At 61.5% G+C, this 115,343-nt stretch carries 102 protein-coding genes and 1 pseudogene (2 of these 103 cut by a window edge); 54 read left to right on the top strand and 49 right to left on the bottom strand.

What is annotated here, in order from left to right; translation table 11 throughout:
- The 5 genes from I6F21_RS06780 to I6F21_RS06760 form a co-directional block, all read right to left on the bottom strand.
- Positions 1 to 624, bottom strand: partial view of an ABC transporter ATP-binding protein gene (locus I6F21_RS06780; protein ID WP_225182976.1) — the 5' portion only. The gene continues 93 nt to the left of window position 1, outside the view; only the first 624 of its 717 coding nucleotides appear in the window; its start codon is at positions 622 to 624; its stop codon lies beyond the left edge, outside the window.
- A complete protein-coding gene (locus I6F21_RS06775) occupies positions 617 to 1,372 on the bottom strand; it encodes an ABC transporter ATP-binding protein (RefSeq protein WP_036015732.1) in 756 nt (251 codons plus the stop codon). Before I6F21_RS06775 ends, I6F21_RS06780 begins: the two co-directional genes overlap by 8 nt.
- The gene (locus I6F21_RS06770) at positions 1,369 to 2,397 is read right to left on the bottom strand and encodes a branched-chain amino acid ABC transporter permease (protein ID WP_225182975.1); all 1,029 of its coding nucleotides are present in this window, start codon (positions 2,395 to 2,397) and stop codon (positions 1,369 to 1,371) included. The genes I6F21_RS06775 and I6F21_RS06770 overlap by 4 nt, the downstream gene beginning before the upstream one ends.
- 8 nt (positions 2,398 to 2,405) lie before the next feature.
- Positions 2,406 to 3,275 (bottom strand): branched-chain amino acid ABC transporter permease, encoded by an 870-nt coding sequence (locus I6F21_RS06765; protein ID WP_036015727.1) that lies wholly within the window; start codon positions 3,273 to 3,275, stop codon positions 2,406 to 2,408.
- A gap of 204 nt (positions 3,276 to 3,479) precedes the next feature.
- On the bottom strand, positions 3,480 to 4,658 hold the full coding sequence (locus tag I6F21_RS06760) for an ABC transporter substrate-binding protein (RefSeq protein WP_036015725.1): 1,179 nt from the start codon (positions 4,656 to 4,658) through the stop codon (positions 3,480 to 3,482).
- A gap of 576 nt (positions 4,659 to 5,234) precedes the next feature.
- Between I6F21_RS06760 and I6F21_RS06755 the strand changes: the two genes are divergently transcribed.
- Positions 5,235 to 5,516, top strand: a complete 282-nt coding sequence (locus I6F21_RS06755) for a hypothetical protein (RefSeq protein ID WP_036015722.1) — start codon at positions 5,235 to 5,237, stop codon at positions 5,514 to 5,516.
- A gap of 72 nt (positions 5,517 to 5,588) precedes the next feature.
- On the opposite strand, the gene purU is transcribed toward I6F21_RS06755, so the two are convergent.
- Positions 5,589 to 6,452: a formyltetrahydrofolate deformylase gene (gene purU / locus I6F21_RS06750; RefSeq protein ID WP_036015720.1), complete on the bottom strand. Its 864-nt coding sequence runs from the start codon at positions 6,450 to 6,452 to the stop codon at positions 5,589 to 5,591.
- 141 nt (positions 6,453 to 6,593) lie between these two features.
- Here purU and I6F21_RS06745 point away from each other — a divergent pair, with 141 nt between their 5' ends.
- Together I6F21_RS06745 and I6F21_RS06740 are read left to right on the top strand one after the other, a co-directional pair.
- Positions 6,594 to 7,436, top strand: coding sequence for a uroporphyrinogen-III synthase (locus tag I6F21_RS06745; protein WP_225182974.1), 843 nt, complete (start codon positions 6,594 to 6,596; stop codon positions 7,434 to 7,436).
- A gap of 124 nt (positions 7,437 to 7,560) precedes the next feature.
- Positions 7,561 to 8,823 carry an MFS transporter gene (locus I6F21_RS06740; RefSeq protein WP_036015714.1) on the top strand — a complete coding sequence of 421 codons (1,263 nt, stop codon included), beginning with the start codon at positions 7,561 to 7,563 and terminating at the stop codon, positions 8,821 to 8,823.
- Positions 8,824 to 8,842: 19 nt separating this feature from the next.
- On the opposite strand, the gene I6F21_RS06735 is transcribed toward I6F21_RS06740, so the two are convergent.
- From I6F21_RS06735 to I6F21_RS06720, 4 genes are all read right to left on the bottom strand, one after another.
- The gene (locus I6F21_RS06735; RefSeq protein WP_036015712.1) at positions 8,843 to 9,250 is read right to left on the bottom strand and encodes a DoxX family protein; all 408 of its coding nucleotides are present in this window, start codon (positions 9,248 to 9,250) and stop codon (positions 8,843 to 8,845) included.
- Positions 9,251 to 9,253: 3 nt separating this feature from the next.
- Entirely contained in the window at positions 9,254 to 9,472 is a 219-nt protein-coding gene (locus I6F21_RS06730) for a DUF4287 domain-containing protein (protein WP_036015710.1), read from the bottom strand.
- A 135-nt stretch (positions 9,473 to 9,607) separates the two neighbouring features.
- Complete coding sequence (locus I6F21_RS06725; RefSeq protein WP_225182973.1) at positions 9,608 to 9,958, bottom strand: hypothetical protein; 351 nt, start codon at positions 9,956 to 9,958, stop codon at positions 9,608 to 9,610.
- Positions 9,959 to 10,261: 303 nt separating this feature from the next.
- On the bottom strand, positions 10,262 to 10,942 hold the full coding sequence (locus I6F21_RS06720) for a Crp/Fnr family transcriptional regulator (RefSeq protein ID WP_225182972.1): 681 nt from the start codon (positions 10,940 to 10,942) through the stop codon (positions 10,262 to 10,264).
- Between the two features lie 333 nt (positions 10,943 to 11,275).
- Here I6F21_RS06720 and I6F21_RS06715 point away from each other — a divergent pair, with 333 nt between their 5' ends.
- From I6F21_RS06715 to I6F21_RS06690, 6 genes are all read left to right on the top strand, one after another.
- Positions 11,276 to 12,097, top strand: coding sequence for an ABC transporter ATP-binding protein (locus tag I6F21_RS06715; RefSeq protein ID WP_225182971.1), 822 nt, complete (start codon positions 11,276 to 11,278; stop codon positions 12,095 to 12,097).
- Positions 12,094 to 14,025: a long-chain fatty acid--CoA ligase gene (locus tag I6F21_RS06710; protein ID WP_225182970.1), complete on the top strand. Its 1,932-nt coding sequence runs from the start codon at positions 12,094 to 12,096 to the stop codon at positions 14,023 to 14,025. Before I6F21_RS06715 ends, I6F21_RS06710 begins: the two co-directional genes overlap by 4 nt.
- A 118-nt stretch (positions 14,026 to 14,143) precedes the next feature.
- The gene (locus I6F21_RS06705) at positions 14,144 to 15,037 is read left to right on the top strand and encodes a branched-chain amino acid ABC transporter permease (RefSeq protein WP_036029874.1); all 894 of its coding nucleotides are present in this window, start codon (positions 14,144 to 14,146) and stop codon (positions 15,035 to 15,037) included.
- A 3-nt stretch (positions 15,038 to 15,040) separates the two neighbouring features.
- Positions 15,041 to 16,114, top strand: coding sequence for a branched-chain amino acid ABC transporter permease (locus I6F21_RS06700; protein ID WP_036015700.1), 1,074 nt, complete (start codon positions 15,041 to 15,043; stop codon positions 16,112 to 16,114).
- Positions 16,115 to 16,156: 42 nt separating this feature from the next.
- Positions 16,157 to 17,440 (top strand): ABC transporter substrate-binding protein, encoded by a 1,284-nt coding sequence (locus I6F21_RS06695; RefSeq protein ID WP_225182969.1) that lies wholly within the window; start codon positions 16,157 to 16,159, stop codon positions 17,438 to 17,440.
- A 161-nt stretch (positions 17,441 to 17,601) separates the two neighbouring features.
- A complete protein-coding gene (locus tag I6F21_RS06690) occupies positions 17,602 to 18,441 on the top strand; it encodes an ABC transporter ATP-binding protein (RefSeq protein WP_225111905.1) in 840 nt (279 codons plus the stop codon).
- Between the two features lie 12 nt (positions 18,442 to 18,453).
- On the opposite strand, the gene I6F21_RS06685 is transcribed toward I6F21_RS06690, so the two are convergent.
- Positions 18,454 to 19,605: an AGE family epimerase/isomerase gene (locus tag I6F21_RS06685; RefSeq protein ID WP_225148266.1), complete on the bottom strand. Its 1,152-nt coding sequence runs from the start codon at positions 19,603 to 19,605 to the stop codon at positions 18,454 to 18,456.
- Positions 19,606 to 19,691: 86 nt separating this feature from the next.
- On the opposite strand from I6F21_RS06685, the gene I6F21_RS06680 reads away from it, so the two are divergent.
- The 6 genes and pseudogenes from I6F21_RS06680 to I6F21_RS06655 all read left to right on the top strand — a co-directional run.
- Positions 19,692 to 20,915: an AMP-binding protein gene (locus tag I6F21_RS06680; protein WP_225182968.1), complete on the top strand. Its 1,224-nt coding sequence runs from the start codon at positions 19,692 to 19,694 to the stop codon at positions 20,913 to 20,915.
- Positions 20,916 to 21,538: 623 nt separating this feature from the next.
- Complete coding sequence (locus I6F21_RS06675; RefSeq protein WP_109143112.1) at positions 21,539 to 22,906, top strand: DNA methyltransferase; 1,368 nt, start codon at positions 21,539 to 21,541, stop codon at positions 22,904 to 22,906.
- Entirely contained in the window at positions 22,899 to 23,273 is a 375-nt protein-coding gene (locus I6F21_RS06670) for a DUF5681 domain-containing protein (RefSeq protein ID WP_146207709.1), read from the top strand. Before I6F21_RS06675 ends, I6F21_RS06670 begins: the two co-directional genes overlap by 8 nt.
- Positions 23,274 to 23,276: 3 nt before the next feature.
- Positions 23,277 to 24,746, top strand: a complete 1,470-nt coding sequence (gene terL / locus I6F21_RS38985; protein WP_225129318.1) for a phage terminase large subunit — start codon at positions 23,277 to 23,279, stop codon at positions 24,744 to 24,746.
- Positions 24,747 to 25,146: 400 nt separating this feature from the next.
- Positions 25,147 to 25,386 carry a hypothetical protein gene (locus I6F21_RS06660; RefSeq protein WP_225182967.1) on the top strand — a complete coding sequence of 80 codons (240 nt, stop codon included), beginning with the start codon at positions 25,147 to 25,149 and terminating at the stop codon, positions 25,384 to 25,386.
- A 176-nt stretch (positions 25,387 to 25,562) separates the two neighbouring features.
- Positions 25,563 to 25,742: pseudogene (locus I6F21_RS06655) on the top strand (heme-binding protein); the annotation flags it as partial.
- Here I6F21_RS06655 and I6F21_RS06650 read toward each other — a convergent pair.
- Together I6F21_RS06650 and I6F21_RS38785 are read right to left on the bottom strand one after the other, a co-directional pair.
- Entirely contained in the window at positions 25,738 to 25,887 is a 150-nt protein-coding gene (locus I6F21_RS06650) for a hypothetical protein (protein ID WP_225182966.1), read from the bottom strand. The pseudogene I6F21_RS06655 and the gene I6F21_RS06650 sit on opposite strands and share 5 nt — an antisense overlap.
- Positions 25,888 to 26,218: 331 nt before the next feature.
- Entirely contained in the window at positions 26,219 to 26,350 is a 132-nt protein-coding gene (locus tag I6F21_RS38785; protein WP_275945413.1) for a hypothetical protein, read from the bottom strand.
- Between the two features lie 1,198 nt (positions 26,351 to 27,548).
- Here I6F21_RS38785 and I6F21_RS06645 point away from each other — a divergent pair.
- Positions 27,549 to 28,325 carry an outer membrane beta-barrel protein gene (locus tag I6F21_RS06645; protein ID WP_225129317.1) on the top strand — a complete coding sequence of 259 codons (777 nt, stop codon included), beginning with the start codon at positions 27,549 to 27,551 and terminating at the stop codon, positions 28,323 to 28,325.
- Positions 28,326 to 30,442: 2,117 nt separating this feature from the next.
- Positions 30,443 to 30,634 carry a hypothetical protein gene (locus tag I6F21_RS06635; protein ID WP_109143106.1) on the top strand — a complete coding sequence of 64 codons (192 nt, stop codon included), beginning with the start codon at positions 30,443 to 30,445 and terminating at the stop codon, positions 30,632 to 30,634.
- A gap of 1,703 nt (positions 30,635 to 32,337) precedes the next feature.
- On the opposite strand, the gene I6F21_RS06630 is transcribed toward I6F21_RS06635, so the two are convergent.
- Positions 32,338 to 32,607 carry a DUF1488 family protein gene (locus I6F21_RS06630; protein WP_109143103.1) on the bottom strand — a complete coding sequence of 90 codons (270 nt, stop codon included), beginning with the start codon at positions 32,605 to 32,607 and terminating at the stop codon, positions 32,338 to 32,340.
- 228 nt (positions 32,608 to 32,835) lie between these two features.
- On the bottom strand, positions 32,836 to 33,624 hold the full coding sequence (locus I6F21_RS06625; RefSeq protein WP_146207708.1) for a hypothetical protein: 789 nt from the start codon (positions 33,622 to 33,624) through the stop codon (positions 32,836 to 32,838).
- Between the two features lie 487 nt (positions 33,625 to 34,111).
- Between I6F21_RS06625 and I6F21_RS06620 the strand changes: the two genes are divergently transcribed.
- On the top strand, positions 34,112 to 34,333 hold the full coding sequence (locus tag I6F21_RS06620; protein WP_225129315.1) for a hypothetical protein: 222 nt from the start codon (positions 34,112 to 34,114) through the stop codon (positions 34,331 to 34,333).
- A gap of 1,086 nt (positions 34,334 to 35,419) precedes the next feature.
- On the opposite strand, the gene I6F21_RS06615 is transcribed toward I6F21_RS06620, so the two are convergent.
- On the bottom strand, positions 35,420 to 36,274 hold the full coding sequence (locus I6F21_RS06615) for an SDR family NAD(P)-dependent oxidoreductase (protein ID WP_225129313.1): 855 nt from the start codon (positions 36,272 to 36,274) through the stop codon (positions 35,420 to 35,422).
- Positions 36,275 to 36,609: 335 nt separating this feature from the next.
- Here I6F21_RS06615 and I6F21_RS06610 point away from each other — a divergent pair, with 335 nt between their 5' ends.
- Entirely contained in the window at positions 36,610 to 38,181 is a 1,572-nt protein-coding gene (locus I6F21_RS06610; protein WP_225182965.1) for a hypothetical protein, read from the top strand.
- A 358-nt stretch (positions 38,182 to 38,539) separates the two neighbouring features.
- A complete protein-coding gene (locus I6F21_RS06605) occupies positions 38,540 to 39,547 on the top strand; it encodes a methyltransferase (protein ID WP_109143100.1) in 1,008 nt (335 codons plus the stop codon).
- A 254-nt stretch (positions 39,548 to 39,801) separates the two neighbouring features.
- Here I6F21_RS06605 and sigJ read toward each other — a convergent pair whose 3' ends face one another.
- Entirely contained in the window at positions 39,802 to 40,704 is a 903-nt protein-coding gene (sigJ, locus tag I6F21_RS06600; RefSeq protein WP_225129442.1) for an RNA polymerase sigma factor SigJ, read from the bottom strand.
- Positions 40,705 to 40,913: 209 nt separating this feature from the next.
- Here sigJ and I6F21_RS06595 point away from each other — a divergent pair, with 209 nt between their 5' ends.
- Both I6F21_RS06595 and I6F21_RS06590 read left to right on the top strand, forming a co-directional pair.
- Positions 40,914 to 41,369, top strand: a complete 456-nt coding sequence (locus I6F21_RS06595) for a carboxymuconolactone decarboxylase family protein (RefSeq protein WP_225129305.1) — start codon at positions 40,914 to 40,916, stop codon at positions 41,367 to 41,369.
- 546 nt (positions 41,370 to 41,915) lie between these two features.
- On the top strand, positions 41,916 to 42,833 hold the full coding sequence (locus I6F21_RS06590) for a PhnA-like protein (RefSeq protein ID WP_225182997.1): 918 nt from the start codon (positions 41,916 to 41,918) through the stop codon (positions 42,831 to 42,833).
- 133 nt (positions 42,834 to 42,966) lie between these two features.
- Here the strand turns inward: I6F21_RS06590 and I6F21_RS06585 are convergent, their stop codons facing one another.
- Positions 42,967 to 43,281 carry a response regulator gene (locus I6F21_RS06585; RefSeq protein ID WP_225182964.1) on the bottom strand — a complete coding sequence of 105 codons (315 nt, stop codon included), beginning with the start codon at positions 43,279 to 43,281 and terminating at the stop codon, positions 42,967 to 42,969.
- Positions 43,282 to 43,462: 181 nt separating this feature from the next.
- Between I6F21_RS06585 and I6F21_RS06580 the strand changes: the two genes are divergently transcribed.
- Entirely contained in the window at positions 43,463 to 43,759 is a 297-nt protein-coding gene (locus I6F21_RS06580) for a low affinity iron permease family protein (protein WP_225129301.1), read from the top strand.
- 1,563 nt (positions 43,760 to 45,322) lie between these two features.
- On the opposite strand, the gene I6F21_RS06575 is transcribed toward I6F21_RS06580, so the two are convergent.
- Both I6F21_RS06575 and I6F21_RS06570 read right to left on the bottom strand, forming a co-directional pair.
- On the bottom strand, positions 45,323 to 45,736 hold the full coding sequence (locus I6F21_RS06575) for a hypothetical protein (protein WP_225182996.1): 414 nt from the start codon (positions 45,734 to 45,736) through the stop codon (positions 45,323 to 45,325).
- Positions 45,737 to 45,787: 51 nt separating this feature from the next.
- Positions 45,788 to 46,009 carry a hypothetical protein gene (locus I6F21_RS06570; protein WP_109143095.1) on the bottom strand — a complete coding sequence of 74 codons (222 nt, stop codon included), beginning with the start codon at positions 46,007 to 46,009 and terminating at the stop codon, positions 45,788 to 45,790.
- Between the two features lie 638 nt (positions 46,010 to 46,647).
- Here I6F21_RS06570 and I6F21_RS06565 point away from each other — a divergent pair.
- Genes I6F21_RS06565 through ligD form a run of 3 tightly spaced genes read left to right on the top strand, consistent with a single transcriptional unit; the run spans position 46,648 to position 49,850 of the window.
- Complete coding sequence (locus I6F21_RS06565) at positions 46,648 to 48,327, top strand: DNA polymerase/3'-5' exonuclease PolX (RefSeq protein WP_109143093.1); 1,680 nt, start codon at positions 46,648 to 46,650, stop codon at positions 48,325 to 48,327.
- Positions 48,327 to 48,890, top strand: a complete 564-nt coding sequence (locus I6F21_RS06560; protein ID WP_225182963.1) for an MOSC domain-containing protein — start codon at positions 48,327 to 48,329, stop codon at positions 48,888 to 48,890. Before I6F21_RS06565 ends, I6F21_RS06560 begins: the two co-directional genes overlap by 1 nt.
- Before the next feature lie 12 nt (positions 48,891 to 48,902).
- Entirely contained in the window at positions 48,903 to 49,850 is a 948-nt protein-coding gene (ligD, locus tag I6F21_RS06555; protein ID WP_109143091.1) for a non-homologous end-joining DNA ligase, read from the top strand.
- Between the two features lie 59 nt (positions 49,851 to 49,909).
- Here the strand turns inward: ligD and I6F21_RS06550 are convergent, their stop codons facing one another.
- Positions 49,910 to 50,704: a ribonuclease HII gene (locus I6F21_RS06550; protein WP_225129298.1), complete on the bottom strand. Its 795-nt coding sequence runs from the start codon at positions 50,702 to 50,704 to the stop codon at positions 49,910 to 49,912.
- Positions 50,705 to 50,962: 258 nt separating this feature from the next.
- Between I6F21_RS06550 and I6F21_RS06545 the strand changes: the two genes are divergently transcribed.
- Entirely contained in the window at positions 50,963 to 52,066 is a 1,104-nt protein-coding gene (locus I6F21_RS06545) for a DNA topoisomerase IB (protein ID WP_225182962.1), read from the top strand.
- 59 nt (positions 52,067 to 52,125) lie between these two features.
- On the opposite strand, the gene I6F21_RS06540 is transcribed toward I6F21_RS06545, so the two are convergent.
- The 3 genes from I6F21_RS06540 to I6F21_RS06530 form a co-directional block, all read right to left on the bottom strand.
- Positions 52,126 to 53,010 carry an NAD(P)H-hydrate dehydratase gene (locus I6F21_RS06540; protein ID WP_225182961.1) on the bottom strand — a complete coding sequence of 295 codons (885 nt, stop codon included), beginning with the start codon at positions 53,008 to 53,010 and terminating at the stop codon, positions 52,126 to 52,128.
- Positions 53,007 to 53,762 carry a histidine phosphatase family protein gene (locus I6F21_RS06535; protein WP_225129294.1) on the bottom strand — a complete coding sequence of 252 codons (756 nt, stop codon included), beginning with the start codon at positions 53,760 to 53,762 and terminating at the stop codon, positions 53,007 to 53,009. The genes I6F21_RS06540 and I6F21_RS06535 overlap by 4 nt, the downstream gene beginning before the upstream one ends.
- Before the next feature lie 325 nt (positions 53,763 to 54,087).
- The gene (locus I6F21_RS06530; protein ID WP_225129292.1) at positions 54,088 to 55,296 is read right to left on the bottom strand and encodes a GAF domain-containing sensor histidine kinase; all 1,209 of its coding nucleotides are present in this window, start codon (positions 55,294 to 55,296) and stop codon (positions 54,088 to 54,090) included.
- Positions 55,297 to 55,846: 550 nt separating this feature from the next.
- On the opposite strand from I6F21_RS06530, the gene I6F21_RS06525 reads away from it, so the two are divergent.
- From I6F21_RS06525 to I6F21_RS06495, 7 genes are all read left to right on the top strand, one after another.
- A complete protein-coding gene (locus I6F21_RS06525) occupies positions 55,847 to 56,140 on the top strand; it encodes a hypothetical protein (protein WP_146207705.1) in 294 nt (97 codons plus the stop codon).
- Between the two features lie 700 nt (positions 56,141 to 56,840).
- Complete coding sequence (locus I6F21_RS06520) at positions 56,841 to 57,701, top strand: YqaJ viral recombinase family protein (RefSeq protein ID WP_109145707.1); 861 nt, start codon at positions 56,841 to 56,843, stop codon at positions 57,699 to 57,701.
- On the top strand, positions 57,685 to 58,818 hold the full coding sequence (locus tag I6F21_RS06515) for an ERF family protein (protein ID WP_225182960.1): 1,134 nt from the start codon (positions 57,685 to 57,687) through the stop codon (positions 58,816 to 58,818). Before I6F21_RS06520 ends, I6F21_RS06515 begins: the two co-directional genes overlap by 17 nt.
- The gene (locus I6F21_RS06510; protein ID WP_225182959.1) at positions 58,815 to 59,393 is read left to right on the top strand and encodes a hypothetical protein; all 579 of its coding nucleotides are present in this window, start codon (positions 58,815 to 58,817) and stop codon (positions 59,391 to 59,393) included. Before I6F21_RS06515 ends, I6F21_RS06510 begins: the two co-directional genes overlap by 4 nt.
- A gap of 247 nt (positions 59,394 to 59,640) precedes the next feature.
- Complete coding sequence (locus I6F21_RS06505; protein WP_225182958.1) at positions 59,641 to 61,296, top strand: recombinase family protein; 1,656 nt, start codon at positions 59,641 to 59,643, stop codon at positions 61,294 to 61,296.
- A gap of 79 nt (positions 61,297 to 61,375) precedes the next feature.
- The gene (locus tag I6F21_RS06500; RefSeq protein WP_225182957.1) at positions 61,376 to 61,555 is read left to right on the top strand and encodes a hypothetical protein; all 180 of its coding nucleotides are present in this window, start codon (positions 61,376 to 61,378) and stop codon (positions 61,553 to 61,555) included.
- Between the two features lie 443 nt (positions 61,556 to 61,998).
- Complete coding sequence (locus I6F21_RS06495) at positions 61,999 to 62,205, top strand: hypothetical protein (RefSeq protein WP_109143083.1); 207 nt, start codon at positions 61,999 to 62,001, stop codon at positions 62,203 to 62,205.
- 652 nt (positions 62,206 to 62,857) lie between these two features.
- Here I6F21_RS06495 and I6F21_RS06490 read toward each other — a convergent pair.
- Positions 62,858 to 63,643 (bottom strand): outer membrane beta-barrel protein, encoded by a 786-nt coding sequence (locus I6F21_RS06490; protein WP_109143082.1) that lies wholly within the window; start codon positions 63,641 to 63,643, stop codon positions 62,858 to 62,860.
- A gap of 87 nt (positions 63,644 to 63,730) precedes the next feature.
- Here I6F21_RS06490 and I6F21_RS06485 point away from each other — a divergent pair, with 87 nt between their 5' ends.
- The gene (locus I6F21_RS06485) at positions 63,731 to 64,342 is read left to right on the top strand and encodes a transcriptional regulator (RefSeq protein WP_225182956.1); all 612 of its coding nucleotides are present in this window, start codon (positions 63,731 to 63,733) and stop codon (positions 64,340 to 64,342) included.
- A gap of 725 nt (positions 64,343 to 65,067) precedes the next feature.
- On the opposite strand, the gene I6F21_RS06480 is transcribed toward I6F21_RS06485, so the two are convergent.
- Positions 65,068 to 65,277: a hypothetical protein gene (locus I6F21_RS06480; RefSeq protein ID WP_225129282.1), complete on the bottom strand. Its 210-nt coding sequence runs from the start codon at positions 65,275 to 65,277 to the stop codon at positions 65,068 to 65,070.
- 812 nt (positions 65,278 to 66,089) lie between these two features.
- Complete coding sequence (locus I6F21_RS06475) at positions 66,090 to 66,641, bottom strand: HAD family hydrolase (RefSeq protein ID WP_225182955.1); 552 nt, start codon at positions 66,639 to 66,641, stop codon at positions 66,090 to 66,092.
- A 585-nt stretch (positions 66,642 to 67,226) separates the two neighbouring features.
- Between I6F21_RS06475 and I6F21_RS06470 the strand changes: the two genes are divergently transcribed.
- The 4 genes from I6F21_RS06470 (at position 67,227) to I6F21_RS06455 (ending at position 71,530) form a co-directional block, all read left to right on the top strand.
- Positions 67,227 to 67,826: a VTT domain-containing protein gene (locus I6F21_RS06470; RefSeq protein ID WP_225182954.1), complete on the top strand. Its 600-nt coding sequence runs from the start codon at positions 67,227 to 67,229 to the stop codon at positions 67,824 to 67,826.
- A 431-nt stretch (positions 67,827 to 68,257) separates the two neighbouring features.
- On the top strand, positions 68,258 to 69,343 hold the full coding sequence (gene gmd / locus I6F21_RS06465) for a GDP-mannose 4,6-dehydratase (RefSeq protein WP_225182953.1): 1,086 nt from the start codon (positions 68,258 to 68,260) through the stop codon (positions 69,341 to 69,343).
- Positions 69,324 to 70,295, top strand: coding sequence for a GDP-L-fucose synthase (locus I6F21_RS06460; RefSeq protein ID WP_249787462.1), 972 nt, complete (start codon positions 69,324 to 69,326; stop codon positions 70,293 to 70,295). The genes gmd and I6F21_RS06460 overlap by 20 nt, the downstream gene beginning before the upstream one ends.
- A 23-nt stretch (positions 70,296 to 70,318) precedes the next feature.
- Positions 70,319 to 71,530, top strand: a complete 1,212-nt coding sequence (locus I6F21_RS06455; protein ID WP_225182952.1) for a glycosyltransferase family 4 protein — start codon at positions 70,319 to 70,321, stop codon at positions 71,528 to 71,530.
- Positions 71,531 to 71,962: 432 nt separating this feature from the next.
- Here I6F21_RS06455 and I6F21_RS06450 read toward each other — a convergent pair whose 3' ends face one another.
- Entirely contained in the window at positions 71,963 to 72,919 is a 957-nt protein-coding gene (locus I6F21_RS06450) for a class I SAM-dependent methyltransferase (protein ID WP_225182951.1), read from the bottom strand.
- Positions 72,920 to 73,223: 304 nt separating this feature from the next.
- On the opposite strand from I6F21_RS06450, the gene I6F21_RS06445 reads away from it, so the two are divergent.
- The 6 genes from I6F21_RS06445 to I6F21_RS06420 all read left to right on the top strand — a co-directional run bounded on the left by I6F21_RS06445 (position 73,224) and on the right by I6F21_RS06420 (position 81,163).
- Positions 73,224 to 74,891, top strand: a complete 1,668-nt coding sequence (locus tag I6F21_RS06445; RefSeq protein ID WP_225182950.1) for a glycosyltransferase family 39 protein — start codon at positions 73,224 to 73,226, stop codon at positions 74,889 to 74,891.
- 4 nt (positions 74,892 to 74,895) lie between these two features.
- The gene (locus I6F21_RS06440; RefSeq protein WP_225182949.1) at positions 74,896 to 76,044 is read left to right on the top strand and encodes a glycosyltransferase family 4 protein; all 1,149 of its coding nucleotides are present in this window, start codon (positions 74,896 to 74,898) and stop codon (positions 76,042 to 76,044) included.
- 4 nt (positions 76,045 to 76,048) lie between these two features.
- Positions 76,049 to 77,317, top strand: a complete 1,269-nt coding sequence (locus I6F21_RS06435) for a polysaccharide pyruvyl transferase family protein (RefSeq protein ID WP_346656810.1) — start codon at positions 76,049 to 76,051, stop codon at positions 77,315 to 77,317.
- Positions 77,257 to 79,227, top strand: coding sequence for an asparagine synthase (glutamine-hydrolyzing) (gene asnB, locus I6F21_RS06430; protein WP_225182948.1), 1,971 nt, complete (start codon positions 77,257 to 77,259; stop codon positions 79,225 to 79,227). The genes I6F21_RS06435 and asnB (I6F21_RS06430) overlap by 61 nt, the downstream gene beginning before the upstream one ends.
- A 164-nt stretch (positions 79,228 to 79,391) precedes the next feature.
- Positions 79,392 to 80,153, top strand: coding sequence for a methyltransferase domain-containing protein (locus I6F21_RS06425; RefSeq protein ID WP_225182947.1), 762 nt, complete (start codon positions 79,392 to 79,394; stop codon positions 80,151 to 80,153).
- A gap of 74 nt (positions 80,154 to 80,227) precedes the next feature.
- Positions 80,228 to 81,163: a lysylphosphatidylglycerol synthase transmembrane domain-containing protein gene (locus I6F21_RS06420; RefSeq protein WP_225182946.1), complete on the top strand. Its 936-nt coding sequence runs from the start codon at positions 80,228 to 80,230 to the stop codon at positions 81,161 to 81,163.
- Here I6F21_RS06420 and I6F21_RS06415 read toward each other — a convergent pair.
- Positions 81,145 to 81,918 (bottom strand): hypothetical protein, encoded by a 774-nt coding sequence (locus tag I6F21_RS06415; protein WP_225182945.1) that lies wholly within the window; start codon positions 81,916 to 81,918, stop codon positions 81,145 to 81,147. The genes I6F21_RS06420 and I6F21_RS06415 overlap by 19 nt on opposite strands.
- A complete protein-coding gene (locus tag I6F21_RS06410; RefSeq protein ID WP_225182944.1) occupies positions 81,919 to 82,206 on the bottom strand; it encodes a hypothetical protein in 288 nt (95 codons plus the stop codon).
- Between the two features lie 77 nt (positions 82,207 to 82,283).
- On the opposite strand from I6F21_RS06410, the gene I6F21_RS06405 reads away from it, so the two are divergent.
- Positions 82,284 to 83,498 (top strand): hypothetical protein, encoded by a 1,215-nt coding sequence (locus I6F21_RS06405; protein ID WP_225182943.1) that lies wholly within the window; start codon positions 82,284 to 82,286, stop codon positions 83,496 to 83,498.
- Here the strand turns inward: I6F21_RS06405 and I6F21_RS06400 are convergent.
- Genes I6F21_RS06400 through I6F21_RS06390 form a run of 3 tightly spaced genes read right to left on the bottom strand, consistent with a single transcriptional unit; the run spans position 83,470 to position 87,048 of the window.
- Positions 83,470 to 84,177, bottom strand: coding sequence for a class I SAM-dependent methyltransferase (locus I6F21_RS06400; protein WP_225182942.1), 708 nt, complete (start codon positions 84,175 to 84,177; stop codon positions 83,470 to 83,472). The genes I6F21_RS06405 and I6F21_RS06400 overlap by 29 nt on opposite strands.
- 11 nt (positions 84,178 to 84,188) lie before the next feature.
- On the bottom strand, positions 84,189 to 86,066 hold the full coding sequence (asnB, locus tag I6F21_RS06395) for an asparagine synthase (glutamine-hydrolyzing) (RefSeq protein ID WP_225182941.1): 1,878 nt from the start codon (positions 86,064 to 86,066) through the stop codon (positions 84,189 to 84,191).
- Position 86,067: 1 nt separating this feature from the next.
- Entirely contained in the window at positions 86,068 to 87,048 is a 981-nt protein-coding gene (locus I6F21_RS06390; protein WP_225182940.1) for a glycosyltransferase family 2 protein, read from the bottom strand.
- A gap of 293 nt (positions 87,049 to 87,341) precedes the next feature.
- On the opposite strand from I6F21_RS06390, the gene I6F21_RS06385 reads away from it, so the two are divergent.
- Complete coding sequence (locus tag I6F21_RS06385) at positions 87,342 to 88,655, top strand: aminotransferase class III-fold pyridoxal phosphate-dependent enzyme (protein ID WP_225182939.1); 1,314 nt, start codon at positions 87,342 to 87,344, stop codon at positions 88,653 to 88,655.
- 214 nt (positions 88,656 to 88,869) lie between these two features.
- Here I6F21_RS06385 and I6F21_RS06380 read toward each other — a convergent pair whose 3' ends face one another.
- Positions 88,870 to 89,142, bottom strand: coding sequence for a class I SAM-dependent methyltransferase (locus I6F21_RS06380; RefSeq protein WP_225182938.1), 273 nt, complete (start codon positions 89,140 to 89,142; stop codon positions 88,870 to 88,872).
- A gap of 58 nt (positions 89,143 to 89,200) precedes the next feature.
- On the opposite strand from I6F21_RS06380, the gene I6F21_RS06375 reads away from it, so the two are divergent.
- A complete protein-coding gene (locus I6F21_RS06375) occupies positions 89,201 to 90,046 on the top strand; it encodes an asparagine synthase-related protein (RefSeq protein WP_225182937.1) in 846 nt (281 codons plus the stop codon).
- Between the two features lie 408 nt (positions 90,047 to 90,454).
- Here the strand turns inward: I6F21_RS06375 and I6F21_RS06370 are convergent, their stop codons facing one another.
- The 8 genes from I6F21_RS06370 to neuB all read right to left on the bottom strand — a co-directional run bounded on the left by I6F21_RS06370 (position 90,455) and on the right by neuB (position 97,391).
- The gene (locus I6F21_RS06370; RefSeq protein WP_225182936.1) at positions 90,455 to 91,114 is read right to left on the bottom strand and encodes a hypothetical protein; all 660 of its coding nucleotides are present in this window, start codon (positions 91,112 to 91,114) and stop codon (positions 90,455 to 90,457) included.
- A gap of 6 nt (positions 91,115 to 91,120) precedes the next feature.
- Entirely contained in the window at positions 91,121 to 91,897 is a 777-nt protein-coding gene (locus tag I6F21_RS06365; protein WP_225182935.1) for an imidazole glycerol phosphate synthase cyclase subunit, read from the bottom strand.
- 5 nt (positions 91,898 to 91,902) lie between these two features.
- Positions 91,903 to 92,541, bottom strand: a complete 639-nt coding sequence (gene hisH, locus I6F21_RS06360) for an imidazole glycerol phosphate synthase subunit HisH (RefSeq protein WP_225182934.1) — start codon at positions 92,539 to 92,541, stop codon at positions 91,903 to 91,905.
- A 63-nt stretch (positions 92,542 to 92,604) separates the two neighbouring features.
- Entirely contained in the window at positions 92,605 to 93,786 is a 1,182-nt protein-coding gene (locus I6F21_RS06355) for an N-acetyl sugar amidotransferase (RefSeq protein ID WP_225182933.1), read from the bottom strand.
- 37 nt (positions 93,787 to 93,823) lie between these two features.
- Positions 93,824 to 94,636 carry an SDR family oxidoreductase gene (locus I6F21_RS06350; protein WP_225182932.1) on the bottom strand — a complete coding sequence of 271 codons (813 nt, stop codon included), beginning with the start codon at positions 94,634 to 94,636 and terminating at the stop codon, positions 93,824 to 93,826.
- Positions 94,633 to 95,673 carry a nucleotidyltransferase family protein gene (locus I6F21_RS06345; protein WP_225182931.1) on the bottom strand — a complete coding sequence of 347 codons (1,041 nt, stop codon included), beginning with the start codon at positions 95,671 to 95,673 and terminating at the stop codon, positions 94,633 to 94,635. Before I6F21_RS06345 ends, I6F21_RS06350 begins: the two co-directional genes overlap by 4 nt.
- Positions 95,674 to 95,685: 12 nt before the next feature.
- The gene (locus tag I6F21_RS06340; RefSeq protein ID WP_225182930.1) at positions 95,686 to 96,312 is read right to left on the bottom strand and encodes a NeuD/PglB/VioB family sugar acetyltransferase; all 627 of its coding nucleotides are present in this window, start codon (positions 96,310 to 96,312) and stop codon (positions 95,686 to 95,688) included.
- The gene (gene neuB, locus I6F21_RS06335; RefSeq protein ID WP_225182929.1) at positions 96,309 to 97,391 is read right to left on the bottom strand and encodes an N-acetylneuraminate synthase; all 1,083 of its coding nucleotides are present in this window, start codon (positions 97,389 to 97,391) and stop codon (positions 96,309 to 96,311) included. Before neuB ends, I6F21_RS06340 begins: the two co-directional genes overlap by 4 nt.
- Positions 97,392 to 97,574: 183 nt before the next feature.
- Between neuB and I6F21_RS06330 the strand changes: the two genes are divergently transcribed.
- From I6F21_RS06330 to I6F21_RS06320, 3 genes are all read left to right on the top strand, one after another.
- Entirely contained in the window at positions 97,575 to 98,321 is a 747-nt protein-coding gene (locus tag I6F21_RS06330) for an acylneuraminate cytidylyltransferase family protein (protein ID WP_225182928.1), read from the top strand.
- Entirely contained in the window at positions 98,318 to 99,511 is a 1,194-nt protein-coding gene (gene neuC / locus I6F21_RS06325) for a UDP-N-acetylglucosamine 2-epimerase (protein WP_225182927.1), read from the top strand. The genes I6F21_RS06330 and neuC overlap by 4 nt, the downstream gene beginning before the upstream one ends.
- Before the next feature lie 90 nt (positions 99,512 to 99,601).
- Positions 99,602 to 100,756: a hypothetical protein gene (locus tag I6F21_RS06320; protein WP_225182926.1), complete on the top strand. Its 1,155-nt coding sequence runs from the start codon at positions 99,602 to 99,604 to the stop codon at positions 100,754 to 100,756.
- A gap of 21 nt (positions 100,757 to 100,777) precedes the next feature.
- On the opposite strand, the gene I6F21_RS06315 is transcribed toward I6F21_RS06320, so the two are convergent.
- A complete protein-coding gene (locus I6F21_RS06315) occupies positions 100,778 to 101,572 on the bottom strand; it encodes an FkbM family methyltransferase (protein ID WP_225182925.1) in 795 nt (264 codons plus the stop codon).
- A gap of 166 nt (positions 101,573 to 101,738) precedes the next feature.
- Here I6F21_RS06315 and I6F21_RS06310 point away from each other — a divergent pair, with 166 nt between their 5' ends.
- Complete coding sequence (locus I6F21_RS06310; RefSeq protein WP_225182924.1) at positions 101,739 to 102,698, top strand: NAD(P)-dependent oxidoreductase; 960 nt, start codon at positions 101,739 to 101,741, stop codon at positions 102,696 to 102,698.
- 1 nt (position 102,699) lies between these two features.
- Here the strand turns inward: I6F21_RS06310 and I6F21_RS06305 are convergent, their stop codons facing one another.
- The 6 genes from I6F21_RS06305 to I6F21_RS06280 all read right to left on the bottom strand — a co-directional run bounded on the left by I6F21_RS06305 (position 102,700) and on the right by I6F21_RS06280 (position 113,313).
- Positions 102,700 to 104,265 carry a hypothetical protein gene (locus I6F21_RS06305; RefSeq protein WP_225182923.1) on the bottom strand — a complete coding sequence of 522 codons (1,566 nt, stop codon included), beginning with the start codon at positions 104,263 to 104,265 and terminating at the stop codon, positions 102,700 to 102,702.
- 58 nt (positions 104,266 to 104,323) lie between these two features.
- Positions 104,324 to 105,643, bottom strand: a complete 1,320-nt coding sequence (locus tag I6F21_RS06300) for a polysaccharide biosynthesis C-terminal domain-containing protein (protein WP_225182922.1) — start codon at positions 105,641 to 105,643, stop codon at positions 104,324 to 104,326.
- Positions 105,644 to 105,704: 61 nt separating this feature from the next.
- The gene (locus I6F21_RS06295) at positions 105,705 to 107,093 is read right to left on the bottom strand and encodes an alpha-2,8-polysialyltransferase family protein (protein ID WP_225182921.1); all 1,389 of its coding nucleotides are present in this window, start codon (positions 107,091 to 107,093) and stop codon (positions 105,705 to 105,707) included.
- Complete coding sequence (locus I6F21_RS06290) at positions 107,093 to 108,325, bottom strand: LegC family aminotransferase (protein ID WP_225182920.1); 1,233 nt, start codon at positions 108,323 to 108,325, stop codon at positions 107,093 to 107,095. The genes I6F21_RS06295 and I6F21_RS06290 overlap by 1 nt, the downstream gene beginning before the upstream one ends.
- Positions 108,326 to 108,330: 5 nt before the next feature.
- Complete coding sequence (locus tag I6F21_RS06285; RefSeq protein WP_225182919.1) at positions 108,331 to 109,329, bottom strand: NAD-dependent 4,6-dehydratase LegB; 999 nt, start codon at positions 109,327 to 109,329, stop codon at positions 108,331 to 108,333.
- Between the two features lie 1,059 nt (positions 109,330 to 110,388).
- Entirely contained in the window at positions 110,389 to 113,313 is a 2,925-nt protein-coding gene (locus tag I6F21_RS06280; protein ID WP_225182918.1) for a M10 family metallopeptidase C-terminal domain-containing protein, read from the bottom strand.
- A 286-nt stretch (positions 113,314 to 113,599) separates the two neighbouring features.
- Between I6F21_RS06280 and I6F21_RS06275 the strand changes: the two genes are divergently transcribed.
- Together I6F21_RS06275 and I6F21_RS06270 are read left to right on the top strand one after the other, a co-directional pair.
- Entirely contained in the window at positions 113,600 to 113,812 is a 213-nt protein-coding gene (locus I6F21_RS06275; RefSeq protein ID WP_346277132.1) for a hypothetical protein, read from the top strand.
- A gap of 1,306 nt (positions 113,813 to 115,118) precedes the next feature.
- Positions 115,119 to 115,343 carry the 5' end (the start) of a CoA transferase gene (locus I6F21_RS06270; protein WP_225182917.1) on the top strand. It continues 969 nt past the right edge of the window, so the window shows 225 of its 1,194 coding nt (coding positions 1–225); the start codon lies at positions 115,119 to 115,121; the stop codon falls past the right edge of the window.

Here is a 115,343-nt window from a genome sequence, read left to right as displayed (position 1 = left end):
TCCGCGCTCCAATATCACAACGCGATCGGCGAGCCCCAGAATCTTTTGGGCATTCTGCTCTACGATGATCGAGCAGATACCTCCGGACCGGGTGATGGTCCCGATCGCCTTCAAGAGTTCCTCGACGATGATGGGCGCAAGGCCCTCCATCGGCTCGTCCAGCAGCAGGACTTTCGGATTGAGGGTAAGTGCGCGACCGATCGCCAGCATCTGCTGCTCGCCGCCGGAGAGCTGGTTACCGAAATTGCTCCGCCGCTCCTTCAGCCGCGGGAACATCTCGTACACCTTCTCGACCGTCCAGGGACCGGGCTGCGCTACGGCGGTCATGTTCTCTTCCACCGTCAGCGAGCGGAAGATGTTGCGCTCCTGCGGCACCCAGCCGATGCCGGCGCGCGCCCGCTGGTCGGGCCGCATCGCCGTCACATCGGTGCCGGCCAGCGCAATGGAGCCTGCGAAGCGGCGCGTGACGCCGACGATGGAGTTGATCAGCGTGGTCTTGCCGGTGCCGTTGCGCCCGAGCAGCGCCAGCACCTGTCCTTCGGCGAGGCGGAGCGTCATCTTCGGCAGCACCACCGCCTCGCCGTAGCCGACGCGAAGCGAATCGATCGCGAGCAGGTCAGACATCGACCGCCTCCTCGCCGAGATAGACCGCCTTCACCTGCGGATCGCGCGCGACCTCTTCGGGCGGGCCTTCGGTCAGCAGCGCGCCCGAGACCAGCACCGAGATGCGATCAGCAAAGGAGAACACGAGGTCCATGTCGTGCTCGATCAGGAGCACGGTGACGTCCCGCGGCAGGCTGCCCACGACGGCGAGAATGTCGTGGCGCTCGCTCTCGGGCACGCCGGCGGCGGGCTCGTCGAGCAGCAGCACGCGCGGCTTGGCCGCAATGGCCACCGCGATCTCGAGCAGGCGCTGCTTACCGTAGGGCAGCGTCACGGTCTCTTCGTTCATGACGTCGAGCAGATGGAAGCGGGAGAGCAGATCGGCGGTCTCGCCATTGACGTCACTGCGCGTGCCCATCCGTCGCCACCAGTCGCCGCCATGGCCGAGGCGCTCGGAGACCGCGAGCCCGATGGTCTCCAGGGGAGTCAGGTCCGGGTAGAGCTGGTTGATCTGGAACGTGCGCGACAACCCGCGCAGCACGCGCTTGTGCACCGGCAGATCGGTGATGTCCTGGCCTTCGAGCAGGATGCGGCCCGAGTTCGGCTTCAGCACGCCCGTGAGCTGGTTGATGACCGTGGTCTTGCCGGCACCGTTCGGACCGATCAGCGCGTGGCGGGCGCCCTGCTCGACCTTCAAGGACAGATCGCGGGTGACGCGCAGGCCGCCGAACTGCTTTTCGAGATTCTGGGTTTCGAGCGCGATGGTCATGAATCGCTCTCCGGCACGGCAACGATCGCCTTGCGCCCCGCAATCCGCCTGATGATCAGGTTCGGCACATACAGCACCCAGCGATGCAGGCGCTGGCGGCCGACCAGCACGATCACGACCAGCACGAGCCCGATCCAGAACTGCCAATATTGCGGCGTGATGGTCGAGAACAATTCCTGGAGCATGCGGAAGATCACCGCGCCGACCAGCCCGCCGTAGAGATAGCCGGTGCCGCCGATCACGAGCACCAGCATCAGGTCCGCGGAGCGCTCCATGGAAAACACGTCCAGCGAGGCGATCGCGGTCGTCTGGGTGAACAGCGCCCCGGCAATGCCGGCATAGAACGCAGCCAGCGTATAGATCGCGACCAGGCGACGGTTGACCGGAATGCCAATGGCGGCGGCACGGAGCGGATTGTTCTTGATGGCGCGCAGCGACAGGCCGAACGGGGAATTCACGACGCGGCGGGCCAACAGGAACAGCAGGAACAACACGGCGAGCGAATAGAAGAAGCCGGCCTTGCCGAACATGTCGAACGGGATCTCGCCGAAGATCGGCTGCATCTCGATGCCCTGCAGGCCGTCGGTCCCACCGGTGATATTGGAGAAGCGCTCGGCGAGCGCTTCCAGCAGCAACGCAATGCCGAGCGTCACCATCAGGCGCGTCAGGTCGACGCCGCGGATCACCAGAAAGCTGGTGGCAAAGCCGAGCACCATGGCGGCAAGGCCGGCGACGATCAGCGCCAGCACGGGCTCCTTGACGATGCCGTGCAGCGCCAGCAGCCCCGCGGCATAGGCGCCGACGCCGAAGAAGGCGGCATGGCCCAGCGAAACGATGCCGGCATAGCCGAGGATGAGATCGAGCGACATCGCGAACAGCGCGAGGCGCAGGATGTCGGTCATGATCAGATAGCGCGACGGAAATGCGAAGCCGCAGGCCAGCACGATCAGCCAGAAGGCGATTTCGCCGTAGTGCCAGCGCGCCTGGCGCTGGGCATGGTAGCCGACGTCGGAAGCAGCGCTCATCGGTGAACTCAACGCGCGGCCGTTCGGCCGAACAGGCCGTTCGGGCGCCAGATCAGGATCACGATCATGATGGTGTAGATCACGAAGGGGCCCATCTTCGGCACGTAATATTTGCCGGCGACGTCGCCGATGCCGAGCAGCAGCGAGGCGAGGAACGGGCCCGTTATCGAGGAGGAGCCGCCGACGGTGACCACGATCAGGAAGTAGATCATGAACTTCAGCGGGAAATACGGATCGAGGCCGAGGATCTCGGCGCTGAGCGCGCCGCCGAGGCCGGCGAGCCCGCAACCGAAGGCAAATGTGAAGGCGAATACCTGCGGCACGTTGATGCCGAGACCGCTCGCGGCGCGGGGGTCATCGACGGCCGCGCGCAGGCGGCTGCCGAAACGTGTCTTCGCCAGCACCATTTGAAGCGCGATGGTTAGCAGGCCGCAGATCACGATGATCATCAGCCGGTAGCGGCCGATACCGACGCCGAACAGATCGAACTGGCCTTGGAGCGCGGCGGGCAAATTGATGAAGACCCGCGAGGATCCCTGGATGTAATCGACGGCTGCCACCGACATGAAGGTCAGGCCGATCGTGAACAGCACCTGGTCGAGATGGCTGCGGGCGTAGAGATGACGGTACAGCGTCCGTTCGAGCGCGATGCCGATTGCAGCCGAGGAGACGAAAGCGAGCGGCAAAGCGGCGAAGAACGGCCAACCCATCCGGTTGACCAGCACCATGCAGATATAGCCCCCCGCCATCGCGAAGGCGCCGTGGGCGAGATTGACGAAGTTCATCAGGCCCAGCGTGACCGCGAGCCCGCAGGCGAGCACGAACAGCAGCATGCCGTAAGCGACGCCATCGAACAGGTTGGTGAGGATTGCGGTCATCAGCAGTCGAGGGTCATCTCAAGTGTGGCCAAGGGCCGTGCTGCACTCCCTCTCCCGCTTGCAGGAGAGGGTTGGGGAGAGGGGTCTTTCCACTTGGAGGATTCCCGACGACGAGAGAACCCTCACCCGGCGCTCCGCGTCGACCTCTCCCGCAGGGCAGGCGGGAGAGGTGAGGAGAGCCCCGGGATGACGCGCTTTCGCGCGTCACTTCTTGGTCTTGCCGAGATCTTTGACAGCCTCGAAGGTCGCGAACTCGACATTGTAGAGTTCGCCATCCACTTTCTCGACCTTGCGGATGTAGATGTTCTGCACGATGTCGCGGGTCTCGGGGTCGATCGAGATCGGACCGCGCGGGCTCTCCCACTTCTGGCCCTTCATGGCCTCGATCAGCTTGTCGCCGTTGGTGTCGCCACCTGTCTTCTTCAGCGCCTCGTAGATCAGGTGGATGCCGTCATAGCCGCCCACGGCCATGAAGCCCGGACGGTTGCCGAAGGCCTTCTTGTAGGCCGCGACGAAATCCTTGTTCATCTGCGAGGGGTGCGCCGCGGAATAGAGATGCGCGGTGACCGTGCCGAGCACGGCGTCGCCCATGTTGTTGAGCAGATCGTCGTCGGTGACGTCGCCCGGCCCGATCACCTTGATGCCGGCCTTGTCGAGGCCACGCTCGGCATATTGCTTCATGAAGTTGCCGCCCTGGCCCGCCGGCACGAACACGAAGATCGCGTCCGGCTTTGCGTCCTTCATGCGCTGCAGGAACGGAGCGAAGTCGGGGTTCTGCAGCGGCACCTTGACTTCTTCGACCACCTCACCGCCGCCGGCCGTGAAATGCTGCTTGAAGAAGTTGAGGGCGTCATTGCCCGGCGCGTAGTCCGAGGTCAGCGTCGCGACCTTCTTGATGCCGTTCTTCACCGCCCAATCGCCGATGATGGTCGAGGACTGCGCCAGCGTGAAGCTGGTGCGCACGATATAGGGCGAACGTTCGGTGATAATGGAGGTGCCGGCCGCCATCACGACTTCAGGAATCTTGGCCTGGGTAGCCAGCGGCGCGGCGGCGAGCGCGGCCGGCGTCACGCCGAAGCCGGCGATGAAGTTGACCTTGTCGTTGACGATCAGCTCCTGCGCGGCAGTCTTGGTCTTATCCGGGATCGCCGCGTCGTCCTTGACGATGATTTCGATCTTCTTGCCGGCGACGGTGTCGCCCTTCTGCTGCATGTAGAGCTTGATCGCGTTCTCGATCTGCTTGCCGGTCGAGGCCTGGCCGCCGGTCATCGGCAGGATCAGCCCGATCTTGACCGTGTCTTGCGCCTTGGCAGGCGCGACGGCCGCGAGGCCCGCGATCGCAACGACCGCTGCGGTGCGTAAAAAAATCCTGCGTTCGAACATCAGATGTCCCTCCCCTTCATTCCTCACCTCTTGTGCGGCGGACCGAGTACCCGGTCCTTGCCGCGCTTCACTCACGGACAAGCCATGCCGTGCGGCCACATGGCGTCCTCTGTAACCCCGTTGTCAATCGAACGTTGGGCGACCATTCGGCGCAAGCCGCGCAATCTGCCTCAACAACGGCGGAGAGCTATTTGTACGATTGTACAAATGAAATGGTCCTGTCAACGAAAAAGCCCTGTGACACTGGGCCGGAGGGCGATGGCTTTGCCACCCTACGAGGGCCGCACCACACCGGTGATGGAGGATTCAGTCTCTCATTTGCAGAATCCGGACATCTTAAGTGCGTCCGTGGCATGCCCCGTCCTACGATCCGTCCAATGACAAATACCCGGTGTATACCGTACCAACAGCGGCGACCTCATCAAGTACAAAATATGCCTATTATAATACCTTCTCTGTATACAGCTTTGCCCTCCCTCGAATAGGCCAATTTTACCTATTGAGAGATATGGTTGCCGCTAACGCCTATGGCGCTCCACCATCCGCGCCCCGTCGGGGGCACGACCAGAGATATTCATGCGTTCTCGCTCGCTTTCGATCGCCGCCGCACTCGCCCTGCTCAATCTCGCAGGCTGCGGGACGGTCAACGAGAAGCTCTCCGCCGGGATGGGCGACTACGTCCCGCAATGGGCCGGCGGCCTGCCCGCTGATGCGCCGCCGCGGCCCGGCACGCCGCAATACGATGCCTACATGAAGGAGCGCGAGCGCAAGCGGCTGATGCCGGCGACCGATCGCGAGAAGGAAGAACAGGCCCAGAAGGGCGCGACGGGGACGACGTCGGCTGGCGCGGGGCGCTGAGGAAGCGAATGGCGAACAGGGAGTAGCGAATAGGGCGCGCTCCCCCTCCACTCACCATTCGTCCCCCATTCGCTAATCCACGAACACCACGGTCTTGCGGCCGTTGAGGATGACGCGGTCGTCGAGATGGTAGCGGATGGCCCGGGCCAACACGCGGCGCTCGATGTCACGGCCTTTGCGGACCAGATCTTCCGGCGTGTCGCGATGGCTGATGCGCTCGACGTCCTGGTCGATGATCGGGCCCTCGTCGAGGTCGCGCGTGACGTAATGCGCGGTGGCGCCGATCAGCTTGACGCCGCGCTCATGGGCCTGGTGATAGGGCTTGGCACCCTTGAAGCCCGGCAGGAATGAGTGGTGGATGTTGATGCAGCGCCCCGACAGCTTTGCCGAGAGATCGTCGGACAGGATCTGCATGTAACGGGCGAGCACCACCAGATCGGTCTTCGTCTTGCCGACGAGGTCCATGATCTGTGTCTCCTGCTCGCGCTTGGTCTCCTTGGTGACGGGCAAATGGTGGAAGGGGATGCCGCCGAAATCGAGCCCGGCATAGACCTCGCGCGGGTGATTGGAGACGATCGCGGTCGGAATCATCGGCAATTCGCCGGTTCGCCAGCGATAGAGGATGTCGACCAGGCAGTGATCGGACTTCGACACCAGCAGCATCACCTTGCGATGCGCAGCGCGGTCGCGCATCTGCCATTCCATGCCGAAACGCTCGGCGATCGCGGCGAAGCCGGTCTGCAGTGCCGCGAGTTCCACGGCAAGATCGGCCGCTGTGAACACCACCCGCATGAAGAACTTCTTGGTCTCGACGTCGTCGAACTGCTGGGCGTCGAGGATGTTCTGTCCGTTATGAGCGAGAAACGTCGAGACCGCCGAGACGATGCCTGGGCGATCCGGACAGGACAGGGTCAGGACGTATTGATGGTCGGGCAAGGCTCGGCTCTTGATGAAGGTTTGTGCAGCGGAACGATCCAGCGGATTGCGCCCTGCTCTAGCACCGACCCGCCCTTGCGCCAATCCCAACCGCGGAGTCAGGATGAACGGACAATTGCGAATTCTCAACGGAGCATACCCATGGCCGACCGCTTGAACGGCTACCGCATCCTGATCCTGGAAACGCGCGAGGAGGCGCAGTTTTCCAAGCTTCTGGCCGAGCAAGGCGCCGAGGTCGTGCAATGCCCGATGTTCACCATCCATGATGCGCCGGATCCGGCTCCAGTCGAGGCTTGGATTCGCCGTGCCATCGACAAGCCCTTTGACGATCTCGTGCTGATGACCGGCGAAGGCCTGCGCCGCATCATGAAGCTCGCCCGCGCCCGCGGGCTCGACGCTGCCCTTGTCGCGGCGCTCGCCCAGGCGCGCAAGTTCACCCGAGGCCCGAAGCCGGGCAAGGCACTACGCGAGATCGGCCTCGAGGCGCAGCAGACCACGGAGAAGCCGACTACCGAAGGCGCGATCGAGATGCTGGCCAGACTCGACCTGAAGGGGCGGCGCCTCGGTCTGCAGCTCTATCCCGACAAGGATCATAGCGCGCTGACCGGCGCGCTGGCCGCGCAAGGCGCCGACGTCGATACGGTGCTGCCCTACGTCTACGATTCCAAGGCTGCCGATGCCAACATCGTCGCCGCCATTGACGACATGGCAGAGGGACGCATCGACTCGATCGCCCTGACCAATCTCGGCCAGGTCCGCCGGCTGATCGAGGTTGCCAAGGCGCGCGGCAGCGAGACGAAGCTGCGCGCAGGTCTCGAACGCACGCTGATCGCATCGGTCGGCCCGGCCGTTTCCGGCGAGCTCGCAGCGCATGGCTTGCGCACGGACGTCTCGCCCGCCGACGAAGCCTATTTCATGCGTCCTCTGATCTCGGCCATGGCAAGTGCGTTGGCCGACAGGAAAGCGGCCAGCGCGGCGAGGTAAGAGCCGAGCGCGGGGGCGGCCTGCGGCGACTGCGATTGACACCGGCATCGCCAGCGTTAGGTTGCGCCACAGCAAGAAGAAACAACAAGGTTAAGGAAATCGCCGTGACACGCGTCATCGCGTCGTGAGCGCCACTGCACGACCTTCGGCGCTCGCGCCATTCCGCATCCGCAACTACCGCTTCCAGTGGCCGTCCGATCTGCTCACCTCCTGGGCCTTCGAGGTCGAGACGCTGGTGCTCGGCTGGTACGTCATCGTCGAGACCGGCTCGGTGCTGCTGCTCACGCTGCTGGCTTCACTCCAGTTCGTCGGAACATTGGTCGCGCCCGTGTTCGGTATGATCGGCGACCGGATCGGCCATCGCGATCTCCTGGTTGTCATGCGCCTTGCCTATACGGCGCTGTCGTCGACCATCATGGTCCTCGCGCTGAGCGGTCATCTGTCGCCGCTGAGCGTCATGATCATCGTCACGATCATGGGCTTGATCCGCCCCTCCGATCTCGGCGTTCGCGGCGCGCTGCTCGCCGATATCATGCCGGCCGAGCAGCTGGTGGGCGCCATCAGTGTTGCGCGCACGACCCAGGACAGCGCGCGCATTGCCGGAGCGTTGACGGGGGCCGGGCTGTTCGCCGTGCTCGGTATCGGCCTCGTTTATGTGGCGATCGCCTGCCTTTACTTCACGGCAGCGCTTCTCATGCTCTGCCTGACCCAGCCGAAAAGGACCGTCACCACGAGCGATCTTCCCGCAAGCAGCCACACCGTTTCGCGGCTGCTTGGCGACCTCAAAGAGGGGATCGTCTATGCCTGGAACGGGCCGGCAATGCGCGCGGCGCTGTGCGTCGCTTTTCTGGCGAATCTCACCGCATTTCCTTTCACGGGCGGATTGTTGCCCTACATCGCGCGGGAGATCTTTCACACTGATCAGACCGGCCTCGGATATCTCTCGGCGAGCTTCGCCGTCGGCTCGCTAATCGGCTCCATCACGCTCAGCCTGGTCAGTGGCGTACGCATTGCCCGGCTCCTGATCGGCGCAACGCTGGCCTGGTACGCAATGCTGCTGGTGTTCGTCGAGGTCAGGACGATGCCGGTGGCGATGGCCTGCCTCGTCCTCGCCGGTATTGCCCAGAGCATGTCGATGATCTCGGCTGCCGTCATCCTGATGCGCACCGCGAGCGCACATCTGCGCGGCCGTGTCATGGGCGTGCGCATGATGGTGATCTATGGCTTGCCGATCGGACTGCTCGCGGCCGGCAGCCTGATCGACGTCATCGGCTATTCCGCGACGGGCTCGCTTTATGCCGGCGCAGGATTCGTCGCGATGGTGGCAATCGCGATCCGCTGGCGCGCCGATCTGTGGCCGGCGCACGCGCCGGCCAATGCGCGATGACGGCGTCCCCGTAACGACGTCAGACCTCCACCGGCGGCGATCTCAGAGGAAGCAACGCCGCCACCCGCGAATCGCGCAAATAGAGACCGCCCCAGGCAAGACCAGCAAGATAGACGCCGAACAGCATATGGCTGAAGAGCGGGTTGCCGACCCGCAAGTGAACAGCCACCGTGCCGCCCATATAGGCGGTCAGCAGGATCGCACCGAGCACGGCCGTTCGCGGGAGGCCGTAGAGCGCGGTGCAGGCCAGCGCCACCACGCCCAGCGCGCGGGCCAGATCGGCCGACGGGGGATAGCCGAGCTCGGCGGTCGCGTTGATCACGACGTCCAGCGGGACGAGCTTCATCCCGGCATCAAACAGCATGAAGGCAATCACGAGCCCGCTCATGACGGAGCCGGCCACATGTCTCGACTTGGACATCGTCATCACCTACGACGCCTTCCCCTTGAGAAGCGCGACGATGGCCATCGCATGGCCATGGCCAAGGCCGAACTCGTCCTTGAGCGCGGCCACGATGGCACCCGCTTTCACGCCGGCGGCCAATCCCGCCCCGGTCGAAAAACCCCGGTCCTTGCCCCATTTGCGAAACTGGTCCGGGCTCTTGCCGGTCTTGGCCTGGATATTGTCGAGATAGGCCTTAAAACTCACCGCAGCGCTCCTCCGATGTTTGCTCCACCAGCGCGGCCGGAGCGATCCAGGCATATTGCGGTCAGGACGTAGTCGTCTTGTATGAAAACGACAATTGCGGCCGCTCGCGCGAGAGGCGCGCAGGCGTCATGCCGATCAGTTGCCTGACCGAGCGGGTAAGATGGGCCTGATCGAAATAGCCAGCGCCCGATGTCGCGTCCAGAACGAGCTGCCGCTCACCAGCAAGGCCGCGGCGCGACGCGCCCGCTCGATCTGCTGATGGCTGCTGAACGTCATGCCCGTAACGCGGCGAAAGTGGCGCTGAACCGAACGCCGGCTCATCCAGTCGACGTCGCCGTCGATCGCAGCATCGGTCGCGTGGCTGCGTGCGATGACACCCGCGCGCGCCATGCGAGCGACGAGACTTTCCGCATCGTCATAGCCTGGAATGTCCCAGCTCAGACCCGAAAACAGAAAACGGCCGTTGGGCAGCACCGGCAACTGCATGTTTTGATGGTCGATCAGTGCGCTCGTCGGTATCTCCGGCAGGTAGGTTCCCAGCCGAAACCGGATCGCGAGCCATTCGCCGCTCGCGGGACTTCGACGAGTGTCCCGCGGGTGACCGGCCCTCGGAGCGTCACCGCCAGAAGCTCCGGGAGCCTGGTGACCACAAGCTCGATATTTCCCTCGGCCATCGACAGGAACGAGCCGCCACGCCGGCTCCGGCTGCGCCATACCCGCTCGACGTAAGGCGAGTCCGACGCGCGATGGTTGAACTCTATGAGCACGGAAGCACCGGGAATGCGCAGATCATCGTTCCTCCCCGTAGCTCCCGAGCCGCGCGATATCGAGGATCGTGACCCCGCCATATTCCAGCCGCAGCAGCCCCTCCTTCTCCAGCCGATTCAGCGCGCGGTTGGCATTCTGGCGGGACATGCCGGAGAGCGCGCCGATCTCCTCCTGGGTGATCTCCAGATGCGCGGTCGATTCCGGATAGAGGATCGGGTTGAACAGCGAGGCAATGCTGCGGGCGAGGCGCGCGGTGGCATCGAGCGTACGGTTGACCTCGAGCATGCCGATGAACTGGCCGAGCCGCTCGTTGAGCTGGCGCACCAGGAAGCGGTTGAAGCCGACGCTGTTCTCGAACAGCCACATGAAGGCGCTGCGTTCCATCAGCGCGATGCGGCTGTCGCGCAGCGCGACCACGTCGTAGCGGCGCGGCTCGTTCTTGAGCACGCTGCCCTCGCCGAACCAGGCCCCTGCCGTCAGCCCGGCAAGGCTGGTCTGCTTGCCGTCGCGCGAGACCCCGCCCATGCGGGCAAGGCCGCCCACCATGCCGGCCCAATAGGCAAAGATATCACCGCGCATGAACACGCTCTCGCCGGTGCCGTAGGACCGTTCCGTGATTCCGGCGCGCGCAACCTCGATCTCGGCTGGTGTGAGCTCACGCGACCAGGCGGCAATGCGCTTCAGATGATCCTCTGAAATCATGATCTCGAAGCCAGCCGCACCGTTCTGTCACCCCATGCTCCTGTTGCACTGCAACAGAATCGCTTCGGCCATCCATCCGACGAAAGATGAAGACCCGCTCGGCCCGACAACTTTGTCGCAGAATTGTCAGGCCGGAGACATTTCAAAATAGCGCTTTCCCCTATTGAGGACCACCTCGGGCGATGCGGCTTTTGATCCCTCACGGGAACGAAGGTGGCGCCGGTCCGGTCGAGACCAATAGCTGCATGGTCTGGCCGGCACGACCGTACTAGGATCGCCTGACAGGAACGGAAGAGCGCCAATCAAGCGCCATCACCGGGAGGGATTCGTTTGGTGGCTACCAGTCTCGAAGTGCGCGGCGTGTCCTTACGATTCGGCGGCGTCCGCGCGCTGACCGACGTCAGCTTCGCCATCAGGGAAGGCGAGCTGTTCTCGATCATCGGCCCCAACGGCGCCGGCAAGACCTCGATCGTGAACTGTATTTCCGGTCGCTACAAGCCGACCGAAGGCCAGCTGTTCTATCGGGACCGCGACATCACCGGCTTGACGCCGAATGCCCGCGCCTCACTCGGCGTCGGCCGTACCTTCCAGAATCTCGCGCTATTCCACCACATGAGCGTGCTCGACAACATCATGGTCGGCCGCCATCACCTGCTGAGGAACAATTTCCTCACGGGCTCGCTGTACTGGCTCACCGGCGCGCGCAAGGAGGAGCTCGAGCACCGTCGCAAGGTGGAAGAGATCATCGACTTCCTCGATCTGCAGCCGGTGCGCAAGGCCACCGCCGGCACCCTCCCCTACGGCCTGCGCAAGCGCGTGGAGCTCGCCCGCGCCATGGCGCTGGAGCCGCGCCTGATCCTTCTCGACGAGCCCATGGCCGGCATGAATTTCGAGGAGAAGGAGGACATGGCCCGCTACATCGTCGATCTCAACGAGGAGTTCGGGATGACGGTGGTGATGATCGAGCACGACATGGGCGTGGTGATGGACATCTCCCACCGCGTCATGGTGCTGGATTTCGGCAAGAAGATCGCCGAGGGCGATCCGGCCACCGTGCTCGCCGATCCGCACGTCAGGCGTGCCTATCTCGGCGAAGAGGACGAGGTGCTTGTCGATCCCGATGATGCCTCTCCGGCGCAGGAGAGCGCGGCATGATGGATTATGCGGGCCGCGTCGCGCAGGCCGACACCTATCCGAAGATGCTCCGGCTCAATGCCAGGGAGCACGGCAACGAGATCGCAATGCGCGAGAAGGATCTCGGGCTCTGGCGCATCTTCACCTGGAACGACTATCAGGCCCGCGTGCGCGATTTCGCGCTCGGCCTCATCGAGCTCGGCCTGGGCCGCGGTGATGTCATCGGCATCATCGGCGACAACCGGCCCGACTGGGTCGCGGCAGAAGTTGCGACGCATGCCATTGGCGGCCTCAGCCTCGGGCTCTATCGCGACGTCCTGGACGAGGAAGCTTCCTATCTCCTCAACTACGGCGAGGCGCAGCTGGTCTTCGCCGAGGACGAGGAGCAGGTCGACAAGCTGCTCATCCTTGCCGAGCGCGTGCCGAAGCTGAAGCACATCATCTATTCCGATCCGCGCGGGATGCGGAAATACGACGACCCGCGCCTGATGCCGGCGGAGAAATTCGCCGAGCTCGGCCGCGCGCGGGCCGCACGCGAGCCGGAGCTCTACGACAGACTGGTCGATGCCACCAGGGGCGAGGACGTCGCGATCCTGTGCACCACGTCCGGCACCACCTCGCATCCGAAGCTCGCGATGCTCGCCGCCGGCCGCGTGCTCGGCCATTGCGCCACCTATCTCGCCTTCGACCCCAAGGGTCCCGATGACGAATACGTGTCGGTGCTGCCGCTGCCCTGGATCATGGAACAGGTCTACGTGCTCGGCAAAGGTCTGCTCTGCCGGATGAAGATCAACTTCGTCGAAGAGCCGGACACGATGATGAACGATCTGCGCGAGATCGCACCGACCTTCGTTCTGTTCGCGCCCCGCGTCTGGGAATCGATTGCCGCCGACGTCCGTGCCAAGGTGATGGACGCAACGCCCTTCAAGCAGCGCCTGTTCGACATCGGCATGAAGTCGGGCCTTGCCGCGCTCGAACAGGGCAAGCGCTCGGGCTTTGCCGACGCGATCCTGTTCCGCGCACTGCGCGATCGCCTCGGCTTCACCCGGTTGCGTTCGGCCGCGACCGGCGGCGCGGCGCTCGGGCCTGACACCTTCAAGTTCTTCCAGGCCATGGGCGTGCCGCTGCGCACGCTCTACGGTCAGACCGAGCTGCTCGGGGCCTACACGCTGCATCCCGAGGGCAAGGTCGATCCTGATACCACCGGCGTACCGATGGCCGACAATGTCGAGATCCGTATCGACAATGCCGACGTCCACGGCGTCGGCGAGATCGTCGTGCGGCACCCCAACATGTTCCTCGGCTACTACAAGAACCCCGAGGCCAGCGTCGCCGACATCAAGGACGGCTGGATGTGCTCGGGCGACGCCGGCTATTTCAACGCCAACCACCAGCTCGTCGTGATCGACCGCATCAAGGATCTCGCCGAGACCTCCCGGGGCGAGCGCTTCTCGCCGCAATTCATCGAGAACAAGCTGAAATTCTCGCCCTATATCGCCGAAGCCGTGGTGCTTGGGGCCGGCCGCGACGCGCTCGCGGCAATGATCTGCATCCGCTACTCCATCATCTCGAAATGGGCGGAAAAGAACCGCCTCTCCTTCACGACCTACAGCGACCTCGCCTCACGGCCGGAGGTCTACGCGCTGCTGCAGAAGGAGGTCGAGACCGTCAACGCCACGCTGCCGCCGGCCCAGCGCATCTCGCGCTTCCTGCTGCTCTACAAGGAGCTCGACGCCGACGACGGCGAGCTCACCCGGACGCGAAAGGTGCGCCGCGGCGTCATCAACGAGAAATACGCCGGCATCATCGATGCCATCTACCGCGGCGATTCCGACATCCCCGTCGACACCGTGATCCGCTTCCAGGACGGCACCACGCAGCGGGTGCGAACGACGCTGCGCGTGGTGGACCTCGGCGGGCACGGGCACATGGCGGAGGCTGCGGAGTGATACAGATCCTCGTCATGCGCGGGCTTGACCCGCACATCCATCCTCTTCCGAACAGTCTTCCTTCCTCATCGATGGATTGCCGGGTCAAGCCCGGCAATGACGGGCTGAGTCACCCAACATGAACACCGCCTTCCTCATCCAGCTCCTGGTCAACGGCCTCGTGGTCGGCACGCTCTATGGCGTAGTCGCGATGTCGTTCGTGCTGATCTACAAGGCGACGCAGGTCGTCAACTTCGCGCAAGGTGAATTGCTGCTGGTCGGCGCCTGGGTGTGCTGGGCCTTGCTGGCGAAATACCAGGTGCCGTTCTGGATCGGCATGCCGATCACGCTGGTGTTCATGTTCGTGTTCGGCATCGCGGTGCAGGTGCTGATCCTGCGGCCGATGATCGGCGAGCCCATCATCTCGGTGATCATGGTGACGATCGGCCTCTCCACCGTGCTGCAGGCGACGCTGAAATGGATGTTCGGCGTCAATCCGCAGCCGTTCCCGCGCGTGTTCGAGAGCCAGTCGGTCGACCTGTTCGGACTGCAGATCCAGACCGTCTACGTCATGAGCCTCGTGGTGTCGGTCGCGATGATGATCGGCATGGCCTGGTTCTTCCGCGCGTCGAAGTACGGCCTTGCGATGCGCGCCACCGCGTTCAACCAGCAGGTGGCGCAGTCGCTCGGCATTTCCGTCAAGAGCGTGTTCGCGATGGCCTGGGCGATCTCGGCGACCGTCTCGGCGGTCGCCGGCGTCGTCGTCGCCGTCGTCAATGGCGTGTCCTCGGGCCTTGCTGCCTACGGCATCAAGGTGTTTCCGGCGGCGATCCTCGGCGGGCTCGATTCCGTCGGCGGCGCGGTGCTCGGCGGCATCATCATCGGGCTTTTGGAGAACGTCGCCCAATATGTCGACAGCGAGTATCTGCACTGGGGCAATCTCTACGAGATCGCGCCGTTCTACGTTCTCATCATCGTGCTGATGATCAAGCCCTACGGCCTGTTCGGCACCCACGACATCGAGCGGATCTGATCCATGGCCGGCCCTGCCCTCATTCCCGCTGGTGATTTCCGCACCACTTACGCCGCGGACACCACGATCTTCCCGACCACCACCAGCCGCAACTTCGCGATTCTGGGCGTCGCGCTGCTCTGCCTCGCGCCGCAACTCTTCAGCGGCTACTGGCTCAGCATTTTGATCCAGATCGGCATCTTCTCGATCGCGGCGCTCGGCCTCAATATCCTGGTCGGCTTCACCGGCCAGATCTCGATCGGACACGCGGCCTTCTTCCTGCTCGGCGCCTTCACCTCGGCCTACATCTCCAATAATGCGCCGATCCCGGTGTTCTTCGCGATCCCGCTCGCGGGACTCGTGACGGCGCTGGTTGGGTTGATCTTCGGCATCCCCGCGGCGCGGCTGAAGGGACTCTACCTCGTCATTGCAACGCTGGCCGCTCAATACATCCTGCTCGACTTCTTCTCGCGCGCCGAGTGGTTCTCCGGCGGCTCGGTGCCGGCGAGCGCCGAGCCGTTCTCGATCTTCGGCTACACGCTGCGGGGCGACAGGCAATATTTCTACGTCGTGCTGGCCTATGTGCTCTTGAGCTACATCCTCGTCACCAACCTGATGCGCACGCGCGATGGCCGCGCGCTGGTGGCGATCCGCGACCATTATCTCTCCGCCGAGATCATGGGCATCAACCTCACCAGGTACCGCACGCTGTCGTTCGGTCTCGCCGCCTTCTTCGCCGGCATCGCGGGCGCGCTCTACGCGCACTATCAGCTCGTGGTCTCCCAGGAAGGCTTTGGCATCGAGCGCTCAATACTGTTCCTGGCCATGATCATCATCGGCGGCACCGGCTCGATCATGGGCACGCTGATGGGCACCGCCTTCGTGGTGCTGCTGCCCGAGGCGATGGAGTTCATCAGCCATCATTTGAAGGGCGGCGCGATCGACAAGGCGCTCTCGCTTAACACCAACATCACCTTTCTGCGCGAGATCGCGATCGGGGTGATCATCATCGCATTCCTGATGTTCGAGCCCGATGGGCTCGCGCATCGCTGGCGACAGATCAAGGCGTATTGGAAACTCTACCCGTTCTCGCATTGAGCACGGCTACTTCACTTAAACGATAACAGGAGGAACCAACCCATGAAGACCAAATCGCTTTTAAGCACCGCGTCGCTCGCGTTTGCGATCGCTGGTTTTGCGGCCAGTGCGCAGGCCCAGATCGCCGTCGGCCATCTCGCCGACTACTCCGGTGCGACGTCGGACGTTGGCACGCCCTACGGCCAGGCCGTCGCCGACACCTTTGCCTGGATCAACAAGAACGGCGGTATCGGCGGCAAGCAGGTCAACCTCGATACCAACGACTACGGCTATCAGGTGCCGCGCGCGATCGCGCTCTACAAGAAGTGGTCGGCGCCGGATGGCAAGGTTGCAACGATCATGGGCTGGGGTACCGCAGATACCGAAGCGCTGACCGGCTTTGTTGCGCAGGACAAGATTCCCTATATCTCCGCCTCCTACGCGGCGGCGCTGACCGATCCGGAAGGCGTGAGCGGCAAGGCCAAACCCGCGCCCTACAACTTCTTCTACGGCCCGAGCTATTCGGACGCGATGCGGGCATTGGTGACCTGGGCGGCGGAAGACTGGAAGGCCAAGGGCAAGAGCGGTAAGCCGAAGTTCGTCCATATGGGCGGCAATCATCCGTACCCGAACGCGCCGAAGGCCGCCGGCGAGGCGATCGCCAGTGAGCTCGGCTTCGAAGTGCTGCCGCCGATCGTGTTCGCGCTGACGCCCGGCGATTACTCCGCGCAATGCCTCAGCCTGAAGAGCTCCGGCGCCAACTACGCCTATCTCGGCAACACCGCAGCCTCGAACATCTCCGTGCTCAAGGCCTGCAAGACCGCCGGCGTGGACGTGCAGTTCCTCGGCAATGTCTGGGGCATGGACGAGAACGCCGCCAAGACCGCGGCTGACGCCGCCGACGGCGTCGTCTTCCCGCTACGCACGGCCGTAACCTGGGGCGGCAACGCGCCAGGCATGAAGACGGTGATGGAAATCTCGAAAATATCGGATGCAAGCGGCAAGGCCTATCGCCCGGTGCACTATATCGCAGGCGTCTGTAGCGCTCTCTACGCCAGGGAAGCGCTCGACTGGGCCGCCAAGAACGGAGGTGCCACCGGTGAGAACGTCGCCAAGGGCTTTTACCAGAAGAAGGACTGGGTGCCGGCCGGCATGGACGGCGTCTGCAATCCCTCGACCTGGACCAACAAGGACCATCGCGGCACCCTCAAGGTCGATCTCTATCGCACCAAGGTCTCCGGTTCGACCAATGCCGACCTGAACGACCTGATGGCCAACGGCACGATCAAGCTCGAGAAGGTCAAGACCGTCGAGCTGCCGCGCAAGCCGGAATGGCTGGGGTGGTGAGCCCGGCTTTCACCACGCGAACACTGTCATCCCTCGCGTTGTGCGCAATTGCGCACCCGGGCGGGGGATCCAGTACGCTGCGGCTTCTCGATGAATCTCAGGCGCCTCTGGAATACTGGGTCGCCCGGTCAAGCCGGGCGATGACAGCGGAGTTTTGAAGCATGACCGACACCCTCGAAGCATCCCGCGCCAAGCCAACCGCCGTGGAGTCCGCTCCCCTCCTCGCCGTGCGCAACATCGAGGTCGTCTATGACGATGTGATCCTGGTGCTGCGCGGCCTCAGCCTCGACGTGCCCAAGGGCGCGATCGTAGCGCTGCTCGGGGCCAACGGCGCCGGCAAGTCCACGACGCTCAAGGCGATCTCGGGGCTGCTCAAGACCGAGGACGGCGAGGTGACGCGCGGCGAGATCCTGTTCGAGGGCGAGCGGATCAACGGCATCGATCCCGACAAGATCGTCCGCCGCGGCATCTTCCAGGTGATGGAGGGCCGGCGCATCGTCGCCGACATGACCTCGCTCGAGAATCTCAAGCTCGGCGCCTTCACGCGCCGGGACCGCGAGGTCGACGCCGACCTCGACATGGTCTTCAGCTATTTCCCGCGCTTGAAGGAGCGCACCGGCCTTGCCGGTTATCTCTCCGGCGGAGAGCAGCAGATGCTCGCAATCGGCCGCGCGCTGATGGCGCGCCCGAAAATGATCCTGATGGACGAGCCTTCGATGGGCCTCTCGCCGCTGCTGGTGAAAGAGGTGTTCTCGATCATCCAGAAGATCAACCGCGATCTCGGCGTCACCATCCTCCTGGTCGAGCAGAATGCACGCGCTGCGCTCTCCGTGGCGAGCCACGGCTACATCATGGAGCAGGGCAAGGTCGTGCTCGACGGCAGCGCCGACGCATTGCGCGACAACGAGGACGTCAAGGAATTCTACCTCGGCGGCGCCGGCGACCAGCGCAAGAGCTTCAAGAACCTCAAGAGCTTCAAGCGGCGCAAGCGCTGGCTGTGATCCACAAGGAGCCTAGCCGAGCACCTGCTCGGCTTCCGTGACCGCGCAGAGAACATGATAGAACGACGACGCAGGAATGGTGTCGATCAGCGATTTGCCGTCGCGATCGAACTGGTCGTACCAGCCGCCCTTGACGGGATGGCTGAGATAATGCCGTTCGAGCCGCACCAGCGCCGCGCGCGCCTCGTCCGCCGCACCCGCCTCGCCGGATTCGGCCTGCGCGATCCACGCCTTCGCGATCTCGGTTTGCGGCCACAGCCGGCGCGTGCTGCGGCGGATGCTGCCGCTTGCATCGCCCTCGTCGACGAGGCAGCCCGTCGCCTCGTCACGATAGCGCAGCGAGGTCTCCAGCAATTCCGCACGCCGCTGGCTGGTCGGGCATCCCGTGATGCGTTCAAAACTCTTCAGCAGCCAGACCCATTCCGCCTGGTGACCCGGCTCGACGCTGACCGGCTCGATCTTCGACCAGTCCTCCTCGAAATATTCCGACAATACGTGCCTCTGCTTGTCGTAGAGGTTGGCGAGGAACAATGCGAAGAATTCTCCGGCACGGTTCTGGAACGACAGATCGTGGGTCGCCTCGAAGCACGCGATCATCGCCTCGAACAGATGCATATGCGGGTTCTGCCGGCGCGGCAGCGAGACCGGAAGGCCTTCGTGAACGCCGCCATGCGGCGAGCGCAGGTGGCCGTCGAGGAAGGCGAGCAGCGCATCGATCTCGGCGCGGACCTGCGCATCCTGGTCGAGCGCATAGACGCTGGCGAGCGCAAACAGGATGAAGGCGTGGTCATAGGCATCACGCCGGGCATCCAGCACCGATCCGTCCGGCGTCAGCCGGTGCACATAGCCGGGCCGGCCATCGGGCGCCTTCGCTTTGGCCAGCAGGTGCTCCAGCCCCTTCAGCGCAATCGCGCGCCCCTCGGGATACCAGCCCATCTGTGCCGCCTTGGCGTAGCACCAGATCTGGCGGGCCTGCACGAACACGCGCCGGGGCGCGGCGGCATCCGCCGCACCGTCGCGGTGCAGCCGGTCGATGAAGCCGCCTGCGGCGTGATCCCAGCCGACCGTCGACCACAGCGGCAGCGCCTCGTCGATCATACGGCGCTTCAGGCGCGCAACGACGTTCGACGCCTCGTCCGCCGCAATGATTCCTTCGTCCGCCATCGGGTCCCTTTCAAGCCTCGCCACTGGCGGTCTGATAGCCATGCCGGTGGCGGCGCGCAACGGATGCCAACACGGAAAGAACAGCCATGACCGCCCATTACGACGCCCGCGAGACGCGTGAGCAAGCCGCGCGCGAGGCCGACCTGTTCGCCCGCCTCCCGGAGGTGCTGCGAGCCGCGATGGCCGCCCCGGCCTATGCCGAGCGGCTGAAAGGCTTCGATCCCGCCGCCGTGACCTCCAGGGCGGCTCTGGCGGATTTGCCGGTGTTGCGCAAGTCGGAACTGCCCGCCCTGCACAAGGCCTCCGCGCCCTTCGGAGGCTTCGTGGCGGCGGCGCCTGGCTCGTTCGCCCGCCTGTTCACCTCCCCCGGTCCGATCTTCGAGCCGGAAGGGCGACAAGCCGATCCCTGGCGCGGCGCAAGGGCGCTGTTCGCAGCCGGGTTCCGCCCCGACGACATCGTCCTCAATACCTTCAGCTACCATCTCACCCCCGGTGGGTTCATCTTCGATGCGTCGGCGCGCGCGCTCGGCTGCGCGGTGATCCCGGCCGGCCCCGGCAACACAGAACAGCAGTTCGAGCTGATCGAGGCCTACCGGCCGGTCGGCTACAGCGGCACGCCGGACTTCTTGAAGATTCTGCTCGATGCCGCGGCAAGCTCGGGGCGTGACGTTTCCTCGATCAAGCGCGCGCTGGTCTCGGGCGCAGCGTTTCCGCCCTCGCTCCAGGCCGAGATCAAGGGGCGCGGCATCGATGCCTACCAGGCCTTCGGCACCGCCGATCTCGGCCTCATCGCCTTCGAGACCGAGGCCCGCGAAGGCATGGTCGTGAACGAGGACCTGATCCTGGAGATCGTCAAGCCCGGCACTGGCGATCCGGTCGCACCAGGTGACGTCGGCGAGATTGTCGTGACTTCGCTCGACCCGCACCATCCCTGGATCCGGCTCGCGCTCGGCGACCTCACCGCGGCCCTGCCCGGCACGAGCCCGTGCGGGCGCACCAACATGCGCATCAAGGGCTGGATGGGCCGCGCCGACCAGACCACCAAGATCAAGGGCATGTTCGTCCGTCCCGAGCAGATCGCCGAGATCGGCAAGCGCCACGCGGGGCTCGGAAGACTTCGCCTCATCGTCACGCGCCAAGGCGAGACCGACGCCATGACGTTGAGAGCGGAAGCTGCGCCCCCTAGCGACTCGCTACGCGACGACATCGCGGCCAGCTTGCGCGCGATAACGAAGCTCGGAGGAGCCGTCGAGCTGGTCGGTCCCGGCACGCTGCCGAATGACGGCAAGGTCATCGTGGACGAGCGCTAAAACTCCAAAATTCCATTCCCTGCGAACAGGGAATTCTGCAGGGAAAATCATTCCAGCGTGCCTGACCGCGACGCATGAACACGTGGGAAGTGCCTTGAAATCTTGGGCATCTCGGCCGCGGAGCGACAAAACTGGAACAGGGAAATGTCCGGTGTAGAACAGGCAATGCACCCGTCCGAAACAGGGACCCGCCAAGGCGCTCAAGGCAGGCTGACAAGTTCATCACTTCGCCGATTTCAAAATCGGAGCGGCGAAGCGATCTAGGTCGATCGTCAGTCATTTCCCCCGGCTGGTTCCGGTTGGTCTTCGCGGGTGTGGGGCGACCGGAACTTCAGCGGCGAGCATGGCGTGCAAGCCTGAAATTCCCGAGCCGGCCCAACCCAATTCCGCTTTAGGCGGGCCAAGGGGACGGCGCTGGGTCGGTTGGAAAACCAACCGGCTCGCCCACCCCAACCTTGAGGTGATCTCGTTGCCGCTGGATTGGCCTATCACGGGCCACGACCACGCGTGCCTTTCGGCTTTGAGCCGTCCTCCGGCTCATTTCATCGATGAGAGCGCCCGTCCTTCTGTTACAGAGCCGATATTCCGGTGCTTAGAGGGCCTTTATTTGCGCCGGAGCAGTCATGCCCATCGAAAAGTCGAACTCCCCTAGACTGTGGCTCGACTATCTTCCTGTACAGATTCTGACGAAAAATGCCCGCAATCCGCGCCGCCATCCGCAGCAGCAGATCGATCAAATTGCCAAGAGCATCAATACGTTTGGAGTGAACAGACCAATCGGCGCCGACGAAAATCTCAAGATCATCTACGGCAACGCGGTCGTCACCGCTGCCGAGCAACTCGGGATATCGGAATTACCGGTCGTCATTATTCGACACTTGTCGCCGGCCGAGAAACGGGCTTTCGCCCTCGCCGACAACAAAATCGCCGCCAACGGCACCTGGGATCTTCAACTTCTCAGAGAGGAACTGCAGGTCCTTGTCGATCTGAACTTCGATTTCGACGCGATCGGATTTGACACGCCAGAGATCGATTTGATCCTGGATCAGCCCTCCGGGGACGATGACCGCCTGCCCGAGCTTGGACCTGCCGTGCCGGCGGTCACCAGGCGAGACGACGTCTGGCGGCTTGGCAGCAGCCGGCTGATCTGCGGCGATGCCTTGGACGAGCAAGCCTACAAGACCCTCCTGCACGATCAGCGGGCACGCGCGGTGATCGCCGATCCGCCCTACAACGTTGCCGTCGACGGCCATGTCAGCGGCCGCGGCAGCATCAAGCACCGCGAGTTCGCCATGGCCTCCGGCGAAATGACGCCGCAACAGTTCACCGAATTTTTGACCACGGCCTGCGTGCTCTCCGCCAGATACAGCGTCGATGGCTCGCTGCACTACATATCTATGGACTGGCGGCATTCGTTCGAGCTGTTGACCGCGGCACGACGTGTTTACGCCGAGCATAAGAACACCTGCGTCTGGGCCAAGACCAATGCCGGCATGGGTTCGTTCTACCGCTCCCAGCACGAACTCGTTCATGTGTTCAAGAACGGCACCGCGCCGCACATCAACAACATTGAGCTCGGCGTCCACGGCCGCACTCGAACCAATCTGTGGACCTACCAGGGCATCAACAGCTTTGGCCGGCAGCGCGACGAGCTGCTGGCTTTGCATCCCACCGTGAAGCCTGTTGCCTTGATTAGCGACGTGATCAAGGACTGCACACGGCGCGGCGACCTTGTTTTGGATCCTTTCGCAGGATCCGGAACCACCGTGATCGCCGCAGAGAAGACCGGCCGGCGCGCCGCTCTGTTAGAAATCGACCCGCTATATTGCGACGTCATCGTACGCCGTTGGCAAAATCACACCGGTCAGACCGCAATCTGCGTCAGGACTGGCCGTAGCTTTGCCGACCGAGAAGCGGCGGCCGCCGCCCTGACTTACGCGCGGCCGCTTCTGCTGCCTGGCCCCTCTCGCAAGGGAGACGCTCGTGACTGACGATCAAGGGGCGGGCTACGGCCGCCCGCCCATTTCAGGGCGCTTTACGAAGGGGCAGTCAGGTAATCCCAAGGGTCGGCCAAAGGGATCGCGCAATCTCAGGACGGACCTGAGCAGCATGATGAAAAGGCGCGTCCAGATTCGCGAGGATGGCGAACCGCGCTTGGTGAGCCGGCAGGAGCTCGTGCTCCTCAGACTGTTCGAGCGGGCCGCAAAGGGCGATACCAAGGCCTGCACGCAACTGTTCAACATGATCATGAAGTTCGAGCCCGGGGAGCAATCCCACAGCGAGACCACAATCGTCACCGAGCATGATCAAGAGATTATTGCAGATTTTCTACGCCGCCATTCCAAACATGAGGAGTGATCCGTGCCGATCTCCACCCCAGCCCAACGCGATGCGATCTATCGCAGCGACTTTCTTGCCTTCGCCATGAAGGCCTTCTACGTCTTTTCCAGCGACACGTATTCGCACGAATGGTTTCATGAATCGGTCGCCCAAAGACTAAATGGCAGCATTGGACGCGCAACAAGACAGATCATCAACGCGCCGCCCCGCGCGCTCAAATCCTATCTCGTTTCGGTGGCGTGGACCGCATTCAGACTGGGCCAAGATCCCACTCACAAGTTCATATGCGTCAGCTATTCCCAAGACTTAGCAAACAAGCATTCGGCCGATTGCCGACGAATTATGGAATCGCCCTGGTACCGCGCGCTATTTTCAACACGTCTGGACAAGAGCACTGAGAATCAGCTCGCGACAACGAATGGGGGCTGTCGGTTAGCAATGTCCGTCGGCGGCACTTTAACCGGCTTTGGCGCCGACACCATCATCGTTGATGACCCGCTCAACGCAGCCGGGGCGGCTTCCGATGTGACGCGCAAGCACTGCAACGAGTGGTTTGATCGTTCGCTCATGTCGCGCCTCAATGACAAGTCCAAAGGCGGCATCATCGTCCTGATGCAGCGCCTGCACCAGCAAGACCTAACCGGCCACCTCATCGAAAGAGGAGGCTGGGATCATCTGGTGCTTCCGGCTATTGCGGCGCAGGACACGAAGATCCGGCTGCAGAATCGATCCTTTGTTTGGAAACAAGGACACCCTCTACAAGCGAGAGAACCCCTCCAAGTATTGGACGACCTCAAGAGCCAAGTGGGATCGCTGGTATTTCAAACACAATATCTTCAAGATCCCGCTCCGGATCAGGGGAATGACCTCAAGCGGGAATGGCTCCAGTCGTATGATGTCGTTCCGACCCGTCAGTCGGGGGACGAAGTCGTACTCTCCTGCGATATGGCCGCGAAAGCTAGCGAGAACAGCAACTACTCGACTTGTTTGGCCTTTCTTGTCCGCAATCGGAACCAGTATCATCTTATTGACGTTTGGCGAGGAAAGGTTGCCTTCCACGAGCTTTGCCAACTCATGCAGACGCAAGTAGCCAAACACGCGCCTAATGCCGTGCTCATCGAAGATACAGCTATGGGCTCTCCGCTGGCTGGTGAGCTCATGCGGGTTGGGCTGCAAGGCATTGTTGCGATCAAACCGACCAAAGACAAGCGGACGCGTATGAGCGGCGAGACCGCAAAGCTGCAGGCCGGCTCGCTCATCTTGCCGCGAACGGCACCCTGGCTCGACGATTTTATGTTGGAGTACGTCTCGTTTCCGTTCGGCAAGACCGATGACATGATGGATGCGTTGTCCCAGTTTCTAACCTGGCGCACCGAAGCCGAGCGACGGGTCACCTTCAAGGCAGACTGGGGCGCGTCGAATGGATTGAGTGGATCGGTGGCAAGGCTTGGGGCTCCTTCGGCAAGCGAAATGCTCCATCTTTTGAGATAACGCACATCCTCTCGTCGAAATCACCGGCGCGCCAGGCATACTCGCCAGCGCTGTCCTAGAGGTTGTCAAGATGCGGCCCAGGACCTGGGCCAACTTTCCTACTCGGCATCAACAAATCTTGTCTGAACTCATCGGCTCTTTTTCGTGCATCAGATGGATCGTTTTCGATCGCTGGCCAGCCGCCGAGCCAACGCAAGCTGATGATTCTCGCAGATCGCCCCCAAGAACGCTGCCGTCTCGGACCATCTACGCCGATGCTGTGGCACTATTGAATGAGCAACCTCGACGCTCTGGCCTAAATTGAAGAAACCCGAGGTCCAGCACGCAGATCAGCACACTGGCGTATCCCAGTTGAAATTGTCGAGCCCGCACAATCCGAGCTTCCGGGCCGTCTTGAGCTTTGCAGACCATCGTGCGGCAAAACGCAGATTTCCAGAACGAAGCTGAGTGGCCGTTGCTCAACTATCCTCTGCTTTGGGAACGCGATGCGCCCGCCTCTGCTCACCAGAGCGGCCCGCTCATAGCGCTCAAGCCCGTTGAGCCGCCGCACTTTGCCGGCGCAAAACGCTCCAACAAATCGGCCAACATCGCCTGGCCTACCGGCATGAATGTGCTGTTGATGTCGACGTGGCCAAGATGAGATCAAGGTGCTGGCCGCGCGCGCCGCCTCGCACAGCCTGACGCTGCGACCGGCTGGTCGGATATCTGCCGCGCTATGCCGGCCTTGCGTCGCGTTTCGCGCCGCTGGCAATTTGCGCAACGGCAGCCCGCTGTTGCGGAAGCTGTTCGAGTACTTTGCCTTCATCAGCGCACGCCGGGCGCTCCCCCGGCGCGCTCGCCATGGGCATGGGCTCGCGCGCTTTGTTCCAGCGCGCGCAGGAGCAGGCCCATTTAATGCATGCCGTTAACACGATTGCCAAGGGCGCGCTGGTGCCTGTCCCCGGCGGCGTGCTGATCATGGACGGCGCGACCTTGCTCGGCGCGGTCGGCGTCAGTTGAGCTGCAACCGAGCCTGCGCGCCGTCTTTCGCCTTGAGCATCCGCATTGCCATCGGCAGCGTCACCAGGGCGTCAATCTCAACTAGGTTGCCAGCGAGCGCGCGGAACTGGCCGGCAGCTTTCCCCTTGAGCGGCGCCAACATCGCGGCGGCCACTCCCGAGCTCACTTGGCACTGAACGAGGGCGCCCCCTCTTCAATGATCAGGATGACGTTGGTTTTCGTGCGCGCGAGAGCGCGGCCGATTTCACTTTCAGAAGAATGACGTTTGTACGGGGGGCGAGAGATGAGCACATAACGTTTTGCCTTTCGAGCAAGAGCTAAAGCCCAGGGGCGAAATGATCGACGTTAGACGGCCCCGCGCACCTTTGGGCGTGCGCCTTGGACATACGCGCGCGGCCCCTGGACATGATTTATGTGTTTGCCGCTCATCCTCGTGTTGTGGTATTCTGTCGCGAGACGATCGCTTCCACGCACTAAAGCGGGTCGCTCCCCCTGCGCCCGACCGGCGAGACGATGCCGATATTCAGAAGCTCCTCGAGCTCGGAGGCCCTGAGCTTCAAGCGTTTCAGTACCTGATGTTCGTAATAGAGCGGCGGTTCGACCATGGTGGCTCCCTCCGAGAGGGGAAGCCGGCCACGTCCGAGGTTTGTCTGTCAAATTGTGGGAGTTGTGAGTCCTCGCGACTTGAAAAATGAAGCGATCGCAATGATGTCCTCGTGATGTTGGTTTTGTCTGGAGTTTGCCTTGATTCACTCGGGATCGATTCGTTGCTCGACAATGCCATCGAGAACGCCGACGGACCGCTAAATCTCAGACACTTCGTGCACTGTCGAAAAAGCCAACAAACTCTCGCGGTTGACCGAGCTCAGTTTTCGGTGGGTCCCAAGCGCTTGCTGGGGCTCACGGAGAGCAAGCCATGTGCGACGAAACGGAAGGCCTGGACACCGCAACTCTGTTCGCCGACGACCATCAACTCCCGCCGCATCCGTCGGCCGCCGCCGACCACCAGCCTTAGCATCCGCCGGCGCGACCGGATGTACCTCACGAACCACTCCTGAGATCAAGAAGACGATGCTCGCCGCGGCCTCTCCCGAACAAATGATCGAGCGTTTAGCGGCTCTTCCGCGCAAGCTCGCCGCGCTCAAGTCACCTTCAACGCCAGCTAGCTTGCCAGCCTCCGCTAACACTACTCATTGAGAGGTCTTAGGCTGTGAAAGCAACCTGCCCTGCAAGGGAGCTAAGACCGGAACTCCAGATTGAAGAGGAAAGCGGAAGCGGATCACCTGCGAGATTCACAGTGCGATTTGCTCAAGCGCCGCCGACGTTCCCGCCTACATGCAATCCTGTCCAGGTTTGATGCCTAGCAGCCGTGGGCGCCTTGGTGAAAAGCGGTACACTTTGGTCAGCGGCTTCGACAGCCGACGTCATACTCGCCAGAAAGCCTCGCGCAGGTAGCACTCACCCGACGCCCTTCCCGCGATCCTGCAGCGGTTCCAACTTCTAAATCACGAGCCGCGATGTGATGGGAAAGCAACACCCGTTGTCCAAGCCGGCGCCGCTGGTGAACTCCAGCCCGAGATACGTTTTTCTCGTTCCGCCCTTAAGAGCTGCGGTATCAAACCTGCCGTTGTGTGCGCGATAGAGTGCATTTAGTTCCCTAAGTACCTGTAGAATTAGGCTTCTTTAAGAGCGCGGGTGTTGCGCCGGAGCTACAGCAATTCTGCCTGAGGTGAGTACGCTCAGTTTGGCAGGTGGGCGAATGCACTGATTCATTGAACTCGTTATTATTGGGGAGACACTCGAATGAGAAAACTTTTCGCGGCTGCGGCCGGTGCTCTGGCACTTGGTCTAGCGGCTCCCGCCAGTGCGGCGGACTTGGCCGCTCGTCCGATGACCAAGGCTCCGCCAATGGTGGCCACTATCTACGACTGGAGCGGCTTCTACATCGGCGTCAACGGCGGTTGGGGCTCTTCGCGTACTTGCGCCGATATCGTGGCGGTTGGCGTTGTTCCGGTCGTGCCGGCTGTGGCCGATGGTTGCCATGACGCCAGCGGCGGAACGGTTGGTGGCCAGATCGGATACCGCTGGCAATCAGCCAACTGGGTCTTCGGCGTTGAAGGCCAGGGCAACTGGGCGGACTTCAGCGGCAGCAACATTGGCCTTGCCACGGGTTTCGACAATCACACCCGGATCGATGCGTTTGGGTTGATTACCGGCCAAGTGGGCTACGCCTGGAACAACGTCCTGCTCTACGTCAAGGGCGGTGCAGCGGTGGTTGGCAATCGCTACGACACCTATATTCCGCCTGGCTTCATTGGTGCCGGTACGCTCCTGGCGTCAGCACGCGACACGCGCTGGGGTGCCACCGTGGGCGCTGGCGTCGAATTTGGCTTCGCTCCGAACTGGTCGGTCGGTTTCGAGTATAACCATATCTTCCTGGACGACCATGACACGATTTTCACCACGCCAGCTGGGGCTACTTTCGGCACCGCTCGTATCGGACAGGATGTAGATCTGGCTCTGGTTCGGGTGAACTACCGTTTTGGTGGTTTTGGCGCTCCGGTCGCTGCCAGGTACTGATTATCTCCACTAAAGAAACAAAGGCCGGCTTTTTGAGCCGGCCTTCTGCTTTGAGGCTTAGGCGAAGCCTTACCGACAAGTCCCCACGTCGAAGCTCGCAGATGAGCTAAGCTTTCGTGTTCCCAGAACCTCATGCAATCTGCTGGGCGATCGGGCAGACCCTCAAAATTTCAACGTTTCAGAGATCTCGAAAAGACCGGGCTGCCGCGCACAAAGCATTTATCGAGCGTTCGGCAACGAGAGGTACGATAGCCGTTTACTTCCAACATACATCCAATCTCCAATATGAAGCAGGCCCGCTCCTCCTGGACCAGACAAGAAGACGAGATGCTGCGTGAGTGCTTGTTCATCTCGGCGCGCCCGTCGAGTTCATTTCCGAAACGCTGAACCGAACCGAGCAAGAGCTTCGCCTGCGCGGTTACCACATTGGATTGCCAACGAAGTGGTTCAAGCCCCGTAGCGCCGCATAGGTACCGATGCTTCTAGTGGCGCTTTCGCTCCGTCCGACCGTCCATATACTTCACGGCGGCGAATGTGACGCCCAGAGCCAACACGGCAACGCCGCCAGCAATCAAAAAGCCTGCCACCATAGCCCGACCATTAATTCCTGCGGGCATCAAGACAGCAATTCACGATATACTACGGGTGTGAAACAAAGGACCGGGCGGCGCGCTTCCGCAGAAGTTGTCGCATTTCCGCTACAGCATTCGCCAACCGTCGTTGCTAGGCTTCTACGCTCAGTGGAGGCCCTAGCCATGTCAACGGAAGTCGCTCAGAGCACTGACGGGGGCGAACAACGCACGAAGGTTGCTCCAGTCCACGCTCAAACGATAAGTGCAGAAGTTAGTGTTGACCTCTCGGTGTCCGCGGCGTCTGCGGATGGTCCTCTTGATCTCTACTTGCCTAGAAAGTGGAGTTGGGGGCCGGGAAAATCCTCCGTTGGTTGGTAGGTGGCCGTTCAGACGTAGCGCGGCCTGGCCCCTTTGAAATACGACTCGGTAACTTGCCAGTGGCAGCGGTGCTGCTTTGATTTCTGTGTGCCCCGCCAGACGCCACACACCCACAAATGCTGACGGCCGACCTCTCAAGATCACTTTCGGCCAGATGCGCGTGATGGCCGTGCGAAGCGTCGCGGTCTATTGCGCCGATTACCGATGCAGCCATAGCGTTAACAGGCATGCCTGAGGGGGATTGCATTTGTGGCCGGCACGGCTGATGTCCCGTCGCCGCCCGGATTTCAACAATTCCTCAAGGGCCATGTGAGATCTGACGCAAGCGCTTGAGGATTCGCCAGACTTGCGTGGCGGACCATCTGCCTTGCCCGGCTGGCGTAGGAACGCAGGTCTCATTGAGTTTCTTTGCAAGCGCCCCCAAGGACGTGGCACCGGACTTCTGGAGAGCTTCGATAAGAGGGGCTAGCTCGGCTGCCCGCGCGTTCGCGCGAGCCTCCTGAACCGTTCTGGGCGCCGGTTGCTTCAAAGGCTACTCAGTCCTGTCGCTTGGCATGTGATGTCTGCTGGCCATTGGTACGACAATCGTCTCGAAACCTGCGGACCACTCTGGCAGTCGCGGGAAAGTACCGCAATAGAGAGCCGCCAGCCTAAACCGGCCGGACCACGGCAGGTCGTTTTCCACGCCCACGACGCGCGGTAGATCGCGCGACGGATGAGCTCCAAGGGATCGATAATTTGCGAGGTACTTACATTGCCGCCTTGAGGGGGGCATTCCTCGCCCTGCACGCCACCACACGCCTACCACGCCGGCCGGCCGCTCAAGATCACCTTCGGCCAGATGCGCAGATGGGCCTTCACGGAGTCCTGGTCTACTGCCATTGCGGCCACCACATCGCTCTGAGCGCAGATCGCTGGCGCGACGATGTTCGCCTGTCTGATATCGAGCCGCGCTTCGTCTGCGGCGAATGCGGCAGTCGGGGATCTGACGTTAGGCGGGATCTCGAGAGCGGCAAGCCACCGCAATTTATGAGTCCGAAGCGCCTCTGAGCATTCGTCGCTCTATCAGCGCGGCGCCGTGAGAGCTCTGACCGGGCAGCGGCGCCATCAGCTTTGTCCGCAGAAATTTGCCCCGGTCCTCGGGGGCATTTTCTTAAGGAGTAAAGCGTGAAGGGTTATGTGTTTAAGGCTGGCGCTCAAACGGCCATTACAAAAGAACCTGACGGAAGCAACCTGCCGCCGCCCAAGGTCGGCTCTTGGGAGCGGATCAAGGAGGTGAAGGATGTCACGGTGCCAGGCTTGATCGGCTTCGATCCCGAGACCTTCAATAAGCAGGGCTATCAAATCTGGCCTCCCTAAGCTTCGAGCCCCGCCGGTTTCACCCTGGCGGGGCCGTGCCGCTCATACGTGCCTATGCAGGCCCCAAAAGGCCGTAAGGAGAAGGGCCACGGCTCCGATCACCAGCAGGATGAGAATGGCTTCCAGCATGAAGAAGCAAGCTCCGCCCGAGCCAGAGGCTGCATGAACCTGCGAAGGCACCCCGCAGTCAAAGCAGGTGCAACACTCCTGCGTCTACCAGAACGACGATTGCGAGCACGGTTTGAAAGCAGGCAAAGAGTACTTTCATGTCAGCGCTCCTTAGCCGTTGCCCGGCAAGGTGAGCGCTTATGGTTAATGTTTGCTTAATGGAGCAGGCCCGCCAGCGTGAACCGCCGAGCACTCACTTCTTCAAACAAAGCCCGACTGTCGGCGACGTCCCGCATTTCGCTCCGTCGACTGAGCCCCCGCTTGGACAGAACACCGACACTAGCGTTTCGCTGTTGTCGCAATTGACGGCGCCATCAGCTTGCACTGAGCGGATATTGACCGTCCCCGGATCGCCCTTGTCTCCCTTCTCACCTTTCGGCCCCTGCGGCCCTTGTGGTCCTTGCGCACCCGCTGGGCCCTGTGGTCCCGGTACCCCCTGAATCCCTTGGGCACCCTGCCGGCCGGCCGGCCCCTGCGGCCCTGGATCACCTTTAGGTCCAGGCTCTCTGCCACAGGCCGCAAGGATGAGCGCGGCAGTCATAACTCCCACGGTGATCATTTTGTGCATTGCGATCCTCCCAGTTATCGAACCCATTTAAACGGGGAGAGCCGCAAGAGAGAAGCCCGCCAACGTGAGCTGGGGGGGCGCGGACCAGAGCGGTACCGCCGTGCTCGATAACACGTTGGTGAACGAAACACCTTCCCCCTCCGATCGAAGCATCCCGGAAACAGACGGGGGCCAGTCTTCCATTTGGACCTTTTCATGGGGAGACTTCAGATGATTGCACTTCAAGGAATTGCGGCCGTCCTTGGTGCCGGATTGTTCTGCTGGATTTATTCACCCGAGCTCGGCACCGATGTGGTGCTTGCGAAATCTTCAACAGGGAATTAGTCGAGAGGGTTGCCCCTCAGATCTTACGATCTCAACTTTGGCCCTCTCGTTGCACCTCGGAGGGCGCGCACTATGGTCTGTCCCTGAGCGGGCAATGGAGCAAGCTAGCTCTGACCAACCGCGACTTCCAGGATTCTCCGGAATGCCAACTGCACGCTCGTCGATGGCTAGCAAACTGTCGAACGCGCAGCGCAATGGGACTTCGCGCCCCTCGCCCAACAAATCCGAAGTTTGAGATAACCGGGACATGGATTGATCCCATCACCCGTGGGAGATGGCTGTCACCCGAAAGGTAGATCGCCCGGCCGACATTCACCTTCGAGGTTTTGCGTAGGCGCCCCTTTTCCTTCGCCCGCGTTGCGAGGGCTATCTTGCCATACCAGCGTAGTAGCTTTCGATTGGGGGGCACGCCTGAGTCGCGGCGGGTCAAAGAGCCGACCACGAATTATCTACCGGCTGTGAAAAGGCGCGATTTTGCTCCCTCCCGCTCGCACCACGTGTCATGATTTATTCCTGAATCAAGGAATGAGGCCTTAAGGCCGCAGCGTGAAGCACGTTGAAGCTCCCTTTGGGCCGACCCCGGAAGCCGCAGCGCGGCTCGCCGCCAGCGTCGGAGCTGCGGGCCATAAATCCGCAGGAGCCGTTAGGGCGGGGTGAGCTGCTCGGTACGGACCACGGGCCTGGTTTCCCCCTGGTCGTAATTCCCGCTCGCGATCGCTTCGATTTTCCAACGGTACTGCTCAAACGTGCCTCTGAGGTCCGTTTGACGGGTCCCATCCTTTGCGGCGCGATCGAGCAAGGCAGCCCAAGTGACGAAGCAAAGGACGCGCTGTTCGCTGTCCAACATCGCAAACGCGATACCTTCGAAAAGTCGGAACTCGATATCGCGAGACGGATCGGTAGTAAGGGGCATTTGAAATCTCCAATAGGCAATCCCTCGATTTTGGTGGGTTCTGTCGTTCCTCACAAGGGGTGGAACGGTGGCCTACGGCAGGCCAAATTGGTGCGCATGCGGCAGACGGCGTTACTGGAAACGAGCGCATCCAGATCACGTAAATTGCTCTGATCGCCGCGGGGGTGCTGAAGGTGCCGACGCCGGCGCGGTTGTGCGTCCGCAAACGGAGGCCCGCAGGCAGATGAGCTATTTCTTGTACAATCCCTTACGCCCCTGCGCATTGCCGAACATGGAATCGACATCGCCAATCAGCAGGAAGGAATAGAAGTGAAGATTGCCATGGAGATCGACCACGGTGAGGGTATCGTTCCCGCCACGTGCATCACCCGAGAGCCCACCCCCATCGCCGTATAATCTCCCGCCTCCGGGCTGGGCTTCGTCCCCGATCGTGAAGGTGAGGTTATCATTGCCACCGTGCGCGTGATCGGCCATGCCGAAGGCATCGCCGTACAGAATTGCCGAGCCGGTCTGGCCGGTCTGGAGAGCGATCAGCGTGTCGTTGCCGCCATGGACGTGCCCGGACATGGTTGTGCCATCGCCCACCAGAGTGTTCAATGATCGGCCGCCGAACGCGCCGATGACGATGTCGTTGCCGCCCTGCACGTGGTCAGACATGGCACCCTCGGCGTCCCCATAGAGTGTGAAGCCGCTGCGAACCGAGCCCGTGCTGTCGCCGATCACCGTGTCGTTGCCGCCCCTGGCATGGCCTGACATGGATTGTGCATCGCCGTCGATGATGACGGTGTTGAGCGAGCCGTCGATGTTCACCCTGAGTGTGTCGTTGCCGCCTTGGGAATGATCCAGCAAGGTCGCAGTATCGCCCACCAGGTTGACGAACGTCATGGCCTCGATGTTGATCGTAATGGTGTCGTTGCCGCCATGCGCATTGGCCGGGAACTCAGGGTCGCCGAATAAGGCTTCGAAGCTAACTTGCGGGAGTGTCAGCGTGATCGTGTCGTTGGGCAAACGGCACATGGCAACTCCAATTTCAAGGCGGAGAGGACGTGGAGATGTGAGGATCGCTTCAACGGTCAAAGCTACTTCGGGTTGATGACCGAGATTCGCTCGGAATTGGACTGATTGCGACCGCCGCGCGCCCTCGATCACTCTGGTAAACCCGATCAACGGGCGGGAGCGTCTTGCCAACGGAAGTGGGGGTTTGGCGGCAACTGTAAGCCGCGGCTTCCCTTGAGGCGCTACCGCTAGATGTCACTTTACAGTGCAGAGCGGACGTTTGCAGTGGAACGACAGACCGACGCTTCTGACCCTCAGCGGACGTTCAGGCTGCCTTTTCGAATCTTCCTTGAAGAGGGCGGGCGCTCCCCTTGAGGGGGCGATTTGTTGCAACTCGCCTCTGACGGGCCGAGATGGAATGGGCCGGCAACCTACGCGAGGTAGTCATTCCAAGGAAAGCATGCGATGCTGACGCCCAATTGAACGAACTTTCGGCCTGAAGACTAGTGTGTTGGCAATGACTCGAAAAGAATACGTAGAGCAAAGCAAGGAACATGCGCTCTCGCTGCTGAACGTTGGTCGGGCACGTGAGGCGGTTGCCTCGATGATGGTGGATATGCGGATTAGCGCGAACTTTGGCGTACCTCCCGAAATCCACGCAATAGGCATCTGCGCCGCTGCGGCGGACGACGCGTCCGGAGTTCGCGCCTACATCGAGGGCTTCAACTGACAGTGCTCGGCAAGGCCTGTCCGCCTCTGGCCTAACCTTCCAGGTGCGCAAGCTCGTCCGACTCCGTTCTGACAGCGGACCTCAGCTGTTGCACGCCCCTGAATGGAGTGAACGGGCGAGTCTTTGTGACCGTCGTCGGAATGATATTGTTGCAATCTAAGTTCCAGCTCTGCGCGAATTGCAGGCCCGCTCGCAGCGGGAGGTCGGGGGCTTTGGTCTGCAGGTCTGCCGCGCTGCGCTCAAGATTGCTCGGGGGCTACTTCTTCAACAGCAGTCCCAACGTTCGCGCCATGCGCCTCACCGATCCGGTGTGGCGGCCGAGTTCGGCGGCTATCCTCGCTGCGCCGACTCCCTGCCGAGCCAGCGCGATCAATCGTCGGACCTCCTGCTCGGCCCATTGTTTCGGCTTCGGTGTTTTCATAATGCGGCGCTCGATCCGCACCAGTTAACCAGCGAGCGAAAATCCGACACTTGGGAAATTTACGGGTGGGCTTCCTGCCTGCGGCCCGCCCTCGCCGTAGAACGGCAATTCCGATGCTTGTCGGCTATTGCCTTTAACCGGGCGTACGGCTGCGCTTGCCAGGACCGCCGCTTGCGACCCATAGCGGGAGATAGGACGCTCGGTAATGCGGTACCCCTGAGGGAGTGGACGGCCGCTCGCAGGTGTGGCTAAGTCCGGACCAGTGAAGCGCCCGGAGGAGACCATGCCCCTATTTCACATCCAAACAGGACAAGGGCGAACGCGCAGCTAAGGTGCTGGCCGATGTATTCTGCGCGATTTTGATTGCAACTTTCGCGGTCGTCTTTTTCGGATGGATTGGGGGCCTACTCTCGTTTGTCATAGTCGAAGCCTGCCTCCTGGCGATCGACTGGGTCGTTCCGAGTGGTGACCATCCTGCAGCCGCAGTCCGCTAGCGCCTCCCTGAGAAAGTGGATGGGACTGGTTCTGCCTCAATAGCGGACCTTCGGCGCCCCCCGGCCTGGGCAGCTTTTGACCCGGAGCGGACATGGCGTGATGACTCACAGAATCGTCTCAGCGCCATCACCCCATGAACACACCGATCAGGTAGGAGAAAGTTTGCGCACTCAACGCTTCGGGGAGCGCCCGCGGATATGGTCAAAGCCTTGCTTGATTCCGGCGAAGCGCGCTTCGACTATCGGCTCAAATTCGAGGTCGGTGAAGATATAGGGCCAGTCGTTTTCGACGCCTTCGCGGACGAGTTCGCCGACATAGAGGGGGTCGATACCTTGAGTGACGCGTTCCCGGATCTGATTAATGCGTTCGGCAATCGGGCCCGAAGTCGGCGGGGCTCGGACTGCCCCCTCGAAGCGCTTGGGGAGGTTGCGGCTCGAGTTCATGATTTGAGTGCGGATGTACCCGGGACACAATACCGATACGCCAATTCCGCGGGGCGCGAGCTCTTGCCGCAATCCCTCGGACAGCGCGACAACGCCATACTTTGAAACGTTGTATGCAGTGCTCGCTCCTGAAATGACGCCTGCGATCGAGGCTGTGGAGACGATATGTCCACCCTCGCCATGCTGCTCGATCAACGGCCCGAAGATCTCGATCCCCCAAATGGTCGCCATCAGGTTGACGCCCAACGTCCAATTCCACGCCGCATCGGTCCAGCTGCCGTAGGGCCCACCACCGCCGACGCCCGCGTTGTTGACGAGAATATGGACCTTGCCGTAGCGGACGGTGGTGGCTTCTGCGGCCGCCGCGAGTTCGGCTTTAAGCGAGACGTCTGCCTTCACGCCGTCGACATCGACGTTGGTGAGCCGCAGTTGCTCGAGCGCTGCGGACAGCGCGGCCTCTTCAATATCGCAAAGCATCACTTTCGCGCCAGCCTGGGCGAAAGCGGTCGCTATCCCCAATCCAATGCCGGACGCCGCACCGGTCACGAATGCCGTCTTTCCTGCCAGTTCCTTCACGCGCATTCTCCCCGTGCGAGCGGACACGACAGTTCCACAACGCCAAGTTTTACCTGACGCTCACCGCACTTTCAAACGATTCGGAAGTATGCGGGATGTCCGTTTTGGAACGTGACTGACCTCAGCCCAGGCCGCGGCGACATCCGCTCCCAAGAGATGATCCGACCAAGGGCATGCGGGCTCCCGAGGGCAGCCTTTGACCCAAAGCGGAACTCAAGCTCTTTGGATAGTAGCAATAAACCCATCACTCAACCATTTAACCGATTGTTAAGAGATTCTACCATAGCTGAGTGTATATCAAAATAACAACCAGTCCGGGTTCAAATACCCGGAATTAGCGCGTGAATGTACCAGCTCTCCTGATCGTAGAAAATCTCATTGATCGCAGCGCTCGCTCCGATCGATCGGTTGCGACCGCTGCGTTCGCTCTGCTGGCCGTCGCCTCGCTTCTTCCCACCCTTCTGACTCCTATTCCGGCGATGGGCGACTACGTCAACCACGTCGTCCGCATGCAACTTCTGAGTCAGATGGGCACCCCCAACGCCAATCCATATTATGAGGCGGCCTGGGCCTTCTATCCCAACTTGGCAATGGACTTGGTGGTCCCCTCTATGGCGCGGCTGATCGGCGCCGAGAACGCAACCCGGCTGTTTCTTCTTTTCACCCAGATGCTGATCGTTGGCGGCGCGCTTGCGCTCGAATGGGCTGTGAAGCGGCGCGTTCACCTCGCCGGTTTCGCGGCGCTCTTGTTTCTCTATTGCCCGCCGTTCACGTGGGGGTTCGTCAACTTCGAATCTGCGCTGGCCATCGCGCTCTGGGGCATCGCCGCCTATCTGTTGGCCGCCGAGCGGCCAGCCTCGGTACGTTGCGCTGTCAACACGGTTTTCGTGGTGGTGCTGTTCACCGCGCATTTCTTTGCATTGGGAATCTATGGTGCGACGCTTGGACTCTATGAATTGTGGCGCGCCTTCGATCGGAAGGTGCCTTACAACGACGTCGCGCTCCGGCTCGCGACGCTTGCACTCCCTGCTGCCGCGCTGTTGGTGGTCATGCGACTGACCGCGGGCTCTGTCGGAAGCGAGGGCACCTTTTGGAACTTTGACCACAAGCTGCCCTGGCTATTTTTCATCATGAACGGCTACAACATGGCCGTCTCTGGCGCCAGCGCGATCGTGCTCATGACGGCGTTATATCTCGCCATCAGCTGCGGCATGCTAAAGCTGCAGCCGGCCGGGATCTGGATCGCAAGTGGCTTCGGACTCCTTTATCTTGCGATTCCGCCAAGGCTATTTGGCACGGCGTTCGCAGACATTCGTATTCTTCCCGCGGCAGCTTTGATCCTGCCCGCGTTCTGCTCGCTGTCACTGCCGAACCGACGATGGAGGATGACTGCGCTCGCCATTGTCGGAGGCATCACGCTGGCCAATCTGGCCATCGTGCTGGAGGTCTGGCTGTCCTACCGTTCGGAATATTCGGCCATGATCGCGTCGTTTCAAAAGATCAATCCTGGTTCGAAGGTACTGATTGGGATTACCGGAGAGACCGAGGATCCACCATTCGAGGACCTTACCCAGTATCCAATGTATTATGCGCCGACGCTTGCGGTGCATTACGCGAATGCCTTCGTGCCGCACGTATTCACCGAGACCGGCAAGCAGCCGATTCAGACACGTGCCGGGGTCCGCCGTCTCTCGATTCCCAATGGCGCGCCCGTGCCGATACGCGTACTGAGCGCAATCGCCACAGGCCAGAAGACGGCGCTTGATGACCGTGCCCTCGTCCGCACCTGGTATCGAGATTACGACTACCTTTATCTGCTCGGCACTGGCACGGCCAATCCGCTGCCGGAGATGTTGAAGGAATCAGACAGGTCCGGGCGCTTCGTTCTCTATCAGATCCGCCGCAAGCCTTAAGCGCGTCTCGCTCGCACGGTCTTCTCATATTCCGTTCGACGTCGGCCTTGTGCGCAAATGCTCGGTGCGCAAACGAATGTCGCTTCCGCTTGAAGCACTTAGCGAATCTCGTTGTGGTCGGAGCGGAGGTCTGCTTGTGGCCCATCGCTTCCATTGGGGCGTAGCGACGAGTTGTCCGGAAACGGGGTAAACCGGAAGCGCCCGACCGCAGGGCAAATCGGCGGCCTTTGACCCTAAGCGGTCCTCAAATCGACTTGTGTTAGATGGTGCGCACCGCAATATCTGAGATATCATCCGTTTGCGGGAGTCTGGTACTCGATGCATCTTTACTGTGTGCGGAGCAGCAGGAGGTGACACCATGGCCGCCAATGCTTTGTCGGACCTTACGCGACTGATTAACGGTTATCAGATTTCGCAGGCCATTCACGTGGCGGCCCGGCTTGGCATAGCCGACCACCTTGGTCGCGGGCCCCTAGGCAGCAACGAACTTGCTCAGCTCAGCGGATCGCATCCGAGGACACTTTATCGGCTCTTGCGGGCGCTGGCTTCAGTCGGTGTTTTCCATGAGGCCGAGAACAAGACGTTCTCGCTCACCCCGATGAGCGAGTGTCTTCGTTCCGACTCGCCGACTCCACTCGACGGCTGGGCCGCATATGTCGGCCGACCTTATGCCTGGCAGGCCTGGGGGCATCTTGAACACAGCGTCCGCACCGGCGAGAGTGCCTTTCGGCATCTCAATGGTCAGAGCGTATGGGAGTATCGCAGCACCCGTCCGGATGAGAACGCGATCTTCAACCGAGCCATGACGGCCAATTCACGCGGCGCGATCGAAGCTATTATCGCCGCCTACGATTTCAGCAGCTTTCGTCACGTCGCGGATATCGGGGGTGGTGAAGGCCAATTGCTGGCGGGAATTCTCGGAGCAAATAAGGGCCTGCGCGGAACGCTGTTCGATCAGCCGCACGTGGTTGGCAAGGCGACCGAAGTTCTGGACCAACATGGTGTCGTCGACAGATGCGAAATCGTCGGAGGCAGCTTCTTTGAATCCATCCCGGAGGGGGCTGACGCCTATGTGATGCGGGCGATTATCCACGATTGGGACGATAAGGAAGCGATTTCCATCCTGAAGACCTGCCGCCGCGCTATGACCGCTGATGCCAGATTACTCCTCATTGAACGTGTGGTAGAGCCGCCGAACGAGGGGCCGATCTCGAAGTTCAGTGACCTCAATATGCTAGTGATGCTTGGAGCGCTTGAACGGAGCTACGACGAGTATTCCGCTCTATGTCGAACGGCCGGATTTGAGATGCGCGGCATAGCTCGCGCAGGCTTGCATTTCCAGGTCATCGAGGCAGTTCCAACTTAGACTGAGCCAGGGCGGGGCCTCTCTTCACGGCCGCAGGGTCTGCATCCGATACGCTTTCACAACCTGAGGTCTGGTTATGGGCCCATCGCTGCCGCGTCCCACGGCCGGGGATGCGTCGGCTGTCAGAGGTAGACCGGACCTAACTCAACCGAGCAAAACCGTCCCGCTTGACCCGGAGCGGACGTCGACCGTGGGCGAGCCTCATATGCAGCCCATCGAACGATTCTCCACGTTGCCGCAGTCACTCGGGCAGTTCATGAAGCTGGCGGTATCGGCGAGATGCGAGCTGGAAAGTCCATTTCTGTCGCTAAGTGCGACAGCTTGTCCGGGTTTTTGACGATGTAGATCGCGGTGATCCCGTCCTCGCGGATGTCGAGCGCAGTCGTCTGCAGTACGCCGCTTCCATCGAGGCTAACGTAGCCTGGCAGGCCGTCGATGGTGACGACACGAAGCAGCTTCGGCGTTACGACGTATTTGCGCCGCTGCCTCGCAAAAAGGCGCAGGGCCCGCTCGACCCCCCGAATGACATTGCGGAAAGCGAGGACCTTGCCGCCGCCATCGGTATGGATCTCGACGTTCCTTGCCAGCAGCGCCGAAAGCGCCGCCACGTCCCCGTCGCGTGCTGCGGCGAAGAAAGCTCGGGTGATCCGATCCGCATCCGCGGGTTCGACGTCAAAGCGGGGACGTGCGGCCTGCACGTGCTTGCGGGCGCGCGCCGCGAGCTGACGAACAGCTGCCGGCTCGCGGCCGATGGTGATGGCCACTTCGGTCAGCGGCACGTCAAAGACGTCGTGGAGAAGGAAAGCGGCCCGCTCGAGAGGCGACAGGCGCTCAAGGGCCAGCATCAACGTGACCGTGACGTCGTCGGCGACCGTCTCGTTCGGCTCCACGGAACCCACGAGAGGATCTGGCAGCCAGGGGCCGACGTAGGTTTCCCGGCGCGCCCGCGCGGAGCGGCGTCGGTCGAGGCACAGGCGTGTGACAATGCGGGTCAGATAGCCGGGAGGCGAATCGACGCCACCCTCCACCCCGACCCACCGTAGCCATGCGTCCTGAACGACGTCCTCCGCCTCGGTGAGCGAGCCCATCATCCGGTAGGCCAGGCGTGTCAGGCGCCTGCGCTCCGCTTCGAACTCGGTGGTCCGCTGATCGTCCATCGCCTCCATCCGCCCAGTTTCCTCGCAGATCATATCCGCTGTCACCGTCGCTCGCGCATCCCGAACCCGAGAATAAGACGATCGAACCTGCCTGGATGTGACATCGGCCGCTTTGAATGAACCGCCGAGTGCCATGTCACACCCTGACCGCTTGGCCCGTCATGGCTCCGAGCGTCGAATCTCCGGCGTTCCGAACAACGAGGCACGTCATGAGCGAGAACAAGCGGCTGGTCTGGAACGAAGTGGCACCCCACGGTGCAAAGGCGCTCTTCAGCATCCACCACTACATCACCACGGGTACCGACCTGCCCCACGAACTGATCCACCTCGTCTTCCTGCGGGTTTCGCAGATCAACGGCTGTGCGCACTGCATCGACCTGCACACCCGGGACCTCTTGGCCACCATGTCATTTGAAAAAGTCGCCCTCGTTCCAGTCTGGGCCGAGGTGCCCCACCTGTTTCCCGACAATTACCGCGCTGCCCTCGCGTGGGCGGAGGAAGTCACGCTCGTCAGCGAGACGCACGCCTCCGACGAGGCCTATGCGGCCGCAAGCGCGGCTTTCGCGCCAAAGGATCTCGTAGACCTCACGATCACGATTGCGGCCATGAACGCGTTCAACCGGCTGGGGGCGCCCTTTCGGCTCCCGGTCAAGGCCAAGGCCTGATCCGCTTCTTCGCATCGTCACGGAATGGCCCCAGGGCCGTTCCGCCACCATCAAAATCCAACGCATAGGTGCGAGCGTCGGGCTGCGAGACATTGTGCTAATCCTTCAGTCCACACGCGCTCCGCTGGCGTTATCGGAGAAGCCCGCATCATTCGATAGGGTTCAGATCGCGTTGTGGCCCATAGCCGATCTTCCGCGATGTCCGTCGATTTGTCCGGTTGTGGCTCGTGGCTGGACCTGCCGCGACGTCCGCCAATCGTCAGCTTTTGACCCACAGCGGACATTTGCGCCCGCGTGCTACGGTCGGCTTCGCTCATCGGGAGGTGAATGAACGGGGCGGTCTTGTGCCTTCACTTCACCCGCCGCGGAAGCCGCCGCTCTGCTCGAACTCGGCGGAGGCGGGAAGTGCACGCTAGAGGGCATTTGAGTGGCCGGGCTCCAACGGGCTTGCAGTTGATGTCCACGATTTTAGGAACGTCGGACGCAAAAGCAGGTTGCGGCATCAAACCCCCTTCAAGGATCAACGTCATGGCCAACTCTCCCGAAATGGTTCGTTCAAGCCACCGCACGCCCCCTCAGACGAGCGAGGTCGTTCCCGCTGACGAAATTCGCACAATCATGTTGAACCAGGTGGCGTGGGGCGCCGTTTTCGCGGGTGCAGCCATCGCGCTTGTCATGCAGATGATCCTAAACATGATCGGTCTGGGCGTGGGCTTATCGACGGTCGACGTTGGGGAGGGTAATACGCCGAGCGCGACCTCGATGTCGGTTGGTGCTGGTATCTGGTTCGTACTTTCCGGAATTGTGGCTGCAGCGCTCGGAGGCTACATAGCCGGTCGGCTTTCTGGCAAGGCATCGGCTTCAACGACGGCTTATCATGGATTGATGTCATGGGCCGTCTCGACGCTGGCAGTAATATATCTACTTTCTTCCGCCGCTTCCGGCTTGGCTGGCGGTGCTCTCAGCACAGCATCCTCCGCTTTGGGCGGAGCGGGTAAAGCGCTCGGAGGGTCGATCCAAACGGCGGTTCAAACGGCAGCGCCCACGCTGAACAATGTTAGCGACCCGATGGCTGCCATCGAAAGCAAAGTTAGAGGTGCCTCTGGGCAAGATCCCGCCGCGCTTCGTGATGCCGCGGCCACAGCCGTCCGCGCGGCGCTAACGGGTGACGCTTCTCAGCAGGCAGCGGCTAACGACAAGGCCGCCGAGGCTCTAGCCAAGGCTCAGAATATATCACAAGACGAAGCGAAGGCGCAGATCAGTCAGTACCAACAGCAATATAAGGATGCGGTAGCCAAGACGAAGGAGCAGGCAAAGCAGGCGGCGGATACAGCTGCTAAGCGCGTCTCACAAGGTGCAATGTTCGCGGCAGTGGCATTGTTACTGGGCGCTTTGGCGGCGTTCTTTGCAGGCCAAGCCGGTGCGGTGAATCCAACAGTGTCGGCGCAAATCTCCCGTCGTTGACAACAGCAACCCGAGAAATTGACTTCTCTTGAACAACCAAGTTCGTCAGGTCACCGAAAGTCGTCGCTTCGGGACAAGGTCCCCACTTTCGCTCCAAGGCGCTCCGCAGGGCGTGGAGGAGATAATCGGGCCTTCACGATTTTCCGACATTGACGGCGTCGCGCAACACTGGAGCGCCTTGGAGGTCGGCGGCAACGTAGCCGCTGGCGAGAATGAACGGTACGGACATCGCCTGGAGCGCTAGCGCGACGGGGGTGACCCATTCTCCAGCGAGGTTGACGTCGAGAATGGCCGCGTCGGGCCGGTCAGCCTTCAACAGCTTCAAAGCGCCATCAATGTCTGGGACGGGGCCGATCACGCGGTATCCGGCAGCCCTCAAGTGGCCGTCGAGCTCCAATGCGATGAGGTACTCATCTTCGACAACCAGGATTCGAGGAGCGTCGTGCACAATGTGTCCCCGGGGGTTCAAGACTCCACAGGCGCGGTGATGTGAACCCTTAAACCGGTTGGCTCTCGAGCTTAGGAACCGAAGCCATCCAGCGATGGATCGCGAGCTGTAGAAGTTCGCGGAACAAACAAAAGCGGCGCCACATTGACTGCCAATGGTCGTTAAGGAAATCCGGAGCTGGTTGACCAATATCGGCGTGCTGACCGCGCGGCCAGCCGCGTTCGTCGTGTTTCTTGCCTATGCCGCGCTTTGGATCGTCCTCGGCAATGGCCTGGAGTGGCATTCGCTTGCCACTCTCGCGACCTGGGGAATGACCCTCGTGATCCAGCGCGCTGAACACCGCGACACTCAAGCCATCCATGCCAAGCTCGACGAACTGCTGAAAGTTCATGGCGATGCGAAGAACTCGCTAATGACCATCGACGACAAGGACGCCGAGGAAGTCGAGCGGGAGCGAGACCGGGTCCGGAGGTCGTGAACTAGTGAGCCACTGGATTACGTCGAAAAGGCCCTCCGGGAAATACGCACGCCGAAGCAGTGACCGCAGAAAAGGTTCAGCCGGCATTATATCATGTGATGCACTGTGCTCCAGGCTACTTTGATGCTGGTTGCTGAACATAGGGGGGCATGGATCGGCAAAACAAGGCGCTGGGACACCTCGAAGCTCCCGGACTTTAGGATGAACCGCTCAGAGCTGCTGCGAGACTACAAGGATACCTCGCTTACCTTTTCGTCTGCCACAACTGCAAGCGCGCCCAGCGGAGTGACACAAAGTTCACGCCCATTCGCGTTCCACCCGACAAGCTGACGGCTCCTCGCTTCCGTGTCATACGAGGCGGACGAACGAGCCACTTTTGATATATTGATGGTTGGCCCCTCAGGGATGCGGCGGTTGCGAAGGCTGGCTAGGTGCGGGTAGACCCATGCCTTCCGCTTGTATAGCAGCAAGCCTGCGGTAAGCTCTTGCCTGGCGTTCAAGATCGGCTTTCAAGCCCGGGTCGATCTCATCGGCCGCGAGCCGCTCGAACGCAATTGCTCTTTCAAGGTAGTGCATTAAAGCGTCTATCATCTGCCTGTCTCCCGGCAGCATAGGATCATTTGTTGACCACTTGAGACGTTCTTTGCTCAACGGTGGCCAGCAGATCGTTTGCTCAACGTCCTAAGTCGTCACGTTCAGCCAATTGGCGGTGTTCTCCGGGCGCCTTCCTAGAACCAAGCCGCTGGCGTAGTGGCCGTTCCTCGCCCTCTGCGAGTTTAACCTGCATCAGAAAGGCTTAAAGAACGGATGGAAAGGATCGATTCCGCAGGAACGGTTCAGAGTGCGCCTCGTTGCCGGACATCGATGACACATTGTCCCTCCTTGACTAACCCGGCCAGCACTCCTGACCGGGTTTTTCCTGCGTGGAGGGGGCACCGATTATTGCGGCGCTGACCGAAAGCGCAAGCTGACTCCGCGTTCCGGCAAGGGAAAAAGAAGCAACGACCATACGAGCTTGAACTTATCTAGCGGCGCTTCGCCCTTGGGCCGCAGATCTCGTCCAAGTCCTGCCACCGCGAACGCGATTGCGCGCGCCGAAATGCCCGGGGACACGGTCGCTTTTAAGCCTTGCCGGAATAGCCGCTCCTTCCCGCTCTACTTGTCAGCTGCAATCGCCCGTTACCTGTGACGAATGCAGGTGCCACGCCGCTGGGAGGTAAATTTTTTAGCTGGGAAAACTTGGCAGAGACACGAGCGTTGTAAAGCAGCGGGAAACGCACGCCCCGCCATTGAGGAGGTGAGGAGATGGGCAATTTCCCAATGTTTGGTGCCGGTCTTTTCGTGCTTCTAGTCCTCGGCTATATCACATCCGGCGTATGGAAGACCGGAAATTCGGATGCAGTCACGCTTCGCAGGATCTGCGAGGCTGAAAATGTGGCCGATGTCCAAATTCGTGAATGCACGATCAGGCAAACAATACAGAGTGCGGTTGAAGCACGAATAGCCCAAAGGTGAGCTTCGCCAGCGTGCTACAGGCTGTCGCCGTGCCGCTCGCCGCCGGGTCTAGCTGAGTTGACCGGGCACCTGCGCAGTTCTCCCCTCTGACGGACGGCTACCGAGTCGACGCCACCGGATCGGGCCGGGGAAGCTGTTGGCGATGCTCAAGGCGCGTTCCTCCTCGGTCTCAAGAGCTATTTTTTGAGCTAGCATGACATCGCCCTCGATCAAGCCACCCACCGGGACGAAGCACCACCCGGTGCTGAGCCGGCCGTATTCGTCGATCTCGTTGACGTTGCCGGACGTTCCCCGCCGGATGCGGTACCGCTTTCCGGTATCGCATCCCACGACGTCGAAGTACCCTTTTCTCGTGAACTCGACCCTTTGCTGGGGCGAAAGCCAAGAACACAACAGTCGCAGCGCCCGAGCCTGAACCGTTTTCTCCTCCTTTGCTGCTCGATAAAGCGTACCGATAGCCAGGCTCCGAGGCGTCCAAGGGCCGATGCGACCGAACCTTCTCCTCACTGGTGCTCACCCGCCCACAAGCCGCGGGAAGAACAATGTCTCCTCGGCGGTAGGATCGAACGCAGTGATCCTGGTTACCTCACCGGGCTCCTTCCGAACGGCCGCGGTGTATCCTTTGCTCGTAAACTGCAGAAAAAGCCGCTCCGCCTCTACCAATGCTTCTGCATTGGAGTTGTCGAAGAAGTGCCGGCTGTCGCCGCTGTGATCCATAACGATTTGCACTGCCATGCCTCAAACTCCCGATTACATCTCACAAGCAATGTGGAATGCGAGCGCTCGTTCCTAACTCACCTAATCGCCACTGAAATCCTTCTACCGCTCTGCATCATGAGCACAAGACGATGCAGTGGCTCTGTCCGACGCCCTTCGGCGCGCCGACGTAAGCAACCGAGCAAGCCTTCACTTTAATGCGACGCCAATGGAGCCGCATGAGCAGAACAACGAAGCTGCTCGCCGAGTTCGAGTCGATGGCAAGCCGGCCGAGGGAGGTGCGGTACCCGCTTTTCGAGGGAACACGGGGGGACCTTGAACGGCACTAGGACGTCGTTTGCCGCCGAACGATCGGCGAGAACAGGCGTTTACCGACCATGTCAGACGCGTTCGACTATTTCCGTGCTTACGCAGTCCGAGCTCTCTGCAAAGCGAGATCCATGCCGAGGGGCAGGATGAAGCATCTGCAGCTGGCGGCGGGCCGGATCTACAATCTCCTCAAGAAGGAGGCCGCCTACGGCCCCAACATCCAGCACCTTGAGGACTTTCGCGCAGCTCAGAAGCTGGAGGCCTCTCTCGATCGCCGGCCAAGTGACCGATCCGATGGTCGCCCTGCTCCGGCGGCGCCGCAAAGCTCGCATAGGGAGGCTGGCTGAATGCCTTCGCTCGACGCGCGCGGTGTGGCAAGCCTTCTGCGAGAGTATGCCCAGCGCACCGCCTTGCGAGGCGGCAATCCTTACCGAGCGAAGGCCTACTCTCGGGCCGCCGACAGCCTGGCGGCCCTAGCCGTTCCTCTGGACGTGCTCGTCGCCGAAGATCGACTTACTGAGATCCCGGGCGTCGGCGATGCGATCGCCGACATCGTCACCAAGCTCCACAAGACGGGCAGTCATCCCAGCCTCGAAAAGCTGCGGAAAGAAATTCCCGCGGGGGTGCTCGAGATGCTCGCTGTACCTGGCCTTCGTCCGGAGAAGGTGCTGCGCCTGTACAAGAACCTAGGCATAGGCTCGCTCTCGGAGTTGGAGGCCGCCGCCCAGGACGACCGCATCAAGAAGGCGAAAGGACTGGGCGCCGCGCTGCAGACCAAGATCCTGCAGAACCTCGCGATCGCCAAAATTGGAGAAGGCCGCCTCCACCTGCACCGCGCCGCCGCGCTGCTCGCGCAGGCGAAGGACTCGATCCGCAAGTCTCGCCCCGAACTGAAGCGTGTGACGATCGCCGGCGATTTTCGCCGCGGCTGCGAACTGGTCGGTGATCTTGCCATCGTTGCGGAGGCTGCCAAGCCGGACAATACATCGACGCCGTCGGCCGACGGGCTGCAAATCCGAGTATCCGACCGCAAGCACTTCGGCGCTGCTCTCCTCTTCGCGACAGGCTCCGCCTCTCATATCGAACAACTCCAGGCTTTGGCAGCGGAGAGGGGGATGCAATTGGAGCCCGACGGCTTGCACAAGGGCCGCACGCTGATCGCCGGCGAGGAGGCCGAGATCTACCGCGCCCTCGGCCTGCCCTTCATCGACCCTGAGCTCCGGGACGGTCGCGGGGAGATCGAGGCGGCTCTAAAAGGCAAGCTCCCGAAGCTTGTCACCGACCAGGACCTGCGCGGCATTCTTCACTGCCACACCGATGCCTCAGACGGCACCGAGACCCTGGAGACGATGGCCAAGGCCACGCGCCAGCGCGGCTTCGAGTATTTCGGGGTTGCCGACCATTCCAAGTCCGCACACTATGCCGGAGGGCTCTCGGATGAGGAGATCGCGCAGCAGCACCTGGAAGCCGACCGGCTGAACAAGCGCTTCGGCAAGGATTTCCGGATCCTCAAGGGCATCGAGTCCGACGTCCTGGCAGACGGATCGCTCGACTATGACGACGATGTTCTGGAGCGCTTCGATTTCGTAGTCGCCAGCATCCACGGCCGCTTCAAGCTGGACCGCAAGGCACAAACGCAGCGCCTGCTTCGGGCCATTTCCGATCCCCACACGACCATTATCGGCCACATGACAGGGCGACAGCTCCAGCGGCGGCCTGGCTACGAAATCGACGTCGAGAAGGTGTTGCGGGCGTGCGCCAAGCACGACGTTGTAGTCGAGATTAACGCCCACCCATGGCGACTCGACCTGGACTGGCGCTGGCACCAGGCGGCGCTCGAGTTCGGATGCATGATGAGCATCAATCCGGACGCGCACTCGATCCCCGAGCTCGACCACATGCACTGGGGCGTTTTGATGGCCCGCAAGGGCGGTGTCCCTGCCGACCGGGTTTTGAACGCGATGACGCTTGCGGAGATCACGCGCTACTTCCGCCAGAAGCGGCGCTCGATCGCCCGCGCCGCCTAATGCCGCAGAAGCAGGATTTCTCGCTGCAGGGAAGGGTGGTGGCGGTCGCGGCCGATCGAGGGCATCACTTCAGCAAACCAACTCGGGACAGCATAATCCTGGTGGAAGGCCACGGCGTCGAAGGCGACGCCCACGCCGGTCCGTTCGTCCGGCACCGATATTTGGCACGCCGCCGGCCCCTTCTGCCCAATCTTCGGCAGGTCCACCTGATCCCATCCGAACTCTTCCCGTCTCTCCTCGAAGTTGGCTTCGAAGTTGGCGCTGGCAACCTCGGCGAGAACGTCACCACCGCCGGATTGAATCTCGAACGGATGCCGCTCGGGACCTTGATCGAGCTCGGGCCGTCCGCGGTCGTCGAGCTGACGGGCCTCCGGACGCCCTGCGTCCTGATCGACCGCTTCCGAGCCGGTCTCAAGCGGCAGGTGCTCTCGTCGGCGGAAACGGGCCCTGCGTTCAAATCCGGGGTGCTCGGCGTGGTCCGAGCCGGGGGACCGGTCGTGGCTGGCGATAGTGCGCGGGTTCACCTTCCATCCTCCTCGTATCGGCCTCTGCCGGCGCTATAGGGAGCCCCTGCCATGGCCCGAAAATCGACCCTGCCTCATCGCCTGCAGCCCATGCTGGCCACACTGACGGATGCGCCCTTCGACGATCCCGATTGGGTCTTCGAGGACAAGTTCGATGGTTTCCGCATGGTCGCGGAAATCCGGCGCGGTCGGGTCGCGCTCTACAGTCGTAATGGGAAGATCATCAGCCACTCCTATGTCGAGGTGGCGAAAGCACTTGAAGGCGTGAAGGCGGATGCTGTGCTCGATGGCGAGCTCGTCGCGATCGGCAGGGATGGCGCATCCCATTTCCAATTGCTCCAGAATGCCTTGCGCCATGAGGCCAAGCTCTTGTACTGCGCGTTCGACCTCATGTTCGCGGAAGGCGAGGATCTGCGCGCGCTGCCTCTCCTCGAGCGCAAGAAGCGGCTGAAGGCCATCCTGCCGCGCCACAACCTGATCGCGTTCAGCAAGCATCGCAAAGGCAAGGGGACGAAGTTCTTCGCAGAAGCCGAGCGAAGGCATCTCGAAGGCATAATGGCCAAGCGCGCCGACAGCCCGTATGCGTCCGGACGCCGGACAGCCGATTGGCTGAAGGTGAAGACCGCGCAGCGGCAGGAGGTCGTCATCGCCGGGTTCACGGCACCGAGGCGAACCCGGCCCTTCTTCGGCGCCCTGGTGCTGGCGGTACGCGAAGGCGAAGCCTGGAGGTACATCGGCCACGTCGGCACCGGCTTCAGCCACCAGGTTCTGGGAGAGCTTCACGGCAAGCTCCTGAAGCTTAAGACGGCCAAGTCGCCCTTTCCCGCCAAGGTTAAGGATGAGCAGGTCACGACCTGGGTGCGTCCTACGTTGGTCGCAGAAGTGAAGTTCGCGGAGTGGACCAGCAAGGGAGAGCTGCGCCAGCCGGTCTATCTCGGCCTGCGGTCCGACAAAAAGGCCAAGGACGTCGTTCGCGAAAAGAGTTGGTCGCGAAAATAGGCGCAGCCAAGAAGAGACGTCCGGCCTGTTCAGCCGGCGGCTCGCTCGGATGCAGAAGGTCACGGCTGCAGGGGCGGCAACCCGAGAGCCTTGCGCACAGGTCCGAATGACCTGCGGTGAGCTGCGCATGCACCAAGCCTGGCAAGAGCTTCGTAGTGAGCCGGCACCGGGTAGCCCTTGTGATCCGCGAAGCCGTAGCCGGGGTAGCGGACGTCGAGCGTCCGCATGACCGTGTCGCGCTCGACCTTCGCCAGGATCGACGCAGCAGCGATGCTGGCGGACTTGGCGTCCCCCTTGATGATGGCCTGCTGAGGGAGGTCGATTTCCTTCAACCGCTTCGCGTCGATCAGCAGATGCTGCGGCGTCGATCCCAGCCCCCGGACCGCACGCTGCATGGCCTGGATACCGGCCCAGTAGATATTGATCGCGTCGATCTCCTCGACCTCTACGAACGCCACGGACCAACTCTCTGCCTTTGCCTTGATCTCCTTCGCGAGTTCTTCGCGAGCCGCGGCGTCGAGTTTCTTCGAGTCGTCGATCCCGACTATCCGCGTGCCAGGTTTCAGGATCACCGCGCCAGCGGACACTGGCCCGGCGAGAGGGCTCATTCCGGCCTCATCCACGCCTGCCACGGCACGCTGGCCGCTGTCCCATAGAGAGGTCTCGAAGCGCAGCATCTTGCGGAGGCGCTGCCCTTCGGATCTGTTTTCGAAACGCCTTTTATCGATCGAGGCCAGGATGGCACGTGCTCCCGCGCGGCCGTCAGCCCGCAAGATCTGCTCGACGCTGGCCTCGAGTGGTCGTTTCTCGACGACATAGCGCTGACGCAACACATCGAGCGAAAACTGGGACATAGCGGCCTTCTGACAGACTAATTGGGGAAGCGTGTCCGTAAACTTTGTGGCGATTGTCTGAAGTTAGGTCTTGCCGCCATCATCAGTCTGCGCAGCGCCCCGTCGAGTGGAACGGCCGGATTTAGCTGGGGCAGGTATTCTGCGCGGCTACTGAACTGCATCTACGAGCCGCCGGTCCCCGAACGGAACCAACCGCTGCCTTCATTCCTTTAGAAGGAGTGGAGCCTCGACCCCAGGGTGCTTCCGAGGGACAGGCCCATGCTCCGAGAGACTCGCAACGAAGACCAAATCCTGGACCGCACCGTCGAGGTCGCAGCAACCATTGCGGAAGAAGGCCTTCGCTATGTCAGGGACTCCGCGCCCGGTTACACCCGCAAGCGGACGGGGACTACCTTCAGCTACTACGACAAGGACGGCAAGCGCATCACCGACGCCGCCGTTATCCGACGCATCAAGTCCATCGGTATCCCGCCGGCCTATGAATCCGTCTGGATCTGCCCCTCGGCGAACGGCCACATCCAGGCGACCGGGCTCGATGCGCGGGGCCGCAAGCAGTATCGCTACCACGCGAAATGGCGCGAGCTGCGCGACCAGAACAAGTACGAACACATCGTCCAGTTCGCAGCCGCGCTGCCCGCGCTGCGCGACCGTGTCGCGGCCGACATGAAGCTGGAAGGGCTACCTCGGGAGAAGGTTCTGGCCACGATCGTCAGCCTTCTGGAGAAGACTTTGATCCGGGTCGGCAACGCCGAGTATGCCGAGACAAACAAATCATACGGGCTTACCACGATGCGACGAAAGCACGTTGCGGTGGGCCGCGGCGTCCTTCGGTTCGACTTCACGGGCAAGTCGGGCAAACAGTGGAAACTTCGCGTCGAGGACAAGCGGATTGCCGCCATCGTGAAGCGCTGCGCGGAGATCCCAGGACATGAGCTCTTCAAGTACCTCGACGACGACGGGCAGCCGCGTACCGTCGATTCCGGCGACGTCAATGCCTACATCAAAGACATCACTCGCGAGGATTTTAGTGCCAAGGATTTCCGCACTTGGGCGGGAACGGTTTTGGCAGCGTTGGCCTTAGCCGAGTTCAAGAAGTATGACAGCCAGGCCGAGGCGAAGCGCAATGTTGTCGCCGCGATTGAGAACGTATCGAAGCAGCTCGGGAACACGCCGGCCGTCTGCCGGAAGTGTTATGTTCACCCGGAAGTCTTGAACGCCTACATGTCAGGTGATCTCGTGAAGATGATCGAAGCCAAGATCGCGCAGAAGTTCAAGCGCCAGTACGCTAAGCTCACTTCCGACGAGATCATGGTGCTGGCATTTCTGCGCAAGCGTCTCGATTCTCTGAAGGGCCCGGTCTAGGCGCCTCGAAAGCATGCGTTTCCTACACTTCCCTTTGCACCGCTGCTGGGCAGCTTTCTTCAGGTTCGACTCTCCAGGTCCCGCATGATCGGGGGAATTTCCTCCGGCAGTTCGCGTGCGAGCAATCCAATGGCACCAAGACGATCCGCCACCAAACGACCAGCCACGGCATGAAGATAGACGCCCCAAGCCGCCGCTAATAAAGGCGAGGTTCCTCGAGCGGCCAAGCCGGCCACGATGCCGGCCAGAGTATCGCCAGATCCGGACGTGGCTAGGCCTACGGTCCCCTGCTCGTTCAGTAGTGCCTCGTCAGATAAACCGACAACATGGGTGCTGGCCCCCTTTAGGGCGACCACGGCATGGACAGAACGAGCGGCTTCCGTTGCCGATCGCAGGGCCCGGCTCTCGATCTCTTCGCGTTCTCGGCCTAAAAACTTGGCCATTTCTCCGAAATGAGGCGTGCAGACTAGCCTGCCCCGCTGTTCTTGCCGAATATCGAAGTGGCGCAGAGAGGTGAAGGCCGACGCATCGACCACGAAAATAGGCCCGATCGCCTCGTTGAGAAGCAGCGCACATAGTCGTCCGACCGAGCCTTCATCGACCATACCGGATCCTATGAGAACGCTATCCGAACCCTTCGCAAGCTCGACCAAACGTGGGCCATTTCCGATCCCGATCTCTCCGTGCCCATCCTCCGAGCATCTGATTACCATGGCTTCAGACATAGCCGCCCCGATATGAGGAGCGTTGGTTTGGCAGGCCGCGATGCGAAGCACGCCGGCGCCAGCCCGGAGCGCCCCCAGTCCAGCCAATATAGCCGCGCCCGGTAGCTCGATATTTCCGGCGATGACGAGCACGCGGCCTCTGCTGTGCTTGTCGCCCCCGGAATGCTTCGGCAACGGATGCGACCGCAGATATGCTTCGTCAAGCGGCTTAACGATCATCGGGCTGCTACCTTGGCGTCAGGGGCGGTCGTAACCGGCGCTCCCTCAGCCTCGAGCGGCGCGAGGAAGTTGTATCTCATTAACTTCAGGGTCGCTCCGCACTCATTACGCTGGTCCAGCCGATATTCCGTCACGGAGCAATTGGCGACATCTGCCGCCGCATCGATGTCCAGAATGGCTATCTCATCGAGCTTTTCGATGAGATAGCGAAAGCAGAGAACCACGACCTGATGTCCGACGATCAGCACGCGCTTGTCCGGATAGTGGAGGCTGACACTCTCCAGCACGCTCCGAAGCCGCAAGATAACATCGCACCAGCTCTCGCCTCCGGGAGGCCGAAAGTAAAACTTCCCCATGAGCAGGCGAGATTGCGCGAGTTCGGGATGGCGGCGTTCTATGCCGAGCTTCGTCAGCCGATCCAGTATTCCGAATTCCCTTTCCCGCAGCCTCTCGTCAGCGACGATGTCAATCGACGGAGCGGATGCCGCATGGACCGCGGCAGCGGTACTTCTGGCGCGCAGATACGGAGAACTTAAAATCACTTCCGGCCTTTCTTCGCTCGGGAGAGATGCGAACCAACGCCCGAGCGCTGCGGCCTGTTGCTCGCCCAAGGCGCTGAGCGGAACATCGACGTCACGTGCCTCGATCGCGATGTCCTCACCGCCAAGCGCATGAGCCGTATCGCGTGCCACGTTGCCGGCGCTCTCACCGTGCCGGACGATCCACAACCGAGAAGGCCAGTGCTGCGCCATGGCTATTCCCCAGTTTGGGGCTGTGGATTTCCGGCAATCAGCCGGGCAGCAATCGAGAGACGCTCGCCGCGCTTTGGTGAGCGACGAAAGGAGTCGAGACTTTGCATGAGCAGTTTCCCAAGCGAGACCTTGCTCAAACCGCGGGAGCGGAGGTCGTTCCAACAGTCCTGCGTCAACTCATTTCACCTAGTAGGCTGTCGCCCTACAGCGGCCGTTGCTAACGAGAGCCGCGTTGTGGCATGTCGGTTTTCAGGGAAAATGGGGACGCCGACGCACTTGGAGCCTACGCGGCTTTTGACCCGAAGCGGAAATGTCTGATGAACGCTCACTGTTCTGAAACGAGAACGGCTGGACTTACATCGCTTCTGTCGGCCGGCGCGGCAAAGGCTGCGGTGAAGATCGTGCTGTCTTCGGTCGACGTGGCAAAGATCCGTCCGCCATGCGCCCTTGCAATTTCCTGTGCGATGTAGAGCCCTAGCCCCAGCCCCTTTTGGTTAGGGACAACGTCACCTCGCTGAAACGCGGTGAAAAGATGGGGCAGCGCCTGCGCGGGGATCGGCGGTCCTTTGTTGATCACCTGGATCTCAAACCCCGCGTCGCTGGATCTTGCAACGACTATGATGGGCTCATCCGGCGCGCCATAGGTAATCGCGTTCCCGATCAGATTGGACAACATTTGACCCAATCGGCCCGCGTCGACGTCTATCGTCGCCGGTGCGTCAACATCCGACAGAATGCGGCGCTCGGAGTGAACGCTTTCGAACTCGGATACGATCTGCTTGATGATGGGTTCCAAGTGCTGGCGTCTGGAGCTCAGTTGCATCCCGGCGCCCATGCGGAAGCGGGCGAAATCCATGACATTGTCTATCAAGACCGCCATCCGATTCACGCTGCCCTGCAAGAGAGCAATCCAATTCTTGCCTTCCTGATCGACCTTCTTGTTCAGGAGCCGCAAGCCGCCCTGGATCGAGGCAAGCGGATTTCTGAGATCATGGCCGAGGACGGCGATGAATTGCTCACGAAGCTCCGCGTTCTTCCGTTCCGCGGCAAGCTTGCTCTCGGTCAACTCCACCCGTTCGGCAGCGTCGAGATGAGCCGCGATCAGCTCAGCAAACAGCTTGAACATACCGACGACTTCAGGGGTATTTAGCTTGCGCGGTTTCGGGTCGATCGCGCAGAGCGTCCCGAAGAATGAACCATCGGGAAGAATAATCGGCACCGAGATATAGCTCTGAAAGCCGTACTGGGCCGGAGTGTGGTGATTGCAGTATTCTGCAGCCTCGCTGACATGGTCGATAACCACGGCCTCGCGGCTCTGGCGAATTTCGTGGCAAATCGTGCTCTCGACCTTCAGCTCGTCACCCGGTTTCAGCCCAAAGGCAAGGTCGTCTCGCGATGCACAGGTGATCCATCTGTCCTCGGTGACACGGGCAACCGCGGTGAACCCCATGCCCGTGGTCCGACTTACCACGTCAAGTATGGTCGGTACGGCGGCAATTCCGCTGATTTTGGCGATGTCGCGTGCGAATTCCATTCGACCCCCGCAGCCGGAACTCTCTATCCCGGTCTGAACGGCCCTTTTAGACTAACTGTAATTACCTGTCTCCAGGGTAAGGAAGCCAAGCCATTACGGCTGAACGAGGCTCGGCGCATCATCGAGGAGTATGCCGCCGAGCTGCGGAAGATCATCCAGAAGCTCCGGAGTAAGTTGAACTAAGGCCGCCTCACTTAGCGGCCTCATTCACTTCAGCCGACCTTCACTTCCGCGCCGCCCCTAGCTGCCCTCTCGCGTGACGGCCGCTGCGTCTGCTGTTGAGAGGAGCTGGGCTGCTGGCCTCCACAGCCGCCCGTGGACCCATAGCGGACTTTAGTGTCCATCGAGCTGCCCTGAGGGAGTGGACAGCTACTGGAACCATGATGAAGCCCGCGCATTCTTGCTCGGCATATCGGGCCTTCAGCCGTAAGCGTTGAGATCCTCTTTCGCACCGCCGCTTACTGCGACCGCGAGACTCAAGGTTATTCGGACCATCGGCCGGTCGTCGCGACCTTCTCGCTGCCGTAGGGGAATCAAAGGAAGGGTCGGCATGGCTGCTCATCTTGGAAGAAAAGAGCTTGCATGCAGTCTCGCGACGCCTTGGAAGAACGCCACAAGCCGTCAGAAAAATTGCCAGCAGGCTAAAGCTTCCGCGTCGACCTCTTCATCTTATGAGGTGACTCTGCCGCAATCCAGCGCCGACAGACGCCATCTCAAACGGATACGGTGGGTCGCTCCCGATCCAGCTCTGGCCGGCTGTCGTGACAGAAGCGTGTTGAGCTCAATGTTGTTGCAGTACTTGTTGAACTTGCTCAATTATCGGATCGCGATCACATTTGATTGAGTTTCCCGACCAATGCGTACCATTCAGGTTGATCTTTAAGGCGTTCTGGACCTCCAGCGGCACTCCGGCGCGCAGGTTCGATCTGGATGAACAAAACTCAGCCCCTCCCCCGGACTAACTCCTAGCAGTCAGGATTGAAGCATCAAGAGTTCCAAGCTTGGTGTAGATTTCTGAGCTTACAATGATTGCATCGGACTAGATCTGGCGAATGCCGGGAGGAATTTTGGCTAAGAGATTCGTCGCGAGCCATTCGCACGCACCAAAGGTCGCACTTGGGCTGGGCGACGGCAGCTGCCGCGTCCGTCCCAACTTCACGGCCCAGGCCGAAGCGAACAACCGCACAAGTTGAACTAGCCCTGTCCCGCTTGCCGGCTCGAGGCGGCTTTTCAGCCAAGCGCTTGGGCCCGGTGCTGCTTTTGGCGTTGCTGCGATTGGCTTCGATTCGTCGAACTGACGTCATGTGGGAGCGCGCCGGTTGGGGCGGGTTGCGGCACCCGAAGGCTCGCTCCACCCCCCCTGAAAGCTCAAGGCTTTTCGCGCCAACGAACCGCAAAATTGCTGCAGAAAGGACTGGCATTCCCGCGCAAAAGGAGCGTTAATCACCGGACCGGCCTTACGGCCCTTGGCTCCGGTCTTTCCCCTCGCAGCGGCGGGGGTTTTGGCGGTGCGGCGGCAAGCCGCGTCAACCCAGGAGAGACCGGTGACTACGATTGCAACCGACGGCGCCGCGGCGCCCCGCTCCGTCATCAATTTGAACCGCCACGACCGCCGCGCCTTCATTGGCGGCTCGGATGCGCGCATCATCATGGGTGATGACCAGGAGAGTCTCACGCGCCTGTGGCGCGAAAAGCGCGGCGAGATCGCGCCGCCAGATTTGTCCCGCAACCTGGTCGTGCAGCTCGGCGTTGCCACCGAGGCGCTCAACCGCGCCTGGTACCAACACGCCACCGGGCACGCGATCACCGACATCCAGAAGCGGGTGCGGCATTCCGTCCATTCCTGGATGGCGGCCACGCTGGACGGCATCGTCGCCCCGACCGGCGCGGTGTTCGAGGCCAAGTTCATGCTGCCCTGGGGCTTTACCGAAGAGGCCGCAGCGGAGAAGCACATGGCGCAGCTGCAGCACAACATGTGGGTCACCGCGTCGCGCAGCGGCGTTCTCTCCATCATCACCGGCGGTGGCAAATGGATCGAAATCACCGTGCATGCCGACCCGCTCTACCAGCACCTGCTGCTGACTGCGGAGAAGAAGTTTTGGCGCTGCGTGCAGAGCGGTGAGCCACCGCTGCTGTTCGGGATCGAGACCCCACGGCCGCGGCTTGCCGCCGTCAAGGTCGTCGACATGACCGCGTCCAATGTCTGGGCCGAATGTGCGGCGATCTATCTGCGCACCCGCGAGGCCCATGCCGAGCACGAGCTGGCCAAGGCCGAGCTCAAAAAGCTGCTGCCGGAGGATGCCAAGGAGGCGTTTGGCCACGGCGTTCGCGCCAAGCGCTCCAAAGCCGGCGCGATCAGCTTTGATCCGGTTGAGATGGAGCCCGTCCATGCACCAGGCCAGTGAGCATATCGGCGCGATCGCGGCGGCGCTGGCCCGCGCGCAAGCCGAACTGACCAACCCAGAGAAGACCCTGACCGCTCAGATCCGCTCGCCGTTCCTGCGCGATGACGACCGCACCTTTCGCTACGCCTCGCTGGCGAGCGGTCTCGACATCGTGCGCAAGACCTTGAGCCAGCAGGAGATCGCCACCATCCAGACCACCCGGGTCGAAGAAACCAGTGGCCACATCCACCTCACCACCCTGCTCGCCCATTCTTCCGGCGAGTGGATCTCCTCGGACTGGCCGGTCTGCGCCGCACGGGACATCGAGGCGCCGCATCGCATGGGTGCGGCGTTGACCTACGCCCGGCGCTACGCCCTGTTCGCGCTGGTCGGAATTGCCGGCGAGGATGATCTCGACGCCCCGGATGCGGCCGCCGGTCCTCCCGCACCGCCCACCCTCAAGGCCTCGCCCGGCAAGGGCGCGCTCAACCGTGCCCCGGTGCTGCGGCCGGGGGAGTCCGCCGCACTCAGGGAGCAGCTGTTGCGCCAGCTCGAAGCGCTGCCCGCCAGCACCGATCTGCTCGGCTGGGCCATGACGAGCCTCCCGCTCAAGAACAGCTTGCAGGAGCCGGATGCCCGGCGCGTCGAGGCCGCCTATCAGGCCAAGCTTGAGGACGCTGCCCAGGCCCAGCCGTCGGCCGACTTGGGTGGCACGCCAAGCCAAGCGCCTGCTGCTGACGCCGAGGCCGCGCTGCAGCCCGCGCTCGCCGAGGCCGAGCTCGCTCATCCCAAGGAGCCGCCGCGCAAGCGCAGCAAGGCGCACCTGCTGTTTGTCCGGGAGCAACCCTGCCTGGTGTGCCGGCAAACGCCGTGCGATGCCCATCATCTGACGTTCGCCCAGCCGCGGGCGCTCGGGCGCAAGGTCAGCGATGAGTTCACGGTGCCGCTGTGCCGCGCCCATCATGAGGAGCTGCATCGGCACGGCAACGAACGGGCGTGGTGGGCGAACCTGCAGATCGCCCCACTGCCGGTCGCGCAGGAGCTGTGGGCAACGAGCCCGGTGCAGGGTCCGACCGAGACGGCGGGCGGCAGCGCAGCCGCCCTCGCCAGCCTGGGCGCGGAGACCGCATCCCGATGAACGGCCCCTTCCAAACCGCGCCCGAGCTGACCGCCACTGCGCTCCCGGCGGAGTTTGCCGCCTTGGCGCCGCCGCCCCTGCTGCTGCCCGGCGAACAGCTCGACCATTACCATGCGCTGCGACAGGCCATCTTTGCGGACCTTGCGCCCCGGTCCGCCATCGAATGGCTGCTCGCCATCGACGTGGCCGAACTGTCCTGGGAAATCCTACGCTACCGCATGTTGCGGCACCGATTGCTCGAGACCTATCGCCAAAAGGCGATCGGAAGCGGCGCTGCGGCGCATCGACCGGTCGGGATCGATCCCGACTTCGAGCCCCAGGCCGAATACTACACCCAGCAAAATGCGCTGAGCTGGCGCACTGACCCGATCGCTGCGACCGAGATCGAGGCGCGCCTTGCCGCCTACGGCTGCGATCAAGACGCCGTCACCACCGAAGTCTACATCCAGGCGCGCGAGGTCCTGGTGCTGTTCGAAGGCTTGCTCAACGCTCCACAAACCAAGAGCACGTTGCTGCTGCGCGAGATCAGGCATCAGCGCTTCGTCAGCGCACCGATGCGACGACCGTGCCTCTAAAGCAGATCGAGCTAGATCGTCAACCCACTGAAACCGCGGTAGAAGTAAGCAGTTCGGGAAGCGCTGCGCATGGCGCGTTGGCAGTGCGAGGCGGACCGGCTGTGTCTTGACCGGTTGATCACGCGGGCCAGAGCCACAAATGCCATTCGCAAGCGCAGCAACCAACTCGTACAAGTGTTTGGATTCTTGAAGAGCGACAGAGCAAGCTGTTCTATGTATTGGTGGCTCGCGTCCGGATGAGGTGAAAATGAGTAATGCGCTCATCGTTCACAAAGCTCATCTGCCAAAATCGCTCCTCAGCGTACGGGCAGCGCAATATGTCCGTATGTCAACCGACCGGCAGCACTACTCGATCCAAAATCAGGCTGCCGTCATCGCCGCCTACGCCCACGCCCATCATCTGACGCTGGTCCGAACCTACAAGGACGAGGGCGAGAGCGGCCTGCTTATCAAGAACAGGACCGGGCTCCTCCAATTGCTTGAGGATGTCGAGAGCAACCAGGCCGACTTTGGTCACCTTCTGGTCTATGACGTAAGTCGATGGGGCCGTTTCCAGGACGTTGATGAAAGCGCGCACTATGAGTTCGTTTGTCGGCGCGCGGGCATCAAGGTCGCATATTGCGCTGAGCAATTCGAGAACGATGGAAGCATGCTCGCGAGCATCGTCAAAAACATCAAGCGCGTGATGGCTGCCGAGTATAGCCGCGAGCTGTCCGCGAAGGTCTACGCCGGTCAATGCCGCTTTGCGCGGCTGGGCTACAAGCCATGCGGACGTGCCGGCTATGCGCTTGTGCGGGAGCTCGTCGACGAGAAGATGCAAACCAGACGAGTGATGAAGAAGGGCGAGCGGAAGTACATCCTGACCGATCACATTCGTATCAGACCGGGCGACCCCATGGAAATCGCGGTCGTGAAGTGGATATTCCAACGGTTCTTGGAGGTTAAGTCGGAGACGGTCATCGCTTGGGAACTCAACCAAAAAAGGCTCGTCTCGAGTACCGGCGCGGCGTGGACCCGCGCCGCGGTTGGTACTGTTCTCAGAAACGAGAGCTATATCGGAAACCTCATCTTCAACCGGAAATCCCAAAAGCTCCGACAGGCCGCGGTGAGGAATCCGCCTGAGCAATGGATCAGATCCGAGGGCTGTATCGAGCCCATCATCGATCGCGAGGTCTTCTTCACCGCCAGAAGCATTATGGAGAACCGGCGCGTGGATCTTTCTGAGCAGGAGATGCTGGTTCGGTTGCGCAAAACTCTTCTCAAAGAAGGCCGCTTGACGCCGGCCATTATCGATCGAACTCCGGGATTGCCCTGCGCTGCGACCTGCCAGACCCATTTTGGCAATTTTCGGAATCTCTATCGGCTGCTCGGCTACACCCCGAAGCGGAATTACGAATTTCTCGACGCCCGTCCTTTCTGGTCCGAGCTCAGGGCAAAGCTCATCGAACAGGCCGCGGCTGCGATCAAGGCGGCCGGCGGACGCGTCAGTTCAGGCGGCTGGAGTCATTGCCTGCGCGTGAGCGGGTCGGTCTGTGTTTCCGTTAGGGCTGCTCGTTGGTCCCCTGGCCAAAAGCCGACCCATGCACCGTACTGGAGCATCGAGCGCGAGGCGTGCCTCCCCGATGGTTGGATCGCAGCTATCCGCCTCGCCGAGCACAATCAGACGGTGCTCGACTACGTATTGTTGCCGACCGATGGCAAAGTGAAACGCACGATCCGCTTTTCGGAGGCAGCGCGAGCGCGCCGAGGAATTGCGCGCTTCAAGACGGCCAATGGCCTCGTTCAAGCCATCACGAGGCGATTGACAAAAGCTGATCCTACTACCCACACGCTCCGAACGCGGGGGCGCCGGCGACCGAAAGCGATGCAATCTAGAACTAGAAAGATTCACCGACGACGCTGATACCCGACAGACCGTTATTTTGAGACCTTGTGCTCACCCTCGGCGTGAGCTTTGATGCGCGCATTTAGGATGTGCTATTATGAGCGTTAAGGCGATTGTCGCGAAAATCCTAAGAGACGAACTCACGCCCCTGGGCATCCGGTCTCTGACGGTCCAGGAGTCTGAGAGGATCGCGGCTCACATCTTCGAGCGGATCATTGACCTTGAATTGGAGCTTGAAGCTCGTGACTTCGCCTCCATGAGCCGCGATCGCGACTAGCCTTCTCGTGCTTTCGCGAGGTGCTACTGCCAGCCTGGCAAGAGCCACGAGCAGCCTGGCAAGAATTGAGGCGACTTGAGCCGGCCCGACCCCTCGTTGGTCAGTCGGCATGGAGATCACGCCAGAGACCAAAGAACGGCGTTGCAGGGGCTGGCTGCTGCTGGTCTCGAGCCGTAGACGGGGCACGGGCAAGCTAAAAAAGGGCAAGTACTCCCGTTAACGTCGGCTATCGCTGTGCTATGCTGAGGGGCGACTACGAACGTGGTCGCAATCTCAGTTAACTCCCGTCGGCTACCTAGCCGGCGGGGTTTTTCTATGGGCCTTAAGGGCGACGAGAGACGCCAGTTCAGATTGCGACATTAACTTGGTTTTAATACCCGTTGTACAGGGGCGCCGGGTCATGTAGACACGGCCTGTGTCCGCGTCAGTTGCGTTTAAGAGTCATGATTACGTACAAGCAGTACCACATCCAGCGATTTGAGCACGGCAACGCGCGTTGGATTGCCCGCGTTAGCCGGGCAGATGGTCAGAACATCCGCACCATCTTACCGGCCGCTGAGCACCCGTACCTTGATACGAAGCCGACCGCCTCCGCCGAGGAAGCCGAGGAACTTGCCAAGGAGGGCATCGACTTTGGCGGTATGGTTTAGGCAACTCTGCTAGAGTTCGCCTAACAACTGCACGCGAGATCGAGGGCCCCTTTAAAAAATGCTAGAGCCATGAAGAGAACTGAAGGGTCACTTCGGCAGAAGGCTCGATCGCTCGGGATTGGGTTAGGCCGCCACGATAGCCTCGAGCGAAATGCCGCTTAGCAGATGCGGCACTCGTTTCTGCGTCGTGTGTGTCCTCCGCCAAACATGGGCGAGGATCTAAAGGCTTCGATGCTCGCCTTACGAGCCGCGAATCGCTCGTTTTCTGTTGCACATGGACCAGGGATCGAGACCCGCGGCTCTGTAGACCCGAGCAACTAGAAGCCGGCATCGAGTCCCGGGCATGGTCGACAATAAAGCACATACGGGCGGCCGGCAGTGCAATGGACGCTCCTTGCGAGAACCGCAATCATTGCAGCGAATGCAGCCTGCGAAATCACGCCGACCACCCCGTCAGCGCGGGGTGTATCCACCGTTGAAGGCGGCACACGGCGTGAAAACCCTCAGCGCGGACACGACCTGCCCCCTTTAACGTGCATTTCCGTCACCGCTGTGCAGCGTAATTTTCCCGGAGGCCACCTCGAAGCAGGGGCGCCACCAAAGAAAAAGCCCCGGCGATGCCGGGGCTTTGACGCTTGATCGTGGGATCAGATCAGTACTTCGCGACGACCGGACCGGTCCAGTTGAATCGATAGACCAGCGAGGTGCTGATAGTCTGAACCCAGGGCTTGAACGAAAGGTTAGTCGCCGCCGGCACGTTGCCGACGTCCGACAGCGCATCGATGCTCTTCCGATCATAGTAAGCGGCGCGATACTCCGTCTTCATGAACCAACCGGGCGACTGGATGCCGAAGATGTTCAAATTGTTCTCCACGCCACCACCTACGAACCAGCCATGCCGGTTGAACGAGTCGGTGTGGAAACCAGTCGGAAGGCCAGTGAAACTGCCGAGCAAGGTCGAGCCGGACCAATGCGATCCGCTGTAACCGCCATTGACGTAAGAGAGAACGTTCGGAGCAATCAAATAACCAACACGGACACCAGCGGCCCAAGCAGTTTCCATCTTGAGCTTGCCGGTCACGGCGTTGAAGGGATCCTGAACGTTGCCCCTCAAACTGCCGAACTGACCGTCGGCGAACACACCGGCGACCCAGGTGCCGCTGAACTGCCAGTCGTAACCGGCGCCGACCGTACCAAACCAGCCGTCGCCGCCCTGATTTTGGTGCAGGCTAAGTGCTGCACCCGTTGCTGCAACTTGAGAATACGTATCGGCGTCCCAGATGCCGCCGCCGCCACCGCCGAAGACGTAGAAGCCGGTCCAGTTGGCGACGGGCGCCGGCATCGGAGCCTTCGCATAAGGACGGGCCGCGAGGTCAGCCGCTGAGGCCGAACCGGTCATCGCCGCAACGGCGGCCAGCGCGAGCAAAGTCTTCTTCATTTTCAGGTCCCCAAAGTGCAAGCGGTCAATGTCCGATTGAGGTAATCTAGACGCATTCGCCAGAATTGCTGTAGCTCGGCGGCCACAGTGACGGACAAAGGCCCGGTGATGCTGGAGGACGATAGCCCAGATTTAAACGAATTGCTCCGCGACAACCCAGCGGGAATATCCTCTTATCTAACTGAAAAATTTGGAGAAAACGACCCAGGACGAGCGCGGGCAGCTCTTTATGTGGTTTTTGTCGCCCAAAATGTGCAGATGCTGGCGCGGGACGCCGGACTAAGGCGGGATGCTCTTTACAAAACATTTGGGGGCCGAATCGACCCTCAATTGAGCCGGGTTCTCAAGCTCCTAGCGGCCATGAACGTGGTACCCAGAGTGGCACCCGCACCAGGCGGCTCCGAGGCGATTGCGGCGCGCTTGACAGAAGCTTTCGGTCGAGAGGACCCTGCCGAGGCCATCCTTGGATTGAGCGAAGTCGTCAAATCCCAAAACGTGAGCGCTTTGGCCCTTAAACTGGGGGTCATGCGGACGACAGTGTACAAAACTTTCGGAGGAACCGTCGATCCGCAACTGAAACGTGTCCTAAACCTGTTCGGAGCTTTGCAAGTCAGATTGGCAGTCGAACCTGCGACACCACCAAAGATCAGGCCGAATCGCCCAAAGCGAGGTCGCCCACCAAAAGTGCAAGCGCCGTGAATCGATGAGTAACGAGAGAGAAGCTCATTAAACTTGATTTAAACTTGGTTTGACCTGCACGGGAGGGCTGCTCGACTCAGTTAGGAACGACGGCTTCCGCTGCGGAATTGGTGACGCGCTGTGTTTTCGCAGAGCCCTGATCCGTGCTGGCCAGACGACATGGGAATTGAGATGATCCAAGCCGGGCTGGCTAATCAGATCGGGGATCGCCAAGTGCTGACCCTGCAGCAATGTCTCAAACTAGTGCTCCTCGCAACCCTTTAGCTTACGGACGACGGCGCAGCTATCAACGACCGTTGCGTCGTTCCGGGTCGGTTCAGACTCGCGGACATTAACTACCCATCAACACCCGTTATGCGGCAGGGCGGGGCAAGTAGATAGAGCCTGTGCCAGCGTCAGTTGCGTTCGAGCTTCTTGATTACGTACAAGCAGTATTACATCCAGCGGTTTGAGCACGGCCACAACCTCTGTGTTGCCCGCATCACACGTGCGAATGGTTAAAACATCCGAACCATCATGCCAGCCTCTGAGCATCCCTACCTCGATACTAAGCCCGCCGCTTTCGCCTAGGAAGCCGAGGAGCTTGCCAAGGAACACATCGACTTTGGCGGTATGGTCTAGGCGGCTCTTCTAGGGGTCGCCTCCCCCGTTGCCCACGAGATCGAGGGCCCTTATCGTTTCCCGACGGGCAATAGCCTTTTTTTGGGAAGCTATAACCTGGCTGCTCACAGCAGCATTCGCTTCCCAAGCCAAGCCAGCGCCGTCGAGCAAGCGGCCGAAAGCAATGCAGTCCAAAACCAGGAACGCCCACGGGCGGCGCTGATTGAGCGCAGGTACAGGAACGCTCCGAGAACCATTCCGTAATTCTTTCGGAATTCTCCGTTAAGCTTGGCTACTTCCGGCAGATCGGACAAAGACTTGCATTCGTCGGCCATTGGCTGGGCTCCATTTGCGCTGGACCAGCACCCTATGAACCACTGTTTTGCCCGACGACGCAAGTTCCATTTCTGTTTTTCGGTACGCTTAGCGAGACGGCCATTGGGGTCTTTTTCAGCCCTTCGCCGATCCGTACGCAACTAGCTCACTCGACAGCTCGGACTTGAATCGATCCAGCGAGGACCTTATCGACCGGCCGGGATCGACCGCCCGATGGCGAGGGCCCAATGGTAGTTTATGCCGCCTCCATGACGTCGAAATAAATCCAGCAGCGATGCACCGTCGATGGGGGCGATGTTCGCCGACGTACTACCTGCCCGTCGAGCCTCGCTTCTATGGACCTAGCCAGCTTGAGGTCCTCATCCGTTGCTCCACTTCATTCGTTTGAGCCCTCGCCGCTGCCGCGACAGGGCGGCCTTCTCGTAACGCTCCAAGCTCGACAGAAGTCTCATCTGCTTTGGTTCAGCGCTCTCTATAACGGCTAAGATCAGACCTAACCGAAGCATTCGCAGCCGCTCCTGTCGATTCCTGGCCTGAGCCAAATCTTGTGCGAGCTCCATACCGGCGCCCTTGAACTCCTCCGCAAGAAGTGCATCGAACCCGGCGAAACTAGAACCTTCGGAATCGTCCCAACGAGAAAGACCATGCCGATAGGCGTTGCGGCTCGATATTGCCTTCCCACAACTTGTTTGCGGGCCGGTACTCTTCGTCGCGTTTGCGCGATTGGCTTCGATTTGTCTACTTGTCGCCACCTTCCCTCCTTGATTTCGAGAATTAGCGATCGACCGATCTCGATCGCTAATCGACGGCGCTAATCCTCCGTTCCCGGGACGCCACGATGTTGATGAGGAAGATCGCGGGACCAAGCCGTCAACAGCGGCGCGATAAAGGTATGGAGGTTAGGCCCATCAAACAGATAGGCCGCGATGCCAGCCGCCCCCGCTGCGGCGAGGTCGCTCTGCTTGTCCCCGACCATGAAGCTTGCATCGAGATCCACTGGGTACCGTTCAAGCAGGGCTCTAATCATCCCCGGTTGCGGCTTGCGACAGTTGCAGAGGACACGGTATCTCTCAATCAGACCATCGGGGTGATGGGGGCAAAATTCGAACGCATCGATATACGCTCCAATAACAGCAAGCTCACGCGACATCCATTCGTGTAAATTGCGAACGTGCCGTTCTTCATAAAATCCCCTGGCGATTCCTGATTGGTTCGTCACAACAAACGCGAAATATCCGGCGTCATTGACTGCTTTTATGGCCTGTTGGGCTCCGACGACCCACCGAATCTTGTTGGGATCAAAAGTATAGCCATCATCCTCATTGAGGACGCCATCGCGATCAAAAAAAACTGCCGGACGCATCTTACGGGCCCAAGTTGCATCGAGAGCAGCCGATCTTCCGACAATCTCTGCTACTTTTCAACATATCGCACGATGAGGCAGGATCGTGCTCTGCCAGCGTGCCTTGCGTCTTTCTCTGTGCTCCACATGCGTCGGCTGGCTTCACCGAGTACTATATGCTGCAGAACGCGTTGAGCTGGCGAATTGATCCCATCGCTGCGACCGACATCGACGCGCGCCTTGCGTCCCATGGCACCTTTCGGTCCTTGGGTCCCTGCGCGCCAGCTGGTCCGCCCCCCCGGGCGCGTTGGGGCCGGCGGGGCCCTGCGGTCCTGGATCTCCCTTCCGCTCAGGATCCCTGTTACGAGTACAAGCGCGGTAACCAATACAGTCACCATCATCCTTTTTTGCATATTGAGGGCCGCAAGGGATCCGAAGATGCGCATTGACCCGTCGACCAATCACCTTCAAATACCTAAAGCCGCATGGACGCTCCGTCGCACGGCCCCAGGTGGCTCTGTCCAGCTTCCAGCCGGATTCCGATCCCCCACGAACCTTTTTCGGAGAACCGGCGGGCCTCTGACCTAAGCATGCAGCCTTAAAAGAATGAACTCGCCCCTTTTAGACACGATGAGTGCCTGGTTTCAAAATCTCGGCGATCTCACGCCAAGTTCGGTAATGGCGGTCTGCTTCGTATTTTTGATAATGGCTTTCATCGTGCTTCCCCGCACGCCTCTCATTTGCGCCGCCGGTGCCGCCTTTGGCTGGAAAGTCGCCGTAATCATCTTGTTGAGCGGTACTGTCGGAGCTATCCTCGCTTTCCTCACTTCCCGCTACGTCGCGTCGAGCTGGTTTCGACAAAGGCTTGAGAACAAGCCTAACTTCGGCGTCATTGCACAAGCAGTAGACGAGGAAGGCTGGCGCATTATCGCGCTGATGCGTCTGGGCGTGCCCCTTCCCGGAGCAATTCAAAACTACCTGTTCGGTCTGACGAGGATTGACATCTCAACGTACTCGATCTCGACTTTTATTTTCACTGCGCCGCAAGTGTTCCTGTATTCGTTTCTGGGCGCGACCGGCCGAGCCTCGCTTCTGGACGAAAATCCAGGCATCTCGCTGATCACATTGGCGCTGATCATCGCACTTGTTGCCCTTATAGGATGGCGGGTAAGAGCCTTACTGTCGCGGCGAGCGCCACTCGCCTAGACGCGCGAGTTCGCTCACGCTCGAATTCAACGGCCGCCGAGCGCGCAGCGACGGTCCCATTGCAAATGCTCCTCATGCTCGGTCCCGGCGGAAGGGGTCTGAAACCGCGCGAACCGGCCGGTCTTGTATTTCGCCGCTTATCCTAAGGTGGGCCTAACAGGAACCACTGCTAACCCCCCTCAACTTTGTCCCTGGGGCGGGCTAGCGAAGACTTAGATTGTGCTGTGATGCTGCTCGTGATCCTGCTGCCAAACCGTGAGGCGGTTGCTGACCGCCCGCATCTCCCCCTTCGTTGATAGGCAATTGCTCGGTGACCTATATCGCCTACAAACGGGTGCATTTGCTTGACAAGCGGACGATGCTGGAAAACAAGAGACAAGAAAGTAGGCTAGCAGTCTCATCGATCCCAAACCGGTCGCCTGGACATCGTTATGAATGCTCAAGACTCCAAACAACGCATCGCCCTAATTACCGGCGTGACTGGACAGGACGGTGCGTATTTGGCCGAATATCTGCTATCGCTCGGCTATGTTGTGCACGGCATCAAACGGCGCTCGTCGTCATTCAATACCGCCCGCGTCGACCATCTCTACCAGGATCCGCATGTCGGGGAGGTGCCGTTCCTGATGCACTATGGCGACATGACAGACTCGACCAACCTCATCCGACTCATGCAGCAGATCAGGCCGACCGAGATCTATAACCTAGCCGCCCAGAGCCATGTCGGCGTCAGCTTCGAAAGCCCGGAATACACTGCCAATGCCGACGCGATCGGCGTGCTGCGGCTGCTCGAGGCCATCCGCATCCTCGGCATGGAGAAGGAGACGCGCTTCTACCAGGCCTCCACCTCCGAACTCTACGGCCTGGTGCAGGAGGTTCCGCAGAAAGAGACTACGCCGTTCTATCCGCGTTCGCCCTACGGCGTGGCAAAGCTCTACGGCTACTGGATCACCGTGAACTACCGCGAAGCCTACGGCATGTTTGCCTCGAACGGCATCCTGTTCAACCACGAGAGCCCGATCCGAGGCGAGACCTTCGTCACCCGCAAGATCACCCGCGGCGTCGCCCGCATCGAGGTAGGGATCGAGGAAACGCTCTATCTCGGCAATCTCGAGGCCAAACGCGACTGGGGACACGCCAAGGACTATGTCGAGGGCATGCACATGATCCTGCAGGCCGAGAAGCCCGACGACTTCGTGCTCGCGACCGGCGAGACCCGCTCGGTCCGCGAGATGGTCGAGCTGTCCTTTGCCGAAGTGGGCCGTCAGATCGAGTGGCGCGGTACGGGTGTCGAGGAGACCGGCATCGACCGCAAGAGCGGCAGGACGGTGGTGCGTATCGATCCGACCTATTTCCGCCCCACCGAGGTCGATCTTCTCATCGGCGACGCCAGCAAGGCCCGCAAGCAGCTTGGCTGGAAGCCGAAGCGGACATTTGCCCAGCTCGTGCAGGAGATGATGGCGAGCGATCTGGCCGAGGCCAAGCGGGAGATCGCCCATGGCAAGCACTCCGTTTGAAGTGAAGGGTAAGACCGTCTACGTCGCCGGCCATCGCGGCATGGTCGGCAGCGCGCTCGTGCGCCGACTCGCGCAGGAAGATGCGAAGCTCGTCACGACAACCCGCAGCGAGGTCGACCTCTGCAACCAGGCCGCGGTATTCGACTGGTTCGCGAAGACGCGGCCGCAGGTGATCTTTCTGGCCGCAGCGAAGGTCGGCGGCATCGTCGCCAACAACACGCTGCGCGCCGAATTCATCTACGAGAACATCGCGATCGCAGCCAACGTGATCCATGCCGCGCATCAGAATGGCGCGGAGAAGCTGATGTTTCTGGGCTCGTCCTGCATCTATCCAAAGCTCGCGGCCCAGCCGCTGCGCGAGGATTCGATGCTGACGGGGCCGCTCGAGCCGACCAACGAGCCTTACGCGATCGCCAAGATCGCTGGTATCAAGATGGCGGAGGCCTATCGCAGCCAGTACGGCAGCGATTTCATTAGCGTGATGCCGACCAATCTCTACGGCCCCGGCGACAACTACAATCCCGAATACAGCCACGTCGTCGCCGCGCTGATCCGCCGGTTTCACGAGGCAAAGCTTTCGAACGCCGCCAACGTCGTCGTCTGGGGTACCGGCACGCCGCGGCGCGAATTCCTCTATGTCGACGACATGGCGGACGCCTGCGTGCACCTGATGAAGACCTATTCGAGCGCTGAGCTCGTCAATGTCGGCACCGGCGAAGACATCACCATCGCCGAATTCGCCCGCGTGGTTGCTGCCGCCGTCGGCTATCGCGGCGAGATCTCCTTCGACATCTCGCGCCCCGATGGCACGCCGCGCAAGCTGCTCGACATCAGCCGTCTTGCCAAGCTCGGCTGGCGTGCCAGGACCTCGCTGGAAGATGGCATCCGCCGCGCCTACGCGGCCTATCTGGCCGAGAGCCAGGCCAAAGGACTCTCACAGCCCCACGTCTGACCGGCGAGGATCGTAGCTCGCATATGGATACTCCCGCAAAGCTGATCATCGCGGCCCAGTTCTATCCGCCTGATACGACCACGACGGCCGTCTATGTCGGCAAGATCGCCGACAGCCTCGCGCGCGATCGTCAGGTGGTCGTGATCTCCGCGACATCAGGCTCGGGCACGGCCGGCCACCCCGGCAAGCCCGAGATCGTCGAGCTCAAGAGCTGGAATCCGCGAAAATCCGCGCTTCTCCAACGTGCGGCGGCCATCTGCCTGCTTGCGGCACAGATGTTCTTCTCGGTCTTGCGGCGGGCAAGGCCAGGCGACGTTGTATTCTGCGTCACGACACCGTTCACCCTGCCCTATACCGTGCTCCTTGCAGCCAGATTGCGGGGCGCAAGGACCATGCTCCTGATCTACGATCTCTACCCGGAGGCGCTTGAGGCCGCCGGCATGGTCCGCTCCAACTCGCTCGCGGTCCGGCTGATCCGTTTTGCCAACACGCTGCTGTTCCGGCGCCTGGACGCGATCATCGTGATCGGCCGCGACGTGCCGCCGCTGATCGAAAAATATCGAGGGGTCACAGCAGGCCAGCTTCACTTCATTCCGAACTGGGCGCTGATCCCGATCGGACACCGCAAGACCGATCCGGCCAGCCGCTTCCGCGCGCCGGATCCCTCGAAATTCACCGTCGGCCTGTCGGGTAATCTCGGCTTCACCCACGACCCCGCTACGGTTTTCGAAGCGGCCCGCCTGCTGCGGAACGAGACGGACATTCATTTCGTCCTGTCCGGCTGGGGCGTGGGCTGGGCCGTGCTCAACGACCTCTTCGCCAAGGACAAGCTCGAGAATGTCACGATGTTCGAGCCAGTGCCTGAAGAGGAACTCGTCGAATTCCTGTCGGCCGCCGATCTCTGGGTCATCCCCTATCGCCGGCATATCGCCGGCGTCTCGATCCCGAGCCGTCTCTACAACATCCTCGCCGTCGGCCGGCCGGTGGTCGTCACCTCGGAAACAAATTCGGAAGGCGCGCTCGTGCTCGGTGAAGAGGCGATCGGATGGGTCGTCCCGCCGGAAAATCCCGCCGAGCTCGCGCGAGCCATTCGCGAGGCGGCGCGCGATCGGCGTGCCACGATGGACAAGGGTGTTCGCGCGGCAGGCGTTGCCGAGAGATATCGCGAGGATGTCGCCCTCGCCGGCTATCGCCAGGTTGTCAACCACGTTGCTCGAGGAAGGACACGCCGCTGAGCGGCACTCGCAAGACAAGTGCCACCTCCCGGAACAGCAGGATTTTACGCAGAGCGGTAGCGTGCGGCATCAAAACTGCAATTTCCACCGACTCTTTCCGCCGCTCGGCCTTTCGCCGGCTAGAATGAACTTGTCAAGGCTCCAAGCGATTAGAATTCCTGCTAAAGGTTGCGTTCGGCCATGCGCTACGACGACCTCGATTTTCTCGCGAACGACCGACCTGTAGGTCATCTCTCACTGCCGCAACCCTTGGGCGTGTCTATGCCGAGCCGATCTTTCAATCTGCTCGCGGTCGGGCGTCCCGTGATCATGGGACGCTTACGAAGGGGCAACGTGCTGCCAGGCTGCCCGAAAAACACCGCGAGTCGATCCCCTTACGGGATACCGTTCTTGGTGGCTTGGGAGGACGAGTTAACGGGACTGAAACCAGAGCTAATTAAGCGGCTTCTCATACCAGACAAAGTGCGAGAAGCCGTTCTTCGGCCAGCCGCCCGTTTCCTGCTCCAAGATCTTGAGCCCGAACAAATCCGCCAGCGTCTGCAATTCGTTCGCGTGATAGAAACGCGCGATAGGTGTCAGAAAAAAGTCGCCGAACTGCTCCCATGACGGCTCTATTGCAGGAAACTTCCACTTGCCTTGCACACAGCCCAGCGTGGCCCAGAGCGCGAGATGATAAGGCGGAAAAACGGTGAACTTCAGAACTCGATCGCCGACTTTCTTTCCGAACAGATGCTGGACCCCCTTGAGGGGCGGGCTCAGGGCAAAATACAGAGAACGGTAGAGGTTGTCCCAATTGTAGACTGCATAAAGCATCTTCCCGCCAGGCTTGAGAATGCGGACAAGCTCCATGAAGCATCGCATCGGATCCGGCGTGTGATGCGTCACTCCGTGCGAGATGACGATGTCAGCAACTTCGTTCGCGATGGGAAGCCTGAGGTTCGAGCCGAGAACGCCCTCCGCATTGAGCGGCGGCCTCTGGATCTGCCGAATCGAGCCATAGGCAAGGTCAATCCCGAACGGCGTTATTCCCCGATGCTCCTTGAACGCCTGGACGATGGCTCCCTTTCCACACCCGACCTCGATGACGGTGTCAGCCCGCGCGAAGAGATAATCGTATTTTGAATCCCGAAGCCAGCGTCCCAACGGAAGGTTGTCCAGATCCATGTAGTTGTTGCAGGGCGTCTCATCGTAGTGATCCCGAATGCGGTTGTGTATGCTGTCGGGAATGACCGCCGTCGTTCCTGCATCCGGACGCAGATCCGCAACATTGCCCATGAAGCCGTAGCGCAGACCAGACGTCTCGCCGCGGAGGTAATCTCCCTCGATGACGAGAGAGCCGAGATCAACGGGGTCTCGGAGCAAGCTCAGATATTTGGGAACGAAGGACATCGCATCTCGGTAAGAGTAAAAAATTTCAGGAAAATCCGTGAGGCGGCCGGACCTTAGACTTCTCCGACTTCGTGAAGCAAGCCTCTTGTTCGGAGCTCACGCCTCATGATGCAAGTTCCATGATCGGCGTCGGTATACCCGCAAGGCTGCGCCCCGATACGCATATCCGCCCTTAAGGCTTGACAACAAAAGGTAAATTCGAAACATGCTGCGATCCTGCAACCAATGCGCGCGAGCCACACCGTGACAAGCAATTCAATGAGCAGTGACGTCACCGCTCGAACGAACGACGCGCGCGAGCGCCATGTCATCGTCTAACGACAGAGCCATAACCGAGCGCTCCGCGCGCATTCGACTGTCGATCGCGGATCCGGCTGATCTCCTGTTTATTGCGGCCGCGGCCATCTGGTTGATCCAGGCCGTCTACATGATTGGGCATGTCGACAGCTGGCTCGACGAAGGCCTTTATCTGATTAAGTCAGGCGAATATTTCAGCGGCCGAGTCCAGCCCTACTCGCTCGAGGACGCGACCGCCTACCCGCCGCTTTATTTCTATGTGCTCGGAGCGGCGCAATGGCTGTTCGGCCACGGGCATCTGGCGGGGCGCCTCTTGTCCGTCTTTCTTTCCCTGTGCACGCTCATTCTTCTGCGCAAAAGCGCGCATCGGTGCCTGCGCGACCGGCCGGCCGCCGCACTTGCAGTGCTCATTTATGCCGCAAATCCGATGGTCGTCGCTTATATGTCGACCGCGACTCCTTACGCAATCATCACCCTGCTCACCCTGGCATCGTTTCTGGTCGTCACGGAAACCAAGCCGCTCCACCCCTTGCTGCAGGCGACAAGCATGGGGGTGCTTGCCGCCGCACTCGTCCTGATCAGGCTAAATCTCGCAGCCACGCTGCCAATGTTCGCAGCGGTCCATCTGCTGGTAAGCGGACAAGCGAAGAAACGCGCCCTGGCCACGCTTGGGGGAGCGGCGCTGGTCGCAGGCGCTTGTCTCGTCGTCAGCATCATGATCTTCGGGCACGGCCTCTTCGAAACGCTCTCCTTCCTGCCCGGCCTTGCTCAAATTCTCTGGCGCTTTACCGACGTCGGCACCGAAATGCAGGACGTCCTCACCCTCACGCGTTCGCCGAACGACTTGCAGTTCAGCTGGTCCGTGGTTCGCGAAGTCGCCAACCGCTTTTTCCTGCAACTCTATCCGGCGCTGCTTCTGCCCGCAATTCCGGGCGGAGCGCTCAGCCTGGTGCACTTCCGCCGCCTACCTCTTGCAGGCTTCTGCACGCTGTATTTTGTCGTCATGACGCTCGTGCACCTTCTGGGCTCCCAGAGCTATTGCCCGCCGTGCCTGATGGCTTATGCTAACTACTTCCTGCCGTTTGCGGCCATTCCCGCCGCTCTCTGTCTCGTGACGATCGGTGCAAGGATTCCCGCCTCCGCAGGACGAACAGGACTGATCCTGTTCATCCTTGCTACAGACTACTACGCCGCCTCGAGGAGCAGGCTTGGAATGCTGATCTCTGATTGGTGGTCGAACCCACTCGCCAACGTTCAGACTCTCGCGCAATCCCTCAAACCGCTTCTTCCTGACGGCCGCGTCCTCGTGCTCTCGGGCAAATATCAGCCCGTGCAAGCCGTCTGGCTCGCGGGCCGCTTCATAGAGCCCTACAGCGTAAGCCTTTTTCCCAACCTGCGCGAGCCTCTGGACGGCCTCGATCCCGAGACCAAGGCGAAGGCGCGCCATGCTTTGCAGATGCGCGGGTTTCGCGACGCGACCGCTCTAATCGAGGATTTGAAGCGGCCGGCGGCAGCCGTCGTTCTTCAGGAAGTGCCTCCGCTGGGCGACATGCTCGCCGTTTACCTCGGAAAACCCAATGCTGAGCAGGTCGAAAACACGCTTCGCGAGCGTTACAGCAAGGTGGGCGACGCATCGGAGGGCAACGTCACCGTCTCCGTCTGGCTCCCGAAGTAAGCTCATGCGCATTCTCGAAATGAACTATGAGTTTCCACCCGTCGGTGGTGGTGGCGGCAAGGCCACCGAAGACCTGGCGACGGAGCTTTCGAAGCTGGGCCACTCGATCCGCGTCCTGACAGCGCGGCAGGGCAATCTGCCGCGCCTGGAAACCAGCGCCGGATTAGAAGTCGAGCGCATCTTCGCGTTTCGTAGGCAGCGCGACCGCTGCTCCGTCTGGGAGATGATCGGCTTTATCCTGATGGCCGTCCCAGCCGGGCTGCGAACGGTCCGCACATTTCGTCCAGACGCAATCCACGTCCATTTCGCGGTGCCGACCGGTTTCGCTGCGTGGCTGGTTGCCATGCTCTCGGGCACGCCATACGTCTTAACGGCGCATCTCGGCGACGTTCCGGGCGGCACGCCGGAACAGACCGACAAGTTCTTCCGCGTGATCAAACCGCTTACCAGACCAATCTGGCATGGCGCCGCCACCGTCACGGCCGTCAGCTCATTCGTTGCCCGGCTCGCGCGCGACGCCTATGGACTTGAGGCCATTGTCATTCCGAACGGCGTCGACATAGATAAATCACCGGCAGTTCCGCGCGCGCCGGAGAGCACCGTCAAGCTGATCTTCGCGGGGCGCATGGTGCCTCAAAAAAATCTTGCGTGGGGGCTGCAGCGGCTCGCGGCCGTCAATGACCGGAACTGGACGCTCGACCTGTTCGGCGATGGTCCGAGCAGAGCGGCCCTGGAACGGCACTGTGCGGTGCTCGGCCTTTCCGATCGCGTCGCATTTCATGGTTGGGTCACACCGGCGGAAGTCGATCTTGCAATGTCCCGCTCCGATATCCTGTTTATGCCGTCGCTGAGCGAAGGGCTTTCCCTGGTCGCAATCAACGCGCTGGCGCACGGGCTCGCGCTCGCCTGCTCACGCATCGACGGCTTTGCCGACGTGCTCGTCGAGAACGAGAACGGACTGTCGGCGGCGCTCGACGATCCCAGGGGATTCGAACACGCTCTTACGCGTCTCCTGGATGATCGGGACCAGCTGTTGCGCATGAAACTCGCAAGCAGGGCCAAGGCGGCCGCGTTCGACCGCAGATCGATCGCTGCTCGTTACGAGCAAGTCCTGCGGTCGGCCGCCTCGCAGCATACCCACGGGCGCAAGTGACACAATGTCAGCGTATCAGCAGAAATTCGTAAGTCCACGCGTCATCCGCGGCAACCGCGGCGACCTGCTCAGCCGATGGGGCATTCTGAGCGCGGTTGCGACCATGACACAGAGGCCAGTCGACGTCTTTTGCTCGCGGCAGAGGCATTTGCCGCCAATCCCTGCGACGTCGATCCCCTATGGCCGAGTGTACAATCTCTTTCCGCCGCTACGCGGCTGGCGATCTTTGGCGAAGGCCGATGTTGTGCTATGGACCGGCGGGCTCGACCTGCAGGACGATTCATCGCTCGCCAAGCTGTGCCACACCTGGCTCGTCTTCTTCATCTATCGCCTGCTCGGCCTCAAGATCGTTTGCGTCTGCCAAGGTGCGGGTCCGCTTGAGTCCCCAATAGGGCGCTTTCTTGCGCGGGCGGTGCTCAGCCAGGCCGCAGTCTTCATGGCGCGCGACAAGGGCACCTTCGATCTCGTCACTTCGCTTCGCTCTCGCGCCAGGCTGGTCCGCTCCCACGACGGCATCTTTCTGCCCGGATTTGAGCCGGTCGAACACCCCACCTCGAAGGTGTTCGCCGACCTTGAGAAGATGTCGGAAGAACATCGCGGGCCTCTCATCGCGATCAACATGCGTCTGTGGTTCCACTTCACGGGCGGATTCCTGCCGTATCAGTTCGCGAAGGCATCGTTCCGCGAGCGCGCCGACGAACGTATGTCGGCGTTCGTGGATGCCTTTGTCAGGCTGATCGGCCGGCTTCGCACCGAGATGGACGCGCGCGTGGTTCTGGTTTCGATGTACGAGCCGGGCATCGAGGAATGGGAAGACGACGCGATGTGGTTAGGCCAGTTGAAAGCCAGTTTTGCCGATGACCCTGCGGTTTTATTGTGCGAAGATGACCTCTCGATCCCGGAGTTCATTACCCTGATGAAGAGATTCGACTTGGTGATCGGAACGCGGCTGCACTCGACCTTGACCGCGCTGAGGCAAGGCGTGAGAGCGATCCATCTTTCCTACACAATCAAGGGCAGGGACATCTTCGACAGCCTCGGGCTGGCCGAGTTCGCGTTCGATCTAAACAGCTTCATCGAAGCCCCAGACCAGGTCTTCGAGCTTGCGCGCACGACCATCGACAAAAAGGATCTGCCGGCCCGGATCGCCGGGATCACCGTGAATGCCATAGTCGAAAATCTGCACGCGCTGGATCAGGCGCTGGTGGAGGCTTGCACCGGCGCGCGGGGTTCCGGCAGGCAGCGATCGCCCAGCAATTCGCGATCATCCTGATGTGCGGTATTGCAGGCTTCATCGGCGAGTGGGACGCAGCTCGCCTCGACGATCTGACGGACGCGCTCGCGCATCGCGGGCCGGACGGACGCGGCGTCGATTTCATGCCGTCGGGCAGCGCGATCGGCCTGCCCGCAAGCGCCGTTGGACTGGGACACCGCCGCCTCTCGATCATCGACGTAGCAGGCGGCGCGCAACCAATGTGGAATGCGGATCGCACTGTAGGCCTTGTGTTCAACGGCGAGATCTACAACTTCCGCCAGCTTCGCAAGGAGCTCGAGGCCTGCGGCCAGCACTTCTCGACGCATTCCGACACAGAGGTCATCCTTCATGGCTGGCGTGTCTGGGGCCCGCGGGTCGTCGATCGCCTGGAGGGAATGTTTGCATTTGCCGTGTGGGACACGCGCGCTCGAAGCCTGTTCCTGGTGCGCGACCGGCACGGCATCAAGCCGCTCTACTATTCGATTCCCCGTCCCGGTCAGATCATATTTGCCTCCGAGATTCGGCCTCTGCTGCGTGCCGCCGACACCGCTGTGACGATCAACAGATCGGCCCTTTACGAATATCTTTTGAGGGGCTGGTCCGCACAGGAATCAACGCTTTTTTCCGGCGTTCAGCAGCTTCAGCCGGGCTGCCTCATGCGGTTCGATCCGACGAAGGGAGCTAGTGCCGCGAGGGTCGAACGATATTGGCGTATGCAGAGACCTGGCACCGCGGAACTTGCCGCATCTACCTTGAATGACGAAGTCGCCGACACGCTGTGCACCCTCTTCGATAAGGCAGTTTCTGCGCATCTCGTGGCCGACGTGGAGGTGGGCGTGCTGCTGTCCGGCGGGCTCGATTCGTCCGCGGTGGCGGCCTCGATGGCGCGGCTGATGGACCCGTCATCGATACAGGCATTCACGATCGGATTTGGCCTTCCCGACGACGAGATTCCATTTGCGAGGTCAGCCGCGAGCCATTGCGGGATCAAATCGAAGGAGCGCCTCGTCCATCCGTCCGTGTTCTCATCGGAGTTTGCCCATTGCATCGAGAGCCTTGAAGAGCCGATCGCTCACCCGGTCATGCAGACGACCTGGCAAGCGGCAAAGTTCGTTCGGCAGAACGTGAAGGTGGCCCTGCTCGGCGAAGGGTCCGACGAGCTGTTCGCCGGCTATCCGCACTACCGGCTGTTAAGGCCACCCTTTTCGCTGCTGCCAGGACGGCTGGTGCGCAAATACGCGCTTGACGTCATGTGCCTGATGCCGGACAGCCGCACGCTCGGGCGCTTGATGACACCGGGCTCCTACGAGCCAGACGCCCTCGGAGCCATCGAGCGCAGGATTCAACCGTGGTTCGGCGGGGACGATGACGCGAACGACATGCTTCGGTTCGAGGCAGAGACTGCGCTCGTCCAGAACCAACTCATGCGCGTCGACAAGCTGACCATGGCGCATTCCGTCGAGGCGCGTGTTCCGTTCCTGGACAACACATTCGCCGAATACGCCAATGCGCTTCCCTTCGCACTGAAGACGGAGAACGGCACGGCGAAGGCGATCTTCCGCAAGGCCATGCAGTCCCGACTACCGACCGATGTCCTGTATCGCCCCAAGTCCGGCAAGAAGGGTACGCAGGCCCTGCTCCCCATGATCAACGGGCTGCTGGCATCGGGCGGCCCCCTGCATCACCTGGTGGACGAAAAATCGATCGCGGCGAGGGGCTGGTTCGATCCGAAAGCGACGCGCGGCTGGATCGATGGTATGACTTCACCCGTTGTTCGCCACCACCCGATCGAAAGCCGGCGGCGTGCCAAATTCGCGCTTGCCCTCGCCGTCCTCGAACAGTGGTGCCGCCTCTACCTCGACGTCGACCGTAGGACCTCTCCGGTTGAGATCAAACAGATTCCAGAACCTTCCAGATGCCCGCCGTAGCCCCAATGTCCTCAGAGCCAGCCGCAGTTTCCTCGTTCGATTGTCTGGAGCCCACTCTGTTCAGCAGGCTGCGGCAGCAACTCTACCCGATCTATGTCAAGTCGTTCGGCCCGATCGCGGGATCACAGCATCACCTTGCTCGGATGACGGACGACAGCCTAGACGTGAAACGGTCGATTGCCCAATTGTCACTTTTCGAGAAGGAAAGCGGCCGCAGGTTGCAGGGACTGAAGCTACTCGAAGTGGGCGCCGGGCTCGGCCTGACCGTCACCACGGCCCGGCTGCGGTTCGGGGCCGAAGCATACGGCCTGGAACCGGGTGGCGAAGAGTTCAGCGGCACTTACGAGCTCGGTCAGCAGCTTCTGGACGGCTGCGGGCTCGATCCCGAGCTTCTCGTCAATGGAGCCGGAGAGCACATCCCCTTCCCTGACCAGAGCTTCGATGCCGTCATATCGTCCAACGTGCTCGAGCATGTCGCCGATCCCGCAGCGGTGATGAAGGAGTGCTTTCGGGTGCTGCGACCAGGCGGCGTCTGCCACATGGTGATCCCGAATTTCGGCAGCTGGTGGGAGGGCCATTACGGCCTGCTCTGGTTGCCCCACAGCCCGCACTGGCTCGGCCGGATTCGCGTGCGCCTCGCAGGGCGGGACCCGGCCTATGTCGACACGCTGCAGCTGATCACGCCCGCCAAGATGAAGCGCTGGATCGCACCATTCGGCGACAGGATCGAGGTCAAGGGATGGGGCCAGGCGCTGTTCGACGAGCGCGTGCGGTCGCTGAATTTCGAGGAGTATTCGACGCTGAGGCTCGCCAAGAACCTGTTGCGAGTATTCCACCGGCTCGGTGTCATCACAATCCTGCTTGGCATTGCACGAGTATTGCGCTGGGAGACTCCCATCGTTCTCACCTTCGTCAGGACGTCATGAAGCTTCGCCCCGGCCTGCTTCGGCAATGGACGAACGCCCCGCAGGTCGCACGGCTAGCCTGGCGCGGCTGTCAATTGCTGATCTCCGTGTCGCTGATCCTGTGGTTGCTCTCGAAGGTCGATTCTGCGACCATCAGCACGATCGCCGGTTTTCCTCCGGCAGTTCTTGCCATCTCGCTCGTCGTCTTTGCGACCAGTCAGGTGTTCGGCGCGTTACGGCTATGGGTGCTGCTGCGCGGCCAGGAGACGAGCTTTCCGCCGCTCGACGTGATGCGACTGACCTTCATCGGTTTCTTCACTAACAACTTCCTTCCCAGCACAGTTGGCGGCGACGTTTACCGGGCGGCAGCGCTCACGCGCGGCGGCCACGACCTGAACGTCGCGGTCCTGACTCTCGTCGCCGACCGTTTGCTGAGCCTGGTCGTCGTCGTGCTGATGACGGCCGCAGCCCTGCCCTCCACCAACTTCTGGGAGCTGCGGCCTAGCGTGACCGCAATCTCCGCCGCATCGCTCGCGATCTGGATCGTGCTAGCGCTTGCTGTGGTGGGGATACTGGGTGTCCTGGCGAGCCGCAGCCCCTCGTTCCGTCCGGTCGTCACGAGAATGGGCCAGAAAATGGCCGCGGCCACCGCACGCGCACTCCGCCTCGCCGGCCTGCCTCGCGTCCTTGCGCTCGCGGTCCTGTTCTCCGTGCTAAGCTCCGCCGCGTCGATCCTGGCCCAGTTCATCATCGCGCAAGCGATCGGAATGAGGGTAGACGTCATCCAGCTCACCGCCGTCATCGGCCTCGTGACGCTGGCGGCGCTGATGCCCGTCTCCATCAACGGCATCGGGCTGCAGGAAGCCGGCCTCGTCGCGCTGTTTCAGCTCTTGGGCGTTGCGCACGAGCCGGCCATTGCCTTTGCCGCCTTCAGCAGAGCGTTGATCCTTGGAACGAGCCTCATCGGCGGCCTGCTACTGATGTTCTCGGGCCGGCCGTCGACAAGTCAGACTCACCTTCCGAAACCGTAGTTCTCTGCGGCAAGATCCGAGCCGCGGTAGAGCCAAGCCATTTCGTAGCCGCGAAAGTCGAGGGTCAGGATAGGACGTGATTTCGGTTGCGGAAAGCCCTGAACGATACGGCTCCGATTGAACAGATAATAATCGTGATCGCCCAAGGGCTCTTTTCCGACGACATTTGCGGCATCAAATATGTCGAATGACCGCGGCCGCTCCGCCAGCCATCGTCCATAATACAAGTGAAAAATTCGCCCATTTCGACAGATGTCCGGCGATCTCCCGCAGAACTCCTCGAACTTCTCACCCAGGAGCGCGCGTTCCTCGCCCCATCCCATCCAGGATGGATTCAATCGGCCGGCCTCCGCATGATCGGCGTCCGGATAATTTAGCCAGAACGGTCGAAAAGCAGCGTACAGCGGCCGGAACGGCACCGTCTCCAGGATCAAGAACAATGCTGCCATGAAAGCAATGGCGGCAAGACCAACGTTCCTCGTTCGATTCACCAGACCATACGTCTGGGCGCTCGACAATATGACTAGCAGAGACGCAGCGAGAATCAGGAATAAGGGCGTGTTTAGATATCGGTGGGCTAACGGCACCTGCAACAGCGCGCCGATCAAGATCAATGCCAGCGCCACAACGAAGAGAAAACCAGCGGTGGCGTCGCACGGTCTGCGTCCGATCAGCAAGAGTATGCATGCGAGGAGCACCATGATGAACAGCGGACTCGGAATCGCAACGATTAGGATTTCGAAGGCATGACCCAATTATACGAGTCTGGTGATCGCGAGACTGTCGAAACCGAAATGCAGCCACACTCCATTCAACGCAAAGGATGGAGTTATCGGACTCGGATAGAACGGCGCCCAATAGGGCTGCAGCAGAGCTGCTGAGACCAGACCTGCGCCAAAGCCAAGAATCATCATGCCGGCAACGGTCGCCGGAAAATGCCGCACTGCCCACGGGAGCTTGGGGGCCTTCAATCGTTGGCTCCAGCTTCCGAGCAGCACCGCCGCCCCCACCAAGGATCCAATGGCCATCGTCACGGCAGCCACACGGCTGGGAATTTCCCCGCCGCCTTCGTTCGCCGTTTCGGAAGCGATCGCACCGCAATGATTGCAGTCATTCGCTGTTGACCAACGCTCAATTCTGCATCTCCGGCCTGTATCTCAACCCGACGGCGCTACTAACCTTCCTGGCGACCCTATTCTTCGCAGTTCTGGTGTATTGGCCGCCTCGGGCGCCCCTAACACTCGCCGCCATCGCCGGCTTTTCGGTATTGATCCGCCACGAGGGCCCGATCCTTGCAGCATTCCTCCTATGGATCATCTACTGGAAGTACCGGCACGACCAGTCCGGCCGGCCAGCGGCCTTGAAAGCAGTTGCCTTCCTGGCGCTGATCGTGGTCGCAAACTACACGGTCCGCCTGCTGTGGACCGCCGATGCGATAGGCTTTTTGCGCAATACCGGGACCTCCGACAAGTTCTTTTCCTTGCTCAGCTTCAGCCCGGCACGCGTGTTCAGCTACCCGATGGCCGTCCTCAACTACAAAATGGAGAAGCTCGATGTAATCGCCGCGACACTCCCCCTGCCGCTGCTGGCTTTGGTGCCGATCGGGGCCGTCGCCTCCTTACGAAAGCGCTCGGGAGCGGGCTTCATCATGATGTACCTCCCGCTCTACGAATCGGTCGTCCTCATTTATCTGCTGGTCCTTCCGGTCAGCACCTATCTTCTGCAGAACTACAGCGCGGCGAATTTGCTGATCGATGTTCGCAATGTGGCGCGATACTACCAGGTATTTACACCGATGCTGTTGTTCTTTGCCGCGATCGGGGGAGCCGAGGCCTACCACCTGATTTCAAGCAAGACTTCGGGCAAATTCGACGCTCAACTCGTCAAGGCCGCTTACGTCATTGTCGCGGTATTCTGCATCAATCAGCAGTTTCTCCTGCAGACTTCGTATCGGTTTCAATTCGTTAAGGCCGAACCGCACGCTGCCGAAGCCTTCGAGACTGCCGACTGGTTCAGGGCCAGACAAATTCGAAGGACACCAATCGGAATGAGCGCGCCCAGTCTCCATCCAGTCCATTTTGCGATCATGTCCGGCAACAACGAAGTCAATTGCTGGGGAGGCCAAAGCAATCCCAACTGGGACTGCGAGCAGGCCGGAAGAGCCTCCGCAACCACCCTACTGCAGGCCGGCAATTCATATTTTTCTTACGCCTTGATCGAGACAAGCAGTCCCCTCACTCTCCCGGCCAGCTCATATACGGCCGTATTCACCTCGTCCGGCGGACGCTACACCATCTTGCAAAACATTAGGCCGGCCGGCGCAACACCGCATTGATGGACTGGGCGAACACCTGGCCGCGATCCGCCGAGTCCAATAGCCTTGCGACCGACGTAAGCAACCAGCTCGCCGAGCGGGCCGCATGAGGGAAGTCGGGAGAATACAATAGCGATGTCGTCAGCATGCTGCCCGCCTGCAGCGTCGCATGCGCGAGGCCGCCGGCGGCTGAGAGCTCGACGATCTCGAACCCCGCGTCACGGGCGAGCTTCTCCACCCCGTAGCGGGTGAAGCGGAAGTAGTCGTGCGGCTGACCGTGAAGATAGTAGAGGAACGGCACCGAGAGGATCAGGACACCGCCCGGTTTGAGCACACGTAGCAGCTCGGGAAGCGCCGTCCACGGCTGCGGCATGTGTTCAAGAACCGAGCAGCAGAAGATGGAGTCAAAGGTGCTGTCCGGGACCGGCAGCAGTCCTTGCGCGTCGGAGACGAAATCGAGATCCGGATGCGTGGGGAACGCGTCCGTTGCGAAGTAGCTGCTGGCCCTAGAGCGGATCGCGGCGCGCCAGGCCAGCCTCCCGGCACCCAAATCCAACGCGCTACCTTTCACGTGGCGATGGATCATCGGCAGAAGCGCACCGTAGGCGGTACGGTGGTCGACCGCAAGGTCCCAAAATACGTCGGAGCCGATCGTCCGATCGCACACTTCGTTCCAGCGCCGCTGAAGCCAGCCAAGCACGGCCGATCATCCTATGGGGCTAGCCGGGGCAGGCGCGCGTCCAGGCCAAGCCAGATCCACAGCGCTCCCCGGTCGTCGCACCTTTTTGCCGCGTGGTCAGCCCAGCGCCGCGACAGGACGCCCTGATTGAGGAAGTTCGTTCGTGGCGAGACCGGCATCGGAAGCTCCCGCAGCCACCGCGCGATCGGCGCGCCGAAGCCCTTCTTCGGTCGGTGGAGAATGTCCTCAGGCAACCGGTGGCGCAGCGAACGCTTCAGGATCCACTTGCTCACGCCCTTGCGCAACTTGACGTCAATCGGCAGGCGCCTTGCGAACTCCACGACATCATTGTCGAGAAAGGGGGCCCGGACCTCAAGCGATTCGAGCATCGAGCTGCGATCAGACTTCACCAGAATGTCGTCGGGCAGATAGAGATTGGTGAAGAATTCCAGCGTGCGGTTCGCATCATCAGGGGCGTCCGATTGCTCCCACAGCGTAATTGCCTCCTCGTACAGCGTCTCGGAATCGACCTCGTCCTCGAAGAGCTCCGAGATCTCTTGGCCGCTGAGGGCTCCAAGCCAGGCCGCATTCCACATCGACGGCTTCAAGCTGAGTCCTCTCAGGCCGCGCCTGACCTTGAAGTCGAAACTCATGTTGCGTTCGGACGGCGGCAGACGGCACGCCAGAATGGAGATCGCCCGATGGACCTTGCGCGGAACCATCGTGTGATACGTCCGGGCGAGCCCGAGAATCTTGAAGGGATCATAGCCGGCAAAGAGCTCGTCGCCTCCGTCGCCCGACAGCGCAACCTTAACACTCTCCGACGCGTATTTGCACAACATCGAAGTCGGAACGACGGAACTGTCCCCCATCGGTTCGTCGATCCGCCCGAGCAAAGCGCCGAGCTCCGAGCGCAGCCCATCTAGATCGCAAGTATTGACGTGCCAGTTGCATCCGATTTGCCTGGCGACCCGTTCGGCGTACCTAGACTCGTCGAAGCTAGACTCGGTGAACCCGATCGAGAACGCATCGATGGTCTTAGGGTTGCGCCTATCCGCCGCATGCGCCAGGATCGCCGACGAATCCACGCCGCCGGACAGAAACAGGCCGAGCGGCACGTCGCTTTCCAGACGCGCTGATACGGATTTACCAAGAAGATGATCTAGCTCTTCGGCCCAATCATCTTCATCTCCGGGCGGCGCCATATCGGGCAAAATCGAAAAGCGCCAGTAGGATCGCTCAACCGGAACCGGCAAAGAACCGCGACGACAGTGAGACACGTCGAGTTCGAGCCAACTGCCCGGCCGAAGACGCTGAACGCCAGCAAGCGGTGTCATGGTACCTGGGATGAAACTATAGGCAAAGAGCTTCTGGATCGCCAGCCGGTCAATGCTTGTTCCTTTGAGACAAGGATGCTTGATCAGTGCACCGAGCTCGGATGCAAAGACAAACTCGCCGTTCTTCATTGCCCAAAACAACGGCTTCTCGCCGAACCGGTCTCGAGCCAGGAGCAAACGGTCCTTAGTCCTATCAAAGAGTGCGAAAGCAAACATGCCGTTGAGCTTGAGCAGGAGATCGGCGCCCCACTCAAGCCAACCATGAAGCAGCACCTCGGTGTCGCTGTGCGAGGTTTGGAAGCGATGCCCACGCGCTTCCAGCCCCGACCGGAGTTCGCGGTGATTGTAGATTTCGCCGTTAAAGATGACCGTCAGCCTGCCGTCCGGAAGAGACATCGGTTGAATGCCCCCATCAATATCCAGGATGGCCAGGCGTCGATGCGCAAAATGAACGCGTCTCATGGGGTCGGAAAAGAAGCCCTCCCCGTCGGGGCCGCGATGAGCGAGCTCATCACCCATCGCCTTTAGGGCGATGGGATTCTCCGGGCCGACAAATCCCGCAATTCCGCACATCTCAGTTGCTCTTGACGTCGAAATTGAGCCTGTACCTCACATCGTAGATGCGCTTGCTCTGCGATTCAAAATAGATTCGCACCATCAGCTCAGCGAGCAAACCCATTAGGATGCACATCGTGCCAGTTATGGCGCACAGAGAGACAAGAAGCGGCAGGGGGGTCTGGATGAATGTGATGCCGTCGGCGAACTTGAGCCAAAGCGCGTAAATGCCTGCGAAAAATCCAAGTGCAAAGAATGCGACGGCGGCTCCGCCAAAAACATAGATCGGCTTTGTTTCGTAACGCGTCAGAAATTTAACCAACAAAAGATCGAGCACTACCTTGAACACGCGCTCGAGCCCGTATTTTGATTTGCCGGCTCGCCGCGCATGATGCATGACTGGCATTTCGGTCACCCGCCCGCCCTGCCAAGCCGCATAGATCGGGATGAAACGGTGCATTTCTCCATAAAGGCGAAAGCCACGCAGGAGATCGGCGCGGTACGCCTTCAGTGTGCAGCCGTAATCGTGAAGCGAGAGGCCAGACAACCAGGAGATCAGCAGGTTTGCCAGTCGAGACGGGAAGTTTCTGAAAAGGGCGTTATCCTGCCGATCCCGACGCCAACCCGACACGACGTCAAATCCCTCCTCCATCTTGGCTAGGAGGCGGGGAATGTCGGCCGGATCATTCTGCAGGTCGCCGTCCATAGGCACGATGATATCACCTTCGGCCGCATCAATTCCGGCCATCATCGCAGCTGTTTGGCCGCAGTTTCTGGCAAAGGCAATCACTTTGAAGCGCGGATCAGAAGCTGCCAAACGCTCAAGACGCTTTCTCGATTGGTCGGTCGATCCGTCATCAACCAAGATCACTTCGACATCTCGATCCAAAGTCGAGCTTACTTTTACGAGCGCGGCGTAAAGCGGCTCTATATTGTCTTCTTCGTTGAAGATGGGAATTACGATGGATATCTTCCCCGGGCGGCGGACCGCTTCAGTCATCTGGGGAATTGACCCTACGTCCCTCATAACAGCATCCCTTCGCACCACGTGATGAGAATGACTTAGAGCATCCAGTTTTCGGCTTTGGGCACACTCCTTATCAGACCCAGCGCTCTTAAGTCTCGGATGCAGGACGACCGCCCCAGCTTTATGCCCTCGTACTTCGAACCAGAAAGCCTCGTCAACTGTGGTTGACTAAGTTATTCAATCATCAAAGATTTTCCTCGGCTCTCCGGTCTTGCCTTCTCACCGAGTTTCCGATAACGACGACGATAATCTTTCGGCGGACGAAAATGTCGAATACTGCTCAGACGATGTACCGACGCGCCCGCAAGGTCATGCCCGGCGGGACGCAATTGCTCTCAAAGCGGCCGGAAATGTTCCTGCCGGAGCAGTGGCCGACCTATTTCAAGTCGGCCAAGGGCGCCTCAGTCGTCGATCTCGACGGCAAGACCTATCTCGATATGAGCTATTGCGGCATCGGCGCCACCATTTTGGGCTTTGCCGATCCCGACGTCGATGCGGCCGTGAAGACCGCGATCGACATGGGGGCGATGTCGACCCTGAACTGCGCCGAGGATATCGAGCTCGCGGAACTGCTGGTGGAGCTGCACCCCTGGGCCGACATGGTGCGCTTCGGCCGCGCCGGCGGCGAGGCCATGGCGATCGCGGTGCGCATCGCACGTGCGGCGACCGGTCGCGACATGGTGGCGTTCTGCGGCTATCACGGCTGGCACGACTGGTATCTCAGCGCCAATCTGGGCGAAACCACCGCGCTCGACGGCCATTTGCTGCCCGGCCTCGACACCAAGGGCGTGCCACGCGGTCTCGCCGGCCTGATGCATCCGTTCCATTTCAACAAGCTTGACGAGATCGAGGCGATCGTCGCCACCCATGGCGAGCGGCTCGCTGCGATCGTGATGGAGCCGGTGCGCTCCAGCGAGCCCGAGCCCGCCTTCATCAAGGGCATCCGCGCGCTCGCCGACCGCTGCGGTGCCGCGCTGATCTTCGATGAAGTGACCTCCGGCTTCCGCATCAACTCCGGCGGCGCGCATCTCGCCTACGGTGTGGACCCCGACATCGCCGTGTTCGCCAAGGCCATCGCCAACGGCTTCCCCATGGCCGCGATTGTCGGCCGCGCCTCGGTGATGGATGCCGCGCAAGAGACCTTCGTCAGCTCGACGGCATGGACCGAGCGGGTCGGCCCGGTCGCGGCCCTTGCCACCCTGCGCAAGCATCGTGAACAGAACGTCGCCGGGCACCTGATGCGGATCGGCAGTCGCATCCAGAAAGGATGGACCGAGGCGTCACAAGCCACCGGCATGCCGCTGCATGTCTCCGGAATCTCGCCGCTCGGCCATTTCGCCTTCGACCTGCCCGATGCGCAGGAGGTGCGAACGCTGTTCACGCAGATGATGCTCGACCGCGGCATCCTCGCCACCGGCTCGTTCTACGCGATGTGGGCCCACACCGACGCCCATGTCGACCGCTACCTGGAGACGTTGACCGAGGTGTTCCGGGACTTGCGCACTGCGGTCGACCAGAAGGCCGTCAAGCAGTTGCTGCGCGGCCCCGTCGCCCATTCCGGATTCAAGCGGCTGACCTAACCTCTGGCCGCGTTCCAACAATCGTCCAGCTGTACCCATGGCGAAAATGCAGTCGAACGTCCGAAAAGCCATTTGATTCGAGAAGCGCTCGCGCTTCCGCTTCGCCATAGTACTTCGCATAGGCGGGGCGCAACTGATCGTAGACGACCAGATAGCGTTTCGAGCGAGAGAAACGGCCCACAACGTTGTTGATGTAGTCGCGGAGCGGCACCCACTACACGTAGCGGCACCCGAAGATGTAGACATCCAGCGCAAGCGTCAGGAGCGAGGCGATGGCCGCCACCATCACGTGCGGCAGCCGCGTGGTCACCGCGCGCAAAGCGCGAATGCTCTGCACGATGAGGCCGCTTCCTTCCTCTCCGTAGAGCCACACGATCATCCTGCCGCCCGGACGCTCGCAACGAAGCTGCACGATGGGATTCGGGGCAGGAATGTGGTGGATCACGCCGATCGATACGATCAAATCGAACTCGGCGTCGGTCGGCATCTCGTGTCCGGCAAGGTTCAGAAAGATCACGCGACCAGCTTCTTCCGCCAGATTGCGCTTGAGAACCTCGAAGGCCGCCGAAGGCTCGCGGCCACATCGCAAGGCGCGCTTTGCCGATCTCAAGGAAGCGACGGAGGCTTTCGTCGGGCTGTTCGATCAGGTCGTCGCAGAGCAACTGATCAGCGACGTGCCGGTCGGACTGCTCCAGGGCGGCGGAATCGACAGTTCATTGATCGCCTATTCACTGGCGAACCGCGACTCCTTCCTGCTCGTGACCGCCTCGTTTTTCGAGCAAAGCCACGATGAGACAGCGATTGCCGCGATCGTCGCCGCGCAAACCTCGCTGCCGCACCGAATCGTTTTCATCAGCAGCGATCCGGATCCGGCCGCAACGCTCGCGCGCGTCGTCCACCATTTCGACGGGCAGGTGGCCGACGAGAGCGCCGGTCCCCTGCTGCTCCTGACGCGCGAGCTTCGCCGCAATTCGACCGTCGCTCTGTCAGGCGACGGCGCCGACGAGTTCTTTGGCGGATATCCGACCTACCGGGCCTTGCGCCGCCTTTGGCCCACTCGTTCCGGACTGGATCGCGCGATCGATCGGCCGACTCGCGTATTCCGGTCTCGGCGTCAACGAATCGAGGCTGCCCCGGGCCGCACTGCTGTCACGGTTTCTGCTCGGCCTGGCCCCTGGCGGCCCACATGCACACGCGGAATGGCGACCATATATTCCGGAGTTCCTGATTCCAGCACTCTATGGGCCCGCGTTACATCATCTCGCGCGCACCAGCCCGACGACCGGCTATCGCCTCGCCATCGACAGTGCCGACGGATCGGACCATCTGGATCGCTGTCTGATCGCCGGCCAGACCTACCACCTGCCGCGCGGCCTTCTGATGAAGACTGACGCGATGAGCATGGCGGATGGGTCGAGATCCGCATTCCATTCCTTGATCGGCGGATCATGAATTTTCGGGTCGGTGCAGCCTCGACTGATCGCGCCGCTGCGCGAACCGACCAAGCCGCTGCCGCGCGATGCCCTCCGGCGGAAGGGCGCGGATGGAGTCATCTCTAATGCCCCAAGCGCGGGTTCAACAGTCCGCTCGCCGCGCTGTTGCGTGGCGCGCTCAGGCCGCTCCGCACGGACCTCTTCGTGCGCTCACGCGAGATCTTCGAACCCTATCTCGAGCCGAACGCGGTCCGCGACCTCTGGCAGGAACACGCGGAGAGGAAGAGCAATCACGCCTATTTCGCCCCTGCTGACGTTCGGGATCTGGCGCTCGCAATTGAGCGGCAAGCCGATCGGCGGAGAACGCTAGTTGCCGAAGATGTCGCGCACCACGTTGCGCGACGTCGGCGACCTCGCAGCCTTCGGATAAATGCCGTGCAAAATGCTGTCGGCGGCAAGCGCGCCGCCGTCGATCACGATAGCGCCCGTCGAGACGAAGGTGTTGTCGCCCACCGCGGTCTTGCCGATGATTCGGCTGCCACCATACATCACGACGCCGCGGCCGAAGGAGGGATAGTTGTTGTCGAGGTTCGCGCCGACCGTGCAATTGTGATAGCAAATGAAATAGTCCGAATAGCTGGCGCGCCCGAGCACGGTGCCGACCGGATGCTGGACCGCAAACACGTCGGGCAGCTCCACCTCGTAAAACGCGTCGAGCGCGTGCAGCGCCTTGTTGAGCGCATAGGCCTTGTTGGCGATGGGATGGCCGGGCCGCTCGCGAAAGGCTGAATTGGCGAGATAATAAAGGAAGATCGCATACTGGTCGGAGTGCCAGTGCGAGAACCGCGCCTCGCCGTTGGCGAAAAATCCCTTCAGCCGGACACGCGAAAAACAATGGTCGATCCGACCGAGCGTGAGATCGACGAATCTCGGGAGATCGCCGAGGTCGGTCCCGTCAGGGAACAGGTTTTCGAACTGCTTGCGCACATAGAGGGCGAGGTCGTTGCGGGCAAGCGAGAGCTGCACGGGGGGCTAATTCCTGCTTGAGGAGCTGGCGCGCACGTCAAGGCCGCGCGAGAACAGGTGGCTGCGCAGCTTGATCGGGCTGTGGTCGGTGAACAGGAACATCGAGGAGATCGCCACCGCGGACGCGCCGGCCTCCAGCGCGTCAATCGCATGCTGGAGCGAACCGCAGCCGCCGGAGACGATCAGCGGCACGCTCAAGACGTTCGCCGCCTTGTGAATGATATCGAGGTCGTAGCCCGACATGGTGCCGTCGCGGTCGATCGAGCCGAGCAGCACCTCGCCGCAATGCAGATCCTCGCAGCGCCGCGCCCATTCGATCGGATCGAGCGCGACATGCTCGCGTCCGCCGTCGATGAACACACTGGCGTGGTTGGGGCTGATCTTCTTGTAGTCGATCGACACCGTCATGCACTGATCGCCGAAGGTCCGTGCCGCCTCGCGCAGGAACTCCGGACGCCGCACGGCCTCCGAGTTCACCGACACCTTGTCGGCGCCCGCGCGCAAGAGCATGTTGACGTCGTCGAGCGTCTTGACCCCGCCGCCGACGGTGAAGGGCATGAAGATCTCTTCCGACATCCGTTCGATGATGTCGACGACGCGGCCGCGCGAGGCCGCGCTCGGCACGATGTCCAGCACGATCAGCTCGTCGACGCCATAGTCGTTGTAGACCTTCGCCGTGGTCACCGGATTGCCGGCGGCTCGCTCGTTCTCGAAGAAGCGGACATATTTGACGAGCCTGCCGTCGCGCAGCAGGAATTTTGGGATCAGGCGCTTCTTCAACATCGACGTCAGGGATTCCAGCGCAGGAAATTGCTCATCAGCTCGATCCCGGTGTCCTGGCTCTTTTCGGGATGGAACTGCGTGGCGGCGATGTTGTCCCGCGCGATGATCGCGGTCACTGGCTGGCCGTATTGGGCGAAGCCGACCACGTCGCCCGCATCCCTGCAGCGCATGGCGAAGGAGTGCACGAAATAGAACGCCAGATTGCTCTCGCGAACATTGGCGAGGATCGGATGGTTGCGCTCCTTGGCCACCATGTTCCAGCCCATATGCGGGATTTTCAGCGTGGGATCGTTCGGCATCAAGCGCAGGACGTCGGCATCGAACCAGCCGAGCCCGCGATGCGCCACGCCGTCGTCGGCGTGCTCCTCGGAGGTGTTGGCGAGCAGTTGCATACCCAGGCAGACCGCGAGGAACGGCTTGCCCTTCTCGCGGACATGGCGCTCGAGCATCTCGTCGATGCCGCGGGCGCGGATGTTGCTCATGGCATCGCCGAACGCGCCGACACCGGGCAGGATGACGTGGGAGGCATCCGCAATCGCATCCGCATCATGGGTTACGACCGGATCGAAGCCGCAATATTCGACGGCATTCTTCACCGAGCGCACATTGTTGATGCCGTAATCGACGATCGCTACGCGTGACATCGCCTGCTCCCCCCGGGCGCGAGACGCGCCGCCGATCGATCCTCCCTGGCCTATCCCTCTAGCCTATCCCTTGCCGCCGCCGATTTCGACACCCGGATGGTTTGGCCACGGCACCTGCGTGTTGTTCCATTTGTCCATGTCCGGCATGCGGCGGCCCGGCTCGACCGTGTTCGGCGAGAACTGCCACGGACTGACCTCGTGCTTGATCGCGATGCCCAAGAACTGCTCCTCGGTGAGCTGGAGATAATCGAGGAACAGATCGAGGCTCGGCGGCCGCTTGCCGTCGAACTCGCGTACCAACGCCTCGCCCTGCTCGCGGGTCATGCGCTTGTTGCGGATGTCGATGTTGGCGAGATGGTTGGTCCGGCCCATGCCTCGTTTGATGTATTTAAGGTAGTCACGCACGCCCTGGAAGAAGCACTCGATCTTCTCGTAATCGTATTCCGGCGGAATGCCCTCGACCTCCTGGCCCTTCCAGCCGAGCTCGCTCTTGATGATGTCGACGTGCTTCTTGGTGTCCCACTTGATGTAGCTGCCGAGACAGACCGAGCGGCATTTGATCCGCATCAGCTCCTTGCGCGGCGGATAGACGAACGGATAGAGGTCGCGCTTGGCGACGCGGCCGCCGAGGAATTCGTACATGTCATCGGCGGTAATGCCGAGATTCATGGCGCGGTTAAAGCGCTTTTCGTCGACCTCTTCCATCTCGTCATAGGAATAGAACGACTGGTATTCCGCGAGACTCTCGCCCCAGATCAGGAGCGGCGTCTCGTAGCGGATCGCGACCTGCATGGTGTGAGCATAGATGCCGGTGTGGCAGTGCCAACAGAAGTCGCCGCGGCGCTTCAGCGATTCCAGCATAAGCTCGCGTACCACGTGCCAGTTCGGCGTGAAGTTGAGGACGTCGACACCGAGCTGCTTGAACACCCTGGTGTTGTTCTCCTCGATCAGCGGCCGGTAGAACCAGTGGTCGAAGCGCACGACTAGCGGCTTGAGGCCGAGCTTGCGCACGACGTACCAGAGCTGGAACACGCTGTCCTTGCCGCCCGAATAGGGCAAGATGCAGTCATAAAGGCCCTTGTCGCGGTATTGGCCGACCAGCTCCTGGAGCTGCTTGTAGCGGTCGTCCCAATCGATCTGGGTGTCTCGGACCTCGATCTGACGGCAAACGCTGCACGAACCGGACTCGTCGAACGACGTGGCCTCCGCCGTTTCCGGCAACAAGCATTTGCTACAGCTCAACATTTCGGGAATTCTCGCGATTGCATGATTTGCTGTCGGTTTACCACGCCGTCCACCCCCCGTCGACCGCAATGCACTGGCCCGTCACATAGGCCGACAGATCGCTCGCCAGATAGGCCACAGCGCCCTTCATATCGTCCTCGCGCGCCATGCGTGCAAGCGGCGTCCGGGCCACATAGCGGCTCAAAAACGGTTCAGGCGTGGCCCTGAAGACCCCACCCGGCGCCACCGCATTGACTCGCACCTTTGGGGCCATGGTGGTGGCCAGCCAGCGCGTCATCTGGATCAGGCCACCCTTGCTCGCGGCATAGGCGGCCGGGTTCCCGAGCGGGGTTCCCTCGTAGAGCCGCCAATCGGGCCCGGCGAGACCGTAGATCGAGGAAATATTGATCACACTGCCACGGCCTGATCTGGCGAGATCCTCGGCCGCGGCCTGAATCAGGACAAAGGGCGCGGTGAGGTTGACCTCGATCGCCCGCCGCCAGGTCGCATCCGACTGCTGCTCGAACGGCACCGCCCAGCCTTCCAGCCCGCTGGTGCCGACGAAGGCTGCACAATTGACGATGATGTCGATGCCGCCAAGGGCTTTGCGCACCCGCCGCGGCAGGTCCTTCACCGGTTCCGCCTGCTCGAAATCGCAGTCGAACATCGCAGCCTTAACGGAATGCATTGCCGTCAGCTTCGCGGCGGCCTCCGTGCCGGCGGACGCCGCGATGTCGACCAGCGCGATGGCAGCGCCGAGCTCGGCAAGGCCGCCCGCGATAGCGCGGCCAATATGGCCGGCGCCTCCGGTAACAACAGCGACACGGCCGTCGAGCGACATCATCTCGCGAAGCGAACGTTCGGTGCTCATCCAAAGATCCTCTGGAATTCGTCGGACGCACGCTGAAGATCGTCGAGGCGGCCGACGTCAATCCAGTATTCCCGCAACGGAAATCCGACCGACGGCTTGCCCTCGGCGATGGTGCGCTCGATCAGCGTCGGCATGTCCACAGCTTCGTTGGCGTCGAGATGATCGAGCACACCGGGATCGAGCAGGTAGACGCCGGCATTGACGAAGAACTTCTGCGTCGGCTTCTCGCGAATGCCGAGCAGGCGATGGTCGTCGAAGTCGATCACGCCGAACGGCACAGTCACCGAATGCTCGCGCACGCAGACGGTGGAGAAGGCCTGATGCTCGCGATGATACTTCAGCATCTGCTCGAAATTCACCGTGGTCAGCAGGTCGCCGTTCATGACGAAGAACGGCTGCCTCGGCCGCTCCGGCAATAGCGACAGCGCACCGGCGGTGCCGAGCCGCGCGTTCTCCTGGAGATAGTTGATCTCGACGCCCCAGGCCGAGCCGTCACCGAAATAGTCCTGGATCATCTCGGCCTTGTAGTTGACCGAGATGAAGAACTTGCCGAAGCCGGCCTTCACGAAGCCGCCGAGCACGGTCTCCAGGATCGGCTTGTCGCCAACGCGGATCAGCGGCTTGGGGATGTCGTCGGTTAGCGGCTTCAGCCGCGAGCCGAGGCCGCCGGCCATCAGCACGACCCAATGATCGGATTGCTGCGCGAGCGCGAGGTCGTCGATCAGCTTGACTTCGACCACCCGCCCCTCCGCATCGACGAGCGGAAGCTGGTGGATCGAATGCTTGCGCATCAGGTTGAGCGCGGCCGGATTCGAGATGCCGACCGGCGCCGTGATCGGCGTGCGGTTCATCACGAGGTTGACGGAGGCGTCGAGGCCGACGCCGCCGAGCAGCGCGCGCCGCACGTCGCCGTCGGTGACGGTTCCGACGATCCTGCCCTCGCGCTCGACAATCGCTAGTTGCAGATTGCCCTGATCGATGCGCCGTAGCGTCTCGATCAGCGGCGTATCTTCATTGACAATGAAGGCACCCTTCATGACAAACCAATCCTACTCGTTGCCGGCGAACCCGCCGGCCGCGACATCCCTTGTAACCACCGCCCCTGCGGCAACGACGGCTCCGGCGCCCACTTTGACACCGACCAACACCACGGCACCGGCGCCGACATGGACGCTCTCGCCGATCGAAACTCCCCCGCACAGCACGGCCCCCGGCGCGACATGCGCGTGATCGCCGACGATACAGTCGTGCTCGACCACCGCGCGCGTATTCACCAGCACGTTCCGCCCGATCCGCGCCGCGGGCTGAATCACGGCACCGGCCATCACCTGCGCGCCATCACCCAGTTGCGCATCAGAGGCAATTACGGCGGACGCATGCGCGATCACCGGAAACTTGTAACCCAGCGCGGTGAACCGCTCGAACAGCACGCGCCGGCCCGCCAGCCCCGAATCCGTGCGCGTTGCGCGGTTGCCAAGACCATTGGCGAGCTCGACCTCATCGGCGGCCATGTTCATGACGTCGTCGTCGGATCCCGTGATCTTGACGGCGCCGATGGCCTCGCCGACGCGCGCAGGGTCGCGGTCGGTGACACCAACGGGACGAATGCCACGGCTTAGCAACGCCTCGATGACGACGCGGGCGTGACCGCCGGCGCAAAGCACGATCAGGCTCATGGCTCGAGCGCCTCGTTGGCCGCGTAGTCGCGCTGCGCGGTCTTACCGAGATAGCTCCAATATTCCATCGGCGGCACGCCGTTGCCGGGGCGCTTGACGCCCAGATTGTCTTCCGTGAAACGCTCGCCGATACGCACGGGGCGAAGCGCAACGAGGCTGCGCCGCGCCACCGCACGGTTCGGAATCTCCTCCGGCGCCGGCACCTTGCGTCCGTCACCGAGCGCGGCTTCGACGTCGCGGATCGAGGCGATCATCGCCGCCATCTCGTCCGGTTCGATCGAGGCGCGGTGATCCGGCCCCGGCAGATTGCGGTCGAGCGTCAGATGTTTTTCGATCACAGCGGCACCGAGCGCTACCGCTGCCGCCGCGATGTGAATGCCGCGGCTGTGGTCGGAGAAGCCGACGGGAAGACCAAATGCATCGCGCAGCGTCGCCATCGCGCGCAGATTGATCGATTGCGGATCGGCCGGATATTCGGTCGTACAATGCAACAGCGTGACTTTTGCGCGGAGCTCCGTCCAGCTCGCGCGGTCCAGCAGGAGGTTTGCGAAGTCGGCTGGTGTCGGCTTTGCCGTCGCATCGCCCAAATAGCCGAAGGCGATGACGCCGAGCGCCTGCTCCACTTCGGCAAGTGTCCCCATACCGGTCGATAGGATGATCGGCAGGCGGAACCGCGCAAGATGCAGCAGCAGCGGCGCGTTGGTGAGGTCGCCCGAGCCGACCTTTAGCGTCGAGACGCCGACGCGGCGGACCAGATGCGTGGCGCTGTGGGCGTCGAACGGCGTCGACACGTAGGTGATGTCTGCCGCCGCGCAGGCCGCCGCGATCTGCTCCTCGTCGTCGGCGCTGAGCTCGAGCGCGCGCAGCATGTCGAGCTGCGACTGCGCCTTGCCGGTGGTCGCCTGCTGGTAGCTCGCTTTCGCAGCCTCCGCGGTGGCAAGCTTGTCGGCGCGGAACGACTGAAACTTGACGACATCGGCCCCTGCCCGCGCCGCCGCCTCCACAAGCGCAATCGCGCGTGCGCGGTCGCCGTTGTGGTTGACGCCAGCCTCAGCAATGATCAGGGTTCTGCGATGCATAGGGTTCGTCGCTGGGGGCGAAGCGAAATCGCCCGCCAATCAAGCGGTTGTCTTAGTCGAGCACGCTGGTAAAAGCAACGCAAGCGGGCGGCTTGCGGTGTTCCCAAAGGCCCCATAACAGCCTCGCCTGGTGACGAATCAGGCCGATTCGAAGGTAGCCTGAACCCAGGATTGTTGAGACCCATGACGAACTCGCCCGAGATATTGTTCCTGCTGGTCGGCCGCGGTGGATCAAAAGGCCTGCCCGGCAAGAATCTCCGCGAGATCGGCGGCCTCAGCCTGACCGGCTACAAGGCGATTGCGGCAAGGCAGTCCCGCTATTGCTCGCGCCTGATCGTCTCCAGCGACAGCGCCGAGATTCGGGCCGAGGCGAAAAGGCATGGCGCCGAAGTGCTGTTCGAGCGGCCGGCCGAACTTGCGACCGACACCGCCTCCTCCAACGACGTGGTGCTGCACGCCATGGACTGGATCGAGAGGCATGAGAACCAGCGTTACGACGCCATCATGCTGCTCGAGCCCTCGTCGCCGTTCGCAACACCCGAGCATTTTGACGAGGCGGTCGAGCTGTTCGCCGCGCGGAAGGCGAGTCTCGTCGTCGGCATGCGCGAGACCGAGGTCTCCTCGATCTTCGTCGGCACGCTTGGCAAGGACGGCTCGATCGGCGGTATCGTCGAGAAGATGCTGACGACCACGGCGCAGCGGCGGCAGGACCAGGCGATCGAGGTCACTATGAACGGCGCTCTTTATCTCGTTGGCTGGGATGCGATGCGCAAGCATCGCAAGATCTACGCCGACCCGTCTGCGAGCTACGGCATCATGATGGACCGCATGCATTCGATCGAGATCGAGAGCGCGGCCGACCTCGCCTACGCGTCCTATGTCATCGAGCACGGCATGCTCGACGCCTCACCCTGGCGACGGCCGGCATGAGCGCACGCCGTCGCATTGCCGTCGTCACCGGCTCGCGCGCCGATTATGGATTGCTGCGGGGCGTCCTGACGCGGCTCAAGGTGGCCGACGACCTCGCGCTCAGCGTGATAGCCTGCGGTATGCATCTGGTGCCGCGCTTCGGCGAGACCTGGCGCGCGATCGAGGCCGACGGCTTTCCGATCGCTGCAAAAATCGATCTCGCGCTCGACGATGACCGCGCCGAGACGATCGCGCGCGGCACCGGCATTGGCGTGACCGGCTTTGCCGAGGCGCTGCCAAAACTCGCGCCCGACATCCTCGTCGTGCTCGGCGACCGCTACGAGGTGCTGGCTGCCGCGGTCGCGGCCACGCTGCTGAACATCCCGATCGCGCATATCCATGGCGGCGAGATCACCGCGGGTGCCTTCGACGATGCGATCCGTCATGCCATCACCAAGATGGCCTGCCTGCATTTCGTTGCGGCCGAGCCCTATCGCCAGCGCGTGATCCAAATGGGGGAGCAGCCCGATCTCGTCTTCAACGTCGGCGCGCCCGGCCTCGATCTGGCGGACAGCGCGGCGCCGCTGACCCGCGCCGAGCTGTTCGCAGGGCTCGGCATCGCCGGCCCCGAGCGCTTCCTACTGGTGACGCTGCATCCGACCACCGCGCAGCCCGAGGCTGACGCCGCCAACGTCGCAGCCCTCCTCGGCGCGCTCGCCGAAGTCGAGGACCGCAGCTTCATCTTCACCGGCGTCAACGCCGATCCGGGCTATCGCGCCATCGACGATGCGATCAGGGCGTTCGTCGCGGTGCGAGGCGATCGCGCCCATCTCTTCAACTCGCTCGGCAGCGAGCGCTACTGGGCCGCGCTGCGGCTTGCCGACGCCGTGGTCGGCAACTCCTCCAGCGGCATTTTGGAGGCGCCGGCCGTCGGCGTGCCCACGATCAATATCGGCGACCGCCAGAAGGGCCGGCTGCGCGCCGCCTCGATCATCGATTGCCCGGCCGATTCGGCCACCATCCTCGCAAGCCTGATGCGCATCTTCGAGGGCCGGTTCCGGCCCGATCCGGAGCCTCCGCCGCCCTATGGCCGCGGCGGCGCCTCCGAGGCCATTGCTGGAACCCTTCGAAAGATCGACCTAACGCGCGCTTTCCCGAAACATTTCCATGATTTAGCGGCCACATCGGAACTGCCCGGAACGACCGGATAACTGCCCGCGATTATTGCCTGTGCAGCATCCCAGGCTGTATAGATCGGGGCGAGCTTGCGACGAACCGCGCTTGTTCCGGGAGAACGCGACATGACGACGATCGATTCCCTTTCCGACGCGACGCCGGTGGCACGCGCCATCGAGATTGGTGAACTTCCGATTCCGCCCTATCACGGCAACACGCTTCCCGCGATCGACTATGACGAGCATCCGGCCTATGGCGGCATGTTTCCCAAGCCGACCCTCCGCGAGCGCCTCTACGCGCTGAACGTGTTCGTACGCACGTTCGCCTTCGTAACCATCCGCCGCATCGTTGACTACGACAACATGCCGCTGCTGACCAAGGAAGCCGGCTTCAGCGGCCTCAACGCGCGGACGGCGCTGCGCTACATTTCGATGTATGCGCGCATCCGCGCGAGCCGCGCGATCGGCACGCTGACCGGCACGCGGCGTCCCGCAAAGCCGACGAATCTGGCGCTGCTCAACAAGATCAAGTCCGACGGCATTGTCTGCCTGAACCTCACGCCCGACGAAATCGAGCAGATCCGCAGCGTCACCAATCCGGGCTTCGCCAAGCTCGACGAGCGCCGCGCCAACATTCCGTCGGAGAAGCGCAAGTTCGACGACAACGTCTACTGGTGCACGCGCTCCGCCGATCCGGAGGCATTCGCGACGGTCGAATCCATCTTCGAGCGCTACGGCATCATGGAAGCGGCGAGCGCCTATCTCGGCCGCCCGGCCGGCGTGAAGCACGTCAACGCGCAGATCAACGACCAGGACCTCGCGTTCTGGAGGCGCGTCTTCCCGGACACCCAGCTTGCCGATCCCTGGGGCAGCTACCTGCACATCGATGCCACCTACGGCATGCTGAAATGCGCGATCTACGTCCATGACATCGGTCCGGACGGCGGCCCGTTCTGCTACATCCGCGGCAGCCAGAACGCGAAGATCGGCTGGTTCGAGGGCATGGTCCGGCGCACCAACGATTTCTCCGGCTTCTCCGGCCGCCGGCCCGACGCACGCAAAAAGTTCATGGCGCTGCCGGCATTCCTGCGCAAGAAGGCCGACTTCGGCGGCGACCTCCCCGACAATTCGCCCGAGGTCACGCGCCTGCGCGAGGGCCACTTCGCCGCGACCTCGAACTACGGCAATTGCGTGCTGTTCGACGGCAATGGCATGCATCGCGGTGGCATGGTCAACAAGGGCGAGCGCCGCTGCTTGTTCATCCTACTCGCGGAGATCTGACGCGACGCTTTCGACGCAAGCTTACGCGCCGCGCAGCTTGCTCGGACGTTTGAGGTATTCGGCGAGTTGATCGGGGCTGAAATAGGCCGCTTGGCTGCGCAGCGGACTGTCCTTGCGGATGAAGGCGAGATCGATCTGGGCGAGCGCGCCGTCGAGCGAGCGCATGTGCCCCTCCAGCACGTCATAGACCGCAAAACCGGCCTCGTCGCAAAAGCGCACGATGTCGGCGAACTGCGGGATGCCGTGCCTCATCGGCATCATCGTGGTCTCGAGGATCATGAGATCGATTTCGCCGATTCGCGCGCCGAGCCCCTTGAGCACCTCGATCTCGGCACCCTGCGTATCGACCTTCAGGAACACCGGATGCTCCAGCGTCTCCGGCAACAGCGAGTCGAGCCGCCGCATCGGCGTCTTGCGCGCCTCGCCGTCGAGCGCCTTGCCCTCGACCTGCGCAAAAATGCTGGAGCCCGAGATGTCGTCGTGGACGTTGAACGTGATCTCGCCATTCTCGGCGCCGGCCGCAACCAGGAAATACTCGGCGTCGAGCCGCTGCTTGAGCTGCTCCAGGATCGGACGGCATTCCGCCACCGGCTCGATCAGGAAATATTTGGCACGAGGAAACGCGTCGTAGATCGGCGACGTGCCGAAGGCGATGCCGACGTCGACCACCGTCTTCACATCGAAGCCGAGCGACCTCAAATGCTTGAAGAACAGGCCGAAATTCCTGACCGGCGCGTTGGCGCGCATCAGGCGCAAGCCGATCGGTTCCAGGATGTTGTTGATGGCCTGAAACGCGGCAGAGACGAATGCCTTCATGAAGCGAACGCCGGTTGGGCTAGAGCCGAGGTGAAGGATAGCGACTGCAAAAATGCCTCTACACACGATGGATTTGTCAGAGTTTGCAATCGACTGGTCGGTTTGGTAGATCAGCCCGGCAAGCCGGTCAAGCGGCCATCCCGTCGGCAAAGACAGCGACATCAGCATGAAAGTTCTCGTGACCGGAAGCTCCGGCTTCATCGGCCAGGCACTGGTGCGGCGGTTGCGCGCCGAACATTGCGACGTCGTGGGGCTCGACAAGGCTCCGGCCGAGACGACCGACATCGTGTGCGACATTCTCGATGCCAACGGCCTGACGAAGGCCGTCGCCGGCACCGCGCCGGACGCGGTGGTTCATCTCGCCGCACGCATCGATCTCGACGAAAAGACCGACCTTTCCGGTTACACCGCCAATATCGAGGGCGTCGCAAATCTGGTCGAGGCCGTGCGGCGCACGCCGTCGGTGCGGCGAGCGATCTGGACCTCGTCGCAGCTCGTCTGCCGCATCGGCTATGTGCCGGCGAACGACACGGACTATAAGGCCGACACGTTGTACGGACAGAGCAAGGTGCGCACCGAGGAGATCGTCCGCAGCGCCGATGGCGCCGGACGCGAATGGTGCCTGGCGCGCCCCACGACCGTCTGGGGCCCCGGCATGAGCGCGCATTACCAGCGCTTCCTGCACATGATCGAGCGCGGCCGTTACTTCCACGTCGGGCACGGCCCGCTCTGGAAGTCCTACAGCTACATCGAGAACATCGCCTTCCAGTATTGGCGTCTCCTGAGCGTCCCGACGGACCAGATCCATCGCCGGACGTTCTATCTCGCCGACTACACGCCGATCGATCTCATCGCGTGGTGCGACGCGTTTCAGAGCAACTTCGGTTCGCGCCCGATCCCGCATCTGCCGGCCGGCGTCGCGCGCACGCTGGCGCTCTGCGGCGACGCGGTGAACGCGATCGGCTTGAAACGATTTCCCTTCAATTCGTTCCGCCTCAACAACGTGCTTACGCAGTATCAATTCGATCTCGCGCCGACCGCAGCGGTCTGCGGCCCGCTCCCCTGCGATATGCAGCAAGGTGTCGCGGCGACAGTCGCGTGGCTGCGAAACCTCACGGCGCGCTGAATTAGGTCGCGAGGGTGTTGACCCCGAGCTTGCCGGCGTCCTGCGGCGCCCGCGCGCGCAGATTGGCCAGATCAAGCACCAGCCCGGTCGCCAGCATCGACGCCAACACCAGCGCCGAATTTGCCATGCCGAGAGGTCCCTGAACCGGGCTGAGAAGGACGCTGGCGAGCACGAACACGAGCAGCAGCAGCGGCGTCATCAGGCCGGAATGCCGGCTTCCGGCCGCGCTCCAGCCGGCCAGGCCGCCCCAGATCGCGACGTAGACGATGGCGCCGACGAGGCCGAAATCGATGAAGGCCGCGGCCCAGGCGCTCGGGAAGAAGCCATAGATCAGCGCCTCCCGCTGCTCCGTCTCCATGACCGCCACTTGATCGCTGCCCGGGAAAAATATCCGCAACAACGGCGATAGCACACCGATCTCGTACACGCCCCATTGCGGCGTGAACTTGTCGCGGGCGTTCCAGACGTGATCAACCGTCCGCACACCATGGGTCAGATAGAAATAGGTGCTGAGGCCGATCATCGCGCTGCGCGGCGAAAGGTAGCCGGAGTCGATCGCCGAGATGACATAGCCACGGGGTTGGACGTCCCAGGCCTCCAGCACCGCATCAAGAGCGGTAGCTATCGAATTCGACTTCTGGGGCAGCCGCGGCGCGGCCTGTGCTTCGGCGAGCCGTTTGTCAAGCTCGGCCGGAGTGATCATCTCGGTCGCCTTTGGCCGGCGGGTTTGATTCGCTCGGGCCCGGTTCTCGGCCCGAGACGTCAGACGTTCGTTCTTCGCCTCCTGCAATTCGGCGATCAGAGGCGACATTTGGATGCAGAAATTCTGTCTGCTGGTCCAGATCGCGCTGGAATAGACCGCAAACAGGCCCACCGCGATGGCGGTCTTTAGCACGAGATAGTGGCCACGCGGCACGAGGGTTCGCCCCTGCGTGACGCGCACCAGCATCGCCATCGCAACCAGGACGAGAACGAACAGGATCGGCATCCGCCCCGAATAGAGCAGCGCATAGCCGACCGGCGAGACGATGGACAGTTGTGCCAGCGCAGCCGCCCATCCCCTGATTTCTTCGGCTTTCAGCAGAAACAGCACGATCGAGACGAATCCGAAGGAGAACATCGCGTAGCCGCCATAGAGCAGCGGCGTTCGCCGTATCATCACAGAATCAACCAACTGAGGCGCGCAACGCAGCAACTCGGAATAGGCACTATTGTTCACCCCACTCAGCACCGTACGATCGAAGGCCACCAGCGCGATTCCCGCGATCCCGAGCAACGACGCGGCCATAACCACCCTATCCAGCACCCGTGCGGAAAAGTGTGACGATTTTGCCCATTGCTCGGACCAGCGATCAAAGGACAGCTTACCCACGTGATAAGAGAGCAGAAAGATTGCGAGCGCGATCACAACCGCCGAGAGCACAACGGCAGACGGTTGCCCTGGATAAATGATCGGCCCGCCGGCAACCAAGAGAAGAGTAGTGGCCCAGATCACCACCATGAGAATCGCGGGGGACCCCAGGCCGCTGAGCAACGGATTGAGCAGCTGTTGCGTGTTGCCGTTCAAGGAATGCCCTCGGATTACAATTCAGAATTGCTCTGACGTTGAGATACCGACTTAGCCTTCACGGGTAGAGCATATCCGGGTCGCTGGGAAGGCCGACAGGCTGAGTTCCGCCAGGTTCCCTTAGGCTTTCCCGGATCCTGTGGCTCGCGAAGCCCACCAGGGACAGGAACAGCGCGGCGCTGGCAATCCCGCCTGCGAGGGCCGCCCCGTAGATGCCGAACCCAGGGACCAGCGCCACGTTCAATACCGTCGCCACCGTGGCAGAACCGAGATTGCAGATCAGGAGATATTTGTCCGACCGGGCCGCGTAGAGCGCGTAGGACGGCACATCCGCCAGCATGCGCAGGAACACGCCCGGCAGCATGGCATAGAACACGCCGATGCTCGCCGCATAGGTGGACAGCCCCAGCAGCGCCAGCATGGGCGCCATGGCAAAGGCGGACAGGATCATCGTCGCGCAGACCAGCGCCAGCATCGACCAGAAGAAGGAGCGCAGCGCCGTGCGATAGGCATCCAGACCCGCGCCATAGCCCGCGATGACTTTTGGTAGGAACTGATGCGATACCGAGCTGCCCAGCGACAACAGACCGATCAGGATCGTCGAATAGAACGTATAGATGCCGAGCGCGTCACGCCCGACGAACGCGTCAATGACGAAGCGGTCAACATAGGAAATCACCAATGCTCCCGCCGCCGTCAGCATGAACGGACGCGCGGTCCAAAGTCCCTCGCGGATGTTCTTGAGATCCGGCCGGTATCCCCTCAGTTCGCGCCAGGGCAGCTCGGAGAGCGAGAACGCGGAAAAGACGATCGATGCCACGCCGCCGAGCGCCCACCAGACCAGCACGGTCTCCAGCGTCCGCGTCGACGGCGCCGCGAACATCAGCAGCGCGATCGCGTACACCCAGATTCCGCCGCGCAGGAACACGCCGATGTAGGCGCGCACTGGCCGCCAGGTGATGATCAGGATCCGCGTCGCTTCCAACGAGACATGCTCGGTGACGAGGATCAGGATAAACCACGGCGCAAGACGCGCCGGAAAGGAACCGGCGGCGATCGCACCGACCACGATGATGCCGACAGCCACCAGCGCCGCCGTGCCAAGCACCATCTGGTCCGCAATGATGCGCGCGCGCCGCTCGGGCGTCGCCGGCACCAATTCGCGCAAGGTATAGGAATAGAACTCCAGACCGACCGCGAGCAGCGCGAAAGCCAGCGCCGCGGTCAACAGGCCGTATTGTCCCATCTCGGCCGGTGATAGCATGCGCGCCAGAAGGAGCGACAGTAGGAACCGGCTCGCAAGCGTCAGCGCACGCAGCACCAGCGCCGCGACCGTACCGGCGACCGCCGGGCGCGTCACGAGGTCAAGCAGACGCATCGCGCTCTTCCATCTCCGCCCGCCGTCGACATCGGTTGCAGGCGCGCTCTCCACTGTAACGTTAGGCCGCGGTTCTGCAGGACTTCAGGAATTTCGGCAGGTGCGCGTTCAGCGAACGCACCAGCGGCTCGACCGCGGCGCGCACGGCCTCGTTCTCGGGATCGAACTTGCGCCAGCCGAAATAGTCGCCCTCGACGCTGATCGACGCCAGGTGCCGCATGATTGCGCGGCGGGTCGTATCGAGACTATCGGGGGATTGCCAACGCGCCAGCCGCTCGGCGAGGCCGTCGAGCTCATCGGTGTCGCGAACGTGCAGGAAGTGCTGCTGGGTCGCGTAGTACGGCTCGGTCGCGACCGAGCACAGCCCGGCCAGCGCCGCCTGGAAACCAATGGTGCCCGTGAACGTCACCGACACCGCGCACTTCCCGATCAACAGATTCGCCGGCACGTCATAGGGCACCAGCACCACGGACGGCAGCTTCGCCAGACGTTCGAACAGCTCGCGCTGGCGAAAACCGAACTGCAGCGGATGATCCTTGACGAAGATGCGGTAGCCGGCGCGGCCGAGCACCTCGCAATAGCGCACCACCACGTCGTCATGCGCGAGCATGCCTTGCGGCCCGAGCCAATAGTCCATCGAGGCCTCGGGGAAGAGCTGAAGCCCGAGGAAAACCCGCCGCTCCCGCGGCACGTCAGCAAGCCGCTTGTCCCACTCGTGATCCAGCAGGCCGAGCACGGCCACGTCGCGCATGCGCACCTTGTGCTTAAGCCGCTTCAGCGCGTCGAGATAATGGCAGTTGTAACGGTCGCGCTTGAGGAACCGCCAGACGTTGAAGAAGGCGCCACGTAGCGCGTAGTAGCCAAAAATCCGCCAGAATTTTGCCAGCGAGAATCGCTTGGCATCGCAGACATAGGCCGGCGCAAAATCTTCCCTGCAGAGCTGGCCGACCGCCGCGTCGATATCCTCCGTTGAGGGCTCGCGCAGCCAGACCGGCTTTCCGCGGCGCATGAGCATCACCTGGTCCGGAATGATCGAGGTCGTCATCTCCAGGAAGTCGATGCCGCGCCGCCGTGCAACGCGCTCCATCACGTCCATGACATAGCGGTCGATAGTGAAGGTCATGACGAGGGCGGGGCCAAGCTTGTCAAAGGCCTGCTCGATCGCCTGCGTCATGCCACCGATCATTTTGAGCGCGAGATCGCGATCGACGCTCCTGAGCACGCGGCAGCGCAGGATGATGTCGGCGCATCCGTCCGCGCCGAACCGGTCGAGCGCCGCGGCCGCGGCATCGTCCCGGTCGGCGAAGCGATAAAAATCGTCGACCAGCGAATAGTCGCCGTCGTCTCGCAGGTCACTGAGCACGACCGCGTCGGCGAACTCCATGCGCGAGGCCAGGTATTTCCACCAGGCCGTCGTGCTGTGAATGGTGAAGAAGACGATCCGGGGCATCAGCTCTGGTTCGCGCCTTCTTGGGTGGCTCCGGCCAGGAAGGGACTGCTCGGCAGGTTGATGCAGCGCGTGTTCATGTCCTCGGCGACGGGAAGCGCTGCACGCGGGCAGGCGCGGTACATCGGCAAGAGATGCATCGGCGTCCACAGCGGGCGGGCGCGAATGCCGTGGCCATGCAGGGCTTCGAGCAGACGGTCGCGTTCCGAAGCGTATTCGCGGTCGAGCACCAGCGTGTTGAGCCAATAATTGCTCTCAGAACCCTTCGGCTCGCGATAGATGCGCGCGCAGGGGAAATCGCTGAACGCATCGAGATAGCGCTCGGCGAGCACGCGCTTGGCTGCGACCATTTTGGCCAGCCGCTCCATCTGCGCGCAGCCCAGTGCCGCGTTTATGTTGGGAAGGCGGTAGTTGTAGGCGACCGCGTCGTGCTCGAATGCCCAGGCATGCGCCTTCTTGGCCGTCGAGGTAAAATGCCGTGCGTGGCTGGCATGCGCATCGTCGTCGGTCACGATCATGCCGCCGCCGCCTGTGGTGACGATCTTGTTGCCGTTGAAGCTCAGGACCGCGGAATGGCCGAAGGTGCCGCAGCCCTTCCCGTTCAGGGTCGAGCCGAGCGACTCGGTCGCATCCTCCACGATCACGAGACCGTAGCGGGCGGCGACTGCGCCGAGCGCGGCCATGTCGACGGGATGCCCGAAGATGTGCACGGGAACGACGGCGCGGAGGCGGCGGCCGGTGTGTTTGTTCACCCAGGCGCCGTTCCGCCGCACGGCGATGGCGTCGAGATGCGCCTCGAGCGCGCGCGGGTCGAGCCCAAGCGTATCCCAGGTCGAATCGACGAAATGCGGCACGGCGCCGGCATGGCTCACTGCGTTGGCGGTCGCGACGAAGGTGATCGAGGGCAACAGCACCTCGTCGTTGGGCTCGACACCTTCGAGCACCAATGCCGCGTGCAGGGCGGCGGTGCCGTTGACGATCGCAACCGCGTGGCGCGAGCCGGTTGCGGCCGCCACCATCTCTTCGAAGAGGGTGACGTATTTGCCGGCCGACGACACCCAGTTGGTGTCGAGGCAGTCGAGCACCAGCTCGCGCTCACGATTCCCGAAACGCGGTTCGTGCAGCTCGACCGGACGCTGCGCCGTCCCGAGCACGGCATCGACCGCGTCGAGTAGCGGCTTGAAGTCAAGCACGGCGGGACGGTTCTGGCTCGCTTCCGCGGAGGACATGCTCATCTTGCTCACAACGTATAGGCATTGACGCGATAGCGGGCCAAGTTCTCCTCTTTGGTGAACCAGGCGATGGTTTGTTCGAGCCCCTTGCGCAGGCCGTCCACGCCGCCGAAGCGCGGCGACCAGCCGAGCAGCTTTTGCGCCTTGGCGTTGGACGCCCAGAGACGCTCGACCTCGCTGCGCTCGGGGCGCACGCGAACGTCGTCATGCTCGATCTCGATTTCCGCTTCCATCAGCCCGGCGATCAGCCGCGCGGTGTCGCCGATCGAGATCTCGAAGGCGCTGCCGATGTTGATGACCTCGCCGACGCCAGCCTTGGAATCGAGCGCCACCAGGAAGCCGCCGACGGTATCTGCGACGTAGTTGAAGTCGCGCGTCGGATGGATGCTGCCGAGCTTGATCTTGCGCGCGCCGGCCGCGATCTGGGTGATGATGGTAGGGATCACCGCGCGGGCCGATTGCCGCGGGCCGTAGGTGTTGAACGGACGTACCACCGTCACCGGCGTGCCGAACGAGCGCTCGAACGACAGCGCGAGCTGATCGGCGCCGATCTTGGTCGCGGAATAAGGCGACTGGCCCTGCAGCGGGTGCTCCTCGGTGATCGGAACGAATTGCGCGGTGCCGTAGACCTCGCTAGTCGAGGTGTGGATCACCTTCTCGACGCCGAGATCGCGCGCCGCCTGCAGCACGTTGAGCGTGCCGCGGATGTTGGCTTCGACATAGGTGTCGGGCGAGTGATAGGAGTAGGGAATCGCGATCAACGCGGCGAGATGCAGGACGGCGTCGCACCCCTTCATCGCGGTGCGCACGCCGTTGGGGTCGCACACATTGCCGGCGAAGACGTCGAATTCCTTGCGGATGTCGGGCGGCGAGGAATCGAGCCAGCCGTGCGAGCCCATGCTGTTGTAGTGCACGAAGGCGCGCACCGCGACATTGCGCCGGACCAGCTCTTCCGCAAGGTGCGATCCGATGAAGCCGCCCGCCCCCGTCAAAAGTACTTTTCGCAAAGTTTCAGTTCCCCTCTCGTCGGGCCACCCGACCTGGCGATCCCGGCTTGTGACGGCTGCTTCTAACCACTCCGGCCGCTTGAGGCCAGTTCGAATGAGCCGCCGTCCCCCTAACGGATCCGGAACTGTCGCGGGGAAATACAACTGGGCGCCAGCTAGAAGCCATTGAAAAACTTAATGAATATCACGAAAACCCGCCCGGCCGCCCCGCCACGCAAATTGGCGCCCGAGCACAATGTCATCCTGGATCGGGGTCCGGGCAAGATCGGAAGCGACTGGATGCTGTTTGATGCCCGTTCTCGTTGAGGCATTGGCCGAAGGTGTTGCGAATCGGGCAGAACGGGGGCTACGTCAGGCTAGGGGTAAATATCCAAGCTCCATGGCGAAGTACTCGATGAGCTCTCAAATCGGTTACCGACCTAGTGCGACGCGTTGATCAAGGGCCGCATTCCTATCGTCTCTCAATTTCAGGAACTGCGTCCTAAATTCGTTTATCTGTTCTTGTGACAACTGGCTCGCGCGTTCTGTGTAGGCCAGCAGTGGCGTTGACAGAGCCCCAACGACAACGAGTCCCAGAAGTAGTTCGCGCAATGCACCTGGCATGTGGTTCCATATTTCCACGAGACGGGCAGTCAAAGGCAGTCCCTAATTCGACCTAAAGAGTTAATAATCGATAAACGTTAACGATCGATGAAACAAGAAGACTACTGCTGTAAGGCTAGAAGACTTTGCTCGACCGCATTGGTTGAAGGGCCCCTATGAGGCACCAGCTATTTTATCAGCAACTTCCTGCCGATAGTGAATGAGATCAAGGAAATTTCTGGGATCACGAATTGACGCGCTGTCGGTACGATATTCGATGAAGCTAGCTGGAGCGCGCCCCGCAATAATGCTTTCATTTGCCGTTATACTGGCGCGTCGCGCGGTGGCCGCAGGGCGATCGCGGGTTTGATAAGAGCGTGTAAAAAAACGGCGGCACGATTAGAATGACCGGGCTTCAGGCGGCAATTTGCCGATCTAACTATTCGTCATTCTATGAGTAGAACGACATCGAAGACTTCAAATAAGATGGAAGTGGTCCATCGGATCGACAAACCGAGGCGCAGGACCGGTATCGGCATGTTCGATTATCTCTACCGATTTCAGGACAGACTCCTCAATACTCTTTACGAACGCATCCTGCACCGCGTGAAACAACGACGTGAAATCCCCAGACGCGGGCTCGACCCTGCTGATCATACCTCCTCCTTCCCGGAGCACTGCTCGAAAAGCGAAATTGTCGCCGACCGCTCCTTGACCGGTAGTGGCTGCGGCGATCGTCCCGTCTCCATTCAGATCCTGATGGAGAACGGATTCATACGATTGCAGCGTCGGACTCGTGCCTGAGACAACGGAGGTAAGGCTGGAGACGTAATTTCCGTTGCTATCGGTACTCCACACCACGTACTGGTCGGCGCTGCCGTTTTTCCAAACGACGTCGTAGCCAGATCCTGTCTGCTCCGCACCGATCGGTACATAAGACCCACACTGTCCAACCGTGATCGCCGCGCCGCCAGACTTGAGTGAGGGGCCGGCGCCACCCGTGTAGAGGTAATAATTGGACCCAATCTGCGAAAGCGTGGTGGAGCCCGCCGACTCGATCGCGGTGGTGGCGGGCGCTGCACCAACGGTCCCGTCCCCATTCAGATCCTGATGGAGAACGGCTTCATACGATTGTAGTGTCGCACTCGTGCCTGAAACAACGGAGGTAAGGCTGGAGACGTAATTTCCGTTGCTATCGGTACTCCACACCACGTACTGGTCGGCGCTGCCGTTTTTCCAAACGACGTCGTAGCCAGATCCTGTCTGCTCCGCACCGATCGGTACATAAGACCCACACTGTCCAACCGTGATCGCCGCGCCGCCAGACTTGAGTGAGGGGCCGGCGCCACCCGTGTAGAGGTAATAATTGGACCCAATCTGCGAAAGCGTGGTGGAGCCCGCCGACTCGATCGCGGTGGTGGCGGGCGCTGCACCAACGGTCCCGTCCCCATTCAGATCCTGATGGAGAACGGCTTCATACGATTGTAGTGTCGCACTCGTGCCTGAAACAACGGAGGTAAGGCTGGAGACGTAATTTCCGTTGCTATCGGTACCCCACACCACGTACTGGTCGGCGCTGCCGTTCTTCCAAACGACGTCGTAGCCGGCGCCCGTCTGCTCCGCACCGATCGGCGCATAAGACCCGCACTGTCCGACCGTGATCGCCACACCGCCAGACTTGAGCGAGAGGCCGATGCCGCCCGTATAGAGGTAATAGTTGGATCCAACCTGCGAAAGCGTGGTGGAGCCTGCCGACTCGATCGCGGTGGTGGTTGCCGTTACACCAACGGTCCCGTCGCCATTCAGATCCTGATGGAGAACGGCTTCATACGATTGTAGTGTCGTACTCGTGCCCGAAACGACGGAAGTAAGGCTGGAGACGTAATTCCCATTGCTATCGGTACTCCACACCACGTACTGGTCGGCGCTGCCGTTTTTCCAAACGACGTCGTAGCCAGATCCTGTCTGCTCCGCACCGATCGGTACATAAGGCCCGCACTGTCCAACCGCGATCGCAGCACCTCCAGATTTGAGAGTTGGGCCAGTGCCAGTCGAAATAGAGTCCAGATAGTAATAACCTCCCCATTGCACGAGTTCGACGGAGCCAAAAGATTCGATCGCGACCGGCGGGCTAGCAAGCGTAGTGCTCGATACCGTGCCATCAACGAACCGGAAATTTTCAACGCCCGACACTGTATCGGTGCCGTCAGGCGTGCCGGAACGCAGGTCGACCAGCGTGAAAAACTGCGTGGTCGAGTTGTAGCTGATTCCGTAATTCGCCTTGTTGCCGGAGTACACCGCGGTATCGGTGCCGGAGCCACCGACGATGGTGTCGTTGCCGCCGCCGCCCGTGATGGTGTCGCCGCCGCCGGCGCCGTTGAGGGCGTTCGCGATGGCGTTGCCGACGATCGTGTCGTTGCCGGACCCGCCGGTGGCATTTTCGATGTAGGAGCGCGCGTCGCCGTTATAAAGATAGGCGTTGTAGACGTTGCCCGATGCGTAGTGGCCGTCGCCGAGATAGGCCAGTTGCACGGAGGAAAACACCGACGAAGCACCGGGATTGAGGTTGATGCTCAGGTTCGTCGTGTAGTTCGACAGGTCGTAGGTATCGACGCCCCCGCCGTCCCAGATCGTCTCGTAGATGCGGTTGGCCGAGCCGCCCGCGCCGCCGCCGGGTGCGAGCTGACCGGCGCCGTTGATGAAGAGCTGCCCCGTGGTCGGATTCCAGGTGTAGACGGTGCTGCTGCTCTGCGTCGTGTAATCCGCGCCGTACATAGTCTGAAGCGCGAGGATATCGTTCGCCATGTAGGTCTGCGAATATCCGTAGGCTTCGTTGGTATAGCCGCCCGTGGTCGAAGCGCCGGCATAGCTTCGATAGCTCATGACGGTGTATTCGCTGTTGTCATGCGCGCTCGGCACCGGGACGTTGCCGGGGCCGCCGGCCTCCTGGCTGTGCTTGAGGCCGATCGCGTGTCCGAGCTCGTGCAGCGCAGTGGTGAAGTAGTAATTGCCGAGCTTGGCCAGCGAGAAATTGTATTGAGTCCCGAACCAGATGTCGCCGCCGGGCGCATAATTGCCGGGATAGTAGGCGTAGGCAGTCGGATTGGCGGCCGGCGACTGCGCAATCATGAGGTCGGCGCCGTTCGTGCCCGCATATTGGATGTCGGCGTTGGTGTAGGCGAGGATCAATCCGATGGCGTAATTGATCGCCGTCTGGATCTGCGTAGGTGCCGAGCCAAAGCCCGACGTGGTCGGCTCGCTGCTGCCGCCGTAATAGGGATTGGAATAATCGCTCGGCGCGTCAGGAAAGCTGTAGGTTATGGTGCCCGACCATTTGACTCCCGACAGCAGGCCGTCGATCTCGGCGTTGTTAGTGGCACTGACGTTAACGGCGGTGGCCAATTGACTCTCCAAAGCAACGCGTCGTGTGATTCGCCGCGGGGGCACATGATTCTAGCTAGAGAGTTAAACGTTTGGTTTAAATGGGGCAGCGGCGTTTGCGCGGCTCCCAAAACGCTGTGTTAGCCATTAAGTCCCGTATTCATACGGAACGCGAGCATAGAGTTTGGTTCCGGAACACCGTGATTTGCAGGGTTTCATGAATCGACGCACACTCCAGGCCGGCCTGCTTGGTGCCTTAGTTGCGCTTGCTGGACCGTCCGATCAACCTCTCGGAGGACTGCCTGTGATGGTGGAGAGGGCCAAAGCAGACGACACCAGCAAGGCAGGGCGCGCGCCCTCCATGCCGATGGCGCGAGATCCTGCCGCTGCGGTGGCAGAGGAATATGAAGCTGCCCGCCGGAAGGGAACGCGGGAGGCCCTTGAGCTTTTCATTGCGCGCCATGGCGACGATCCGCTGGCCGAGCAGGCTCGTGCAGACTTGCAGCGCCTGTCGCGCTGATCTTTCGGGCCCGCGACAGCCATAGCATATCAGCAGGCGGCATCAGCGCCGGCCCGACTTGTCGCGTGATCTCTGGGTACTATGGTAGGCCCGCAGTCTGACCCGGAGCCTTTCACGATGCCCTTTCCGCATGCCTTGGAAGCCCTGTCGCGCTTCACCGTGTTCGATCTGACCCGTGTCCGCTCCGGGCCGACCTGCGTGCGGATATCTGGCCCATCCGGACCAAGCGACGGCCCCCGCCCGTTCCAAGAACAGCGACGCGCCCAACGCGGAGACGGAGAAACGCGTGGTGACGAAGTCGAGCGAGACCTGGGTCCGCGAGCTCAATGAGGCCGGCGCCCCCTACGGGGCGATCTATCGACCTAGCAGATGTTCGAGGACGCGCAGGTCAAGCATCTTGGTATCGCTGAGGAGGTGCCGAAGGATGAAGGCCGCATATCGGGAACCAGCCCCGTAGCTCTCGCGTAGGCCTGGCGGATGGTGGCGTGGCCGTCGGAATTCGGCGAGCAGCGGAAAAAGGTGCTTGAAGAGACTGGCTTTCGTCGAGGAGATTGCAAACCTCAAGTCATTTAAGACACTCTAGCTCTACGGCCGGGCGTGCGTGAATCACCCCGAAGATCTTCGCGCCGTGGTTGATCCCAACTAAGGAGGGAGTCCGGGTCAAATCAAGTAGCTCGTTGGGAGAACTGGCACAGCGCTGCGCAAAGTGTAATCAATCGCCATTTCTCGGTACGATCCAACATTGGTATGTGGTATCGTCTTCCGGACCCCCTTTCCACGAGCAACCGCTGTCCGTTCTGGAAGACGTGGCGCTGCCCTGATCGACAGACGCGGCCCCATTCACTGACTAACCGGGGCACCTAGCGCCGCTTGGTTTGGCGGACAACTTCAAGTACTCTCGTGGAATGAACTGGATCGGCCTCGTCGCTGCTTTTGCCCTGGCTACCCTCGTCTTCGGGATCGTATCCGATTTCCAGATGACGCCCTGCCGCGCTGGTTCGCTGTATGCGGTTGTAGGGGCCTGCTCGCCCGATCGGAAGGCTCCCGCAACCTAGACTTTTGCACAGCGATAGGTGCGACCAGACTAGACTGTTCTGGACAGGCCGCGGTCGTCCTGTTTCGGAGCAAGCGGATCGGCCCCTCGAAGTCAAGGGACCGGCCCACCTTAGCATTCCGTGATCGACAATCATCGACGCTGCCGTCGCGACGTCCTTCCGCGTGCAGAGCGAACCAACGCCCGGAGGGACTTTGCCGCTCCCCTGTCAGCCAATATGGTAGGTTAGCAATTCTCCCGGAGCCTTTCACGATGCCCTTCCCGCATGCCTCGGAAGCCCTGTCGCGCTTCACCGTGCTCGATCTGACCCGTGTTCGCTCCGGGCCGACCTGCGTGCGACAGCTCGCCGACTGGGGCGCCAACGTCGTCAAGATCGACGCGCTGACCGAGGATGCCGGCGGCGAGCAGCCGGGCGGGCCGCGGCGCGGTTCCGACTTTCAGAATTTGCACCGCAACAAGCGGGCAATGACACTGAAC

This window comes from Bradyrhizobium sp. NBAIM03, from assembly GCF_020194055.1.
GTDB classification, from domain to species: Bacteria; Pseudomonadota; Alphaproteobacteria; order Rhizobiales; family Xanthobacteraceae; genus Bradyrhizobium; species Bradyrhizobium yuanmingense.
Note: the sequence above shows the minus strand (reverse complement) of the source record. Positions and strands in the feature narration are given on the sequence as shown.

Excerpts from the sequence above, each read along its gene's own strand:
- I6F21_RS06540 (WP_225182961.1), bottom strand. The coding sequence starts at position 53,010 with ATGATCGTTAAGCCGCTTGACGAAGCATATCTGCGGTCGCATCCGTTG.
- I6F21_RS06725 (WP_225182973.1), bottom strand. The coding sequence starts at position 9,958 with ATGCAGTTGCCGGTGCTGCCCAACGGCCGTTTTCTGTTTTCGGGTCTG.
- I6F21_RS06300 (WP_225182922.1), bottom strand. The coding sequence starts at position 105,643 with ATGCGTCTGCTTGACCTCGTGACGCGCCCGGCGGTCGCCGGTACGGTC.
- I6F21_RS06775 (WP_036015732.1), bottom strand. The coding sequence starts at position 1,372 with ATGACCATCGCGCTCGAAACCCAGAATCTCGAAAAGCAGTTCGGCGGC.
- I6F21_RS06450 (WP_225182951.1), bottom strand. The coding sequence starts at position 72,919 with ATGTCCTTCGTTCCCAAATATCTGAGCTTGCTCCGAGACCCCGTTGAT.
- I6F21_RS06650 (WP_225182966.1), bottom strand. The coding sequence starts at position 25,887 with ATGTTGGCGCCGCTCAAGGGGAAAGCTGCCGGCCAGTTCCGCGCGCTC.
- I6F21_RS06475 (WP_225182955.1), bottom strand. The coding sequence starts at position 66,641 with ATGCGTCCGGCAGTTTTTTTTGATCGCGATGGCGTCCTCAATGAGGAT.
- I6F21_RS06545 (WP_225182962.1), top strand. The coding sequence starts at position 50,963 with ATGCTCCGAGAGACTCGCAACGAAGACCAAATCCTGGACCGCACCGTC.
- I6F21_RS06535 (WP_225129294.1), bottom strand. The coding sequence starts at position 53,762 with ATGGCGCAGCACTGGCCTTCTCGGTTGTGGATCGTCCGGCACGGTGAG.
- I6F21_RS06735 (WP_036015712.1), bottom strand. The coding sequence starts at position 9,250 with ATGACGATGTCCAAGTCGAGACATGTGGCCGGCTCCGTCATGAGCGGG.
- I6F21_RS06530 (WP_225129292.1), bottom strand. The coding sequence starts at position 55,296 with ATGGAATTCGCACGCGACATCGCCAAAATCAGCGGAATTGCCGCCGTA.
- I6F21_RS06710 (WP_225182970.1), top strand. The coding sequence starts at position 12,094 with ATGATGGATTATGCGGGCCGCGTCGCGCAGGCCGACACCTATCCGAAG.
- I6F21_RS06745 (WP_225182974.1), top strand. The coding sequence starts at position 6,594 with ATGGCCGACCGCTTGAACGGCTACCGCATCCTGATCCTGGAAACGCGC.
- sigJ (WP_225129442.1), bottom strand. The coding sequence starts at position 40,704 with ATGGACGATCAGCGGACCACCGAGTTCGAAGCGGAGCGCAGGCGCCTG.
- I6F21_RS06355 (WP_225182933.1), bottom strand. The coding sequence starts at position 93,786 with ATGTTGAGCTGTAGCAAATGCTTGTTGCCGGAAACGGCGGAGGCCACG.
- I6F21_RS06310 (WP_225182924.1), top strand. The coding sequence starts at position 101,739 with ATGAAAGTTCTCGTGACCGGAAGCTCCGGCTTCATCGGCCAGGCACTG.
- I6F21_RS06460 (WP_249787462.1), top strand. The coding sequence starts at position 69,324 with ATGGCAAGCACTCCGTTTGAAGTGAAGGGTAAGACCGTCTACGTCGCC.
- I6F21_RS06380 (WP_225182938.1), bottom strand. The coding sequence starts at position 89,142 with ATGCCGACCGACGCCGAGTTCGATTTGATCGTATCGATCGGCGTGATC.
- I6F21_RS06295 (WP_225182921.1), bottom strand. The coding sequence starts at position 107,093 with ATGCCCCGGATCGTCTTCTTCACCATTCACAGCACGACGGCCTGGTGG.
- I6F21_RS06720 (WP_225182972.1), bottom strand. The coding sequence starts at position 10,942 with ATGATTTCAGAGGATCATCTGAAGCGCATTGCCGCCTGGTCGCGTGAG.
- I6F21_RS06675 (WP_109143112.1), top strand. The coding sequence starts at position 21,539 with ATGCCCATCGAAAAGTCGAACTCCCCTAGACTGTGGCTCGACTATCTT.
- I6F21_RS06495 (WP_109143083.1), top strand. The coding sequence starts at position 61,999 with ATGATTACGTACAAGCAGTACCACATCCAGCGATTTGAGCACGGCAAC.
- I6F21_RS06515 (WP_225182960.1), top strand. The coding sequence starts at position 57,685 with ATGCACCAGGCCAGTGAGCATATCGGCGCGATCGCGGCGGCGCTGGCC.
- I6F21_RS06685 (WP_225148266.1), bottom strand. The coding sequence starts at position 19,605 with ATGGCGGACGAAGGAATCATTGCGGCGGACGAGGCGTCGAACGTCGTT.
- I6F21_RS06365 (WP_225182935.1), bottom strand. The coding sequence starts at position 91,897 with ATGTTGAAGAAGCGCCTGATCCCAAAATTCCTGCTGCGCGACGGCAGG.
- I6F21_RS06590 (WP_225182997.1), top strand. The coding sequence starts at position 41,916 with ATGGTTCGTTCAAGCCACCGCACGCCCCCTCAGACGAGCGAGGTCGTT.
- ligD (WP_109143091.1), top strand. The coding sequence starts at position 48,903 with ATGGCCCGAAAATCGACCCTGCCTCATCGCCTGCAGCCCATGCTGGCC.
- I6F21_RS06480 (WP_225129282.1), bottom strand. The coding sequence starts at position 65,277 with ATGGCCGACGAATGCAAGTCTTTGTCCGATCTGCCGGAAGTAGCCAAG.
- I6F21_RS06760 (WP_036015725.1), bottom strand. The coding sequence starts at position 4,658 with ATGTTCGAACGCAGGATTTTTTTACGCACCGCAGCGGTCGTTGCGATC.
- I6F21_RS06630 (WP_109143103.1), bottom strand. The coding sequence starts at position 32,607 with ATGCCCCTTACTACCGATCCGTCTCGCGATATCGAGTTCCGACTTTTC.
- I6F21_RS06700 (WP_036015700.1), top strand. The coding sequence starts at position 15,041 with ATGGCCGGCCCTGCCCTCATTCCCGCTGGTGATTTCCGCACCACTTAC.
- I6F21_RS06595 (WP_225129305.1), top strand. The coding sequence starts at position 40,914 with ATGAGCGAGAACAAGCGGCTGGTCTGGAACGAAGTGGCACCCCACGGT.
- I6F21_RS06765 (WP_036015727.1), bottom strand. The coding sequence starts at position 3,275 with ATGACCGCAATCCTCACCAACCTGTTCGATGGCGTCGCTTACGGCATG.
- I6F21_RS06770 (WP_225182975.1), bottom strand. The coding sequence starts at position 2,397 with ATGAGCGCTGCTTCCGACGTCGGCTACCATGCCCAGCGCCAGGCGCGC.
- I6F21_RS06705 (WP_036029874.1), top strand. The coding sequence starts at position 14,144 with ATGAACACCGCCTTCCTCATCCAGCTCCTGGTCAACGGCCTCGTGGTC.
- I6F21_RS06550 (WP_225129298.1), bottom strand. The coding sequence starts at position 50,704 with ATGTCCCAGTTTTCGCTCGATGTGTTGCGTCAGCGCTATGTCGTCGAG.
- I6F21_RS06390 (WP_225182940.1), bottom strand. The coding sequence starts at position 87,048 with ATGACTGAAGCGGTCCGCCGCCCGGGGAAGATATCCATCGTAATTCCC.
- asnB (WP_225182941.1), bottom strand. The coding sequence starts at position 86,066 with ATGTGCGGAATTGCGGGATTTGTCGGCCCGGAGAATCCCATCGCCCTA.
- I6F21_RS06570 (WP_109143095.1), bottom strand. The coding sequence starts at position 46,009 with ATGGCAGTGCAAATCGTTATGGATCACAGCGGCGACAGCCGGCACTTC.
- I6F21_RS06680 (WP_225182968.1), top strand. The coding sequence starts at position 19,692 with ATGACCGCCCATTACGACGCCCGCGAGACGCGTGAGCAAGCCGCGCGC.
- I6F21_RS06525 (WP_146207705.1), top strand. The coding sequence starts at position 55,847 with ATGGCTGCTCATCTTGGAAGAAAAGAGCTTGCATGCAGTCTCGCGACG.
- I6F21_RS06470 (WP_225182954.1), top strand. The coding sequence starts at position 67,227 with ATGAACTCGCCCCTTTTAGACACGATGAGTGCCTGGTTTCAAAATCTC.
- I6F21_RS06340 (WP_225182930.1), bottom strand. The coding sequence starts at position 96,312 with ATGAGCCTGATCGTGCTTTGCGCCGGCGGTCACGCCCGCGTCGTCATC.
- neuB (WP_225182929.1), bottom strand. The coding sequence starts at position 97,391 with ATGCATCGCAGAACCCTGATCATTGCTGAGGCTGGCGTCAACCACAAC.
- I6F21_RS06510 (WP_225182959.1), top strand. The coding sequence starts at position 58,815 with ATGAACGGCCCCTTCCAAACCGCGCCCGAGCTGACCGCCACTGCGCTC.
- I6F21_RS06755 (WP_036015722.1), top strand. The coding sequence starts at position 5,235 with ATGCGTTCTCGCTCGCTTTCGATCGCCGCCGCACTCGCCCTGCTCAAT.
- I6F21_RS06385 (WP_225182939.1), top strand. The coding sequence starts at position 87,342 with ATGTCGAATACTGCTCAGACGATGTACCGACGCGCCCGCAAGGTCATG.
- hisH (WP_225182934.1), bottom strand. The coding sequence starts at position 92,541 with ATGTCACGCGTAGCGATCGTCGATTACGGCATCAACAATGTGCGCTCG.
- neuC (WP_225182927.1), top strand. The coding sequence starts at position 98,318 with ATGAGCGCACGCCGTCGCATTGCCGTCGTCACCGGCTCGCGCGCCGAT.
- I6F21_RS06330 (WP_225182928.1), top strand. The coding sequence starts at position 97,575 with ATGACGAACTCGCCCGAGATATTGTTCCTGCTGGTCGGCCGCGGTGGA.
- I6F21_RS06490 (WP_109143082.1), bottom strand. The coding sequence starts at position 63,643 with ATGAAGAAGACTTTGCTCGCGCTGGCCGCCGTTGCGGCGATGACCGGT.
- I6F21_RS06565 (WP_109143093.1), top strand. The coding sequence starts at position 46,648 with ATGCCTTCGCTCGACGCGCGCGGTGTGGCAAGCCTTCTGCGAGAGTAT.
- I6F21_RS06615 (WP_225129313.1), bottom strand. The coding sequence starts at position 36,274 with ATGCGCGTGAAGGAACTGGCAGGAAAGACGGCATTCGTGACCGGTGCG.
- I6F21_RS06560 (WP_225182963.1), top strand. The coding sequence starts at position 48,327 with ATGCCGCAGAAGCAGGATTTCTCGCTGCAGGGAAGGGTGGTGGCGGTC.
- I6F21_RS06290 (WP_225182920.1), bottom strand. The coding sequence starts at position 108,325 with ATGAGCATGTCCTCCGCGGAAGCGAGCCAGAACCGTCCCGCCGTGCTT.
- I6F21_RS06605 (WP_109143100.1), top strand. The coding sequence starts at position 38,540 with ATGGCCGCCAATGCTTTGTCGGACCTTACGCGACTGATTAACGGTTAT.
- I6F21_RS06275 (WP_346277132.1), top strand. The coding sequence starts at position 113,600 with ATGGTGGAGAGGGCCAAAGCAGACGACACCAGCAAGGCAGGGCGCGCG.
- I6F21_RS06500 (WP_225182957.1), top strand. The coding sequence starts at position 61,376 with ATGAGCGTTAAGGCGATTGTCGCGAAAATCCTAAGAGACGAACTCACG.
- I6F21_RS06445 (WP_225182950.1), top strand. The coding sequence starts at position 73,224 with ATGTCATCGTCTAACGACAGAGCCATAACCGAGCGCTCCGCGCGCATT.
- I6F21_RS06345 (WP_225182931.1), bottom strand. The coding sequence starts at position 95,673 with ATGAAGGGTGCCTTCATTGTCAATGAAGATACGCCGCTGATCGAGACG.
- I6F21_RS06435 (WP_346656810.1), top strand. The coding sequence starts at position 76,049 with ATGTCAGCGTATCAGCAGAAATTCGTAAGTCCACGCGTCATCCGCGGC.
- I6F21_RS06505 (WP_225182958.1), top strand. The coding sequence starts at position 59,641 with ATGAGTAATGCGCTCATCGTTCACAAAGCTCATCTGCCAAAATCGCTC.
- I6F21_RS06350 (WP_225182932.1), bottom strand. The coding sequence starts at position 94,636 with ATGAGCACCGAACGTTCGCTTCGCGAGATGATGTCGCTCGACGGCCGT.
- I6F21_RS06695 (WP_225182969.1), top strand. The coding sequence starts at position 16,157 with ATGAAGACCAAATCGCTTTTAAGCACCGCGTCGCTCGCGTTTGCGATC.
- I6F21_RS06440 (WP_225182949.1), top strand. The coding sequence starts at position 74,896 with ATGCGCATTCTCGAAATGAACTATGAGTTTCCACCCGTCGGTGGTGGT.
- I6F21_RS06320 (WP_225182926.1), top strand. The coding sequence starts at position 99,602 with ATGACGACGATCGATTCCCTTTCCGACGCGACGCCGGTGGCACGCGCC.
- I6F21_RS06645 (WP_225129317.1), top strand. The coding sequence starts at position 27,549 with ATGAGAAAACTTTTCGCGGCTGCGGCCGGTGCTCTGGCACTTGGTCTA.
- I6F21_RS06315 (WP_225182925.1), bottom strand. The coding sequence starts at position 101,572 with ATGAAGGCATTCGTCTCTGCCGCGTTTCAGGCCATCAACAACATCCTG.
- I6F21_RS06625 (WP_146207708.1), bottom strand. The coding sequence starts at position 33,624 with ATGTGCCGTTTGCCCAACGACACGATCACGCTGACACTCCCGCAAGTT.
- I6F21_RS38785 (WP_275945413.1), bottom strand. The coding sequence starts at position 26,350 with ATGGTCGAACCGCCGCTCTATTACGAACATCAGGTACTGAAACGCTTG.
- I6F21_RS06690 (WP_225111905.1), top strand. The coding sequence starts at position 17,602 with ATGACCGACACCCTCGAAGCATCCCGCGCCAAGCCAACCGCCGTGGAG.
- I6F21_RS06455 (WP_225182952.1), top strand. The coding sequence starts at position 70,319 with ATGGATACTCCCGCAAAGCTGATCATCGCGGCCCAGTTCTATCCGCCT.
- gmd (WP_225182953.1), top strand. The coding sequence starts at position 68,258 with ATGAATGCTCAAGACTCCAAACAACGCATCGCCCTAATTACCGGCGTG.